Raw genomic sequence first — 115343 nt, 5'->3', positions numbered from 1 at the left:
CTTTTGAACCATGAACTTTGCGGCTCACAGTACCTCGATTTAAAATTCTCCTTGTATCCAAAGATTGTTGATACGTCTTTAGAAATGTATATGTTTATATCTTTATCACCTGTCCTAAAGTCAATTCTTATATTGGTTTGCTTTCTGATTTCCTTAACAAGGTTTAAAGCTTCATTAGTGCTTAATTTGCAGAAGTCTAATTGATTATCTGAATCAAGGAATGATTCAATGGGCTTATTTGTAACAATAGTGAGGAAGCTTAGAATGATGTTATTGACCTCATCAGGGTACAAGTCCTCATCATCGAACGCCTGATATATACTGTCAAGTGAATAATCTTTTATTGGGGCTTTGAGCAAACTAACCAGCAACTTACCGTTACCCCTCAGGTAATTTTCTTTAATTATTTGTTTTTCTTTCTCGTTTGAGAAGCTCTCAAACGTTTTTGCCAGAAAAAAGATTTCATCACTTTGATGATTATTTAAAGCAAGGCCTTTAACAATGTCTTCATAGTCGTGAATATATTGCTCTAATTGCTTGTCTTGAATGATAATACTTGGAGTGAAAGTGTAAGGGAAAGTGCCATCAGCTCCAAAGTCAATTGCATAATGATTGTAGAAACTGTTTACTGCCTCTGTTAAATTGTAATCGTTGATAAAACGGTTCCGAAGACTTAGCAAGATTTGCTTATTCTTTGTCGCTGTTGTTATGGATGCCATGTTAGTTCTAGTAAGGATTTGCGGTGGTTTTTAAGGTTACAAACTTATAATTGTGGAGCAGCATCTCTCAACTCATCAGTGCTGAATTCGCCTAAACTTCTAAGGTATTTTAGGGTGACTAATATTGAGGAATGACCAAGCAGCTTTTGAAGCAGATAAACGTCTTTCGTTTTTTGATAAACTTCGATTGCGGCAGTATGCCTGAAAGAGTATATAGTCTGATCTTCATAAATTAGACCTAAAGCATACATCCTTTTGTAGGCTCTGCTCCAGGCAGTATTGAAGTATGACTCATTAAAAGGTTCCTTCTTTAAACTAAAAATGTTTTCATTTCTCTTCAAACCTTCCAAAATTGGTTTTATCACTGTTTGAGCATACTCGGGTATGTAAACTACTCTAACTTTTCCACCTTTGTTACCTTCGCCAGATAGATGAACTTCGGTGTCGTCTTTCTTGAAATCTCCCTTGGTAAGTAGTCGAACTTCTTCATGCGGGCGAAGCCAAGCGCCATAGGTAAGCAGACAGCATAAGTAGAGCTTGGGATTATAAGTTAGCAGGTAAGTAAGTATTGGTTTTAATTGGCTCTTATCATAAGGTTTGTGAAGCTTAGCTTTGGATTTAATCTTACTGGATTCCTGCACTGTTTTTACATTCACATTAATCGTTTTAGCGGCTAGGGTAAATAGGACGCCAAGATCACGACGTTTGTTCATGTAATAAGTACCTGTAGAATTGTATTGATTCAAAAAAGACTCTATACGTACGATGCTAATTGCTGAAAGAGGTCCATTTAATTCCTCATTACTCATAAAAGTTCGAAATTGCCGATAAATTGTCTTAAGATTTCTTTTATACTTCAGGCTTAGATTAGAACGGAGTTTGGTTTTTACAGCTTTAAATAACGTCGAGATAGCAGAAGGATCTATCATTTCAGAACCTTTGCCAGGCTTATTGGCTACAACGGTCTTTTGCGAACGTGTTGAATGTGGATATTCGTGTATTTCGAGAGCCTTGCGAATCTCGAACAGCAATTTTTTCAATAGTTGTTGCCTTTCAGCAATTGACTTAGCACGATTAGGATTTAGTGATATGCCAACATTTTTACCATTGTATTCCCTTATTCGTTCTCCATTTAAGTAAAATGTTACATAACAGCGTTTGGATAAATCCCTTTCATTAATAATTGAAGGCTCTGTGAAAGTGTTTTTTTGATTAGACATTTGGCGCACATTTGGCGCACTCATCCATATAAAGCCCTTAAATGCCTTTTAAACGTCTATAAGCTGGATAGAGCAACAGATTTCTAATCTGTCGGTCTCAGGTTCGAATCCTGATGAGATCACCAACCAGGAAGTACCCGGACTCTCTATCCCCTTAAATACTAATTTAAGGGGGTTTTTTATTAATTATCTTTAAACAAGACTTCCTTCCCTTATAATTGAGTTTGAGCAATACCGCAATTACTAAACGGGATGCCCATTATGGTCAGACGCTTGTAGCTATCGAAAGAAAATAATTAACAGCGACAGCGTGCGCTACTGTTCAGTTAGCGTCTTCCATATTACATCATAAACATCAACGGCAGTGACCATCTCCTGGTTAATTTTATTAGCTGTAACCAGCACAGCTTTAAATTTGTCTTCAATATTCACTCTGCCATGTGATCCTTTGATCAGCGTAGCCTCCAGCGGGATAACATCCATCACATAACGAAAGCCTAATTTTTTACGCAGTAATTTATAAGCCGCACGACCTTTCGACGTCATAAACATCTCTACCGGGTCGTAACCCGGCTTCTTGTGTATATCAACCATACGGGCATAGTCAGGCGCTACGGCATCATCCAGCCAAAAATAATAGGTGAACCAGCTGTCTTTATCGGCCATTACCACCAGGTCGCCGGCACGTTCGTGGTCGATGTTGTATTTCTTTTGTTCGGCACGGTCAAGTACCAACTCTACTCCTTTTACCGACTTGATCAGGCCCTTTACCTTATCAGTAACCGACGGGTCATTGATATAGATATGGGCTATCTGGTGATCCGCTACCGCAAATGCTTTTGATACACCGGGATCCAATAATTCCAAACCGTTCTCCACACGTATGCCCAGCATATCGTTTTGACGTAACAGACGATTCAAATGTATAGGATTGCTTACCGGGGCGATGCCATATTCGGACAGCAGGATGATCTTTGCACCTTTACGCTCGTAAAATGTCACCAGGTCTTTTACCACCTCATCTATCTGTTTCAGTTCAGGTGCGATCTTGGTCAGATCCGGACCAAATTTTTGAAGGCAATAATCGAGGTGCGGCAGGTAGATCAGCGTCAAGGTTGGGTTATGCTGATCATCAGTATACATAGCAGCATCGGCTATCCAACGGGTAGACTTGATATTAGCACCGGGCCCCCAAAACTGAAACAGCGGGAACTGGCCTAATTTATTTTGAAGTTCATCGCGCAATTCAGGCGGTTGCGAATAGCAATCTGGTTGTTTACGGCCATCAGCTAAGTATTGCGGGCGTGGTGTTACCGAGTAATCAGCACTCGAATACATATTGTACCACCAGAACATCTTTGAAGTAGTGAACGAAGGATCTAGCGCTTTGGCTTTATCCCATATCTTATCGCCGATGACCAGTTTGTTAGATTGCTTCCAGAACTTGATCTCGCTATCTGTACGGTCATACCATCCATTGCCAACTATACCATTCTCCGACGGCCATTTGCCGGTCACGTAGGTGGACTGTACCGAGGTGGTCACGGCAGGCAACACTGGTTCAATAACGTTCAGATTGTTTTTCGCAATGTAAGCGCTCAAAAATGGCGTATGCTCGCCGATCACCGAGGTTGACAGGCCAACAATATCAATAACCACCGTTTTATTCATAGGTATTAGAAGTTTTACAGGTTAAGTTGCCCGATCACCCAATTCAACTCGCGACCGATGGAGTTAGCGATCGGGATCTTCAACTCCGCAGGCAATACGCCCCAGGTATAGGTCTCGGCTTCTAAATGGTTAGTAAAAGGCTGCTCTTTCCAAATAGCCAACACCTCACGGATATCACTTTGGGTGGAATTAAGCAACCCGAAGCTCTCCAAAAATATAGGCACATGAAAATGGGCGCGCCATTCTAAAGCGTCGTCTTTTAATAGAAGCGCGTCCGGCAGATCCGGGTAGCGGGCTAACTGCCCGTCAGGCAACCTCGCGATCACCTGGTGCAGATAGGTCGGCTCGTCAAACTTAGCAAATTCGTCCAGCACGGTTTGTTTATTATCAGCATCAAAAGAGGCTTTTAAGGCAGCGCTGATCTGGATCTTACCGGTCTTAATACATTTCGTAGCTAATTCATCGATCACTTCACGATGCGATTCGTAACCGATAGCGAAGTGGCAAACATCATAACATAACTGGATATGGCGTTTAATGATCTCCTCTGCCGTATCTCCAAATTGCTCGGCACCTAAAGGCAACAACACCTGTTCGTACCAATCGATAAACTCGCGGCCTGTCTCTAAAACACCATCAGGTTCGGGTTCTATATCAAGGTGAAGGGTAATGCCACTCTTGGTGTAAATATCATTCAATTGTTCGGCTATGGCCAGGATATTTTTTGTAGCGATAACCGTTGCCTCCTGCATCTCATTCGCGGTAGCGAACCAATGTTTATAGCTTAACGGCGAGGTAGATATGCCGCCTTCCATACCTTCTGGCAACAGCGCCGCCAGTATGCCAAAGATGCGTTGGGTATAAGCCACACGATCAACAGTTGTCCAATCCGGAGCATGCACCTGATCTTTTACCACAGTATCATGAAACCCTCCGTACGGGAAACCATTCATGGTAAAGACATAAGCATCATTATCTGCCAACCATTGTTTAAACTCTTGCAGGTTATCGCCCGACAATATCTCGATACTTGCCTGATTAGATAAGCGCAGACCTATGCCCATTGCGGCATCAGGCGAAACGTCAGCTTTCACCTGCGGAAAATTCTGCTTTAGCGACTCAAAGTGCGCTGCCCAGCTCTCGCCCGGGTGGATATTGGTGCAGTAACTTAAATGTGTATTATGAAGGATCTGCATAGGCTATTGTAATTGCTGATGCGTTTTGTTTGCTAAGACGTGGCCTGCCTCTTCTAATAAAGCGGCATCCATCTCGTGGACCTCTTCTCCCATACCTATGGCGCTTAACAACATAATTGTCAACTGACCGCCAAGGTGCTCTCTAAATTCTTCCAGACCTGCAAGTAAAGGGCTTTTGCCTTCGTTAACCTGCATCAATGGATGTGTCACCTCAAAACCTAGGGTGATCAACACATCAATAACACGCTGACTATCTGTAGGTGTTAAACGTCCAGAAAGCTGAGAATAAACCGTATCCAATGCGATACCCATTGCAACAGCCTCGCCATGGCGAACTTCGAAGTTGCTGAGGTATTCTAATTTATGTGCGCTCCAGTGACCAAAATCCAGAGGACGGGATGAGCCACTTTCAAAAGGATCGGCGCCGGCTATGTGCTCCATGTGCAGTTTAGCGCAACGCCAGATCAGCTCGGCCATCGCCATCATATCGCGCTGGGCCAATGCCGTGGTATGCTCTTCTATCCAATCAAAAAAGTTAGCGTCTTTGATCAGCGCCACTTTAATAGCTTCGGATATGCCCGACCGCCAGTCGCGCTCGTTCAGCGTGTGCAGGAATAACTCATCGTTAAAAACCGCTACCGGTGGCGCGAAGGTGCCCAGAAAGTTCTTTTTGTTAAAATAGTTGATACCGTTCTTTACGCCGATACCAGAGTCATTTTGTGACAGTACCGTAGTCGGGATGCGGATGTGTTTTATCCCGCGATGCGATACCGCGGCGGCATAACCCACCATGTCCAGCACCGAACCACCTCCAATAGCAGCGATGTACGAGTGGCGGTCGATACCGTAGGTGTTTACCGCTTCAACCACCTGGTCAAAATGTTGGGTATCGTTCTTTACCTCCTCACCACCGGCAACGATCAGCATCTCAGGAACTAATTTAACAGCCGTATGGGTGGCAAAATAGTTCTTGATCTGCGACCTCAATTGCGGGTGCGCTTCGGCCACGCCGGCATCGATCACAAAAAAGATCTTACGCTGCGCTGCGCTTTTTGTCTGCGACAGAAAATTGGCCAATATGTTATTGCCCACCTCGAAGAGGCCGGCAGTGAAAAACACGTTATATTCAAACTTTACAGTGAACGACTGTTGTAAATGCTCCATGAGGGGTACTAAAACAAAAATTAAAAGATCATGTAACGGCAAATATACGCGACAACCACATGGATAAAGGTAACAAACAGGCTATCAGCAGCGCCACATAAATAGTACTGAAGGTAGCCGCCCAGGCCGCGTCCATCAATATCAATGATATCACGCCGGCCTTCACCGCGCCGCCGATATTCTTACCGATAGGCTCTTTAATGGCCTTTAGCAGCGGCTTAAATATCATATACAAAAACGGAATAACGAATATGGCCGTCATTAACAAAGTATTATTACGCAACCCAAAATAAACGATAGTACCGGCTACAACGGCGTACAAGCCCGAGCCGATATACAGGTTACGCCTGCTGCCACCGTGTACCTCGCCCCTGCTAATCATCGTAATACAGAAGATGTAAATGATAGGCACGATAACCAACGGATACCAGGCAGATAATAACGACGGTACGATGCTGATGCCCAGCATCAAATTCAATCCCCTGCAAAAGCCCATGTTTAGCGGACCAAAGAACGGGTGATGCTTGCTACTTTTGTTATACAGTAACGCAAAGAACGCGATAGCTGCGGCTATGGCACCCGAAATATTGTTGCATACGAACGCTGCTACGATTCCGATAATAAGTAAAACTACACCCAAGGTAGATGCTTGTTTAATCGTAATGATCCCGCTTGGGATGGCACGCTCAGGGCGCTCTATCTTGTCCAGGTCGGCATCGAACACATCATTAAAAACGATGCCCCCCGCGTACAGGCAAGCTGTAGATAGGCTTAATAATAACACCTGCGACAGATAGCCTTGCATGGTTAAAGCGCCTGGCTGGGTAAATACACCAGTGATGGCTATGCCCGCCAGCACGTCGGCTACCGAGGTAACCACGTTGGCCGGGCGCATCATACGTAAATAACTGATAGTCTTCCCCAAAACTTAGCTGATGATGATGGACGATTTATCTATACGCGGTTGCTGACCACCACGCAAAATGCTGTTACCTGCAAACTTTGCACTCTGATCAATGTTGACACCAAAATCGGCCTCGTCTATCTGCCTACTTTGTGCAAAGGCTGTGATGGCGTTACGGTAGGTCACCAATTCGATATCCGCTTTGCTGATGCCTTGTTGCTGCATCAATGCGGCGGTTTTTGGTACGGCTAGCGGATCGCTGATGCCCCAATCGGCCGCAGAGTTGATCATAATACGCTCTGAACCATATTGTTTCACGATCTCGACCATGCGCTGGTTACCCATTTTGGTAAACGGATAAATAGTAAACGCAGCCCAAAAGCCGCGGTCCAGTACCTCTTTCACAGTCTCCTCGTTATTATGGTCAATGATCACCGAGTAAGGATCCAAGCCTTGTTCTAAGGCGATATCCATACTGCGTTGGGTGCCGCGTTTTTTATCACGATGCGGGGTGTGCACCTGTACGGGTAAGCTGGCCTCTTTAGCCAGATCCAGTTGGGCACGGTAATATTTCTCTTCGGCAGCGGTTTGGTCGTCAAAGCCGATCTCGCCTACACCTACTACGCCTTCTTTGTAAATAAACAGCGGCAATAACTCCATTACCTGCTCCGCCAAAGCTTCATTATTAGCCTCGCGCGAGTTCAATCCAATAGTACAATAATGTTTTATACCAAATTGCGACGAACGAAAACGCTCCCAGCCGATCAAACTGCTGTAATAATCACGGAAACTATCCAACCCCGTACGCGGTTGACCTAACCAAAAGGCTGGCTCTATTAAAGCCACCACACCGGCATCGGCCATGGCCTGGTAATCGTCGGTAGTGCGCGATGTCATGTGAACATGCGGGTCAAAAAACTTCATGCATTTTACGGCGCTGATATCAAAGGTTTCCGGCTTGGCGTCGGATGGGTAAGGCGGATTCTCAAAAGAATGGCTGCAGCACATATCGTTGGGTATTTAAGAATGTTCTTTGTTCTAATTTAAACTGTATTGTTGTTTCAGGTCGGCAATGGCAGCGGCACCAACTATGGGCTCGCAGAGTTGCCACAGTTCAGGTACTACGGTACGTCCGGCAGCGCCACGTTCACGGGCATGATCCAGCAGGATACGCACCAATTCTTCATTGTTACGTTCCTGCAAGCCGGTGATATGTCCAAGGTCCTTCTCGGTAAAGATCGCTTTCATCACCAATTGGTTCCAGGCATCTTGTGACAGTTGCTCGGCCGGATAAGGGTTGCGATACATGATCGCTTCCAACACAAGGCCGATGTTACTACGGACACCTTCGGCACAACGCTTAACCCATAATTCGGGATAAGCCAAAACTGGCAAGGCAGAGTACAAGGCCACTAACTCGTTCATCTCGCCTGCAAGGAACAAGTTCTCCAAAACTTTAACATACCGATCTCTATCACCTGGATCGGCTTGCACTATCAGAAATACCCTGCTTAAACGCTCAACGGTCCAATCGTCAATATCAAAGTTCGGTCGAATGGTCTTTAAGTCGGCAGTTTGTTCAGCTGTTACAGATATGGTTGCTTTGCCTGTTTTACGGGGCATCATTACAAACGCAACGTTAAAAGCATTTGTGTTTTCGATATCGCCCTGCTTGCTCAACCAGACCCAGGCATCACCGGTAATATTTTGTTGTAAGATGACGCCAACCAATTCCTTTAGCGCCTGTACATCGTATGCGAACATATTTTCCTATGGCTATCTATCACTCACTACAGTTGCCCTTTTGAAATGTAGCGGCGTAAATGTAAACAATGCGCTTTATTCTGGCAGATTCGCAACAAGGAAATTACGATAACATTCATCGTTATTTTGTTTTCTTACTAACCGTCAACAAAAGTGTGGCTACATCCTTTCCACTCTTTCTTATAGCCCATTATCATCTCGCGGCTGAGTGCTTTAGACAAGACTTACCAACTGTTGATGATTTTCCTGCAACAAGAGGGTGATAATTCCTTTGTATCATAAAATTTACCTCATAAGCATAAATATTAATAACAAATGACACTCCGAAGTTTTTAAACAGATGTTTTTATAGATTTTTGCACGTTAATAGAATGTAAAGTTTGTTTGCATTTGTACTGAAGAAATGACTGGTTTAAATACGCTAGATGATAAAGACTTATTTGCCTTGCTGCAGCAAGGACGACTAGGCGCGTTTAAAGAAATTTATACCAGGTACTGGAAACAACTTTACTCAGAAGCTTACAAACGACTCCAGAACAGAGAATCAGCAGAGGAAATCGCGCAGGAAATATTCACTACCTTGTGGCATAAGCGTACCACTCTAAACATCAATCAAAATCTTGCCGGATATCTGTTCACTTCGGTTACCAATCTGGTAATTGATTATCATCGGAAAGAACTGGTGAGGGAACGCCATAAATCATCCCTGCAATTGGTGTACAGTCAGGCTGATACATCAATGGAGGACGCCTTGCTGGTTAAAGAACTACAACAATCTATCGACGAGGAAGTAAAATCCCTGCCCGACAAATGCCGTTCGGTTTTCCAGCTTAGCCGGATAGAGCACAAAAGCAATAAAGAGATCGCCTCTGAACTGGGCATCTCGGAAAAAACGGTTGAAAACCATATCACAAAAGCTTTAAAGCACATTCGGCTGGGGTTAGGTCACTATGCGTCGCTGCTGGCAATTTTCCTTTTAAAATAATTTGCAACTTTTTTTCATGTTAACGTAGGGGAAACGCCCTTCTTACACGTCGTTGTTTTTATAAGCCAAATTATAGTCTATTCTTTTTCATGAAGAAACCCTTACCCGTTGAGTTACTGGAAAAGTATTTGCGTGGCGACTGTTCCGAAGAGGAAAAGGCGTTAGTTAAGCAATGGTACGCCTCTTTTGATAATGAATCAGGGTACCTGGATACGCTTGCTGCTACGGAACTGCAAAACTTAGAAGATAAGATTTACAGCCGCATACTGGCCAACATAGAAGTTACTGATGCGGATAATGTTGTTAACTTACCAGCAAGGCGCCCTGGCAAGTGGTATAAAGTAGCAGGTGCCGCGGCCGTATTGTTAATGATAAGTACAGCCGCACTATTTTACTTTAGGACGAACAACAACATACCGAGCACGCTAGATACTGCTGCGGTGGAAACTATTGCTGTTACCAACAATTCCGATCATATATATAGATCTGTTTTGCCGGATAGCTCAACCGTTTGGTTAAACCCACATGCTACTTTACACTATCCAAAGGTATTTGGTAATAAAGCACGTATGGTTAGCATGACCGGCGAATGCTTTTTTGAGGTGACAAAGAACCCGGCCAGGCCTTTTATTATCACCGGTAACACTATAGTAACTAAGGTTTGGGGCACAAGTTTCCTTATAAGGGATAATGGCACCGGCGAAAAAGCAAATGTTTCCGTTGTTACAGGTAAGGTGTCGGTGAGCATTAAAGATCGGAATACAGGGAATTTGCTGAGCCTGAACAAAGGCGAGGTTATATTATACCCACAGCAAAAAGCTACATACCTGGCCAACACTCATGTACTAAGCCAGGAAAAAATGGTTGATAATTCAACGTTAAAAATTTGGCAGCACGTAAGCCTCAACTTTGATAATAAGCCATTGAAAGACATTGTTAGAGTATTGAATACCACTTTCGACGTAAGCATAAGAGTAACAGACACGGAGATTAACAAGTATAAGCTCAACGCAGATCTATCGGGCCTTAACCTTCCTGAAATACTGGAAGCGTTGAGCAAATCGATGAATATAGATTACGCTGTAAAGAATAGCACAATAGAACTTAGCAAACCAATCAATTAGAACATTAAAACCAGTTATGATGACCAAAAATCCTACTTAAAAGAAAAAGGCCTAAATAAAAAAGCTTAGAAGTGTTGCGAGCACTCCTAAGCCTAAAATTCAGCCCGTTAGCAATCGACACCACCAAGTGGTGAAGGGGCGTTAATTGTTCCATTTTTTCAAAAGAAACAAATCAAATATAATGAAATTTCATTTACGAAACCCTATTCCCTGGTACCAAATCATGCGGATAACATTTATTCAAATCTTTCTTCTGGCAGTGTTGAGCAGCATGGCTTACTCAAACACCATCAATGCACAGAACGTGCTTGATAAGAAAGTTACGCTATCGTTAAGCAACATGACATTACAGGATGTGCTTAATTACCTGCAAAAAAACGATAACGTTAAATTTATATACAGCAACAACGCCATTAATGTAAACCAGCAGGTTACCGTCAACGCAGTTAATCAGCCGCTGAAAACCGTCCTAGACCAGGTATTAAAAACTAACGGCATCTCTTACGAAGTATTAAAAGATCGCATAGTGCTTGGCAAATTGGCAACAGCAGAAACAACTGTTAACTATGCAGATGTTAAAGCTGCCACCCCAATTACCGGTAAAGTTGTTGATCAAAACGGGCAAGCTGTTATCGGCGCCAGCGTTTTAGAAAAAGGCACTACCAACGGTATAACCACCGACATTAACGGTAACTTTAAACTTAACGTTGCCGGCCCTTCGTCGGTGTTGGTTATTGCTTATATTGGTTTTAACAGTCAGGAGGTTGCAGTTGGCGATCAAACTGCATTAACTATAACCCTTGTTGAGAATGTAAAAAGCCTCAACGAAGTTGTTGTAGTAGGTTATGGTACGCAAAAACGCGGCAGTGTAACCGGTGCTATCAGCAGCGTAAAAGCTGCCGACCTGCAAGACCAGCAGTTAACCCGTATTGATGATGCGCTTAAAGGCCGTACTGCAGGTGTAAACGTAGTACAAAGCTCAGGCGCTCCGGGCTCGGCCCCAACAGTACGTGTACGTGGTGTAACCTCTATAAACAACAGTAATCCATTATACGTGATTGATGGTGTGGTAGTGGACGGTGGCCTTGATCTTGTGAACCCTAATGATGTGGAGTCTATTGACGTGCTGAAAGACGCAGCCGCTTCTATTTACGGTTCCCGTGGTTCAAACGGCGTCATTTTCATTACCACAAAAAAAGGTAAACAAGGCCCGCCAAAAGTATCTTATAACGGCTACGTAGGCTGGCAAGGCCCGGTAAGCAAACCTGAACTGGTTAATGCTACTCAATACGCTACCCTGAGGAATCAGTCGCTTACTAACGATGGCAAGGCTGCTTTATTTGCCAACCCTTCCGCTTTAGGCACAGGCACAAACTGGCAGGATGAGATCTTCAGCAACAGTGCGATGATCCAAAACCATAACCTGGCGTTAAATGGTGCTAACGACAAGGCAAACTACTACACCTCATTTGGTTATTTAGACCAGAAAGGTATTGTAATGCCCGAGATATCAAATTACAAAAAGTTCACTTTTACTGTTAACACCAGCTACAAGGCAAAAAAATGGTTAACCGTTGGCGAGAACTTTACCTACTCTTACGTAAGAAGCAGAAATAACCTGAATACCAACAGTGTATTCGGCGGTCCGTTAAGTTCAGCACTTAACCTTGATCCTATTACCCCTGTTACCATTAATGATATAAATGCACAGCCGAATGCCAGCACTTATATCAACAACTCTGCAAACATCATCCGGAATGCACAGGGTTTACCTTACGGTATATCCAACTACGTATCACAGGAGATCACCAACCCGTTAGCGTACACACAAACCCAAAATGGAAATTATGGTTATGCAACCAACCTGCTGGGTAATGCTTTTGTTGAGGTTGAGCCAATTGCAGGCTTGAAGCTACGTTCACAGATAAGCGCTAAACAGGCGTACTACGGTAACGAATCGTTCACTCCTATCTATTACCTGAACTCCAGCACAAGTAACTTGTCTAATACCTCTTTCTACCGCGAGAACGACAGGAACCTTTCATGGAACATTGATAACACCGCTACTTATTCACGCGCTTTTGGCAAACATAACTTCACTGCCTTAATTGGTACAAGCGCCCAAAAACAAAGCGGATCGGGCATTGCAGGTACCTTCATCGGCTTGCCGGTAAATACTTTTGCAGAAGCATCTGCAAACTATACTTTAGCTAACGTTAATAAAATAGCAAATGGCTTTGATAACCAGCCTTATACACTGGCATCAACCTTTGCTAGGTTAACTTACGATTATGATGGCAAATGGCTGTTTACCGGCATTATACGTCGCGATGGCTCATCTAAATTCGGCAGCAACAACGTTTACGGCGTGTTCCCATCAGGACAGGTTGGTTATGTAATGTCGAAAGAAAGCTGGTTCCCACAGAATTCTTTCGTAAACTACTTTAAACTGCGTGGGTCTTACGGTATAGTAGGTAATGAAATGTCGTTAAATCCGTTCCAATACACCGCGACTATTGGCAGCGGACGCAATTACATTTTTGGTAATCCTGAGACGGTATATGTTGGCTACAGCCCTAATGCGCCATCAAACCCGGATTTGCAATGGGAAGAAACCCGCTCTGCTAACATCGGTTTTGATGCAACCTTCCTTAACAATTTGACGGTTACGTTTGATATCTATCGCAAGCTAACAAAAGGTATGCTGCAAACTGTACAGCTACCTGCTTATGCTGGTTTTGCCGGTCAGCCTTCAGCCAACATTGGTGATATGGAGAACAAAGGTGTTGAGTTAAACCTGGGCTACAACAACAAAATTGGTCAGTTTAGCTACAACATCGGCGGTAATATCTCTTACAACCATAACGAAGTAACTTACTTAGGAAGCCAGATCAACTTCTTTACAGTGGGTAGCGTTCAGAGCTCAAACTACGAGATAGGCCGTACCGCTGTTGGTCAGCCTGTTGGTGCTTTCTACGGTTTTCAGGAACTGGGTACATTCAAATCACAGGCTGAGGTTAATGCTTACACCTCATCAACAGGTGCTTTAATACAACCAAATGCTAAAGCCGGTGATTTTAAATGGCAAGACGTTAATAACGACGGTAAAATTGATGCATCTGACCGTAAATACCTGGGTAATCCACTGCCTACTTTTACTTATGGTGTTAACTTAAGTGCTAACTACAAAAGCTTCGACCTAAGATTATTTGGCCAAGGTGTTTGGGGAAATAAAATTTACCAGGCTTACCGCAGGTTAGATATTGCTTCCGCAAACTACCCGGTTGCTGCTTTAAATGCATGGTCTACAGAAAACCCTACCAGCAACTACCCTAGGCTGAGCGATGCAGACCCGAACAACAACTTCAAAAACCCATCAAACTTTTACCTGCAAAGTGGTGCATACTTCCGTATCAAAACTCTGCAAGTAGGTTACGCTCTACCAAGCACGTTCTTAAAGAAAGCTGATATACAAAGAGCGAGAATATTCCTGAGCAGCAACAACCTGGCTACTATAACCGGTTACAAAGGTTATGATCCGGAGATCAGCGGCGGTATAGATATGGGCATCTATCCTCAGGCGCGCACATTTATGGTTGGTTTAGATATTACATTATAAACAGTACAATTATCATGAAGAAGAATCATTACATTATATCAGGAGCAGTATTGCTGGCAATAGGCATTACCGCATCCTGCAAAAAGTCTTTCCTGGAACTTACGCCTAACGGCCAGTTCCTGGAAAGCAACTACTATGCAAATCCACAACAGGCATTAACCGCACTGGTAGCGGCATACGACCCTATGGTCACTGAAACTGGTGGCTTGGACAATACTTACATAGACCCGCTTGGACCATTAAACTCTGCATCTGACGATTGTTTTGCAGGTGGCGGCGGTTCATCAGATATACCCGCATGGCAGGCGATAAACAATTACACTATGGGCCCTTCTGTTGGTCCGCAGGGTGGTTTTTGGGCAACCAACTTCCAGGGTGTTAACCGTGCAGACGTGTTACTGGAGAAACTAGCTAAAGTACCTGGCCTTGACGAAGCTACGCTAAAAAGGTATACTGCAGAAGCACACTTCTTACGTGCTCATTACTATTTTGATCTGGTTCGTTTGTTTAAAAACGTGCCATTGATATTAACATCGCTACAGGTAAATGACGTATACAAACAGCCGCAGGCTACCCCAGAAGCTGTATATGCTCAAATTGAAGCTGACCTTACAGCTGCTGTAAACGACTTGCCAACCACTGTACCCGCAAGCGAAAACGGCCGTGTCACACAAGGTGCCGCAACTGCTTTGCTTGGTAAGGTTTACCTTTACGAAAAGAAATGGGCTCAGGCTGCATCTACCCTTGAAAAGGTAAACGGGACGCCGGGTGGTACAAGCACTTACGGCTACAAGTTACAAACCAACTTTGGCGACATCTTTAGCCCTAAGAACAAATTTAATAGTGAGTCGATATTTGAGTTAGTACACTCTGGTATGCAAAACTACACCTGGAGCAACTGGAATCAATTCAAATCTAACGTTTACGTGCAGATGGTTGGTCCGCGTAGCTTTAATGGTCCAATTTACTATGCAGGTGGTTACGGATTTAATCCAATAACCCCACAGCTGGTTTCTGCAATGAAAGGCGACCCACGTTACCCGTACACTATAGCCAATATTGACAGCTTAACAAAAGCGACCAAAACAAGCTATAACGAAAGCTACCAGGGTACCGGTTACTACATTGAGAAGTATGCACCAAAAGTGGCTAACATTGTTACAACAGGCGTTACCGACCTTAACTGGCCAAACGACTATATTGAGATACGCCTTGCAGATACTTACCTGATGGAAGCTGAAGCTTTAGTACAGGCAGGCACCAATACCGGCCGTGCTACCGACTTATTGAATGCTGTGCGTGCACGTGTTAAGCTTGCGCCGGTTGCCGCTACGCTGGATAACATTTATAAAGAGCGCCGCCTGGAACTTGCTACTGAAGGGCACCGCTGGTTTGACCTGGTTAGAACCGGTCAGGCGCCAACTGCCCTGGCATTTAAAGGTTTCAAAGCCGGTACAAACGAGATTTTACCTATTCCGTTGACTGAAACACTTAACGGCACCCAGGTTAAACAAAACCCTGGTTACTAGTTTAGAAAGGGGCTGACAAATATTTCGTCAGCCCTTTTATTTCCCTTATCACACTAACGCTGCTTAAATTACATGGTATCTAAAAGAACATTACTTTTCCTGATGTTTTTGGCGGTGCCTGTTTGTGCAATCCTCACCCAGTGTTTAAGCAGCAAAGAGCAACAGGACCCGCGCGACCGGGTTTTCGCAGGATCTAAAACCTGTGAAAGCTGCCACAAGGCCCAATACAACTCCTACCTGCATACTGCGCATTACCTCACCTCCCGACCTGCAGATATCAACACTATACACGGCAGTTTTGCTGCGGGTGAAAACGTTTTTAGCTTTGGTAACGGCATGACGGTTGCTATGGAGCAGCGCAAAAAAGGCTTATACCAGGCGGGATACATCAACGGTAAACCTGCAGGAGCCGAAAGGTTCGACATTACCATAGGAGGTGTTAAGGCAGAAACTTACTTATACTGGAAAGGCAATCAACTGTTTCAATTGCCCATGTCGTACTTCAGCGCTTTGCACAGCTGGACAAACAGCCCTGGTTACGATACAGGCCGGATTAACTTTACCAGGCCTATAATTACCCGCTGTATGGAATGCCATAGTTCATACATAAAGGAAATACCTAATCAAAACCTAAGCCTCACTAACCGTGCAGTTGAGTACGATAAGTCGTCGTTAATACAAGGGATTGATTGCGAACGTTGCCACGGCTCTGCGGCTAACCATGTAAATTTCCACACAGAATACCCTGAAGTTAAAGAAGCGAGGTACATTACTACTTATCAGAAATTAACAAGGCAACAAAAGCTGGACGCCTGCGCGGTTTGCCACTCCGGTAATAAAGATGTTTTTACACGCTCCAGCTTTACTTTTAAAATGGGCGACACGCTTGCCAAGTTTAAAGAACACAACTTCGGGCCGAAGAATACCAATCCCGCAACGCTGGATGTGCATGGCAATCAAAGCGACCTGCTTGCTTCCAGTAAGTGCTTTGTGGCCAGCAATATGGATTGTAATACTTGCCACAACGTACATACAAAGGAAAGCGGCAACACACAAGTGTTTGTACAGCGCTGCCTTAGCTGCCATACATCAGCTAATCATAACGTATGTAAACTGGCACCGAAACTTGGTGATGCTTTAAAAACCAAATGCATCGACTGCCATATGCCGGCAAAGCCATCAAACCTGATACAGGTTGAAGGTAACAGCAAAAAACTGCAGGTACCCTACCTGGTGCGTACACACAGGATAGCTGTCTACCCTGAGGAAACAAAAAAGATCATGGCTTTTATAAACAGCCATTAAGGTATCAGGTCTAATTGGTCCCTTGAGAAAGGACCAGCATGAGATTGACCTGATTTAGTTGAGCGCTCCGGGATGAGATCCGGAGCGTTTTTTGTTTCTTGGGTTTTAAGTTCAGGATAATTGAACTTCCTTTTTTGCAGCTGCTTTTCCCCGCATTTCCGGTTTTCGCCGTTTACCTAACCATATCATAAATCCGGTAATTGGTAAACTGGTGCAAACAAGGCTTGCTATAAAAGCAAGTATCTGCGTACCCAAGCCGTATATTCTACCTGTGTGGATATCCTTATTAGAGTTGCGCCACTTTAAGCCTAACGGCTTTTGATTGTGTTCAAGCTGATCAAATTTTTTGCCTGTGCGGCTATCGTAATAGTAATAGCTGAGATTGCGCCAGCCGTCAGTACGGTTCTTCAGGTAAACAAAGGACATTATTGTGGCTTCGCCTTTCTCTGGTAAACTGAGCCCGATAGTCTTGTAATTCCCTTTAACTTGTTGTTGTATATCGCTTATTATTGCGTCAAGGTGATTAGCGGTGGTACCCGCAACCGTAAGCGCGGGCGCTTTGCGTACTAATTGAACCGGCTTTGCTGATCCAAGCATTTGGTATATGCCTTTCTCCCACCATTTAAAAGACCAGGTAAGGCCGGTAACGGCGATGATGATGGCAATAGGCAACGCATAAAAGCCAAGGCTGTTGTGTAAGTCATAATTAACGCGCTTCCATTTGGCACCCCACTTTACTGACAAGTTCTTCTTGAGTTGGCGGTAGTTCTTTGGCAACCAAAGCATGAAACCTGTTATCATCATCAGCAAAAACAATAATACGCACGTGCCTACTATCACGCTGCCAATAGGCTTAACCAATAACAGCTGCCGGTGCAATTGCTCCACTACATTAAAGAACTCGTACCTAATGTCTATTGCTCCAAGCACCTTACCCGTGTAGGGATTCACGTAAATGTCTGTACGATATTTAAACTGGCTAAAGTAGCTGAGATTAATATCCTTGTGCTCATTAACTTTTGTTGCCGAAAACACATAGCTATCCCCTTCTTCATTAATCCGAATATCTGTTATGGATTTACTTTTACCAACGGCCTGCTGAGCTGTTAATAGCAATTGAGAAACCGGCCTTGAAGGGCCGGTTTCTTTAACATGGACAAGGTTATGGTGGAAAAGGTCAAAAAGTTCATCTTCAAAAACAAGTACACATCCTGTAGCACCAACTATTACTACAACAATCCCGGTTACGAGGCCCACCCAAAGGTGAAGCCAGGCGGCTATTGCTTTTACCCGTTTCCAGATCATCTTCTTAAAAGTTATGAGTTAAGGTGATCAGGTAGTTTGACGGCGTACCGGGGAACAGCCTGATATAATCATATCCGCCCACCCAGTGTTTCTTATTAGTTATATTGTTGGCATTGAACTGGATCTGCGACCTGCCCCAGTTGTAATACAGTGCCGCATTCATCAGCGTATAAGATGGGATGGTCTGCGTTAAGCTGATGGATAGATTACGTTTCTCTACGTAATTTGCTCCGAACCCTACCCCTAGTCCCGTCAGTGCGCCGTCGGTAAAATTATATCTTGTCCAAACGTTGGCTGAGTTCTTTGGTGCATTCGGTTTCTGCCTGCCGATCTCCGCAGGGGTGCCGCTTTCGGTAATCTTAGCATCATTATAGGCGTAAGAAGCAAGAACGCTCCAGTTTGGTAATATGCGACCGGTTATGTCAAACTCAAAGCCCCGTGAACGCTCCTTGCCCACAGGCCTTAGCAGATCGGGGTTGTTAGGATCGTTTGCATTGTACAAGGTGTTCTTTTGCTCAATCTGGTAAATGGCAGCAGTAATGCTCAACCTGTCATCAAACCAGCTGCTTTTTGCCCCAAACTCTACCATATTGCTGGTTACCGGATCAAAAGGGCCACCTGCGTTAGGGTTGGCCAAATTTGCAGCCGTTTGTGGGTTGTAGCCCATTACGTACGAACTATAGAGGTTGATGTTTTTGGTAGCTGTATAAACCAGGCCAAAACGCGGCAGCCATGCACTTGAGTGGGTTTTTTCTTCCGTGACGGTAGCGTAGTTCACAAAATCGGTATAGTACTCATAACGTACGCCCAATAAAGCCTGAAACCTGCCTAATTTTATCTGATCCTGTACATAGCCGGCATTTAAATAGTAATAGGTAGGTGCAAGCGCAGTTGGCGCAAAAAATGCTTTACTGTCATCCTGCAACCGCTGAGAATTTAAAGGATTACTCAGGTCAAAAGATGGGATGTTTGGCACCGGATTGCCTTTGCTGTCCCTCATGTACTTCAAACTGTCTTTGACAACATAATTGGCAATGGTGCCGGTATTTGCAGCGTTGCGATAGCCTGACGCGGTGAGCTGCGAGGCGCCAACCGGCATTTTTTCGCTGCCGTAATCATATCCTGCAACAATCTTATGCTCTGCGGCACCTGTTTTCACCTGGTAATTAAGGTAACCGCTCAGGTTATCTATATAGCGTTTCCTTTTTCGTTGAAAAACCTGCATTGCCACCAGGTTGGGGATATCTGCACCTAATTTGTTCTTTGCATACGCGTTAGCGCTCCTGTGTTCATATAAATCTTCGGTATACCCGGTTTTTGAGTATGCCAGGTTAAAGCTTAGGTTATCATTAAACCGATGATTTGCAGAAAGGGTGATGATGTATGTTTGTTCGTTCAAAAAGTCATTTGCAGTAGAGAGTGCCAGCGACTGCGGAGTTGAATAAAGGTCGTCGCCGATGACAGACTGCCCCCTGTCCAACCGGGAGCGGGAACTGTTATACACCATATCAAAGTTGATGCGCGTCTTTTCAGATGCAACAAACGAAAGAGAAGGTGCAACAACAATATTCTTGTCAAACTGCAGATCGCGGAAAGAATTGGCGTCTTCATAACCCAGGTTAAGACGATAAAGCAGTGAACTGTCTTTAGATGCCGGACCTGTAAAATCTGCCAATCCGCGGAAGGTGTTAAAACTTCCTAAAGACATGCTGATTGAACGCCGGGTTTCGTTTAATGGCTTTTTTGTAACCCTGTTTACTACACCGCCGGGACTAGCATTACCGTATAAGGCTGATGACGGGCCTTTGAGAACCTCAACACGCTCGAGATAATTCGTAAGTGGCTGTTTCCAGAAACCAGTGCTGGTGCGCAAGCCATTAACCAGTTGCGTATTGCTTTGGCCGTTTACCCTGAAGCCGCGGATGGTAAGATCATCATAAAACGTAAACTGGTTAACGCCGCTAAAATTTTTCACAACGTCTCCTACCCTGATGGCACCCTGGTCTGCCATTAATTCTTTACTGGCGTAGGATACCGATTGCGGGAGGTCCTTAATGTCTGTTTCTGTTTTGTTGCCGATAAAGGTTGATTTGGTTTTATAGGTCTTTTGCTTCCGGCCGGTAATTTCTACCTGTTGTAGCGACGATGAATTTGCAGTGAGCGACGTGTTAAACTTAGTCGTACCGCCGGCCACAACAGTAATTTGCCTGGTAGCAGGGAGATAGCCCGTGAAAGTAACACGAATGCTGTAATTACCAGAGGTAACCTGCAAATGGTAAAAACCTTTAAGATTAGTAGCTGCGCTTATTGTAGTGCCTTCTACCAGCACTGTGCTGCCGGGCAGCGGTTCGCCCTTTTCGTCAGTTATGGTTCCGCTGATAGTGGCTGCAGATTGTGAAAAAACTTTAACGGAGATGAAAGTAAAGATGAAAATAAGTAGAGATAAACGGATCATGGTATTGTATAGGGGTTAGATGGTTTTGTGTCACCGCAAATCTATATTTATTTAGACTAATTACAAATAATATTCAAAATGTAGCTCTCTGGGTTTTAAACAGTGGCTTAAACAAGAAAGCGCCTTGTAGGGCGCCTTTCTTAATACTGTGAATTGTTACTTGTTGGTATAGTATGTAATACCCGGGGCGTTGTAATATATCTCCGGTGCGCGAGTATTTGGATCGCTAAGCGGCAACTTAGGCCGGTCACTTGCCTTTAGTACAATGCTGGTACCCGGTACAGCGTAGTCAGCAGCAAGACCACGGGCTATAACGGTATAATACCTGCCTGGTGCTAAAGGGATATCAGCAGTGATTGCTCCGAGCGTTGTAGTAGTTCCGCCCAAATACAGTTGCAACTTGTAGTTGGTAGTACTTGCTGCATTTACATCTACCGGGGTAAAATCGGTAACGGCGGTATAGGTACCTGCACTAACAAGCTTTTTAGTTGTTGCAGTACCACCCGCAAGGGTAAAAGTGCCGTATACATCGAGTGCCGAGCCGTTAGGTATCATGTGTGCAAGGCGGATAAAAGCCTTGCTGGCAACAGGTGCCGGAAACTTGTCTTCTACTACCTTAACTGACGTATTACTACCTGTAGCACTTGGCAACCCAATCAGGAAAGCCGAATAAGCGCCGCCATCTGTAGTAGTTTGGTTCACCTCGCCTACTACTGTAGCAGGAGATACTGTTTGCCTGCTTTTTAATGCAGGCGACGGGGTAGCGGTAGCAAATACAATATTGGTAGTACCAGAGCTTACATTAAGGTAATTACTCCCGGGAAAAACAGATAAGTACGGAAAACCCGTAGTGATTGAGGTGGGTACTTCCGCATCTGTAACCGAGTAAGTTGTTGAAGCCGAAACTTTGGCGCCATTAATGCGCCCCTCAACCGCTGGTACGCCGGGTGCAACGTGTATCAACTTTATCTGTGCGCCGGTAACAGGTTCGCCGGGCTGTTTAATTGTTGTTTTGGTACAGCCTGTAATGGCTAAAAGCAGGCCGCAGGCGATATATAGTGTACTTTTCATGTAGGTTGTTTTAAGGTAAAATAAACCACGGTTTTTTGGTATGATAGTCTGGGTTAAGGGCCCCTATCTGTTGAAGAGCAGGTACGTTCCAGATGTATTCAGAGTTGTAACGCGGCCTTAGCAGGTAAACCTGTTTGCCTGCATTATCCGGGTAAATGGTAGTAGGTTTTACATACCCCTGGAACACAGATGTATTGTACTCATACCTCCGCATATCCGCCCACGCCTCTGGTGCGCCCCACACAAACAGCGAAATAAACTTCTGCTGCATTATATCGCTGATTTGCAGCTGTCCGGCACTTTGGCGAACAGACGGTCCAGCCATGTATTTATCTATATTGGCCTGAGAGATATACTTTTGTGTACCTGTTAATGAGCTTGCAATTGGCGGGTTGCTCACAAAATCCAAACTGGCGGCAATCCCCTTCTTGTAAGCTGCATAAGCACCTTCCACATCTCCCTTTTTATATAGCGCTTCTGCTACAAAGAACTGTACTTCAGGATAGGTCATCAGCACTCCGCGGGAGTTGTCGTTAAAGATGTACTTAGCGGCAGATGTCGCGGCGTTTGCAGTAGTGGCCCCAGCCATTGCAGGTATAGAGGTGTTCGCGTCGGCTGTATTAGGGTCACCCAGAGGTGCTACAACGCCCCGGTAAGCACGGTCTTTACTCCTGCTCAGCAATAATGGTAGCCGCGGGTCGGCAAGTGTATCCTGTGTTGCAGAACCTGCCAGAATACGCCCGTCCAGCAGCCTAACCATATAGTCTGACTGGCGAAAGCTAGGCAGGTTTGCACGCGTTGGTCCCCAAAAGTTAGCATCACCGGATTGCGATCCGGTACATTGTACGCTTGCATTGTCGGCGTTGCTGGTAAATGAACTATCAGCATACATCTTAACCATGTCCGGCTTAAAAGAGCTCTTGTTGCTGATATGAAGCATGTTTTGTGCCAGTATAGCGTATACAAACTTTATCCACTTTTTGCGGTCACCATAGTACATATAATCACCTTTGGCCAGGTCAGCACCTACGGTTTGCCCGTCGTTTTTCACGGCTAGGTTGAGGTAATTGAGTGCTAACTGGCAATCTTTAACCACTTCAGCGTACACGGCCTCAGGGGTATCATAGTTAAAGGTTAATTTGGTAGGGTCGTAAGCTTCTTTCACGATCATGTAATCGTACTCGTCCGATCCGTTCTGCCATCCCCATGCACGGAGGGCCCAGGCTACGCCAATGTAATCATACTTGTTTTTGGCTGTGGCATCCTGCAACATAAGGCCAACGTTTTGGCCAAGGCTAAAGTAAACGGTGCGCCACATTTCGCCGCCCGAGTCGCTGCCCGGAGCATAACCCTCCTGGTCCCATATGTTGTTGGCTGTAGGTGCTCCCCATATTTGCGAATATTGCCCAATGTAGCGGCTATCGTACCAGTTACCGCGTGCCATACCCGCAAGCATAGGCGGCAGTAAGGTGCTGGCATCTACACTGGTTGGCGCATTAGGGTTATTGTTTATATCGATATATTTTTTACAACTGCTTGCAAGGCTAAGCCCAATTAAAGCAGTGAAGGTGTATATTATTTTTTTCATGAGTTATAAGCTTATAGTTTCACCCTTAAACCAACAGAGATCGTTCGTGGCGTGGCCAGTGTACCATAATCAAAGCCGGCGGAACCGGAACCCCTCGTGGAAGAGTTGTTTCCGTTTACATCCGGGTCGGCACCTGAATAGTTGGTGATAAGAAATACGTCCGTAGCTGTTAAGAATAAGCTTGCAGATTTAAATACCTTCTGGCGGGACAGCACGTTTTGCGGCAGGTTGTAGTTTAAAGTAACGTCGCGCAGCCTTATCCAGTTGATATCATGTTCCACAAAGTCGGACTCGATAGCACCTGAGTAATAGGTATTTTGATAGTATGGCGTTACCTGTATGGTATTTACCGTAGGATTGTCTGTGTTCTCGTTACCATCTTTCAGCACCCCCGGGATAATGCGGGCCTGCATCCTGTCTTGCGTACGTGTACTTAAACCATAACGTGTCAGGAACAGTTCGTTACCGTTGAACACGTCCCCGCCTTTGCGTATGTCCAGCAGGAACGAAAGGCTTAGAGATTTATAATTGAATGTATTCCCGAATCCAATAGTAAAATCCGGCTGGCGATCGCCGACGGTAACAAAGGCGTTGTTTGATACAGGCAACCCGCTGGATGGATCTACCAGTATCTGTCCTTTGTTGTTGCGGGCATAGCTATAGGCGGCAATATTGGTAAGGCTGCTGCCCGGGAACAAACTGGCACGTGCATTGGCGTACATCCACGTGTCGGAATTATAGTACTCCGGCAGGTTACCTAAGTTGATCACTTTACCGCGGTTAAGCGTGAAGTTTAAAAATGTATTCCAGGTGAAATTTGTGGTTTTAACGGGTATGCCGGTTATTTGCGCTTCCACGCCGCGGTTGCGGATCTCGCCACCATTAACCAGTTCCAGTATATAGCCCGACGCATAACTTATCCGCGGATCAAATATCTGGTCGGTTGCGCGGTATTGGTAAAAGCTAAAGTCGGTACCTAAACGGCCACCGAAGAACTGTAGCTCGGCGCCAAAATCTAGCTGGTAATCTTTTTCCGGACGCAAGTTAGGGTTGTTACCGGTAACATCATATGCGAAACCGCCGCCTGTAGTGGCCTGCTGTATAACGCTGGACTTGATCTTGTAAGGCGCGTAGGGGTCTTTACCTACACCTGCGTAGGAAAACCTTAACTTACCATAAGACAGCACCTTGTTGTTCTTAAGCACCGGCAACTCGGTAAAGATGAAGCCCGCACCGAAGGAGGGATAAAAGAAGGTATTGTTATTAGTGCCTGACAGTCGTGAAGAGTAATCGTTACGACCGGTAGCATTAATGGTGATCATCTCCTTATACACCACACCCAAACGGGCTATCTCGCCAATACGCCTGGTCTCAAAAAAGTTGCTTGAATTTCTTTGGGTAGTTGGCGTTGTATTGTTAATGGTGTTAAAATCCGGCTGCAGGAACTTCTCACCGTAGAAGCCGTTTATCTGGTCGCGGTTGTCGTAAACCTCAGCACCCAGCGCAAGCGTTGTACGGAAATCGCCGAAGTTCTTTTTCAGCGTAGCGAATAACGACCCATTGGTAAGCAGGTTGTTATCGTTATAATTATCTATAATACCACCTGTTGCTATACCGTTAGTAGACGCGAAACTATTAAGCGGAGAGTTTTGGTATGACGAACTGTATTGGCTCAACAGGTTGTTACCATTGGTGGTATAAAAATCAACACCAACTAAAGCTCTTAAATTAATCCAACTAGCAGGATCGTAAGACAGATCCACATTGGCAACCATCCTGTTGGTTTTGTCTCGACTGATATTTTTGTTGGCATCCCACAGCGGGTTGTCAAAATCTATCGTACCATCTGCAGTAACGTTGGTAAGCTTTGGCGGCAACAAAGTACGGCGGCTACCATCCGGGTTGAGGTAATTGCGCACATCATCATTAGTTGGCCAGGCGAGCGCGTTGATGTAAGTACCCGAGTTACCTTTATTAAGCTTGCGGTTATCGATATTAAAATAGTTAAAACTGGCGCTACTGGTTAGTTTTGGTGCCAGCTTTGCAGAACCTGCAAAGCGCAGGGATATCTTATCATTGTAGGCGACGGGCAGCACACCACCTGTATGGCGATATTCAGAAGAGATACGATAAGTTGCGGTTTCGTTACCGCCCTCCATTGCCAGGTTATGCTGTTGCGAAAAACCTGTTTGAAAAATGTTCTGCAAATTATCATACGTCTGCGTTCCTGGCGCGTATGCCGGTCCAAAGGCTGTTCTCACCAATGGGTCCAGGTTGCCTGACGAGCCCGGCCCATAGATTTTTTGCACTGCCGGGAAACGGTAAGCGTTCGAGAAACTAAAGTTATTATCGTATGTGAGCGCACCATTGCCGCTGCGGCCCTTTTTAGTGGTAATAACAATAGCACCGCCTGCTGCGTCTGAACCATATACAGCAGCTGCATCAGCACCCTTTAGAACGGTGATGGTCTCAATGTCATCAGAATTGATATCGGCTATGCGATTGGTAAAGTCCTGACGGCGATTGTCACCGTTTGATGCCAGTGAGCTTTGACTTAAGGCGTCATTGTTAACGCGTATACCGTCTATTACAAACAACGGCTGATTACTGTTGCCTATTGAGGTAATACCCCTCAACACAATAGAAGACGATGCGCCCGGCTGGCCGCTGGTACTGGTGATGGTGGCACCCGCAACCCTGCCTTGTAAAGCGTTTACAAAGTTTTCACGTTGGGTAGCCTGCACGGCCGAACCCTTAATCACCTGCACCGATGATGTAAGGTCGCGTTTCTCCTGCTTTACACCAAAACCTGTGGTAATGACTACTTCCTGCAGGGTACGGCTATCTGCCTGCAACACCACGTTGATGACGCTTTCTGCGCCTACCACACGTTCTGCTGCTACTGTACCGATAAAGGTGTATACCAGTGTTTGCCCTGGTGTGGCATTAATACTGTACTTACCGTTGGCATCGGTTGCTACAGCGGTTGTTGTCCCCTTGATCTTGACCGTTGCGCCGGGGATAGTCTCATTGTCGGCAGCAGAGGTTACTGTACCGGTTATTGTTTTGGTTTGCGCCATCACCTGCAGGGCACAACAATTAACCAACAGTAGAAGGATAAGTAAATGTTTCCTCATACAATTATTTTAAGATGTAAAATGATATAATTTGAAATATCAGGAAACAAATTTTAATTAGCAAATCATCAAACGCAAATTATTTTCATTACACTAAGATATAGGCAAATAACATAGCAATGTATTAGGATTGTTACCGACGAGAACTGAGATTACATTTCGCGTCAAAATTAACAGCAGGCAGTAAATAATTATAGGTTGCAAGATTCCTGGTGCTCTCGGAATCATTATTAAAGGTGACAAATAACAACGTCAAGTATGTTTGCTTAACCGCAAAATCATACTTTTCTTTATGGTATTATTGTATATGATGTATTATATTTAGCCTTTCATTGCAAAGTAGCATATAGAATATACGAGTGAAATCAACGCTGTTTAAACCTTAGTTATCCCTTTTACGTAAGTATGCCTGTAATTACCCGTTGATGATTAAAACCTTTACACAACCTTTTATTTTCCGGCTAAGTACTTTGATAGTTGTTTTCGCGGTGATCGTTAGCTGCAATAACAACAGTACCGGCACTCGCAACCGAACCGTTTATATAAAAAAAGAGAATAGCAAATACACGATGTACCGTTATGGTAAACCGTTCTTTGTAAAGGGAGCTTCGGGATTTACTAACTTAAAAGCGCTTTACGAAAGTGGCGGCAACACCATCCGCACCTGGGATACGGCTAACCTAAAACCCATATTGGATTCGGCACAAGCTAATCATCTTGCGGTGGTTGTTGGGCTCCCTTTGCCGCCCAGCGATGACATTTCGGGTTTTTACGGCGATGGCGCTAAAGTTAAGGCCAACTTACTCGCACTTACCAAATTTGTAAACCGGTACAAAAATCATCCTGCTGTACTGGCATGGTGCCTGGGCAACGAGCTGGCTTTTCCGTTGAAACCTAATTACAACGCGTTTTATACCACGTTTGGTGACCTGGTGAACACCTTTCACCGGATTGATCCTAACCACCCGGTTACTACAACGGTAATGTCCTTCCAAAAAAAGAATCTTACCAATATCAAGCTCAGGACTAATATCGACTTTGTATCTTTCAACATTTTTGGCGCTATCGCTACCCTAAAAAAAGACCTGGACGATTTTAACTGGTTTTGGGATGGGCCGTTCCTGATTACCGAGTGGGGCGTTGAAGGACCGTGGGTATACCAAAGCCAAAACATCTGGGGTTCATACGTAGAAGATGCCAGTTCAAAAAAAGCGGAGCAGTACATGTCTATTTACAAAAACTACATGCCTGCAAATAATTCCAGGTTTTTGGGCTCCATGGTGTTCTACTGGGGCCAAAAGCAGGAGTTTACCCCAACCTGGTTCAGCATGTTTGACGAACTTGGCTACAAAACTGAAGCTGTTAACGTAATGCAGAATATTTGGACGGGTAAAAAAGCTACAGCTCACGCACCCGACATTAAGTTTACGCTGGTAAATTATAAAGGCGCGCACGACAATATTCTTTTAAAAACAAATACCGAATATCCTGCCGCTGTTTATATAAACGGCACCAACAACGGCCACCTGAGCTACAAATGGAAACTGTACAAAGAAGACTGGTTTAAGCCCAATAGAACTTTCAGAGAGGATAAGCCAATAGAGATAACGAACTCCATACAAGGCTCGGGAGACGAGATCAGGTTTACCACTCCATCGAAGGAAGGCCCTTATCGTTTATTCGTTTACGTTTATAATGAACACGGCTATGTTGCTACATCAAATACCCCTTTTTACGTGCTGACCAATCCATGAGTGTAAAGCCAGTTAAAAACCCGACGCGCCAGCAGCAAATAACATTACGGTTGATGATCGTAATGGGTTTTATATGCATGGGCTTTTTCATGGATAGCTTACTCAGGAATAAAGTTGTAGGTTATCGTCCGCTGTACTGGTTACTGATAACCACATTTGTTTATACCTTTTTTAAGATCCTTTACGAGTGGTACCACTACTGGGCAATTAAAGTACCCGTAACACCGCCAACCACCAGGCAATACACGGTGGATATTTTCACTACTTTTTTTAAGGGCGAACCTTATGAAATGATTATTGAAACGCTTACCGCTATACAAGCCATTACCTATCCGCATGAAACTTACTTATGCGATGAGGCTGACGACCAGTACCTGAAGGGTATTTGTAAAGAGCTGGGCGTTCACCACGTTACTCGTACTATTAAGGTTGATGCTAAAGCAGGTAATATTAATAACGCGCTTCGGCAGTCTAAAGGTGAGTTGTGCGTTGTGCTTGATCCGGACCACGTACCGTTCCCGAACTTCCTGGACCCGATCGTGTCTCATTTTGACAACCCTGAGGTAGGGTATGTACAGGTGGTACAAGCTTACTACAATCAGGATACCGGCTGGATTGCTAAAGGCTCTGCACAGCAAACCTACCAGTTTTACGGGCCCATGATGATGTGCATGAACAGCTACGGCACCGTGCAGGCCATTGGTGCAAACTGTACCTTCAGGCGTACCGCGCTGGAATCAATTGGCGGGCACGCAGCGGGCCTTGCTGAAGACATGCACACGGCCATGCAAATGCACGCCAAAAACTGGAAATCTGTTTATGTACCGCAGGTACTTGCCCGCGGCCTGGTGCCAGCAACTCTTTCTGCCTACTACAAACAGCAGATCAAATGGTCGCGCGGTGTATTCGAGTTACTGGTAACATCTTATGTAAAGCTTTTCACCAAGTTTACCTGGCGGCAAAAGCTGCATTACGGGTTATTGCCGCTGTTCTATCTTTCCGGATTCGTGTTTCTCATTAACTTCTGCATTCCGGTTATATCCCTCTTTGCCGATGTTTATCCGCTTAAGATAGATTTTTCCGATTTCCTTGTAATCAGCATACCCTTTATCACGTCGGTTGTATTGATTAGGCACTACGTGCAGCAATGGGTAATGGAAGACGAAGAACGTGGCTTCCACATTGTTGGGGGGCTGCTGCTTATCGGTTCGTGGTGGGTATTCATACTCGGCTTCCTCTATACTATCATCAGGAAAAATGTACCGTACATACCCACCCCGAAGGACATACGGGAAGAAAAGAACCTGGGCATTAACATGCCGAACATTGCTGTTATAGTAATATCAGTAGCAGCGATATTTTACGGCCTGTATAACGATTGGAATCCTTTTACCTTTTTTATGGCCGGCATTGCCAGCCTTAACTGCCTGTTTATGGCTTTTATGCTCATGGCCAGCTCAGAGCTCAAGTTTAAGGAGTACTCTAAAAACCACTACGTGGTATCAAGTACCTACAGCTATGTAAAGTACTTCAAAAAGCGCTTCTGGTTATTGCGCAGGCAAATATACGCCGGTATAAGACGGGTGAGCCTATTGGTTACCGTGTTGGTTATATGCACCTGTATTTACATTGCAAAGCAGTCAGACGAGAACACTGTACAGGTTTCTGCAACGCCGCCGGGAGTTAAAATAAGCAAATCCTCCCCGGCAGATGGTAATACGCTGCTCAATTACACCCATGTTGATAAAGCCGGGGTATTGCGTGTTATGGGCCAGCAAAACAGCAAACCCGTTAACGCAACAGATACCCTTGCGGCAGACAACATTAATGTAGATTCGCTTATACAGGTAAACGCTGCAGCACGCACGCCTAACTACTACCCCGAAACTAAGGGGGTAATTTATACTAAAGGGCAGTTCTGGTTTAAAAACCTTTTCCCGCTTAACAAGCAAACTATAGAGCGTGATTTTGACGAGATGAAGGTTGTGGGTGTAAATACAGTTAAAATTTACGGACCAAACATTTACGACCACATTACCTTTGATGTAGCACGGCAAAAAGGGATGAAAATCGATTACAGTTTTTGGATCCCCTACCCTTCGGCATTTATATATGACACGAATGTACTTGACGATCTGGAAAAAACAATAGTTAAAACCGTAAAGGATAACAAGGGCAATAAGGCCATTCACGCGTGGAACATAGGTAATAACGCTTTACAGCAATTAACCGATTACTATGCAGCATCGCAATTACCTTATGCCCAGTACAACTACATACAATGGGTTAAAAAACTGGTAAAATCCATTAAAGCGGCGGACAGCAGCCGGCCGGTTACTATAGATCTTACCGCCGGGCCTACCGTTGATGGATCTATGGCGTTAATGCATTCACAGGTGCCGGAGCTTGACGCGTTTGGTTTAATTGTAGGCGACAGGGCAGCTTTAACAAAGGTTACTACAAACTTAAAAGCACCGTATTTCTACAGCAGTTTAAACCCCAAAGCTATGCAAAGCCTTCCGCTGCCGGCGGGTGGTGTGTTCTATGCCAACTGGCAGGACCAAAAAACAGCATCAATAGTAACGTTTGATGGGCTGAAGGACATTTGGGGGCGAAACAAGCCTTACTTAGGGCTGATAAGCGCCAGCTGGCATGGTGGTATTGCCTACAAAGCCCTGCCGCCGGTTAAGATCCTGAGGCCGGCATTAACAGCAATAGGCGGCAACAGCTTGCCTTACAACGCCATGGTGTATAGCGGAGATAAATGGAGCTTGGCGGTAGACTCGGCCAGGAACATGACCTTTGAGTGGTACCTGGTACGCACTAATGGCTGGGGCAAACCTGTGGACATACAGGAAGTAGGTAAAGGCCCGAGAGTATACGTAACCATACCATGGAACATGCAATCGTACAGGCTTTACCTTATAGCAGCAAAAGGCAACGATATTGTTGATGCAAGCTCTATCCTGAACATTCCGCTTAACGATGATATAAAAGCAGATAAGAAAAGTGAAAAATAAGGCAACCACGTTTTACATTATTCTTGGCACCATTGCGGTTATTTTAATAGCAGCGTTTGTATTTGCGAGACCGTTAATTGGTTCTTACCTGGTTAACGATTGTTACAAAACTACGCAACCGGTAGTAGCCCTGTTTGACAGGAACAAGCCTGAAGAAAACCGGACGCTTGGTAATATTGAACATTACGACGTAGTTTTTAAAAACACCGCATTTTGGTTTGACGACAAGCTGCTTAAAGCGGCTTTGACTAACCATGATGTGTTGATCACCATTGAAACCTGGCTTAAAGGCCCATCAGGCGACCGCAGTGTGCTTGATGCGGTGAACGAAGGAGATTTTGATGGTAAATTTACCAAGCTTGCCAGGCTGGTGGCAAAAAGTGGTCACCAGGTGTACATACGCTGGGCGCCTGATATGGAAGTGAACGCGTACATGTATCCCTGGCAGCTCCATTCTTCTACCGACTATATTGCTGCCTTTAATCACGTAGCGAAACTAATGAAGCAAGATGCTCCCAAAGTAAAAATTGTTTGGGGGCCATCCGGCTATCCGGGAGATACAGAGTACTGGCCGGGCCTTGCTAACGTCGATTACGCGAGCATTACCCTTGGCAGCCCGTCGGAGTACAGCACAACCTCTTACCCCTTTGCTAAAACCATACCTGATATGCTTAAGGCAAAACTGCACAGGTTAAGGTTTTTAAACGTTCCGGTCTTAATAATTGGCGCTGATGATGGCGCAAAGGGGTACTTTAAGCAAGAATGGCTAACCAACCAGCTTGCGTATATGAACAAGTACGCTAATACGGTTTATTCGTCTGCAAACTATATAACCAAAGACCCGCCCAAGCCCAAGCGTACAACTTTGCAGATAGGAGCTTTTGACCCAAACCGGAAGCTCATTCATCAAAAAGAAATAACCATTGAGCACATTTTTGTAGACCTGGGTGATGTGCAACGGGGTACTTTCGAAAAAACCTTTATGGAGATTGTGAACCGCCACCGTGATGTAATAGTTACCATGGAGCCATGGCGAGACACTACCGGGGTAGCAGATAGTGTAGTTACCAGGAGTATCCTGTCGGGCAAGTACGATAAAGTAATAAGGAAACTGTTCAGAGTGCTGGCATTAACGAACCAGAAAGTACTGCTACGTTGGATGCACGAAATGGAGATACCCATACACCGTTATGCCTGGCAGAGCCAGGATCCTGCTGAATATATACAAGCCTATCGTTACTTTATGCTGTTTGAAGGAGGCCCGCCAAAAAACGTTAAAAAGGTTTGGGGTCCGGCAGGTGACAGGGGCTCAATAGATTTTTGGCCGGGGGATGACGTGGTGGACTTCATCAGCGTTGCTATATACGGCCTGCCAGACAAGAACATAACCGACCCAAACAAACAGGAATCGTTCAGCAGCGCGTTCAACCGTAAATTCTACCGGATGCGGTTTTCAGATAAGCCAATATTCATCACTGAATTTGGTGTAAAAGGCCCCGAAGCATACCAGGACAAATGGCTGGCCGGTGCTGCTAAAACAATAAACGATAATCCTCATGTTTTTGGTGCCTGTTACTTTAACCTGTATGATAACCCAAAAGCGTGGGGTAAAATAAAGGCACCGGACTGGAGCATCTCCGCGCGTTCTATGGCTAAGTTTACAGCGCAGTTAAAAAATGTTGAGGTACGCTAATAAAATAGCTTATTGTTATTTAACCTGCACTGTAGCAAACTGTTGTTAGCTAACGTAATATCAGGAAAACCACTATTATGAAGCGCGCTGTTACAACCTTCCTTAAAGCTTTTACTGTGTTATGCATCTGCCTGTTGGCAGCGTCCTGTAAAAAAGAAAATAGCAACCCGGTAAAATCCAGCGCCACTACGCTTGAAGGAACCTGGCTAAAAATTGATGAATCCCCCGGATCCACAATCACCAATCTACAGTTTTACGGAGGTAACCAGTTTCAGATGATCTTTGTACAACTGGATGCTTCACAACAGAGCAATACCCCAAAGTATCAGCTCAATTTAAGGGGAACCTATAGAATAGATGGTAATAAACTAGCCATCACAATTTCCCAAAAGATAGAAACTAACGGTACCAACACACCTGTTGTAACCCCCTCAAGCGAGAAGGTTTTTGAGAACGCCACCTATAACGTGAGTGACCACACGCTCACCCTTAATTACACCACCTATCCTGCAGATGCTCCCGTAGCAACGCAAGCTAAGTTCAGGTTATTTATGCTGGATTGAAGTGGCGTAACACACGTAGTTACAACTTCGTTCCCTTGATGAGCAGCACCGCCTTGATAGATTCTTCTTTAAGGTGCAGGAACTGTTTGCGTTCTTCATCACGCATAAAGTTTTCAAAGTCTGCTTCGGCAGGAAACTCTACCAGGTGGACTTCATAAGGCTTATCAATGCTCGTCTCGATGTACGATGCATGGTTAGGCCGTAAACGCATCAGCAGAGTTCCGTTATACTTTGCGATGATCGGGATGGCAACATCCTCAAACCGGTGAAAAACTTCCTCCTGTCCCGGCTTGATGTAAATGAGTTGAGTAATGTAGATCATGATTATCGTCTTAAAGCCGTATATTTGTATGAACCTTTCGCTTGCTGACAAAGTTTCTTAAACCTCCTGAATAGATACAGCAATTACAGGTGATATCTTCCTGAATAGGTTGTATAATCTGCTTTAATAAAGATAGCGATGTTAATCCCGTTACACAAATTCCAAAAGATAAACCACCTACTTAGTGTTCCGGAAAACGGCAAGAGTGCAAAAAAATGTGATAGGTTGCTCTATGTAAAGTTTGCGCTTGCACAATCTTTATAACCTGCCGAAAAAAATGTGGTTTTTGAAGGTTTTTGCTTATGAAAACTTAGGGAGATATTCCCTGTTGTTCCCGTATATTTATCACCATGAAAAGAATTCTTTATACAATAATCATACTGGCTGGCCTTGCCGGCAGGGCATCTGCGCAAAACAGCTTTAATGCCGAAGAGTTCCAGGCTAACTTGGGTAAGACCAAGACCCTCTGCGATGTTGTATCATCCATTAAGATATTTAGCGACACCCTCACGCTTATTAACATGGGCGGCGACTACCCGCGCCAGAAGTACACAATAGCTGTAAAAGGCAACAAAATTGTGCTTGACTGGGCAAATTTAACGGGAAAGCAGATGTGCGTTACCGGCGTATTAGAGATGCATAAAGGCAGGCCCGAGATAGTCGCCGCGCAACCTGGACAAATAGACTTTGGCGATTCGCCCAAGAAAACAAACAAGTAAATAGCTATCTATAAGCAAATTACTACTCCGTTGACCCGTTCGGGTTTTCAATCGGTTTTAAAGGCTCCTGAGAGCCACCCTTCAATTTCCTGATGGTTTGCAGCGCCAGGATCACCTTATCACCATCCTTTACTTTCTTGCGGGCCAATGCTGATGTGTCAGCATTCTTATAGTAACTCACTATGCTCTGCTGCAGTTCAGGGGTGATATTCTTGTACTTTTGCTCTTGAAGTTTCACCAGCAAACGGTCGTAAGTATTGTCGGCAAGCGGGTACTCTCCTAAGGCAGTATTGTGGCCTGTATCAAAGTCGATATCAGGTAGTACAAGCGACTCACTATCCACTTTCTTCAATGCCAGATTATAGTTAACTAATATAGAATCAAAGCTTTGCGCAAATAATTTCTCGCCTTCTTTGCCAGGGGATACATATTTAAGCGTTTTGAGGGGGCCAACTTTAGGCAATATCCTGATGAAAAAAACAGCCAGACGGGCGAAGAATTTTGGCTGCTGCATATTCTTGCCATACTCCAGCCTAAAGCTCTTTTTGCTCATTTTATATTGAAACTTCTTGGCCGTCATGTCGGGGTTCATTTTCAATATCTCGTCTTTATGCGATTTGAAAGCTGATTTTGTAAGCTTTGGAAAAAGGTTACGCACACCCCATCTCAGGTTGTTTATGCTGCCGTTTATATTCGAGAATATAGAGGTTAGCTCCTGGCCATAGGTCTCATAAAAAGCTTTTTCCAGTACAGGAACAGCAATATTAAAGCCTACAAAGTCGTGGTATCCCTCGCTTGTATAACTACCCCGCCCTGTTTGTAACACGTCATACGAGAACTCCATACGACTATGTGAGGTGTGATCTTCTGCGTAAGTTACCTCATTGCCGAACTTCTGCTTTAACTTAGGATATATTAGCGGAACATTACGGTTTGTTGCCAGTGAATGTCCATATTTATCAGCCATATAGTGCGACATAGCACCCAACGCAAATGCATACTCATTAACATTTTGGGCATCACGAATCAGCGCCTGTACAAAGTCACCACTCCTTACGTAATGCAGCAAATCGGTAAAAAACCCATTACCAAAAGGCATATAGCCCATATCCGCAACCATTGCACCGCCGTAAGCATACGAATGTGCTTTCTTAATATCTGCATCCGTTATGTTAGGATACTTCTGCTTTAGCAAAGGTACGATCGATGGCTGCCAGGAAGCATCTATAATCGCTTCATGAGCAAGTATTGAATAAGCCCCGGCGTTTAATGAGGTAAACATAAGTACCAGTGCAACAACAAGATTTCTAAAAAATGCGTATCGGCTCAATTGTTGGTTTTTAGAATTAAATCATAAAACGGCTACGTCCGCTAAAAGTTTTTGCAACTCTATAGCGGACCGGAGTAGCCGCTTGTCGACTAACGACGCTCGTTGTAAACGCCTAGCTCCGCTATAGATACCTGGTGGTCTGCTTTGTCAATCCAAACACGCACTTTATCCCCATACACCCTATCAAAGCGGTTCACCTTTACTCTGCTGCCGTTTTCTGCAGTTGGTATAGGCTTCCAAACGCCATTTTGCAAGTACTCTATACGGTAATTGGTTATATTAGGTTTCTCTTCGGATATAACCACAGCGTTAAAGTCGGTATTCTTACCAAAATCAACCTCGTACCATGGCTTTTCAACAGCAGAATTGGACGTCCAGGATGATATAAAATCATCATCGTTAGCAAAGTCCATAATGTTCATATCGTCGCTCCAACTGGAGTTTGCCGGCTTGTTTTTAGCCAGGTTGGTAGATATTATCGGGGCTCCTGTGGGTGCAAGTTTAGGTGCCGGTCCGTCGTTCTTCCACAAACCACCTATTTGTTTTAACGCCGTCAGCGCATTATCATCTATCAGCCCGTCTCTATTAGGTGCTACATTCAGGATGAAATTACAATCAACCTTGTTTAACGGGATTATGTCTTCACTAACCAGCTTGGCAGCGTCCTTTACAGGAGTAGTTGGGAAATCGGTTTTCCAAAACCAGGCGCTATTTATTGGCAGGCAGGCAAGTGCCGGCATCCTATTGGTTTCTTTAGATATCCGCTGACCTGCACCCATTTCATAGGTCTTAATATCAGTATAGAACAAGCCTTCAGCCGGATATTTTGCACCATTAAGGTCCATTATAACACATTCGGGCTGCAGGGACTTCACCTGGTGGTAAACATCTTCAAAATTGATGTCATCGTAAGAAATTCTTGACCAGGGCGCATCCCAGCCATCAATTATCAATGCTTCTATTTTGCCGTATTTGGTAAGCAGCTCTGTTAATTGTGCTTTCACCATCTCGAAGTGTTTTGGCGTGATGCTGTTTGGCCTAAGTTTATGGTGAGTGTCTAAAATGCTGTAGTACAGCATAACCTTTAATCCCTTAGCTCTGAACGCGTCGGTAAATTGCTTTACCACATCCTTTTTGTAAGGGCTATTCATCACGCTATAATCAGTTGTTTTAGTGTTCCAAATACAAAAGCCGCTATGGTGCTTTGTAGTAAGGCAACCATAACTCATGTTAGCAGATTTGGCTGCTTTAGCCCATTGGTTACAATCCAGCTTCTTAGGATTAAACAACGCAGGAGATGCTTCAGGATCAGGCCAGTCGGCATTGTTGTACGTAGGCATGTTAAAGTGGATAAACATACCAAAACGAAGGTCGACAAACCTTTGCTGCAGCTCTGTTAACGATTTGGTTTGTGCACTAGCTGTTAGTGCAAAAACAAAGCAAAAGAAAATAATAGATAAAACGCGTCTCATGGTAAAAGGAGGTATATTAACAAAAAAGGGCTTTAAAAGCCCCTGTTTATCGGTTTACTGAACCAGATTCAGCTCGTTCTGAAAAATCTTTGCGTATTTTCGACGATCGAATTTATAGAGCTTAGCCGCCCTGTACGATACGCCTTTCTGCTTCTCATCAAGTTCTTTAAGGAAACCATAGCTCAGCATCTTTTTACGAAAATTACGCTTATCCAGCTTTTTGTTGAGTACAGCCTCGTATAAAGACTGTAGTTGGGTTAGTGTAAATTTCTCAGGCAATAACTCAAATGCAATAGGTTGGTAGTTCAACCTGCGGCGGATCTTATTAAACCCGGTGTTAAATATCTCACTATGGTCGAACGCCAACTTAGGCAGATCATTTACCGGGTGCCAAAACGCTGATTTTGCGTATTGCGTAACCGGCTTTAACTCTTTCTGGCCGTTTATGCGTATCAGTGCGTAGTAAGCAACGGTAATAACCCGGCCCTGCGGGTGCCTTTTTACTTCTCCAAACGTGTGAAATTGCTGCATATGCAAGTCCCGCAAGCCGGTAAGTTCGTAAAGTATACGCTCGGCTGCATCATCAATACTTTCATCCTGCTCAACAATATAGCCCGGCAAGGCCAGCCAGTCCTTAAATGGTTCCTCATTACGTTCGATGAGTAATATTTTTAATTCTCCCGCTTCAAAGCCAAAAATTACGCAGTCGATAGAGAAAACCGAGTCAAATGTAGGTAACTTTACTTCCACCCTTAGTGTATTAAGTTAAAGGTTTAAATATATAGTCTTAAATCTTAATCCAAAAAAAAATAAAATAATTAATGGTGTGTAATTTTGACACCTTATATTCGTGCCACTAATTTTAATGTATACATATGCATAAAATTTCAAAGATCGGGGTGCTTACTTCGGGCGGCGACGCACCGGGAATGAACCCTTGCATCAGAGCGGTAGTTCGTACTGCCATTTATAACGGCCTGGACGTTGTTGGTATCAGGCAGGGTTACCAGGGCCTTATCGACAACAACATGTATGACATGAACACCCGTTCGGTAAGTAATATCCTGAACCTGGGTGGCACTATTTTAAAAACCGCTCGTTGCCTTCCGTTCCGTAGTGATGAAGGAATGGAGTTGGCCTATAAAAACGCTAAAGAACGCGGCATTGATGCTCTTGTAGTAATTGGTGGCGATGGTACCTTTACCGGTGCGCTGCGCTTTTCTAAGAGATTTCCGGATATGGCTGTGATAGGTGTGCCCGGTACTATAGATAATGACCTTTACGGTTCCACTTATACCCTTGGGTTCGATACAGCTACAAATACTGTAATAGAAGCTATTGATAAAATACGTGACACTGCTGATGCACACGATCGCTTGTTTTTTATTGAAGTGATGGGCCGGGATTCGGGTGCTATAGCTTTGCGGGCGGGTATTTCCTGCGGTGCAGAAGCAATACTGCTGCCGGAGAGAGCTACGGCAATAGATGAGCTTATAGAAAATCTAAAAGCAGGTCAGTTCAACAAGAAGTCTTCCAGTATAGTTATTGTTGCGGAAGGTGATAAAACCGGTGGTGTGTATGACCTTGCCGAACGTGTTCGCGCTCAGGTTAAATTCTACGATATTAAGGTAACCATTTTGGGTCACTTGCAACGTGGAGGCAGCCCATCTGCATTCGACAGGATATTAGGAAGCCGCTTAGGCTTTGCAGCAGTGAACGCTCTGCTTGCCGGCAAATCACAAATGATGGTTGGCCTGGAGGCAAACCACATTAAACTTACCAGCCTGGAGGAAGCGTTAAATCAACATACATTTAAACTGGAAGAGGATTTGATGCAGATGTCAGAAATCCTATCAATATAAATGCTGGCAGTTGTATATAGCGGCTCTAACAATGCAGGTTGGCGACTAGCCGACAAGGAACGGACAATTGCATCTTTTAATACCAATGCAATAAACCCGTACTTTAACGACGAAAAGTACATACTTCAACTGCTTAACCGCAATATAACGCTCATTCATCATGCGGAGGAAATAAGGCGTATATACTTCTTTGGTGCAGGTGCATCTTCGCCCGAGCGGCAGCGGGTAGTTCATAACGCCCTTTCTTCATTTTTCAAGTTTGCTAAGGTATCTGTAGAGCATGATATAGCCGCGGCAGCAATTGCCTGTTGTAAAAACAACCCGGGTATTGTAAGCATTTGTGCAAGTGGCAGCAACGCGGCATGGTACGACGGCAAAAAAGTAAAACCAAACAACTACGGATTGGGTTATATTTTAGCAGATGAAGGATCGGGCAACTGGCTAGGCCGGCAACTGATCAAAAGTTTTATGAACGAAACCCTTCCATCAAATCTCCGCAAGAAATTTGAACATAGTTACGATGCCGACCGTAAGACCTTACTGGAAAAAGTATACCGCCAAAAACAGCCCGCTTTGTATTTAAGCTCGTTTTCTGAGTTTTACTTGCAAAATAAGGACGATGTTTATCTGCGCAATATCATTAAAACAGGTTTCACTAAGCTGATTAACACCTATTTGTTACCTTTGCAGAAAGAACATCCAGGGGCGCCTGTTCATTTCGCCGGATCGGTGGCGTTTAACTTTCAAGAGCACTTGAATGAATCTGCCGAAGCCGCCGGTATAACAATAGCAGGCATCATAAAAGAACCTATAAACAATTTGCTGACGTATTATTCAAATAAAAATTAATAAAATCATGAAAATAGGAATTAACGGCTTTGGCCGTATCGGCCGTTTAGCTTTCCGCGCTGCCATTGAAAGAGAAGGCGTTGAAGTAGTAGGTATTAACGACCTTGTTGAGCCGGATTACATGGCTTACATGCTGAAATACGATTCGACCCACGGGCAGTTCAAAGGTACCGTTGCTGTAGAAGGCGGCCACCTTGTAGTAAACGGTAAAACCATCCGTGTAACTGCTGAAAAAGACCCTGCGAACCTTAAATGGAGCGAAGTAGGTGCTGAAGTAATTATCGAATCAACCGGCTTGTTCCTTACCCAGGAAACAGCTCAAAAACATATTGATGCTGGCGCCAAAAAAGTAGTAATGAGCGCGCCTGCAAAAGATGATACCCCTACCTTTGTAATGGGTGTTAATCACAAACAACTTAAAGCAGATCAGAACATAGTTTCTAATGCTTCATGTACTACCAACTGTTTAGCCCCTATTGCTAAAGTACTGAACGATAAATTTGGTATCGAAGAAGGTTTGATGAGCACTATCCACGCAGTAACTGCTACTCAAAAAACAGTTGATGGCCCGTCTGCTAAAGACTGGAGAGGTGGCCGTGGTGCTTACCAGAACATCATCCCTTCATCAACCGGCGCTGCTAAAGCTGTTGGCTTGGTTCTTCCGGAACTTAAAGGCAAACTTACTGGTATGTCATTCCGTGTTCCGGTTGCTGACGTATCTGTAGTTGACTTAACAGTTCGCCTTAAAACTGCGACTTCATACGATGCTGTTAAAGCTGCTATGAAAGAAGCTTCTGAAGGTGAATTAAAAGGTATCTTAGGTTACACTGAAGACGAAGTAGTATCAGAAGATTTCAAAGGCGATTCTCGCACTTCTATCTTCGATGCTAAAGCCGGTATCGCTCTGAACGAGAACTTTGTTAAGGTTGTATCTTGGTACGATAACGAATGGGGTTATTCAAACAAACTAATTGACCTGGTACAGGAAATTGGCAAGTTGTAAATCACAAAACTTCTAGATATAAAAGCCCTGCGTTTATTGCAGGGCTTTTTTGTTTTAGGCAAAACATCAATATTCTGAAAACATATAAGCTGCACATCTATTACTCATTTAAGCATACCGGAAACGCGCTCTACAATGCACGGCGTACTAACGGATGTATGTTACGTGAAACAGGTGAATTAAAGAAATAAAGATGAAGGAAATTGCCGACCGGTTCAGGATAGTAAATACCGAAAAGTTTTCGTTGGATAAGCTGGAAACTGACGACACCGCAGGATTCAAAAAAGAAGAATCGGAAGAGCTGCTAAGCGATCTGATTAAGCAAACTGCCAAGCTTCAAACGGAGCTGTATGCGGCTAACAGCTATTCGTTGCTGGTGATCTTTCAGGCGATGGATGCTGCAGGTAAGGACAGTGCTATAGCACACACCATGTCTGGCTTAAATCCTCAAGGATGCCAGGTTTACAGTTTTAAACAGCCGACCAGCGAAGATTATGAGCATGATTTTTTGTGGCGGCACTACAAGGCCTTGCCAGAACGCGGACGCATAGGTATACACAACCGCTCGCATTACGAGAATGTGCTGGTTACAAAAGTGCACCCGGAGTTTATTCTGAAAGAGAGCATCCCACGTATTACAGATGTAAAAGACATTAAGAAAAAGTTTTGGGAGCAGAGATACGAAAGCATAAGAAACTTTGAGAAACACCTTAATGCCGAAGGCACAGTAATTATCAAGTTCTTTCTGCACCTATCCAAAAAAGAACAAAAGAAACGTTTTCTTGCACGGATAGAAGATCCGGAGAAGAATTGGAAGTTTGCTTTTGGTGATCTTGAAGAACGTGAACGTTGGGACGATTACATGGACGCGTACGAACAGGCCATCAAGGAAACAAGCACAACTGACAGCCCGTGGTATGTGGTACCGGCAGATAAAAAGTGGTTTACCCGGATTGCTATTTCCTCTATTATCCTCGAGACACTAAAAGGATTAAAAATGCAATATCCTGAGCTGCCTAAAGAAGAAGCTGATAAAATTGCACAAGCTAAAGCTCAATTAGAAGCTGAATAACGATCAGGAGCTTACATCAGCTCCTGATCGTTTTTTACATGCCACGTTTTATAAGCCATATAAAACAACAAAATAGTTGGAATAATATAGAAGAGCACACCTCTGCCATTTACGTCACCAGAAGCAGTTATTAACTCGTAAATAAGCAGCGCAAGTGCTGCAAAGCCACCTATAAGGTATAGATAAAAAAACTTTCCACTCATACGTTTATTCCGCTTTAATTGCTGCTTGTGTTTTCTTGAAGATAGAAACTGCCAATGGGGGAACATTTACATGCATTGAGTTTTCTTTTCCGTGCCACGCTTGAGCTTCAGAAACTATTGGCTCTGTATTGAGCGAACCACTGCCCCAGTAAGCTGTAGCATCTGAATTGAATATCTCACTCCATGTGCCGCTTGCGGGCAGACCTATGCGGTAATTGCTTCGCGTTACAGGTGTCATGTTCAGCACGACTACCAGGTCGTTTGCAGCGTCTACTCCTTTTCGTAAGTAAACAATTATTGAGTCTGCCAGATTGCTGGCATCAATCCATTCAAAGCCTGTCCAGTCGAATGCCCGTTCGTATAACGCCGGTTCAGACTTATAAAGGTGATTGATAGCTTTTACCGCTTCTTTAATACCATTGTGACTATCATACTGCAGCAAGTGCCAGTCAAGCGATTGCTGGAAGTTCCACTCCGCGGTCTGACCAAACTCGCTGCCCATAAACAGTAATTTAGTGCCGGGATGTGTATACATAAAACTGTACATCAGGCGCAGGTTAGCGAAACGCTGCCAATCGTCACCTGGCATTTTGCCCAGCATTGAGCCTTTACCGTATACCACCTCGTCGTGAGAGAAGGGCAGCATAAAGTTTTCGGTAAACGCGTATACCAGGCTAAACGTAAGCTTGTCCTGGTGGTACTTGCGGTTGATAGGATCTTCCGCGAAGTAGTTGATGGTATCATGCATCCAGCCCATCATCCATTTCATACCGAAACCGAGCCCTCCGGTGTAAACCGGCCTGCTAACGCCGTTGAAGGACGTCGACTCTTCAGCTATAGTTTGCACATCAGGAAAATGGCTGAATACTGTTGAGTTGAACTCCTTTAAAAAGGATATCGCCTCAAGGTTCTCGTTACCACCATATATGTTTGGCTCCCATTCGCCATGTTTACGAGAGTAGTCGAGGTAAAGCATTGATGCCACTGCATCTACCCTTAAGCCATCCACATGGTAACGGTCCAGCCAGAATAATGCATTGCTGATAAGAAAAGCCCTCACCTCATTACGGCCATAGTTGAAAATGTATGACTTCCAATCCGGGTGAAAGCCCTTACGTACGTCGGCATGCTCATAAAGATGCGTGCCGTCAAAATTATATAATGCATGCGCATCACCGGGGAAATGGGACGGAACCCAATCCAGTATCACACCTATATCAGCCTTGTGCAGTTCTTCTATCAGGTACATCAAATCTTGTGGTGAACCGTATCGAGAGGATGCTGCAAAGAAACCGCTGATCTGGTATCCCCAGCTTGGGTAGTAAGGGTGCTCCATTATTGGCATGAACTCTACGTGTGTAAAGCCCATCTCTTTTATGTAGGGCACCAGTTTTTCGGCAAGCTGCCGGTAGCTCAGGAACTCGTCCGGGCTTTCGGGACTGCGTGCCCACGAGCCTACATGCATCTCGTAAACCGACCATGGTTTATCCAGCGCATTGTATTGATAGCGCTTAGCCATCCAATCCTGGTCACTCCATTCGTAATAAGTATCTGAGACTATGGAAGCTGTATGCGGTGGCAATTCCCAGCGAAGCGCAAAAGGGTCGCTCTTCTCCAGGTTCTCCCCTGTAGATGATTTGATAAAGTATTTGTATGTTTCGCCATTACCCACATTTGGGATCCAGCCCTCCCATATACCGGAAGCGTCCCAACGGTAATTAAGCGGATGCGACTCACGGTTCCAACCGTTGAAGTTGCCAATAACCGATACATGCTGCGCGTTAGGTGCCCATACGGCAAAGTAAGTACCTGTAATGCCATTATGCTCCACTACATGCGATCCTAGCTTTTCGTAAAGCTTAAAGTGCTTGCCTGATTTAAACAGGTCGATGTCGAAATCAGTAAACCGGCTGTAGGGTTCAACAGAATTTGACATTATTTGCGGCGATTCCGCAACAATATTCTCTGGTGCAGCCTTCGCCTTGCCGGTTGTTGCTTTTTTTGCCGGCTTTTTAACCTTTACTTCTTCAGATTCCGGCCAGCTTTCTTTCTCACTCTTCAGCTTTTGTTCTTTCTTAATCTTAATTGGCTTTGATTCTTTCAATTCGTCTGAGGGTTTCTTAATTAGCTTTGCCATGATCAGATGTAGCGGACTGCGCCAGGTTAGTTGGTTGCAGGAAACGGTTCCTGTTTGTCAAATATATAATTATTGAACATACATTGGCTGTAGATGTTTCCGGTTATACAAAAAACCAAATGCTATAAGCCAACGGCTCTTAAGCAAAAAGGTGCCGCAGGTGTCCCGCTTTGAGAGTGGGACAGCCGGGCCACCTAAAATAGATATTGTATTAAATGTCAGCTATTTACGCCAACAAAGCGGGACACCCCGGGACAGTACAAAAAGTTTAGATAAATCTCGCAATATACTGTAATCGACCCGACTAAACCATTTATAAGGATCTTGAATTTTGACGTTGGGACACTAAAAAGCGGGACACTCCGGGACAGTTCATCCCCTAATTACTAATGGCGGTTACACTGCGATAGTGTTTGCGCCGACTAATCGCTGGTAAACAGCTTAATTGCGTTGCCTGCGGCGCGCGCTGTTGTTACTTGGTATCCGCCTGACCCAACGAGAACCAATTGCCCGAGTCGTCTTTGAAAAGCGCCTCGAAACCGTAAAACTCCTTTGTTGGCTCTTTAGTAAACTCTACACCTTTAGTCTTAAGCTCTTCGTAAGTCGCTATCAGATCTTTACACTCAAAAACACCGAAGCCAAAAGTACCACTGCTAACCAGGGCCCGCATCTGCTCGGCGGCTTCCTTTTTAAACATCATACCTTCGGCAATGGCCATTAATGATATTTCAAGGTCCGGCTGCTCCGGTGGGCAAACCGTAAGCCAGCGCATACCGGGGCCCATCGCAGCATCAGTATGTACCTTAAAGCCAAGTTTGTTTACATAAAAATCGTAAGCACTGTCCTGATCCAGCACAAAAACGCTTACATGATTAAGTTTGGTGATCATTTTGTATGTTCGTTTAGTTTAAACAAATATCACTTTAAGCAACCCGGCAGACTTATCGAAAATTGCTATTTATTAATCCAGCCATTCTTTTGCGCAAAACAGTTAGGAATAAACTTCAAAGGCGCTTCTTTCATCTCTTGCAGACGCGCAATTTGTTGTTGCTGGTAAGTGCCGGGTGTTGTAGCAAAAGATGCCTTAAACAATGTGGTAAAGGTGCTAACACTTTCAAAGCCTATGGCAAAACATACATTTGGTATGCTCAAGCCAGTTTGTAAAAGCAAGCCGGCTTTTTGCAGCCTTACCCATATAAGGTATTGATGCGGCGTTTTGCCGTAAACCTTTTTAAATATCCTGATAAAATGAAATTTAGAGAAGTATGCCTCGCCTGCTATAATATCAAGATCGATTGACTGATCAAAATTTGCATCAATAAACAGCTTAGCATTTAGCACGCGCCGGTACAAATAAACTTTTGGTAAACACTCCATCTGTTTAAACAATAAAGCCCCTCACGGGGCCTGATACTATTTTGATATCTCTATCTGTTTGAAGTTCTTAGGGAACTTAAACTCGTAAGTTTTATCAGCATTCACAGCTATTTCGGTTATCTCCTTACCGTCTGCTACAATTTTAGTTGGGACAAATGGCAGGCCGTTCAGCTTAAAGTGGTAGCCTTCGTACCTCGGTGTATACAATCCTTCCATGCTTTGCTTAATGGCCAGCGTATCAGCTGTACCCTTTACAATAAATTTCTTTTCCAGATAGATATCCTGTTCGTACGCAAATGTCTCACCATAATCTTCAAATAAGAACGAGTTTACCTCATAATCGCTGTAATAGATATTCAGCTTAACTTCTTCTATCGGCCGCTCGGAGGTATGCTGCATTACTGGGTATTCCGGTATAACCGATCCAGCTTTCACAAACAACGGCATGATGTCTATTGGTGTGGCAACACTAACTTCCTGCCCGCCTTCTACAGGTTCCAGGCTCCAGAAGTTGTACCAGGTACCTTTAGGCAGGTATACCTTACGGCTTTGCTGACCGGGCTCCAATACCGGGCATACCAATATTTTATCGCCGAAGGAGAACTCATCCTGGCGGAAGTGGTTAGACACGGTTGCTTGGTCGTGCATTACAACCGGCCTCAGTATAGGGAAGCCGTAGCGATGATGCTCCCAAAATGCCGAATAAAGATAAGGCAGCAAGCGATAACGAAGTTCTATAAATTTGCGGTTGATGCTGGTAAACGGCTCGCCAAAGCTCCATGGCTCGCGTTCTTTGGTATCACCCGCGGAGTGCGCGCGCATAAACGGAGAGAACGTACCCATTTGTATCCAGCGGGTAAAAAGTTCGCCATCAGGCTCGCCACTGAAACCGCCAATATCTGTCCCGCAAAAAGAGATGCCGGATACCGAAAGGCGCTGCAACTGAACGTTACCTATTTTAAGGTGTTCCCATGACGCCACGTTATCACCCGTCCATACAGATGAGTAACGCTGTACACCAGCGTATCCTGCACGGGTAATGGTGAATGGGCGCTTGTTCTTCATTTGCTTGCGTAGACCCTCGTAGGTGGCGCGCACCATTTGCATGCCGTAAACATTATGCGCTTTACGGTGGCTACCGCGATAGCCGTCATATTGATGGCGCACGTCGTCAGGGAAAGTCCCCGAACCAAACACCGCAGGCTCGTTCATATCGTTCCAAACGCCTGCTACACCAAGGTCCACCAATTCGTCAAACAGGTCTCCCCACCAGGCACGTACCTCTGGGTTGGTAAAATCAGGAAACTGGCAACGGCCTGGCCATACATGGCCTTCCATAAAGTAATCATCGCTGCGGCGACAGAAATATTTCTTCTCCTTGCCTTCTTTAAATACCCAGTAGTTATCATCTACCCGAATTCCCGGATCTATGATCACAACCGTTTTAAAGCCATTAGCAGAAAGATCTTCCAGAAGTTTACGCGGATCAGGGAAATACTTTTTATTCCAGGTAAAGCAGCGGTACCCATCCATATAATCTATATCAAGGTAGATGCTGTCACACGGGATCTTGTTTTTACGGAAGCCGTTGGCAATAACCCTTACTTTATTTTCGGGGTAATAGCTCCAGCGGCACTGGTGGTAACCCAAAGCCCATAAAGGGGGCATTGGGTGTGTACCGGTAAGTATGTGGTAGTTCTTTACCACATCCATCATATGCGGGCCGTGGATGTAATAGTATTGTAACTCGCCGCCATCTGCCCAAAAGCTGGTTTTAGTAGTGTCTTCACCACCAAAATCAAAGTGTGCTTTGAACGTATTGTCGAAGAAAATACCATGGGCAATCCCTTCGTTTACGCTAATGTAGAACGGTATAGAGCGGTAAAGCGGATCCTGGTTCCAGCTGTAAGAGTAAGCATCGGTATTCCAGTTCTTCAGCCTTTTACCTCGCAAATTAAACTCCGTGGCTTTATCGCCAAGGCCAAAAAAGCTTTCGTTAGTATCGCATTTTTTGGTGCAGAACACGTAATAGCCGCCAAACTTGGTGTTCTCTTCCCAGTGCATCGGCACAGCATCGGTACTGGTGACGTGGTCATCCTTATCAGAGAAAGAGATAAAAAAGTCTTGTTTGCGTATGTGGCAGTTTATAGCTTCGGTAGATACCCTAAACTCTAAATCGTTCTCTGTAAGCTCAAATTTAACGGCTTTAGAAGGCAGCTCGGGTACGGCGTAAGAGAACTCCTCCAGGAAAACGCTGTGCGGTGCAAGACGAACCCTGATAATGTCTTTGGTAACAATAGTTACCTCAACGCTTGCATCACCATCAGTAAATATAAACTTGTTGCCTTTTTGTTCGGCGTGATTGGGTACGCCGAGATATTTTTTAACGATGGGTTTAATGCCATCGGCAGGGTTATTAAGGTGGTGAAATTCTTCCTCGTCAACAACAATGTCCTCAGTTACCAGAAGGCGCGCTGTTAACAACTCGGGATTAGGTACTTTTTCTTCCATGTGAAACTTCTATATCTGTGCTGCCTTGTTAATTTATACTCAACAAAGCTCAAAATTCTTTTATCTGCAATTAGTAATCAGCTAAATAACGATTTCTAAACCAATATTCAAGCGATAATTAAGCCAAAGTAGTTATAAGGATGATTGTGCAAGAAGATTTACAATATTAATAATTGTTAAGGCGGGTGATATCCAGATTCGTATCAGCTACACCCGGTAAGACGACGATGTTTTAGCACCGACTCTGTCTTATCCTTTAGAAGTTTAGCAATAAAGCAGAGGAAGCTGTAATGGAGACATTTATCCCCATAAATATGTTATTTGTAGTAAAAGTTGCCCCGGTAAGCATATCCGTAAATACCTGATGACCGCTTATATTAATTTGTTCGAGCAAGTCATGAGGTAGTTGCACATCCAATTGGCGATCCTCCCTGTTAAAGTTGGCAACAATCATTACCCGCTGATTGCTGGTATACCTTAAATAGATGTAAAGCTTTGTATCAAACCCAGGCTGGCGTTCGTTAGCTATCATCAGCTCATAAAAACTACCTTCTGCAAAAACGCGGTTGTCTTTTACAGTATTAAGGAGCTTGCTGTAAAATGCCCGTAAGGATTTTTGATTTTCAGAAAGTCCCCCGCCATCAAATTTATCATCGTTTACCCATTTTTGAAGTTCCGGCATTCCCCAGTAGTCGAATATGGTGGTACGGCCATCATCGCCGCTAAAACCATTTGCACCTTCAGCTGGTTCGCCTACCTCCTGCCCTGCGTATATCATTAGCGGCCCGGTGGATAAGGTGGCGCTCACCACCAGCCCTGGTACAGCAAGCCACGGATCGCTGGCGAAAAAGCGGCTGGCCACCCGCTGCTCATCATGGTTCTCCATAAAGCGGAGCATGTGCTCATCAATTCCCCTGGTATGGTTGTTCCAAACATCATTTATCTGCCAGGTGCTTGCCTCCCATTCATTGCAGGTCAAGCTCCGTATTGCATCATAGAGGCCAACTTTATCATACAGGTAATCAAAATGCCCGTTATGAATATAGTTGGAGTACTGCCCCTTGGCGTAAGCCTCCCCAATAAAGATGAGATGCGGATACTTTTCCTTTAGCTTGGGGATGATCCACGACCAAAACTCAACCGGGACTATCTCAATCATATCGCACCGGAAACCATCTACGCCCATTTGAACCCAGTAGCTGAGAATATGCTCCATTTTTAGCCACAGAGGAGTTGGCCCATCAATGTTAGTGCGCCCCCCGCCCGGAATATACACGCCATAGTTTAACTTAACAGTCTCGAACCAATCATTTATGCCTGGAGAGGCGCTGAATACATCATTACCCGTAGCTTTTGCCGGGAATTCATCAAACTTGCCATCCTTTAAAGGCGAACTAAATTCATCCCCGCCAGGGTTATAGCCAATAGGTACATTAAAATGCTGACCCGGCAGGTAATAAAAATCATTCTCGGGCGAAAAGGCGATCGTTGTATTATCGTCTTCCCCTATGTCACGAACGCCATTGGGTTTCACGTCAGATGCATAGGTACGTGCTACGTGATTAGGTACAAAATCAATAATCACCTTTAGCCCGGCAGAATGCGTACGGCCTACTAACTCTTTAAATTCAGAAATGCGGAACTCCGGATCAGCAGCCAGGTCGGTAGCAACGTCATAATAATCTTTGATGGCGTAAGGCGAGCCGGCGCGGCCTTTTACCACATCAGGATCGTCTGGTTTGATACCAAGCGCCGAATGGTCGGTCATGGTGGCATGTTCAACTACACCGGTATACCATACATGACTGAAACCCATTGCGGCAATCTCCTGCAATGCTTTATCGCTAATGTCGTTCAGTTTACCAACGCCGTTCTCCTCTACCGAACCGTAGAATTTATTGGTGGTATTAGTATTGCCAAACAGCCGGGGCAATAGTTGGTAGATAATGAGCTTATGGTTAGACGGTTCCATTACAGATTAATAGTTTCATAATTTGTTGGTTACGATTACTTCAATCGTGCAATATTCAGCTCTGTACCCGGCTCCACGGTAACTTCCTGGTTGTTCACCAATATATTCAATTGACCTCCTGTGGCATTGATAATCACAGCTTCTTTAGTTATCCTGATATTCAGCAACGCCCCCCTAAAGCCAATTTGAAACGATAATGCCTTCCACTCTGCCGGAAGCAGCGGATTAAAATGAAGCTGGCCATCCTTCACCCGCATGCCGCCAAAACCCTGCACTACCGACATCCAGGTACCGGCCATTGAGGTGATATGACAACCGTCTTCGGTATCGTTGTTGTAATCGTCTATATCGAGCCTCGACGTACGTAAATAAAACTGGTAAGCACGCTCTACATCACCCAGCTTTGCAGCCAGTATAGAATGCACGCAAGGTGAAAGCGATGACTCGTGTACGGTCCTCGGTTCGTAAAAGTCGTAATTGCGGCGGATGGTCTCCAGGTCGTAATCATCTTCAAAAAAGTAGAGCCCCTGTAATACGTCCGCCTGCTTTATAAATACAGAACGCAGGATCCGGTCCCAACTCCATTTTTGTACCAGCGGACGGTCAGTTGCGGGCAGGTCCTTAACCAGTATCTGCTCCTTATCTAAATACCCATCCTGCTGAAGGAATATGCCTAATTTATCATCTTTAGGAAAATACATTTTGGCTATAATGTCGCTGAATTTAGCTGACTCGCTCTCCTCATTAAAGCCGATCTTGTCGGCCAGGGCCTGGTATTTGGTGCTATCTGCCTGTTGTACTTTTCCGATAACCTCCAGTGTATACTTCATACACCAAACTGCAATGGTGCTGGTGTACCAGTTGTTGTTTACATTGTTCTCGTACTCATTTGGTCCGGTAACGCCCAGCATAACATACCGCTCCCTGCTTTCCGACCAGTTTACCCGCTGCGCCCAAAACCGGGATATAGCTATCAGAACTTCCAATCCGTAATCGGCCAGGTAAGATTCGTCGCCCGTATACCGCACATAGTCGTAAATAGCATAAGCTATGGCGCCATTTCGGTGTATTTCCTCAAAAGTTATTTCCCACTCGTTATGGCATTCGGTACCATCCATCGTAACCATAGGGTACAATGCAGCACCATCTTTAAAACCCAAAAGCTTAGCGTTTTCAATAGCTTTCCCCAACTGCTTGTACCGGTACAGCAACAGGTTACGGGCTACCTTTTGCTCGGCTGTTGCCAGGTAAAACGGCACGCAATACGCTTCGGTATCCCAGTAAGTAGAGCCTCCATATTTTTCGCCGGTGAAACCTTTAGGGCCAATATTCAGCCGGTCGTCCTCCCCTGTATAGGTTTGGTTCAATTGGAATATGTTAAACCGGATGCCTTGTTGTGCAGCCGCATCACCTTCTATAACTATATCATTGTGCTTCCATTTCTCGGCCCATACAGCTGCCTGCTCTTCAAGCATTTTATCGAAACCTTTAGAAGCTATTGTATTGAGGCGTTCGTGAGCTTTAGATACTAGCTCTTCTGCCGGGTAATTCTGAGACGACACGTTAGTGGCGTACTTTATCAGCGATATAGGTTGCCCTTGTTTAGCATCTAGGGTGATTTGTACTGCGGCGTACTTCTCTTTAAGAACAGCTTCAGACTTAAAATGGACAGGGCTACCATCCAGCAACACGGTCACCTTCATGGCGGTGGCAACTTCAAAGCCCGTCTTTTTTGTTCGCAGCTGTACACAGGCTGTATCGTTATCAGTTTGCTTGCTTACTTCGTCCCAAAACTTCTCATCGTAGTTAGAATCCTTATTTACAACATCTCCATCTATATACGGCGTAAGGGATACTTTTCCTTCTAAGTTAAGCGGGGTAATAGTGTATTTAATAGCACCACATTCATCGTCGACCATGCTGCAAAAGCGAATAGCCTCTACCTGCACCTCTTTACCTAATGCTGTGCGAACTGTAAAATTGCGCTTCAGGTAACCTTCCCGCATATTCAATTCACGGTTGAAGCTAATCACCTCACATTTGGCAATATCCAGTTGCTCTCCGTCAATAACCACATCTATCCCTATCCAATTTGCAGCGTTAAGCACCTTGGCGAAATATTCCGGGTAGCCATTTTTCCACCAGCCTACCCGGGTTTTATCCGGATAATAAACGCCTGCTACATAATTACCCTGCAGGGTTTTGCCGCTATAAGCCTCTTCGAAGTTGGCGCGCTGGCCCATACGACCGTTACCTAAGCTAAATACACTCTCGGCAACTTCATTATATTTTGGATCGAAGCCATCTTCGATGATCTTCCACTCGTCTATCTTAAAATACTGTTTCATAACGCACGTTTATGCTAGCCTGCTAAATTAACAAAGGGGATTGTAATACCCGAACAGGGAAAGCTTTATTTATCCACGTTCGGCTCGCGGTAAGGCGTTAATCTCGGTTAGTTTGCTTGGCGCTTACATGAATCTTGCACTTTACAACTAATCGTTTTACCTTGCGGCACCTGCTATGAAAAATGATGTTCTTATAATTGGCGCTGGTGCCGCCGGGCTTATGGCTGCTCGTTTGCTGGCAGATGCCGGCAAAAAGGTAACGGTACTGGAAGCCAGGCACCGAACCGGTGGACGGATACATACACTCAACGATGAGTCTTTCTTCAAAAATACCGAACTCGGCGCTGAATTTATACACGGCGACCTGCCCATTACGTTAAAGCTTTTAAGAGAAGCAGTTATCCCCTATCGAAGCGCAAACGCCGCAATGTGGCGTTATAATAACGGTGACTTCGAGCAAAACAGCATGGTAATTGAAGATTGGGACCTGCTGATTGCTAAGCTGAACGCACTTGAAAATGATATTAACATAGATGCTTTTCTACAAGAGCAATTCCCCGGCAATAAGTACAAGGATTTACGGGATGGAGTTTGGCAATTTGTGTCTGGCTACGACACAGCCGACCCACGTGATGCCAGTGCATTTGCTCTTAGAAATGAATGGCAAAATGAGGGAGAGAATGCCCAACACCGGGTACAAGGCGGCTACTGCCACCTAATAAGTTGGCTAAGCTCACAGTGCAAAACTAAAGGAGGTGAGATTTTCCTGAACGCTGTTGTACAAACGATAGAATGGAGCAAAGGAAACGTTAAAGTGACCATCACAACTAATGATACATACGAAGCAGAGAAGATATTAATAGCACTCCCATTAGGCGTGCTAAAAGCGTCTGCAGGTGAACAGGGGGCTGTAACCTTCCTGCCTGCACTTGCGGAACACAGCCCGGCCATACAACAGATGGGGTTTGGGTCAGTTATCAAGATATTGTTCGAATTCAGTGATGCATTTTGGCTGGATAACCAATCAATGAATCTTGCGGGCAAGGAAATAGAAAAGATGGGCTACTTGTTCAGCAATGAGAAAATACCAACCTGGTGGACACAAGCACCGAATACATCTAACGTACTTACCGGATGGATTGGTGGCCCTGCTGCTGCCGAAAAGCTGCATCTTACAGATGATATGATCGCGGCTGAAGGCCTTCAATCGTTAGCGAACATCTTTAAACGTGATGTAACTGAACTGAAAGGCAAACTTGTTGCCCGGCGCATTATGAACTGGACAGCCGACCCTTTCACACGAGGGTCATACGCTTATGATACTGTGGAAACGCCAAATGCACGAAAAACCCTTAATATACCAATAAATAACACTATTTACTTTTGCGGAGAATATCTGTACAGTGGCCCTGCGATGGGAACTGTAGAGGCTGCATTAAGTAGCGCTGCAGAGGCGGTGAAAGAAATGCTGGCGCAATAATCAGATCGCTGCCTTTTTTTCTTTGGCAATTTCCAGGTCATCTGCATCAGGTGTCATAGATTCCTGCTGATTTACAGCTCTGGCTTCATACTGCAGATTGATATAGATGGGAAAATGATCTGAATTAAAATTGGAAAGCCTGCGCATTTTCTTCAGTTTAAGATCAGTAGAGATAAAGGCGTGATCTAACGGGAAACGCAGGAATGGGTAGTGCGCATGAAAAGAATTGTAAAAACCTCTGCCTCGTCTTGGGTCTATCAAACCGCTCATTTTTAAGAACAGTTCTGTAGTATAGCTCCAGGCTACATCATTCAGGTCGCCAACCACGATAACGGGCAGTTGAGATGCCTTAGCCATATCCGCAACTAATAACAGCTCTTTATCCCGCTCGGTAGAGCGTGGATTTTCGTTAGGTACAGGTGGTGTTGGGTGCACGCAAAATAGTTTGATTTTTTGTCCGCTTTTTAAAACTATTGTTGTGTGAATTGATGGTATATCTTCCTCTACCAAAAACTTTACTTCAGGATTTTCCAATGGCAGTTTAGAATACAATAACATTCCATAGGTATTCTCCAACGGCACTTTCACGTTGTACGGGTAAGTTTCGCCAAGTGTAGATGTTTGATTATCCCACCGCGCGTTGGTCTCAAGCAATAAAATTACGTCCGGATCATGCTTCGTTATTTCCCGCAGACATCCGCTAGTATTTGTATTGTCCTCATAAACATTGGCAATCATCACACATACCGACTGATCGGGCACATCAGCCACAGCAGTTAGCACCTGCTTTTTGCCCAACGGTGTAAAAGGAAGTACCTGCAAGGCCAGATATAGGATGTTGGCTCCCATCAGTATGATAATGACTACAAAAACAACATCATTCCCATCGTAAAAGCCAACAATAAGAAGTAAGCAGATTACAGATAATACCAGTTTCTGTATGCGGGGATAATCAAAAATGCGGAAGATCCAGTATTGATGCTTGATTATAGATAATAACGTAAAGGACAATAACAACACTGCAAAAGCAACTAAAAAGGCATTCATAAAGGCAAGGTATAAAAAGAACAAGGAACTTGTTGTAGCTAACATGCATAAAGCAATTTAGCATACAATGGTTTTCAGAAAAGCACTTTTGTTAATATCTATTCAGGTTCAGTGGATCTGTAAGCTTATGAAAGCGATGCTGATTCCTTTGATAGCGTACCGCATAAATCAGCACTCCTGTAACATACGGTACAATTAAACAAACCAGTGCAAGCGGGTACATTAAAGCTTTAAAGTATTCCGCATCAGCAGAAAAGAAAACGAGGAATACAAATAACATTAACGAGAGGGGAAATGTAATAAGCCCGATAGACAAACCTCCCTGCAAAAAGCAATATTTAAGCGGCCCTACTCTGCGCGCTACTTCCCAATTTTTTACAAAATCAATATTGCTCAGGTCTTCATGAGTAAGACCTTTTTGCTTTAACCTCTTTTGCGCCTGTAACCTGTCTCTGTATTTAGAGCGGGTCGCAATAATAACAATTATTATCCCAAAGAACTGTGTTGCATAAAAATCTCCTGGCGTTAAAATAAGTCCTTCAAATATAAACGACACAACTGCAAAGCCTATAAATACTCCCAGCAAATTTGCCTTTATATGACTTACTACCCTGCCAAGCATTTCATTATGCCCCCTGTCCTGCTAACAAATACAATACTGCCATACGCACAGCCACTCCGTTCTCCACCTGATCCAGGATAATAGACTGTTTGCTGTCTGCCACATCGCTCGTGATCTCCACTCCCCTGTTGATAGGGCCGGGATGCATTACGGTTATTTCTTTATCAAGATTATCCAATATCTGTTTGTTTAACCCGTAGAGCATGGTATATTCCCTTATAGAAGGAAAGTACTTGATGTCCTGGCGTTCCAGCTGTATACGGAGCATGTTGGCAACATCGCACCAGTTAAGTGCTTTCAACAGATTATGTTCTACTTTAACACCCAAAGAACTAATGTACTTTGGGATAAGGGTTGTTGGCCCGCAAACCATTACTTCGGCACCAAGTTGCTTTAGACAAAGGATGTTGGATAAAGCAACCCGCGAGTGCAGTATATCGCCCACAATAACCACCTTTTTGCCTTCAACATTGCCATAACGTTCGCGTATAGAGAAAGCGTCCAGCAACGCTTGGGTAGGATGCTCGTGAGCACCATCGCCAGCGTTTATTATTTGTGCTTTTACGTGTTTCGACAGGAAAACACCTGCACCGGCATACGGATGGCGCATTACCACCATATCCACCTTCATGGCCAGGATGTTGTTTACCGTATCCACCAATGTTTCGCCTTTGCTTACTGATGATGACGAAGCTGCAAAGTTTACAACGTCGGCAGAAAGTCTTTTCTCCGCCAGTTCAAAAGATAAGCGGGTACGGGTAGAATTTTCAAAGAAGATGTTGGCAATGGTCACGTCCCTTAACGAGGGCACTTTTTTTATAGGACGGTTAAGCACCGTTTTAAAGTTATCTGCCGTCTCAAATATCTCTTCAATATCTGCGCGGTTTAAATCTTTTATGCCAAGTAAATGCCGTGTGCTTAATGCCATTTTCTATTTCGCCTCTGATACTAATACAATCTTGTCCTCGCCGTCTGTTTCCTTCCAGCTTACTACCACTTTTTGCGATGCTATACTATCCACCTCTATACCCACATAGTTTGCAGATACGGGTATATGGCGCGAGTATCGCCTGTCTACCAGTGCAAGCAGCTCAACTTTTTCCGGGCGTCCAAACGCCTGCATGGCGTCCATAGCGGCACGGATGGTACGGCCTGTCCATAGCACGTCATCCATCATAATCACTCTTTTCCCCTCAATGATAAAGTCAATTTTGGTTTGATTCGGAACTAGTTGCTCACGGCGACGAAAGTCGTCCCTGTAGAAGGTAATGTCCAGGTCGCCCTGCTCTATTTTACTTTCAGGAAGTATCTTTCTCAGCTCTTCGGCAACGCGGCGCGCGAGATAAATGCCCCTTGGTTGTATGCCTATTAGTACCGAGCCGGAAAAGTCGTTATGATTTTCTATTAATTGACGACATAAACGCTGAATAGTAATTTGAAATTTTTGTCCGTCGAGCAGCGTCAGGTTTTGCATCGTATGGGTGGATTTGGGCAAAGGTAATAAATTTGGCGATTTGTTTGAATGCATTTGCAAACACGACAGCATAAGATTAAACCAGTATAATATTTATGGTTATCTTGAGCCTGTATTAACCATCACAGTTTAATTATACCAATGAAAGTTTTCAAAAAGCTGTTTTTCACGGCAGCACTTGCTTGCCTAACCTCGGCACCATCATTTGCCCAAACAAATAGCGAGGAGAGTTTACCAACTGACTACCTTCCGGCGTCGTTCCATGCAGGGCGACGGCAGGCACTGAGGGATAAAATGCCGCCAAACTCAGTTGCGGTTGTTTTTGCATATCCAGAGCAGGTTTTTTCAAATGATGTGAACTACGTGTATCACCAAAACCCGGACATGTACTATTTCTCGGGTTATAAGGAGCCGAACTCCGTATTGCTTATTTTTAAAGATATGCAGGCTGCCGGTGATAGCAGTTATAACGAATTACTGTTTGTTCGCCGCCGCGATGCAGCCCGCGAACAATGGACAGGCAAACGCCTGGGTGTTGAGGGCGCCAAAGGCAAGCTGGGCTTTAAACGGGCTTACAACAGTGAGACGTTCTCGTCATTCCCACTTGATTTTAAAAAATACACTACCATACTATATGACGGATTGCCCGATGATTTAGGTGCAGATGTGTCTAAAGGGAGCTTACGTGACTTGGTAACAACGTTTAAAAACAAAGCCGGATTGAAAGACGTGGATAAAGCTTTATCTGCAGATCTATCTTTTATTAACCAGCGTGCTAATCCAAAAAATATAGACCGGCTGGTAGCCTACCTAAAGAGTAAACTTACACTGGACGCTTACAAGAACAACGAACTTATACAGGAAATTTTGGCTAAGCCAGACTCGGCAACACTTATGGCCGTTAAAGCTAAAATTAGTGCGGACCTGGGTGGCATGAGTTTATATGAAGCTCTTACAACCGACCTTCGGGGTGTAAAAACGCCTGAAGAGCTGGCGCTGATCAAAAAGTCGGTTGTGTTATCCAGCCTTGCTCATTTAGAAGCTATGCGCGCTGTAACTCCAAAGACCAGTGAGCGTGAACTGGAAGGCATTATGCTGTATGTGCACAAACGTTATGGTGCTGAGGATGAAGGTTACCCGCCAATTGTAGGTGCTGGTGGTAACGGTTGTATACTGCACTATGAAGAGAATGCTGCAACAGAGGTAAAAAACCAACTGGTGTTAATGGACGTAGGATCTGAATACCACGGCTACTCTGCTGATGTGACACGCACCTTCCCGGCGAACGGCAAATTTACTGAAGAACAAAAAGCCATCTACCAGATAGTTTATGATGCGCAGGAAGCAGTGTTTAAACTTTGCAAAGAAGGTGTGCCGTATAGCAAATTGGAAGACGCAACGGTTGAGGTACTTACCGCCGGGCTAACAAAACTCGGTATTATAAAGGATGCTAAAGAACTGCGCAAGTACTACCCGCACGGTGTATCGCACCATCTGGGGCTTGATGTGCACGATAAAGGAGCTTACGGAGGCGACCTGATGACAGGGATGGTTATTACCGTGGAACCCGGCATCTACATCCCAGCCGGTAGTCCTTGCGATAAGAAATGGTGGAACATCGGCGTACGAATTGAAGACGATGTACAAATAGGTAAAACCGGCGGTATAAACCTTTCCGCAGATGCGCCACGCAAATGGCAGGATGTGGAAAAAGCATGTGCGGAGAAGAGTATTTTCGATGGCGGCAAATTCCCTGCTTTAAAGTAATCTAACAACACTTTAAATAGTACTGTAATATTAAAGGCAGATGAGCTACATTTACGTAACTATCTGCCTAAATTATGCCTTGTTATAATTACAAGTATTTAAAAGCGCTTACCTTATGCCTGCTTTTATCCGTTAATCTTTTGTTCTGTAATTATTCCATTGCTCAAGATGCTACCGGTCTGAAGCAAATTCTCAACCGTGCAGAGCAATATAGAGAGGCGTTCCCTTTTGAGAAACTTCACCTGCAAACAGACCGGGAGCAATACACCATCGGAGACACAGTATGGCTCAAGGCTTACGTATTTAATGCTGCCACCTACACGCCCTCGGCATTAAGCAGCAAGATCTATGTCGAATTAATAAACGATAGCAGTAACGTAGTTAACCGGTTTGCTCTCCCGTTAGCGTCAGGGCTTGGGTATGGACAGCTTATTTTAAATGATAAGCTGAAGGACTGCAACTATACTATCCGTGCTTATACCAACTGGATGCAAAACTTCAGCTCCGAAGCATTTACAAATAAACATATCGTTGTTCGTGATGTATATGCGACCGACCATTGGCTTATCAGCGAGGAGCATACAACTAAATCACAAAAAGGCGAGAACATAGCTAATCTCGCCTTACACCTTACGGACCTTTCGAAAATGGCAGTTGCCTACCGTGATGTGGAATTACAGGTAACTAATGGTAAACGCAATTTATTTAAGTCAACCTTTACTACAAGCGATGGCGGCAACCTTAAAGCCACTATCCCTTTGCCTGAGGCGAAGGATGTGTCAAATCTGTCAATCATCCTTACCGATAAGATAACAAAAAAGAAACTTTCACTTCCTTTCAGCCCTGGTGGCCAGTACCAGAAAATAGATCTGCAGTTTATGCCGGAAGGGGGCACAATTATCAGCGGTTTGCCTGTGCGGGTTGGGTTTAAAGCTATTGCTGAAAACGGATTGGGAATTTGTATCAGAGGAAGCATTATAGATAACCTGGGGCAAGAAGTAAATACCTTTGCTGCTACCCATCTAGGAATGGGTTATTTTATTTTAATACCTGAAGCAGGGAAAACATATTCAGCAAAATACAACTTCGGTGGTGTAAGCCATATCGTGCCATTACCGGTTGCTAAAACATCAGGTATCTCGTTGCGCGGGGACGCGCTTTCTTCTACCGATACAGTATTTGTTGTAATGCGTACTACTCCTGACATTGCTGCCGCTGATAAAAAATACAACCTGGTAGTTCATAGTGCAGATTTGGTTTATTACGGCTCGTTAATAAAACTCACCAATGGTTTTGCGCGTACTGCAATATCAAAAAAGCTTCTAAACTCGGGCATTGTAAGTATATCACTTTTGGACGGAAGCACGCCTGTTGCATCACGCAGGTTATTTATTGATCATAACGACCGCTTGCAACTAAGCGTCACCCCAGGCTCACCTACTCCCGGCTTAAAGGATAGCGTGTCATTAACCGTAAACGTGTGCGATGCCGAAGGTAAGCCAGTGGTCGGCAGTTTTGGTTTGGCTGTAATTGACAACGCTCTCAATAAAACCAGCAGCACAGACAATATCACCAGCAGGTTGCTGCTGTCATCAGAACTATCGGGTTATGTTGAAGAAAGCAGCTGGTATTTTGCTAAAAACGATCCGGAACGAATGAAAGCATTAGATATACTAATGCTTTGCCAAGGCTGGCGTGGCTTTGATTGGTCGCTCGTTAACGCACCAATTGTAAAGCCTCGCTTTGCTCCTGAAACCAGCGAGCAGCTATCAGGCAATCTGCGCAGCTTATTTAAAAAGCCTATACGCAAGGCGCAGGTGAAATTATTTTCGATGAGTAAGAAATACGGGCTCATTCTGCAAGACACTACCAGTGATGACTATGGCGAGTTTCGGTTTGATAATCTGCCAATATTAGACACGATAAATTACACCCTTCGAGTAGTAAAAGAACAGGGCGGTGAATCTATTCCAAACATTAACTTAAATGAGTTTACCCCCGCAAAAATTGGCAAGCAACTTATCACCTATGCTCCCTGGTATACAGTTCAAAACGACACATCACTTGCCGCTTACCTGAAAGGGCCAAAACCATTTAAAAATATACCCGGTATTAATCCGGCGGATGTAAAAGGGCGGCTACTTAACGAAGTGACTATAAAAGGTAAAAAAGCTTACATCAAATCGGGCAGATATTCTGGCAGCGAAATAAAACAAATAACAGAGGAAGAGTTGATCCAAGCCAAAAAAAGTACATTATATAACATCCTACTCTCAAAGGTAAAAAGATTAGGCGTAAGCAACCTTTACAGCGAAGGACCTTTTGGGCGCGCAGCTTTCCACCCTGATCCCGCTTTAGTTATCGGCTTACAACGAGTAGCCGACATTATTGTTGACGGACAGAGTAGTTTAGCAATGATGGGTATGTCTGAGGGACTAGGTTTAACAAATGAAATGCTAGATTTTTTAAAATACATGAGTGCAGATGAAGTTAAAGATATTAGAGTTGCAGGAGATTTTGAATACTTTATTACTGTTACAACCCGCAGCGGCAACGGATATTTTACCCGCACTAACAACAACATTGTGCGGTACACGCCAGTACCATACTGCTTCCCTGCACAATTTTATCGCCCTCGTTACAAGCCAGCCGATACGGCTCCTCTTGTAGCACGCCCCACATTACACTGGGAGCCGAACCTGATCACAGATAAAGATGGCAATGCAACACTATCTTTTTACACTGCCGACAAGCCGGGTAAATACACTATAACCATTGAGGGAGCTGACATGGCAGGCAACTTCGGCAGCAAAACAAGCGAGATCGTTATCAAACAACAATAAAAATTAGAATCGCGCCGACCCTCTAAGTTGGTTAAAAGCCGAGGGCATAAACAAAAAAAGCCGTAAAGCTTGTCGCAATCATAATCTTTATAATATCATTAAATATGTTTAAAGGCGTTTGTTGCTTAAAGCGACTTATTTTAAAACACAAATAAGCGAAGCTACCCAATAGCGACATAAATACACTCAGCGGCTTACCTTCGTTAGCAAGAGTTTGCGATAAAGCATAATTTCTTTCTTCAAAAAATATCGCGATCAAAAAAACAAGTATTGGTGATAACACCAATACTAAACATACACGCCTAAGGATGTTTACAGTTACTCTATCATTCATAGCGATAAGATAGCACGTGAGCAATAAAAAAGCCCTTCCGGAAACCGGAAGGGCTTTGTATTAATTAAAATTCAGCTTAGTTAGCTTCTTCTTCGGTTTCTGATTTAGCAGCTGGTTTCTTACCTGCGGCTTTGCTTTCAGCACCTTCCATCTGCTCTTTTAACTGAGCAAGCACGCTAAGGTCGCCAAGAGTTGATTTCTCAACCGAATCTTTCACTTTCTTAACCGCATTTACAGCAGATTTTGCTTCTTTCTTACGGTTTTCGAAGTCCTGCATACGGGCATCAGCGCGAGCCTCTTCCCAAATGCGTGAGTGTGAAATAACTATACGCTTGCTGTCTTTGTTAAATTCAATAATCTTGAACTCAGCAGTTTCTTCAGCTTTTACAGATTTGCCGTCCTCTTTAACCAGGTGTTTGGTTGGCGCAAAGCCTTCAACACCGTACGGTAAAGCTACGATAGCACCTTTGTCAGTTACTTTCAACACGGTACCTTCATGTATCGAATCGATAGTGAAGATGGTTTCGAAAGTATCCCAAGGGTTTTCTTCCAGCTGTTTGTGACCTAAGCTTAATTTGCGGTTGTCGATATCAAGTTCCAGAACTACCACGTCTAACTTCTCACCTACTTTAGTGAATTCATTAGGGTGGTTAACTTTCTTAGACCATGACAGATCAGAAATGTGGATCAAACCATCAATTCCGTCTTCTAATTCAACAAACACACCAAAGTTGGTCATGTTTTTAACTGTAGCAACGTGCTTGGTGCCTATAGCGTATTTCTCGCCAGCGTTCTGCCATGGATCTGGAGTAAGCTGTTTGATACCTAATGACATTTTACGCTCGTCACGGTCAAGTGTTAATACCTGAGCCTCCACTTCGTCACCAACTTTCAGGAATTCCTGTGGATTGCGAAGGTTTTGTGACCATGACATTTCTGAAACGTGGATCAGACCTTCAACACCAGGGATGATTTCAAGGAACGCGCCGTAATCAGCAACAGTAACAATTTTACCTTTAACCTTGCTACCAACCTGAATATCTTCAGAAAGGCTCTGCCAAGGGTGTGGAGTAAGTTGCTTCAAGCCTAAAGCAATACGTTTTTTCTCGTCATCAAAATCAAGAACAACAACGTTGATCTTCTGATCTAATGCCAATACTTCACGTGGATGCTCTATGCGGCCCCAAGATATATCGGTAATGTGAAGTAAGCCGTCAACGCCACCAAGGTCGATGAATACACCGAAGTCGGTAATGTTCTTAACGGTACCTTCCAATACCTGGCCTTTTTCAAGTTTGGCCACAATTTCTGTTTTCTGGTTCTCAAGATCGTCCTCGATAAGCACTTTGTGCGATACCACAACGTTTTTAAACTCGTGGTTTATCTTAACAACTTTAAATTCCATTGTTTTACCAACGTACACATCGTAATCACGGATTGGCTTGATGTCGATCTGTGAACCTGGTAAGAAGGCTTCAACGCCCATAATATCAACAATAAGGCCACCTTTAGTACGGCTCTTAACAAAGCCGGTAATGATCTCATCGTTATCCAGAGCTGAATTAATGCGCTCCCATGATTTTTGAGTTTTTGCACGTTTGCGTGAAAGCACCAACTGTCCGTTAGCATCTTCCTGCGACTCTACAAATACTTCAACAGTGTCACCGATCTTCAGATCTGGTGTATCACGGAATTCAGAAACTGATACTAAACCATCAGACTTAAAGCCAATGTTCAATACCACATCTTTGTTGTTGATGTTCACTACAGTACCGGTGATGATTTCGCCTTTAGTAATAGAGCTAAAAGTTCCATCATACATTTTTTCTAATTGCTCACGGTCGCTGTCGCTGTAGTTACCAAATTTTTTATCGTCAGCATCCCAGTCGAAATCTTCGCTTGGTGTAGCCGCAATTTTTGATTTGATCTCTTCAATAGAAATTGAATCAGCTTCTGATTCAACAGTTTCCTTTGAGGTTGCTTCAACTGTACCCAGTTCAGCTTCCTTCGCCTTTAATTCTTTTTCTGCTTCTTGTTTTTTTGCCATTAAATAATTTTACTCCTTTTTCCCAACACTTAATTGGGACTGCAAAGGTACGGATATAATTTTTATAGATAAAAATTAATTTACTGTTAATTATTGACTTTTAAGCTGTTTTGGAAACCAAACTGCCTGGTAAAGGCATTTTAAATAAAAAGTTGCAGGATAATTCAGCACAGTATTAAACAAGCTTCATCTTTTGGTCTATCTCTGCATAAATACTCATGAAGCTGTTTAGGATGGACTCCCTATAAGCTAATACTACCTCCGTCATTGCTAACTCGTGTTCTGGCGTAAAAGGGTCGTGCCAAACCCGCATGCAAATGCGCTTAAGTGCGTACGTAACCTTGTCCAGGTTTACATAGGTAGTAAGATAGCGGCTGCTCTTAAAGCTCTCGTAAAACTTAAAGAATACTGGTGAGTTTTTCATTTCGGCAAAGTCAAGAAACGCTGCTATCACGCTCTCGTGGCAGCTATCCAGATGTGCGTAAAAGTCATCAACCTCAACTTCTCCTGTGGTAAGCAGCAAATTATCCAGTATCAACTCTATAGCTATATGGCCCAGGAAAAACGGTTTAACTGGAGAACCCGCCACTGCCGGCGTTAACAGGTTTTTTAATGTATGTGAATGGTAAAGAAAGAATTCCGATGAGTGGAAAAACTTATCTACCAGTAAATGCTTGTTCCACCCAGCTATCATGGAATTTACAGCACTATCAGCATGCAATAATTTTTCCGGATGTAACACAATGGACTTGTCAGCATTTTTCAACAAGTCTGGCAATACAGTACCCAGAGTAAAGTAGCAGTCCGTTGTATTCCGGTCAAAATAATAATGCGACAGAAAATTCATAGATGCAGTTGTAATTACCTGTTTTCACAATAAACAAAAAAAATCGGACAAACTCCAGCTTAACCTGAGATATAACCACAATATCACGCTCAGTTTACATTTACAAAGCCGTTTACTTGCCCGTACTCAACCAATTATTGTTATATATTTGCCGTTTTAAGCAATACAAGGATGAATTTTGTAGAAGAACTACGCTGGCGCGGCATGCTGCACGATATAATGCCAGGCACCGAAGATATGTTGAATAAAGGTATGGCTTCGGGCTACATCGGTTTCGATCCAACTGCCGATTCGCTTCACGTGGGCCATCTCACCCAAATAATGACGCTCATCCACTTTCAACGCGCCGGCCACAAACCTTACGCGCTTGTTGGGGGCGCAACCGGGATGGTGGGTGATCCTTCGGGTAAATCTTCCGAGCGCAATCTGTTGTCTGAAGATGACTTGCAGCACAATCTGGAAAGTGTCAAGAAGCAGCTTAAACTCTTTTTGAATTTCAATACCGGCACTAACAGTGCCGAAATGGTAAATAATTACGATTGGTTCAAGAACTTCAATTTCCTGGACTTCATTCGCGACGTGGGTAAACACATCACCGTGAATTACATGATGGCTAAAGATTCGGTAAAGAACCGCTTGAACGGCGAGACTGGTCAAGGGATGTCGTTCACTGAGTTTTCTTACCAGCTAGTACAGGGTTACGATTTTTACTACTTGTGGAAGAACCATAATTGCTCCTTGCAAATGGGTGGTAGCGACCAATGGGGAAATATTGTCACAGGTACCGAACTTATCCGTCGTAAAAGTACGGGCGGTGAAGCTTTCGCTTTAACCACCCAGTTGATAAAAAAAGCGGATGGCACCAAGTTTGGCAAATCTGAAGGCGGCAATATTTGGCTGGATGCTGAAAAGACCTCTCCGTACAAGTTTTACCAGTTTTGGCTAAACACCACCGACAACGATGCCAAAAGCTACATCAGGATATTTACTCTTTTCGAAAGAGACACCATAGAAGCCATTGAAACAGAACATAACGCCGCCCCACACCTGCGAGTATTACAAAAAGCTTTAGCGAAAGACATTACTATACGTGTGCATGGCGAAACAGAGTTTATAAAAGCTATAAAGTCCACCGAGTTTTTCTTTGGCGGCACAGGGATTGAATTTTTAAATGAACTAAGCCATAATGAAGTCATTGGCCTGTTTAGTGGCGTGCCTAATTTCACTGTTAGTAAAGATGAATTTGCAGCTGGCATCAACGCTACCGATTTACTGGGTGTCAAAACCACAGTATTCCCCTCTAAAACTGCAGCCAAGAAAGAAATTCAGGGTGGAGGCGTATCTATTAATCGCGAAAAGGTCGGCACGCCGGAAGATGTAATAACAACCGCACAACTCCTTAACAATAAATATCTGGTAGCACAAAAAGGTAAGAAAAATTACTTTTTGATCATTGCCGAATAATGTTGATGATGTGATAAAAGAAAGGCCCTTCAATATTGAAGGGCCTTTCTTTTTATTAAGGTTGTCGCGTTCTTAAACTCTTTAGAAGTCGCTTAATAACTCCAGCTTTTTGGAATTATATTCCTCCTGAGAGATTAAGCCGTTCTCGAACAACGTTTTCAAACGTTTTAGCTTTTCTGTCAACTCATCCTTTTTGGGCTCTTCTTGCACTACCGGCGCGGGAGTTGGTGTTAGTACAACTACCGGATCTGGCGCGGCTACAGGCGGCTGTACGATTGGAGCTGTTGGCTGGTACGGTGCAGACGTAGTATGTGCTAAATCAAATGAACCAGATTCGGCACGCTTTTCTTCCAGTTCACGCTGACGGCGAAGTTCACGCTCATTCTCCTTGCGTTCCTGTGCATATTGATATAATTTACGGGCCTGAACCTTTGGCAAGTAATCTACACCCATTTCGGCACCGTTAATTGTTTTAGCGCTAAATACCGCTCCAATTATCTCTTCTTTAGTATAAACATCAACTATATCTTTCCATACAAAGTCTACAAACTTTATAGACAGACCGAGGTTTGCTGGGGTAAAGAAAAGTATACGTTTGTTGGTAAGCGCGATGCAATCCGGGAATAGATTTACAATTGGCTTTTTTTGCACTGCTATATACAATATCTCCTCTCCTGTTGTAAGCAGGTCTATCAAACGGCCGTAAATGCGTTCAACAGCTTTGGGGTCTTGTTCTTCTTTTAAAAATTTATCAATCATGTTATTGATGTTGTGATGGTTGCAAAATTAAAAATTTTTACGGCTGTATGTAGAAATCATTTCAACAGGGTTAAGGAGCTTTTTAAGAAATAACTTTTACCATCGCACATGGTGTACTTTGCTACCAGGAAATAAACTCCTGCGGGCACAGCTTTACCATTAAATAGCCCATCCCACCCGTTGTAAACGCTTGCCGACCTAAAAAGTTGCTGGCCTTGCCTGTTGTAGATGTACAATTGATAATACACTGGGTTGCTATTTTGGTTAGGCCTGAATACGTCGTTAATACCATCGCCGTTTGGTGTAAAAGTATTTGGAAATGATACCGGCTCGCAGCTGTCTTGCAATATTTCTATGTCTAATTCATCTAAAATACAGCCTTTAGCATCGAGCACAGTAAAGTGATTTACTCCGGGTAATAAATTTCTTATCACCTCATCAAGCTCATACAGATCTCCGTTATGTTTTATTCTTGCTGCTCCCTTTATATCACCGGCGGCTTTAAAACGAATCTGACCAAGAGCGGTACATACAGCATTCTTAATGATATAAACCAGCTGCGGCTTGTTAACGATCCTAAAATCAGGAACAACGACCATCGTTTCCTTTTTATCGCCTCCTGATGATGTTATGATCAGGTTGTATGTACCCGGCAAAACGGAGCTGAAATAACCTGTAGCGTTTGTGACGCCATCCAATGTATAGGTATAGGTGTCCGGATGATCCTTGGTGACTACTGTTACATTCGCTTTGCCAAACTGGTCGCATTCCGGAGCAAACTGTACTGATAAAATGTCTATTGGCGGGCAAACATCCTGTGTTAATGCATAATCTTTTTCGTCTACGAGGCAGCCTGCCTTGGTAACGACGGTATAATGGTAAGAGCCTGCCGTTAAACCGGTAAAGGTGTGGCCCATTTCAAAAGTAACTCCATTGTAAATAACGTTAAACTCGTTGTTTCTTGCACCGGCGTCAATTTTGATTTGCCCTGTTAAATCACACACCGGGTTCTTTTTTTCTACCGTCAATAAAGGTGTTTGTGACGGATAGGCTTGTACGGTAAAATCAGTTTCCACAGGCAATTCGCCACCGTCCGCTGTAATGGTTAGATGGTAAACCCCCTCTGCCAGCGAACCGAAAACACCTGTTGTATTACTTTCTCCAGTGTTAAGTGTATAAGTATACTGGCTGATGTGAGGTTTACAAACGATCTCTGCGTGTCCTTTGTTCAGCACGCTGCATTCTCTTGAAATAGTTATGGCATCAATCTCTATAATGGATGCCTGGCCGCTTTCGACGTTACTGGCTGCATCATAAACAACAAAAGGTACCGATCCTATAGTACCTTTTACAGTTCTGTTCTCCATGTCCAGCTCTATAAGGTCTGTGCCGCTTCCTCCGCCAGCTAACGCGTATACTTTAAGTGCGCCTTTGTCTGTTACGGTAGTGAGCCCAAAAATAGCTTTCCCGGGTAGAGGTATGTACATCTCCGCAGCAGCTGGGTTATTTACCGGGATTTTTACAATCCCCTGATCTGACGCCATATAAAGCTGATCTTTGTAGAAAATCAGGTCTCCTGCAGAATAATAAGGCATGTCGCCGAGAATGATTTCCTTAGCGGAGCCCGGAGTAATCACGCCAAGTTGTGTGCCATTTACAAAATATATTGCACCCGCTTTATCTATCGTCAATGCGTTTGAACTGGTAGAATACGAGGGCAAAAGTGTACAATTCCTCGCCTGAGGAAAGCCACTGTTATCCAGATCAGCCTGGTATAATGATCCATACAATGTGTTATAATAAAGCTTATTGCCGGATACGGCTATCGAAAAAAACTGCCCACTAGCGCAGGAAGGTACGGCTTCAGACAATACGCCGTTAGGGGTAATAGTGACCCGCATCAAATTTAGGTCGCTTGTAGCGACGTAAAATTGCTGGCCATTGCTGCTGAAACCAAAGCCGAACAGCAGTGTTATAATCAAAATGATTTTCTTGAGGAAGGATTGGGGTAGTACAGGATCAGGCACGGTAGCGCAAGATAATAATAATCAACATAGCTTAATTACGCTACAGACGGATTATCCTACCATTAAGTTACAACCACGTATGTCAGAATTATCAAAGCGGCCCAATACTTCAAAAGAACCATCGGCGTAAACACGCCCTAAGTCCTGCGTGGCGATAAATGAGCAAGAGTTGATGTTGGCCAGGTCAATAATATTTATACCACCAGTTTTTTCACCTTCAATAAGCGTTAACGGGTCGTTAGTATCACGGGGTATAATCTTCATCCAGGGTGGACAATTGAATACTCCCTCGCCTTTTGAGTATGCCTGAGAAAGCAACTCGGTCATACCATATTCAGAATGTATGGTTTTTACCCCGAAGCCGCTGCAAAGAATTGTGTGAAGTTCTTCACGGATCACCTCTTTTCGTCTGCCCTTCATTCCGCCTGTTTCCATAACTATGAGTTCAGGAAAGTTAATGCTATGCTGTTCCACAAAATCAAGTAAGGCAAAGGTTACCCCTATTAACAAAGTTGGTTTTCCATCTGCTTGTTGCTTCTTTAAAATACTGTAAAGCTTATCATGATCATACAGGAAAAAGCCACTGTCCGGATTGCCTGATTGCTCTATAAGGTCGTTAGCCATGTAAATAAGCGAAGAGCCTTCGCGCTCCAGGTATGAAGGCAATAAAGCAAGTACGGTGTAGTTTTTTACGTCACCATAAAATAACTTGAAGGCCCTGCGAAAACTTTCCTCATACCAGCTTACATCAATTACCAAGTGGCTGCTGGTAATCATACCGGTAGTTCCGGAACTGGTAAACACCAGTTCTTCTGTATCCCTTCCCGTAACCACCCGTTGCGATTTGAAAAACTCTACCGGCACAAAAGGTATCTGTTCAACAGATGTTACACTATCTGCGCTTCGGCCAATAGCTTGTACAAAGGTGTTGTAAATAGCATTATTAGTAAATTGATAATTAAACACCTGCAGCGCAACAGTATTAAACTCATCCTGAGTTGTAATAGAGAATACCTGCTCTTGTGTGGGCTTTATCATACAGGGACAAAGATAGCTTAATCACAAACTTCAGGATAACGCAGCTGTAAAATTTGGTCGCCATACGGCTGTTTTTAGGCTGCGGCAATAACATTATTCCTTTTTTTTAGTTATTTACTCATACTTACAACAAAATACATAACCCCGACTATTATGAAGATTACCAAATTTTTAAGCTTAACATTTCTGTTTAGCGCATTTATAATATTAACCTCGGCAAAATCTGCAGACGAGAAAGGCATCGAAAAATTGCACGATGCAACCAATGTTCTTAAACAATTTGGCAAAATGAAGGAGAGCATTCCCCGCCAGTTACTAGAGGAGTATGAGGGTATTGTTATTATCCCGAAACTAATTAATGCAGGCTTTGGTATCGGCGGCAAACGAGGTAACGGCGTAGCTATGGTGAAACTACCTGACGGTAAATGGAGCGACCCTGTATTTGTCACGTTAACTGGTGGTAGTATTGGTTTTCAGATAGGTGTACAATCTGTAGACCTCGTGCTTGTTTTCCGTAACAAAGGCGTGCTTACTAAAGTAAAGAACGGCGATTTCACTATCGGTGGAGACATTTCTGCAGCCGCCGGCCCGGTTGGACGCAGCTCCACAGCCAGCACAGATTATAAGCTTCAGGCGGAGGTGTACTCTTACTCCCGGAGCAAAGGCCTTTTCGCAGGCGTGAGCGTGAACGGCTCTAATCTTGCGATAAATAAAAGCGCTAACTCTAAATTTTACGGCGAAGGCACCACATCCGGTGCAATATTCGAAAGATCAACCAGTAACGTACCGGCAGTGTTGCAGTTGAAAGAAACATTAACGGCATTTTAGTAGCGCTCAAAATAAATGAAATTGGCGCCGTTTGGCGCCAATTTCATTTAATAAGGTTGTTGAAATTTGCTGCTTTTCTAACTAGGAAGCCCGACATCGCAGACATCCCGCCCGCCAAGCCTCCAATTATGGCGGTAATTGCAAATAGCGCAACCACACTATAAACGTGGAATAGCTGCGCCACCCTTACTGCTAATATGTGCTGATTAGGGAAGCTCGCCAGCATAGCCATAGCGAGCCAGGCTAATCCCATACCACAGAAACCCATCCAAAATGAATGGGAAGTATTCCTGCTTATAAACAATGCGACAATAAATGCCAGTATACAAGCAGTCCACCAGGGTAGTAAGTAAGTAATAATAAGCGTTGCCAGCAGTATGATGGAGAACAGCATAACTATTTTTTTAAGATTAAAGTAGATTTGATACGTGATGATTTTTGTTTAGGAGACTGCAGGAAAAGCAATTCATTTAGTTTTCCATCCTTCCAGGTTTGCAGCATATCGTCATAGTAAAAGCTACCAGGATTACCCGATTGTCCGCCTGGTATAATACCGTAACCCTTTACTTCCGGCCCCATTTGTACAACCATACGCCAGGATGGGCCGTGCCCTTCTGTTAACGCATTTACGGTAGAGCCGGTGCCACCAATAGCGAAATTACCGGAGCCAAAGCCGGGCAGATTAGCTAAATGGCTTACTTCAAAGTGTTTAACTTTGCCCCACTGCCAACTACCCGGTGCACCATGTTGCTTCAGCAGTTCGTTAACCGTTGTGTTGAAGGTGCGGCTTAGAAGATCGGCCGCATTCTCTTTTATGGGTGTTCTGGTATCATCAAACCAAACGGAATTAGGTGACTTTATCAGCAGCTCTTCAGTTTTGTCCATAGAAGGTAGTTGCATAACGCCTCCAAAGCTATCGCCCCATGTTTCTGAGTAAAACTTTGTCCACCAAATAGAAAATAATGATGCACCTTCTGATCCAACGTCAAAAAACTTATTCCAGCTTTTTAAAATATTGTAAGCTTTAAGTTGGTTGGCGTCAAGCTTTGTTATATCAAGCTGCCGTAACATGGCAGGAAGTATATCCTGTGCACGTATGCTATAGGTATCTGTTTGAAGTACCCGCATGCTGTCTACGGTAGCTTTCTGCATAACACTAAGACGGTCGTTGATGCGCTTGCCACGTTCGTAAGGTGCAAACTGCCAGTTGATGTAATATGGATAAGTAGGGTCAGTCGAGGATTGGTTGGCCGAACTTACAAAGCCCCTTGCCGGGTTCTTTACAGTAGGGTTTTGATCATTGGGTATCCAGCCGTGCCATTCATTAGCCGGGTCACTACCGTCCATTATAAACTTGCCCTGGTCTTTATACTTCAACGGTAGTTTTCCGTTCGGAGTGATAGCTATGTCGTTATCGGCAGAAGCAAATACAAAATTTTGTGCAGGTGCCGCATAGTAAGTCAGCGCTTCGCGATAGTCATTATAGTTCTTGCCCCGGTTCAGCAGGTAAAAAGCTTTAAGATCATCCGACTCGTCGTGAGCTATCCAACGCAACGCATTGCCAACCGGGATGTTGTCACGCCCTTTTTTTGCCATTGCCGCATTATCGTAAACAACGGGCCCGAAGTGGGTATAGCGTACAGTGTCAACTACATCAGGCTGACCTTTTACTTTGATAACTTCTATCCTGTGGGTAACTTTACTCCATTTGTTGTTATACCAGTATTCGCTACGCGATTCATCTTTAAACCTAAGCTGGTACCAGTCCAATATATCAGCATCTACATTAGTCACCCCCCAGCTTATTTTTTGATTGTAGCCGATAATAACTCCCGGTGCGCCTGGCAGGGTAGCTCCGTACACGTTTATACCTGGTGCAGATAGCTGCATTTGGTACCATATAGATGGAAAGGTTAAATTAAGATGCGGGTCATTTGCAAGAATGGGATAGCCGGAAGCAGTTTTGCTGCCACTGATAGCCCAATTATTACTGCCAATTCCTTCTACCTTTTCCTTTACGCGCATACCGGCAAGCATTTGAGCCTTAAAGGTGGGCGGAACTTGTGGCACTGGCAACGGTTTAAAGTCCCACTTTGTACCTACAGGTATTATTGGACTTTCATGCATTGGATAATCAGGAAAAAGATCGTTGGTTATTTTAGCGCCGAACTTATTCAGCACGTTAGTCATCGCAAGCTCGTTAGTGCCGCCTGCCAGTGTTTCAGACATCAGCTTGAGCAAAAATGCACAGTTTATCGGCTTCCAATCCTCGGGCTTATAATCAAGAAGCTTGTATTCTATTGGGTAGTTCTTAGGAGACAAACTGTGCACGTAAGCGTTTATGCCGTCGGTGTAAGCTGTTATAACTTTACTAATCACCGGATCTTTCATCATGGCGTCAACGGCGTGCTCTGCACCATATACCATTCCCATGCGCCGGTGGTATCTGTCCACCTCCAGTGCTTTTGGCCCTACTACCTCAGACAGTCGGCCAGACGCACTGCGGGTTTGTATATCCAGTTGCCACAATCTGTCTCGAGCGGTTAAGTAACCCTGCACAAAATAAAGGTCGTGATCGTTAGTAGCAAAAACGTGTGGAATGCGGTTTTCGTCAAAGTTTATGGTTACCTGCCGCTGCAGTTCTTTCAACTTTAGCTCTTCAGAATCATCTGTGTTTTTACTTTCAGCATTTGCCCAAAAACCGCTGCCTGGGTTTAAAAAGTTCCCAATAGGTGGCACATCACCAAACTTATGCTGTAGTGCCCATATTAGCGCAACTGTAATTATGCAGGAAAATACGGCCTTAAATATCTTCATACGAAAGGTTTATATGGCACCAAGTTACCAAATCCACGGACATTATAAAGCAGGCTGAGGCTGGTAATGTTTTCGGCGTTTTTTGTAATGCCGTTTAGGTCTTGTGTTTGGGTCTGTTGTGTCTTTGCGCACCGCTTTCTCATTTCTACGAAAGTTCCATGGCGGGGTAGGATTAGCGTCCTGCCACAGGCCTAGGCGGTTTTGCCGGGCAGACTGTTCTAACATGGCAAGCTCCATATCTTTAGAGTACGCACGGTACTGCCAGGCATAACCATTCTTCACAATGGAATAGTTAACGTTTGTTCCATCTTCCAACAACACTTGCCCTACGGTACGACCGTAACGATCTTTGTTGTTCTCGACGAGTTTGACGTACTTTCCAAAGCAAAGATCGGAAGTGAATTGCTTTGCCGCCTGGCCAAATGCCTGGCTTTTTTCGGGGCAATCTATTTCTGCTAGCCGTACGGTTATGTTCTGATGGTCGGGAGACAGCAGCTCCATTGTATCACCGTCTTTTATCTTAACTACTTTATAAAGTGTTTCCTCCCGCCGGTTGCAGGCTGTAATTAGCAAAACAAGAAAAAGGCAGGAAATGAAGGCTTTCTTAAGCATGCCGCTAAAGTAAAAACTTGGATGGGAAAATAAGGCAGCCCAATACACGAACATCGATTAGTGCGTTACTTAAGTTACCATGCAATTGAAACTAAACCCGATATCCGATAGTTATTAATGAAAATGAAATGAGCAAGTTCCCTATACCCGATAAAGTTTTATATGTGTGTACCGGCAGTAAATGCGCTAAACGCGGTGGTAAAGACATGTTTAAAACTGCAAAGAAGTTTGCCAAATACCAAGGGCAGGATATGGAAGTAATACGTATAGAATGCACAGACCGGTGCGATTGGGCACCGGTCTGTAGTATATCTCCAGGTAATATCTGGTTAAAAGAATATTCCGAAAAGGATGTTCTAAAGCTATTAGAGAGCTAACTAGGCTTCGCTGTCGTATTTTATCTTACCAACATGCTTGTCAATTTCCCAACGGCCGGTGCCTTCTTCGCCAATAACTTCAAATAATTCAAGCGCACGACGAGCTTTGTATTCCTCTTCACGCTGCTCCTTTAAAAACCAGTTCAGGAATTCGTTAGTTACAAAGTCCTGCTCTTTTAAGCAGCGTGCGTAGATGTTCTTAATGGACTGAGTGACACTAATTTCCTGATCTAAAGCATCCTCAAAAACCTCGCGGAAAGAGTTGTATTCTTGCTTTATGCCGCTAACATCCGGAGAGATAGCGTTGCCACCCATATCCAGGATGTATTTATAAAATTTAAGCTGATGCTCACGCTCTTCTTCAGATTGCTTAAAAAAGTATTCGGCTGAATAATCGAAACCATTACGGTTGCACCATGAAGCCATAGCCAGGTAAGCTGATGATGAATAGGCCTCTTTTTTAACTTGCTGGTTTAGTAAAGCCTCAACTTCAGTAGAAATAAGGCTTTTTATGCGGATAAGATCTCTCATTACTGTTGCAATTATATGTTGATACTACGGCAACAAGCATGCCGATTTGTTATCTACACAAGTATAACGTTATAAGTGCCGGGAAAGATTAAATAAAGACAATATGAATTCAGTCTAAATATTGGGCAATGCGATAAAGCACGTCATGAATGATATTGTTGAGCTGCAACATTACAAAGGTCCCCTCAAGTATTTCCTTCAGAGCAATGATCTGCAATAGCGAAAGCACATAGCAGTGATCGCAAGCGCAAATAAAAATGATCTCCACATCAGGGTCTTTACCGCTGTTGAGCAAACGGTCCTCTATATCTACGTGATAAACTGCTTTTTTAAGTTTAAGCAAGCAGCGATAATCAAACTTGGCAACCTTCCCTGCAAAATCTACATACCAGCAGCGTTCTTCGTCGCACTGATATATTGCCCCTTTGGCTGTGCTGAACACATTGGCCCATGTAGGGGTAGCAGAAGTTTGTGTCGTTGTAACCATTAACAATACAAATATGCTACTATTTATAATTAATCCAAATAGAAATGCGAAACTATTTAGAATAATTATTAACAAGTGAACCAATACCTTTGTTGCCGTAAACTTTATAAACAGATGAAAGCCTGCATATTTGACCTGGACGGCGTGATAGTAGACACCGCCATATACCATTACCAAGCCTGGAAACGTCTTGCAAACGAAATGGGGTTTGACTTTACTGAAGAACAAAATGAACATTTAAAAGGTGTAAGCAGGATGGCTTCTCTTGAATACATTTTAAGCTGGGGCAAAATTGTTGGTAAGACCGATGCTGAAAAGGCAGAAATGGCGACTCGTAAAAACAAGTGGTACAACGAAATGATAAACCAAATGACGCCTGCTGAAATATTACCAGGCGCACGGGAATTTGTACAAAGCTGCCGTGATGCCGGAATTAAAACAGCCATAGGCTCGGCAAGTAAAAATACCCCAACCATATTGAACAAACTACAGTTAGCGCGATTATTTGATGCAGTGGTTGACGGGAACAGTGTTACCAATCCTAAACCAGACCCTGAGGTGTTTCTAAAGGGTGCAATAGCGCTTGGAGTTACGCCTGAAGATTGTGTGGTGTTTGAAGACGCTGTGGCCGGAGTGGAGGCTGCAAAGAATGGGGGAATGAAAGCTGTGGGTATCGGCTCAAAAGAGACTTTGAGCAAAGCCGACCTTGTAGTAAGCGGATTGGATAAGTTTTCGCTCGAAATGCTTAATAACCTGTAATATTAAAAATGTATTACGGCTGTACCATTCTTAACATTTAAACATCAAAAAGACTTTGAAACAACTTGATGATTAATTGTAAACTTGGATATAAATGTAGGGCACTTAACTGCTCACATTTATATCCAAGTTGGTTTTCTAGTGTTTTCTGTTTGCTTTTTCTATAGCCTTCACAGCCTTTGCAACAAGCCTTTTCTGATCGGCGTCAAGCACGTTAATTTCGCTATCTCCATTAAAGCGATAATAGATTCCGCCTACGGTGTGCTGCTTCGCTTCAAACTTTCTGTCGTCATCTTCAAATTCAAGGTACCCGCCTGGCGAAATGTGCTCTATACCATCGTTTGTGGGATTAAATACAATTGTGCCGCTGTATTTGATTTTTTGACGGTGGTTGTCATCATGTTCAACAATGGTGGTAGTGTGCCCGTTTTTACAAGCAGCTACTGCGATCAGCATCATGCTGACCGCTATCATTTTAAGGTTTTTTACTACAGTTTTCATCTCTGATAAAATTTATATTGAGACAAAAATAAACATTACATGGTATTATGCAATACATAGTACCATTTTTTGTTTAATATTCCGCAAAAGTCCTTAATTATGCAGCTGTAAACATTAATTAACCTTTTTACCTTTATTCTCCAAAACCACTAACGGTCGGTATATGTCCCAGTTGGGCTTAAAGTTTTTTTGGTTGATAAGCCTGTCCGCATAAATAGAGAAATTACCAAGTACAATATCCTGGTCGCCGTCGTGATCTATGTCTGCCACTTCCATTGCAATCCACCGCCCGTATCTGTTTATAGGTATTTCATGTGCTTTAAACTTCCACGTCGCTGTTTGTTCAAGATAAGTAAACCCCTCCTGAGGATGGTTTACAAAATCAGGGAAAAATGCAATTACCGCCATATCGCGATCGCAATCACCATCAAAGTCGGCCGACATCACCTTAGATGCACCATTAATATGGTGAAAGTAGCTTTGTTTAAACTTCCAGTTGCCCAGGTTACTGAAGACGTAAACTCCATGATACGGTTTTAATATGCTGGAGTAGTCATTGTTATCGCCGCAGGTATAAACAATATCCTTCAATCCATCTTTATTCATATCAACTAACTGAAAGCTATTAGTACCGTACACCGGCGGAAAGCGAAGCAAATTTTGGGTGACAAATCCCCCTTTTTTGTTATTCAGGAACATCCAAACACCTTCGTCTGCCTGAGCGAATAAACACATTACATCCGGCCAACCGTCATTATTATAGTCCCCTATTTCAGCTTGTATTGCGCCGGGTACGGCTCTTATTACTTTTTTTTCATAGGTGTTATTTCCCTTTTGTTGTAGCAAAAATAAAGCACCCCTTGTATTACCGTATCCGCAAACAATGTAATCCTGAAGTCCATCTTTGTTAAAGTCTGCTGATGCTGTAAATACCGGTCTGGGCAAGCTATCCATAAATGTTTTCATTACAGGTTTGCTGGTTCTCAGATCGATGCTTTCCAAGCTGCCTTTTAAATAATCATTAGGCGGCAACACCCCCAAGCAGCTAAAAACTCCTGTATTCCCACCGTTCGGTAATCGATTAAAGATCACATCAGAAACTGGAGATGGCATCTTTTTAACCAATTTAGCATTTAGCCCCGCATCCCACTTCAGCAGGTTATTACCCGCATCGCCTGTGTAGATAAAACCATCATAAGGGTTCAGCTTTACCATCGTAGTCATCGCAGTAGCGCCTTTCCGATTTATCACAGGGGATAGTTTAAGCTTAAAATTCGCCCAATCCGTAACCGCGTCACGTGCGGGCATTATGAGTTTGGCAGGCGCTGCTTTCTGGTAATAAGCCATTATCCGCTGCCAATCGGCCATGCTTAATGCCGAGTGCTCGTCAGCATAATAGCCGCCCATTTCGCTTTGTATGCCTAGTTGTTTAGCCATTTGCGGCATTATACCCCTTTCCCAGGTAGATTTGTCAAGTAGTTGTGGGTCAGGATAGCGGTGGCAGTTGCCGCAGTACTTTTGCGAAAGCTGCTTGCCAGCGGTAATATCTTCCGCAGGTGTATTAACATGTGGCTGGTTATCACAGCCATTTAAAACAAATATAGCCGCCGTTACAACAGCGACTATACCCATAGCTAGTTTATTTGAAGTTAACTTTATGTGCCCCATCCTTCAGCCCCGCCCTGTTATTTATACAGGATTATTTTTTTATGTGATTCTCAAGTACAATAAACGGCGTATTCTCATCCCAATTGGGTGAGAAGTTTGGCTGAAATAAAAAACCACTTGCATAATTCCCGAGTAAAATGTCCGGCTTACCATCACCATTCACGTCATTAACGTCCATGGTCATCCAACGCCCGTTCTTACTTACCGGTATAGCATGCGGTTTAAAATGTAAATCTTTATCCTGCTCAAAATAAATAAACTCTTCGGCTGGATTATTTTTCATATCTGCAAAAAACGCTATAGTAGCAATGTCCAAATCTCCGTCGCCGTCAAAGTCTGCTGCTATTGCCTTGCTGCAGCCGTTTACAGGATAGAACCATTCTTGCTTTAGGTTGAAGTTGCCCGTATTTTTAAAGATATAAACTCCGTGATAAGGCTTCAAAATGCGAGAATCTCTAAAGTTATAACCACAGGTGTAAACCAGATCAAGATCACCATCGTGGTCCAAATCCGCCAATTGGAAACTTGTCGAACCATTCACTGGCGGAAATTTAAGCAACTCGTGAGTATCAAACCCACCTTTTTTGTTGTTTAGGTACATGGCTAAACCTTCATCGTTTACACTATAAAGCACCATTACATCTGTAAAACCGTCGTTGTTAAAGTCACCAGTAACTGCCTGCACCGCTCCCGGCCTTTCTGTTATTGCTGTTTGCTTATAGCTTTTGGTTTTAGGATCCTGCTTTAACACATATACGCCGCCTTTGAGATTACCCGGCGAGCATATGATGGTTTCTGCATTGCCATCCTTGTCCAGATCTGCTGACAGAGTTTGAACTGGCCTGGGCAACTCCGATTGCATTTGTGATGTTGTAAGTTTAGGGCCTAGGTTAACCTTGAAAACCCGGCCGTTAGGAAAATCTATAGGGTCTAGCCTACCAATACAGGTAGCAATAGCTTGCTTTATGCCTGCAGAGTCTGGAAGAAAGTTGAGGTTAACTGCCGCGGAGGGTAGGTTAATGCTTTTTGAAATTTTAAGCTTATTGTCCCACTCAGTTAACATGCCAGATACCACATCCCCACTGTAAATTTTGCCAGTTGCAGGATTAGCGGTGATCATGGTTGTAAAGCTGATATCGTTGCTACGTGCGGCTTTCCTAAGCGTAAAACCTGCCCAATCTTTAGAAAGGACTGCAGGTGCTTTTGCCGGCAGCAATGTATCTGGCGCTAATTTTTTGTAATAACTTGCTATAGCCTGCCACTCCAATAAGGAAAGGCCGGTGGTGTCTCCTTCTTCCTTATAATATTCCGCGCTGTAAGTTTTAATTGAAAAGTAACCTGCCATAGCTGGAAGGGTGTGCACGGTCCAAACGTCTTTAGTTAGCGCATTTACCGGCACTAAAGAGTGGCAGCGGGTGCAATGTCGCTGAACTAAATGTTTGCCATCAGCTATCGTATCACCGGTAAGTTGAGTGGTATTGCTTGTTTTACCCCCGCAACCATAAATTAATGTACTTGCAGCAAGCGCCGCTCCGCCTAATAGTATAAAAGAAGAGTATAAGAACGCTTTTCTCATTTTTGATAAAAATATAACTGATTAGTTTTGCAGTTTCAGAGTATTCCAGATGTATTCGCCTATCTGCCTGCCTTGGGTGGCACCGGCATCTACACTAACTTTATAATGTATACCGCCGTAAAACCTACTAATAGACGTTTCATCAGATGCTTTTAAAAATGATTTAAAATGCCGCTGAAGGCCAATGTAACGCAAGTCACTGGTGTCATCATACTCAAAGTTGTCGCCAAATAGATGTGTAAGTATAACTGCTGAAGCAGCGCTGATGTCGCTGTGTCCGCTAGGATATTCCGGGAATGGCGGTGTTTGTAACAGTGGCAGCCATTTTTGGTCTATCTTGTCATTGATTACCGTTACAGGCCTAATGTATTGCGTGGTATACTTCACCTGCCATCCGCAAATAAATGCGTCAAACAAAGCTATAGAAGTTAGAGCATATGCCTGTGCAGTCTTTACCGCGTCAGCCTTGGTTTTTTTGCAGGCAATAGCGGTAATTCCTATCCAGTGTCCACCTGGAGTTATCTTTTTGTTTACAAACATCATATGCCCGTTATGCTGTATAACAAACGGATTATCATCCCAAAACTTGGCTATTTGTAACTGATCGGCGGTAAGGTTCTTGCTTTGTTCGTAAACTTCTACATTTTGTTTAAAGTAAGCGCTGTTCCGATCTTCGCTGTATGCAGGAGGTGGAGGTAAAGCGAAGTCAGATGATGATTTTACAACAAATGTGTGCATTGTGCCCCAGCAATATTCTACACCGTCCAAATAGTCAGGCGCTGTTGGGCGCCATTTGCCATTGTCGCTTGTACCCAAAAAACGGGGCTTACCGCGCGTTTGCGGATAATTATCTACTGCCGCGCGTGTTAGTATTGCTTTTCCTATCTTTTCACCAAACTCTGCAGAACGGGCGTAAGTAGAGTCATCCAAATTATCCTGGTACATGGCATATACTTTATCCTCGTACTTTTTTAGCGTATCAACAGAAAATGTAACCTTACGGGCCACTGTAAAAAAGGCCTTGGTAGCAGCTAACGTATAGTTGTACTTTTTCCCTTTTTGGGGCTGAGGCATTTTTTTGAAATCGTGTAGTTGGGCAGTTATCGAATTGTATTTAGGATCAGCAAAACGCATTGCCTCATAAGCCGCTAAAGAGGTATAGCCGTATATACGGGCCGCCACAGGCGGAGTAAAAACGTCGTAAATGATTACTTGCGTAAGCTGATCTACATTCTCGTGCAATACATCAGCATCTTTCTTTAATTTTATTTTGTCCTTTTTAACACAACTAAAAGAAAACAAACAAAGGGCAGCGGCAAGTAATACTTTATAGTACTTCATCATCTCAACAGTTACAATTAATTGGTAGGTATATTTCTTTTATGACCGGCAATGTCTGTAATAATCACCTGAGCCATAGAACTGTCAATATTAAAAAATCTGCCCGACTGTGACAAGAAAGATTGTCCGTTATAAAACTCTTGTTTAAATGTTTTTCCGTCATTATACTTTATTGTGGCAAACAGATCATTCGGCTGCAAGGCAACCGTTCGTACCGCTCTCTTTAGCTGGAACAACTTCATAGCATCTTTATATTGTGTGGCTGCAAGTAAATACCGCCCATTAGCGCCGCGAAGTTTTACGAGACTCTTACCGTTACCGGGAATGAACAAGCCACTTTGCTGTATGGTTAAGGGGTTAAAACCACCCTTGCCATCGCCTTTTAATATCAAACCGTTAAACGCGTCGTACCTGCCAGTGGCTACTTCGGTACCATAGTCGTTACCGCTAAGGGCCGCATCCAAATTACCATCCCCATCAAAATCATCTATCACAATACCGCTTAACTGCGATAATTGTGCTTGGGAGGGCAAAGGCATCATTGTAAACTTACCTTTACCATCATTACGCATGTAGACAGATCTCAGCTCATTGGCTTTTAACCTCAAGGCGCCTTTCCGCATCTCCGGTGTAAGCACAGAATCCATAGTAGAAACTGCAAAGGATTTATAGTTTTGGTATCTCACGCGCATGCTTATCATTTGCTTAACAATATCGTCCCGGGTAAGTGCCGGATACTCCTGCATTTTTCCTTCTTTATCTTTCAGGAACAATGATGGGAAAGCGTCATAGCTATTGTTATTGTCAAAATCTTTAGCCGTGATATACACAGGATATTGGTCTGTAGCCTTGTAGAAAGTATTCGTACCTGTATTACCTACAATGTAGTCAATGTCTCCGTCATGGTCGAAATCACCACCGGCAATAGTGTTCCACCATCCCAGCTTACCAGCTACACCGGTTGCCTGAGTTTCACTTTTAAAAACGCCACGATTGTTCTTCAGGAAAGTAACAGGCATCCATTCTCCGGTAAGTATTAGGTCTGGCCAACCATCATTGTCGTAATCTGTAAATGTAGCATCGCAAACAAGCCCAATATTGTTTAGGTCTTTCGCCGCGGTTCGTGTAACGTCTGTAAATTTAATCTTACCGTTCTTACTATCATTCCGTAGCACAAAGCTGGATACCGGTTTAGGATAGTTCCAGGGATCCACCCTGCCCGACACGAACACGTCTGGTGAACCATCTTTGTTATAGTCGACTGATTTTACGCAAAGTTTGCTGGTGAAATTGGCTGGTAATGCATTTGGCTGTAGTATAAAGTTGCCCTTTCCGTCATTAGCATAAATTCTGTCCTGATAGGCAGAAGAGTTAGGCTCATACTCGTACCCTCCGCTCGCCGCATAAAGATCAAGATCGCCGTCGCCGTCGGCATCAAATAGCAGCAGTCCCTCGTCCTTATATTTTATGGTTGATGCCGCTGTTGACGTTAAATTACGTTGTAGAAATTTGCCGGTAGCTTGCTGTAAAAACAGCTGAGCAGGATACTTTGATGTACCACCTACTACCATATCGTCTAACCCATTGCCATCCACATCACCTACCGCCGCAGCAGGTGCATACTCGGACAATTTATGAGGAATAAGTTTCTGTATGTTAAAGTCAATAAAATCTTCTGACTGATGAACATAGTTAACCCCGAGGGATTTAGTTACTTCTTCAAACAAAGACGTCTTATTAAAGCTTTGGCCCTCCAAAACATAGCTATCCTTCGCATCGCTAATATTCACCTTAAGCAAGCTATTTGCTTTAACTTCTTTAAGAGTTTGCTTTCTTCCGTTCTGCCACCTGATAACCACAGAATCAAGAGTAGTAACATTACCCAGTCCAAAATGAGCAACATTTTGGATAGTGGAAAGATAGCCCCTGTATGGTGTATTTTCATATACCTGGTGCTTGCCATGGTCATAGTAAATATCTGCCCATGCACCTATACCGTCACGATTTTGGGCACCACCAGTAAATTTTATTTGCAGATAATTGTTGTTGGGTTTGTCGCTATCGCGTGAAGTGTTACGATAAACAAACGCCTCATCATCAATATTATTTATGACCATGTCCATTGCACCATCATTATCTAAATCTGCGTAAGCAGCGCCATTTGAAAACGATGGGACATCTAATCCCCAGTTTTTAGTTACATCTTCAAACCCAAGCTTACCGGTATTGTGGAACGCGTAGTTTGCAATTTTTACCACTGGTATTTGATCCAAAACTTGTTTTTTGCTGGCTACTGCATACGATTCTTCTCGAAATGCAATAAAGTCATGATCAGTAACGTCACGTGGGTAGCCATTAGTTACTACAATGTCTCTAAAACCGTCATTATCAAAATCGGTAATCATTGGTCCCCAACTCCAATCGGTTTGTGCCACCCCGCTAAAAAAAGACACCTCACTGAAGATCGGCGCGCCTATACTGTCGTTTTGACCCAAACGCGGACCCTGATTTAGCTGCAAGGTGTTATGATTATATTGATACTGGTAGTCGTAGCGATCAAAGTTTTGATAAAGTTGATACTGTAAAGGCGGCGAGAACATCTTTTTGCGGTAATTATCCTCGGGATCCATGTCCAGTTCAAATACATCTGCAAGGCCATCATTATTGATGTCCTGTATGTCTTGACCCATTGCACTCGTTGCAGTGTGCTTAAAATATTCTTTAGAACGATCAGTAAATGTGCCGTCGTGGTTGTTTATGTAGAGGATGTTGTTAGGCAGAAAATCGTTCGTAACGTAAATGTCTTTATAGCCGTCGCGGTTTATATCTACCGTACTGGCTGCGTGGCCGTATCCTTCTATCAGGATACCTGCCTGTTGTGAAACGTCTTTGTAAACCGGGTGTTTCAATGCCCGATTGTACTCATTTCGATAAAGCCTACCGGTGCTGCGCGCAGAGCCATCTTTAGCAAGGGCACGAAACGCACTTGTGTTATCAGTTGATTGCGCCTCGTTAACAGTAAGGTACATATCTAAATCGCCATCGTTATCATAATCAAAAAACGATGCCATGGTAGAATGAACATTTATATTCAAACCATAACCTTTGGCGTCCTCTTTGAAGTGAGGAACACCTTGTTTGTCTGGCCCCTGGTTAATGTAAAGCAGGTTCATTCGCTTTAAGGGACTATTAAGTAGCGTATTGCAGACGTAAATATCGGCTAGTCCATCGTTGTTAATGTCCACTATTGCAACTCCGCGACCCCATCCGCCTTTGCCACCTACACCGGCTTCAGCTGTAACATCATCAAACTTCATATCGCCTTTATTAAGGTAAAGCTTGTTTGATACTGCATTGCCAATAAAGTAAATATCCTGTTTACCGTCGTTATTGAAGTCGCCGATACCTACACCGCCACCGTTGTAGATATTTAACATATCAAGCGGATTTATCGAATCGTTTTCTACGATGAGGTTATTAAATTTTATCCCTGAATGGGAAGAGTCTACCCGTTGGAAGAGGGTATTTTTTTTACAGGAAATAAAAGCGAGTGGTAATACAAATAGCAACAGCAGCCTGCACGTTTTCATCAGATCAATACTACACAAATGTTGAATAAATAAAAAGAGGAGGAGGTAAAAACCCCCTCCTCTTCAAAGTAGCGTATTAGCTATTAATAACCAGGATTTTGCTTGATAGCACCCTGGGTAACGTCGATTTGACCCTGTGGTATAGGGAACAACTCATTTTTACCTGCGGTGAATTTAGCTTGTTTGATAAGTTCGATAGGGAAATTTGGTACATGGTTTTCATGATCAAGATAAGCATTGATCTGAGCTGCCATGAAACCGTTGCCCATTTGTCCACCAGTTATACCATCCCAACGCTGTAAATCGAAGAAACGGTGACCTTCCATACCAAATTCTAACCTGCGCTCGAACTGAACATATTTGCGTGCAGTAGCTTTGTCAGTGAAAGAACCTGCAGGATACAAACCTACCTTATAGTTAGCAGCAGGAGTGCTGGTGTAACCGCCTGTTGGCTTTGTATCATCTACATAAGTATGTACCCATCCGGTAGCATCAGCTGCACGGGTGCGTATTTGGTTTACGTAAGCACGGGCGTTTTCTAATGATCCCACTTCCACTTCGCACTCTGCAGCCCACAGGATAACATCAGCAAAACGAATGATGTTGTAGCTGTTAGCAGTAGACTGGTTTGCAGCCCAACCGCCGTAAGTGTCAGAAGTTGATGCTTGTGCTGCCTGATAGTACACGTTTTTGATAGGGCTGTAAGGGCCACCGTCTTCCTGGTCACGAGCCCAGGCCTTTCCTGGGTGAAGACCCCAGTCAAGGTAAGGGATACCACGACGACCGATAGTCCAGTCTATACGAGAGTCAAGCGTTTCAGTAGATGGTGTAAATGCAGCTGATGCATCTATACCCTGATCGTTTTTAAGATCAGTATTATTGTAAGTATCTACTAACGGTAAACCAGTTACCGGATCAGTTTTAAAGGCGTTTGCAAGGCTGAACGACGGCTGGAAGAAACCGCAGCAAGTAGCAGGGCCACCTGAAGGGAAATTCAGCGTAGAACCAGCATTACCATTTAAGCCGTTAGCACCGTCCTTTACAGAAGTTTGTGCAACAAACACACCTTCAGGACCATTTTTTGTAGATGGGTTAAAGTTGTTTGCATATTTACCTAAAGCGTATTTGGCGCCACCGGCAGTTTTACCGTTTGCTATAACATCTTTCAAGATAGCGAGAGCCTCAGTATATTTATGATCATACATCAGCGCTTTTGCCTGGAAAGCTTTCGCAGCCCATTTGTTAGCACGGCCAACCTGTGGCTGTGTTTCTGGCAATACTGCCGCCGCTGCTGCAAAATCTGCAGCTATTTTGTCCCATATCGGGCCCGGGTTGCCAATGTTGTAATTACCATTATCATAAGTAACGGTTTCATCAGCATAAGGCACGTTGCGCCAAATTTTAGCCATTTCAAAGTGAAACATGGCACGTAAGAACTTTGCTTCAGCAGTAACTTGTGCAATATTATCTGCAGATAATGAGCCGTCTTTTACTAATGGTATTTCGCGCAAAACGTCATTCGCACGCTGTACTCCGTTGAACATTACACGCCACTTTGGATCAAGGTAACCATTTGTGGCAGTAGGTGTACGGCTTTCAATAGCAGCAGCATCGGGCTGGTCACCCGGAGTTGAGCCTTTGTGAGCGTCGTCAGCAGCAACACTACCATATATCCAGTTATCAGTACCTGTGCTCCAGGTTGCCCCTGGCTGACCGTTGTAGCTACCATCAACAAGCGCGTAAGCACCAATTAACAATCCATCAACACCGGCCTTATTTGCTAACACCGTGCTGTTAAGCGTGTTAGTAGGCGTCTTATCGAGAAACTTCTTGCACGACATAGAGAAGGCAAGGGTTGCAACAGACCCTATAATGATCAGTTTGTGATTAAATCTTTTCATCTTATAATGTTTTTACTTTCCGATAATTAAAATGTTAAACGAGCACCCAAAATAAATTTACGCTCGTTGTTAGGGTAGTTACCCTGGTCAATACCAGGTGCACTGCCACCATTAGCCTGTAATTCAGGATCCATGCCACTGTATTTAGTTACAGTGAACAAGTTGGTACCCTGTACGTAAACATTTAGTTTGTCAACACCGATTGCTTTTAATTTAGCAGCACCGAAAGTATAACCTAACTGCATAACGCGGCATTTCAGGAATGAAGCATTCTCTACGTAGTAAGAGTTAGCTACACCGCTGGTGCTAAAGTTGTTAACAGCCTCAGCTTTTGGAGCTGCAGGGTTAAGGTTAGTTGGCGTCCAGGCGTTGTACAACAGATCGTTGCTTTTGTTACCTGTAAGTGAAGAGTAGAAGTTAGTCCAGTATTTAACATAGTTGAACGCTTCGTTACCTTGTGAACCGTAGAATACAGTGCTGAAATCGAACCCTTTATAGTTAAGGCCCAAGTTCAAACCGTATATGAAATCGGGGTTACCGCTACCGTAGAAAGTACGATCGTTATCAGTGATTTTTCCATCGCCGTCAACATCCTGGTACTTGAAGCGGCCTGGGCCTGCACCGTCCTGAGTTGGAGATGAAGTTACGTCGGCTGCATCTTTAAAGTAACCCACAACTTTATAGCCGTAGAACGAACCAATTGGCATGCCAACCTGTTGTTTAACTACTGCACCAAAACGTAGGAATACGTCTGTATAGTTGTTCTTCAGAGAAGTAATCTTGTTCTTAACAGAAGTGAAGTTAAGGCCAACGTTGAAAGAAAGATCGCTGGTGATTTTATCGCGATAGTTTACCGATATGTCTAAACCTTTGTTTTGAACTTCGCCTATGTTAACGAACGGAGCAGAACCACCACCTACAGTTGCAGGTAAGGTAACAGCAAATAACAAGTCAGAAGATGTTTTTTTGTAATACTCTGCTGTAACATCTAATTTATTAAAGAAAGTTGCATCAAAACCAAAGTTCATGATTTTGTCGGTTTCCCATGTTGTTGCAGTGTTACCCAATTGGCTGTTGAAGAAACCTTGAGTAATATTACTGTTTGAACCGTCGATTGCGTAAAATGAAGATGCCCTGTCTAAACCGAATAATGTAGCGGCGTTAGATCCAGGTACGTTTGCCTGAAAACCAGCTTCGCCATAGCTACCACGCAGTTTCAGATCATTAAGCCAGTTGATACCTTTCATGAAATCTTCCTGGCTGATTCTCCAGCCTAATGACACTGAAGGGAAGTAACCAACTCTTCTTCCTGGCGCAAATACAGAAGAAGCATCACGACGAAGAGTAGCACCTAAGATGTATTTAGAGTTATAAATATAGTCTAAACGACCGAAGAATGATTGACCTGATGTTGGCTGCGCAAAGTAGCTGTAACGGTTATTAACATCGCTACCTGCACCAATATTTACGAAGTTAGGGTCAAGTGAAGGCAGTGTTGATACAGATGTACCAATGCCACGTCCTGAATATTGTTTCTGCTCGTAACCTACAAACAATTTCACATCGTGCTTGCCGAAAATCTGGCCATACTGGATAGTATTTGTCCAATTGTAATAGTTGTTATAACCCGCATTTTCAGAATAGCCGTTCTTATTTGCATGACCTTCGCCACTATCATAAGGCGTGTAGGTGATAGCGAAATTGTAGAAGTTGTCAATGTGTCCGCTAAATGCAGTACGTGCAGTAAAGTGTTTAAGGAAATCAGCCTCGGCAAACACTGTACCTTCAATGTTCCAGGTACGGTTTTCATTGTTACGCTGGCGGTACTGAGTTGCAACAGGGTTAGTTGCATTACCCAAAGCAGTTGGACCTGCCCAGGTACCGGCATATTGTACCCCTGAAATATCGTAAATAGGAATTTGCGGTTGCAGACGATAGCTCATAGAGATAGCGTTGCCTTCGTTTTGGTTGCCACCCGGAATACCACCCTGACCATTAGGGCTAAGTGTGTAGAATAAAGTAGCATTTTCTCCTACCCGGATATGATCCTTGATATTGAAGGTAGTGTTGATACGTGCCTGAGCGCGTTTAAAATAAGTGTAAATTAATGTACCCTGTTGGTTAAGATAGCCAAAAGATGCATAATAAGAGTTCTTGTCGTTTGCACCACTTGCAGAAATGGTGTGCGATTGAATAGGAGCGTTCTTGAAAATAGCGTGGAACCAATCGGTACCTTCGTTATTGTTGTATTGTTGTATTAAGTAGTCGTTACCAGGGTTAAACTCATCGTATTTATAACGAGAAGGGTCAACTGCCGGATTACCTGCCGCATAGTTGCCTTTTGTAACGCCGGGGCCTTGCACACCAAAGTCTGCTATTGCGCCGTTTGCAAGGAATAGCGGACTGTTTGGCTCAACTTGTTTAACTAAAGCAAGGTAATCTCTACCGTTTAATACGTTAAAAGGATTACCGCCTAGTGGCCTTTGAGTACCATAATAGCCATCGTAAGAAAAGGTTGACTTGCCAGCTTTACCTTTCTTAGTAGTAACCACAACAACACCGTTACCACCGCTTACACCGTAGATAGCTGCCGCGCCGGCATCTTTTAGTACGCTGATAGACTCGATATCATTTGGGTTTACGTTAGACAAGTTACCGCCTTGCACACCATCAATAACGATGAGAGGGGAAGAATTGCCGAAGTTTGATGTACCACGCACGGTGATTTGCGCGCCTGCGCCCGGAGAACCCTGAGTTAATACAGTAACACCAGAAGCCTGGCCCTGTAATAACTGGTCAGAACTGGAAGCGGGTACTTTAATAGCGCTGGAAACATCTACTGTAGCTACCGAGCCCGAGATGTCCTTTTTACGCTGAGAGGTGTAGCCCGTTACAACAACTTCGTTCAGCGTGTTGTTACCTGCCACGAGCGTAACGTTAATGTTGTCGCTGGCACCAACGGCAACTTCTTGCGTTTGATATCCCAGATAAGAGATAACAAGCACGTCGCCCGACTTTACGCTTAATGTGAATTGTCCATTAACGTCGGTTTGCGTTCCGGTAGTTGTGCCCTTTACACGCACGGTGGCGCCAACTACGGGCAGCTTGTCATCGCTGCCTATAACACGGCCAGTGTGCTTTGTTTGAGCTGTAACTACCAATGAAGAAACCATGCAGCATAGTAGCAGACACAGTGCTCTTCCCTTTAGGAGTAAACTTTTAAACATGAGATTGAGATTTAGTTGATTAATATATTTGATTTAAGATCGTGTGGTCACTCCAGGAGCTGATTTCGGCAGCAAGGCACAGCAAGGCATGAAAACTTTGCAGAATTTTCCTTCGAAAAAGGGGTGAGATGCCCTTTGATTGAAATGTAATCGAGAAAAGAAAATCGTAAAAGTTTTATCATATATCGTAAAACTGTTCTAAGCCTTTTGTTCTGTACGTTTCTTGATAATCCGGTCAGGATCATCTATTGTTTATAAAAAATCTAATACTTTTCTGTATCTGGAAAAGTTTATAATTGGTAATGCTCTAATATAAAGAGAGTGTACAGGTTACACAAGAATGATTTATAGAATTATGAATTATTTATTTTTTTTCAACGTTCCAAAACAATTTAATAATTTTTAAAAAGTTTGTTAAACCTATGGTAATCAATGGTCAGTTTTTGTGAAAAATTCACAATGTAAAAATGTTGTTATATAGCACTTTTTAACTCGCCTAATTAGGTTTTTAGAAAACACTCATCAGATAATTGCTGTATCGACTCGATTTTTTTACTACAAGCACTTTTTAGAAGCAACAACTATGTACACAAGATTATCATTTTGATAAGTTTTTGTTAACATTTTTATTACCTCCAGTCTCCCATGTTTGGAGTATATAATTGGATCATTAAGAGAACCAATCTAACACTTATATAAATAAAATGTGCCACAGATTGGCTCAGCGGCACATAATTAATGATTTTGTATAACAAATATTTAGCTAATAAGTAGCTATTTCATCCACTGAATTTTTACAGATTGTGTATCGTAAGAATTTGTACCCACCTCAATGGTAAACTCGCCAGGCTCCCAATCATATTTCAATTGTGTATTATAAAATTTAAGTAGTTCAGGGGTAATATTAAAGCTAACCTCTTTTTGCTGACCAGGTTGTAATATAACTTTCGAAAAGCCTTTAAGTTCCTTCACTGATCTTGAAATACTTGCCACAGGATCACCAATGTATAGTTGTACGGTTTCTTCACCCGCATATTTACCCGTATTAGTCACTGTCACTGTTGCTTTCAAAGTCTCGTTGCCTTTCAACTTGGTTTTAGAAAGCTTAATACTACTATAATTAAAAGTGGTATAACTTAATCCATAGCCGAATGGGTATAGTGGATCATTAGAAATATCAAGGTAGTTAGACTTGAATTTAGTAGGACCATCAGTATACGGACGACCGGTATTTTTATGGTTATAATATATAGGTATCTGTCCTACGCTGCGAGGGAACGTTGCAGTGATTTTACCGGAAGGATTGTAGTTGCCAAATAATACTTCACCAATGGCGTTACCAGCTTCAGTACCTGGTGCCCAAACATCCAGTATCGCGGCGGCATTCTCATTTTCCCAGGTAAGTGATAACGGCCGGCCGTTAAAAAGAACAATAACCATCGGCTTGCCTGTTTTGGCCAAGGCTTTCAGCATATTTTTCTGGCTCTCAGGAATGTCGATATCAGAGCGGCTTGATGATTCGCCGCTCATGCTTTGCGATTCGCCAACTACAGCAACTATGATATCTGATTTTTTTGCGGCCTTTACAGCTTCGTCCATCATATCCTCCGGCGACCGGCTATCAAGGCTTACCATGTCCGGGCCAAAGTTAAGGCGTTTCATAAATGTTGTATCATCCGTAATATTCGAACCTTTTGCGTAGTTAATCTTTACGTTATCGCCAACGATGTGCTTGATTCCTTCCATTACACTTATAGATTTTTCCCACTCACCTGCAATCACCCACGTTCCAAGCATATCCCGTTTGTTATCTGCCAGCGGCCCAACCAGCGCTATGCTACCGCCAGATTTTTTTAGCGGTAATACCTGATTAGTGTTCTTAAGCAGCACAAAGGAATGCTCTGCAGCGATGCGGGCGGCTTTGCGGTTCTCTTCGGTAAATACATCACGTTTCTCACGTTCGGCATCTATTGATTTATACGGATTATCAAACAATCCCAACTTGTACTTTGCCTCTAATACCCGGCGGCAGGCAAGGTCTATCTTCGCCTGTGTAACTTTACCCTGTTGAAGCGATTTCTTAAGCGTAGTAAGAAACCCCTCTCCTACCATATCCATATCCAACCCGGCTTTGAGAGATAATGCCGACACTGTTTGCAAATCGCCTAAACCGTGGTTACTTACTTCATTCACTGCAGTATAGTCACTTACAACAAAGCCTTTGAAACCCCACTCCTTACGCAGCAAATCGGTAAGAAGCCACTTATTTGCTGTGGCGGGTACTCCATCTACTGTATTGAATGAGCTCATGAAACTACCTGCGCCCGCATCAAGCGCTGCTTTATAAGGAGGCAAATAATCCTGGTACATACGAATGCGGCTCATGTCAACCGTATTGTATTCGCGACCAGCCTCAGCACCGCCGTAAAGTGCAAAGTGTTTTACGCAGGCCATTACAGCATCTGCATTTTTCATGCTTGTACCCTGGTAGCCTTTCACCATAGCAGCCGCAATTTTCCCTCCCAGGTAAGGGTCTTCGCCACTACCTTCAGATATGCGTCCCCACCTTGCATCGCGTGCAATATCAACCATAGGCGAAAAAACCCAGTTTAAACCTTCGGCAGTGGCTTCTTTCGCTGCGATTTTTGCAGAATTCTGTATAAGGTCCATATCCCACGTGGCCGACATACCCAAGGGTATAGGGAATATGGTACGATGCCCATGTATCACGTCCAAGCCGAATATCAATGGTATATGCAACCGTGTTTTCTTAACAGCTTCGTCTTGTGCCTTGCGCACGTTGTCGGCACCGTACAAACCAAATATACCACCTATGGATCCACTCACAATACCTTTATCTATACCATTGTTTGTTACGGAACCCGTGATAGCCATACCGCCTGTAACCAGGTTAAGCTGACCTATCTTTTCGTCAATGGTCATCTTTTTCATCAGGCTAGTGACAAACGCGTTCATTTTAGCGTCATTTGCAGCAGTCTGCGCATCAGCTTTGGCCAATGGTAACATGAACAGTGTTACCGCCGAAATTTTAAAGGACAGCCTTTTTATAGAGTTTTTCTTCATTGAGGATAACAAATTTGTCCTGTTGCTAAACAGAAATTGAAAGCGTAATTTTTTGACGTCCTTGCCTAATGTTAAACTTATTAACTATAATTGGATATTAAACCAATGTAAACAAGGGTGTAATTGGTACACAATTGTAGATATTAAATTCAAACAATCAAAAGATTTTTTTGAACACTGTAAATGCTTACTAAAGAAGAACTGGAAGATTTTTCGGCACGTGCGAAGGAGATTTATTTAGACCACATATCTATTGATTGTGTAGTGTTTGGCTTTCATGAGGGACAAATGAAAGTTTTAATGCTAAAAAGCAAAAACGAAGAGGGTTGGCAACTTCCCGGAGGCTTTGTTGAACTGGACGAACATATAGATGTTGCTGCTACGCGTATTTTGGAAACACGTACCGGCCTGCAAGATATATTCCTAAAACAGTTTCATGTATTTGGTGCAAACGACCGTAATAAACAGCATAATGAAATGTACGCTGACATTGTTCCGACGGAAAGCAATTTCTTTGCCCACCGTTTTATATCTATTGGTTATTACGCATTGGTAGATTTCATGAACGTAAATCCTACGCCTGACGAGTTCTCTGACCTTTGCACCTGGCGCGACCTTAACGACCTACCCGTATTCCTGCTTGATCATGAACTGATATTTCGTACCGCTCTTGATACACTGCGGCTACAGCTCAGCTACCAGCCTATCGGCTACAACCTGATGCCAAAAGAGTTTACTATGCCCGAGCTGCAGAAATTGTACGAAACCATCCTTGATCAAAAGCTGGACAGACGCAACTTTCAGCGGCGTATGCTTGGCTTTGGCATCCTTAATAAGTTGGAGCAAACCCGTAAAGGTGGCGCGCACAAAGCACCTTACCTATATTCTTTCGATTTAGAAAAGTACAAAGAAGCCTTGAAAGAAGGGCTGAAGAGCGGCTGGTAATAACGATTTGTCGCAATTACAACGCTTTAAATACCAACTACAAAGCAACAGAACGGTATAATTAGCCCTGAGCTTTAAAATGTTTTCGTTATCTTAACACCCATACATGCTACTGAACTATGAAATACAGGGGTGCTCTTATAGATACGTTGCTCGTTGTACTGGGTATACTTTCCGCGGGGATGGGGTTAAAAGGGTTTCTTCTGCCCAGCCATTTTATTGATGGCGGCGTTACCGGTATCTCAATCCTATTATCCGACACTACTCATGTGCCGCTCTCCATTTTAATATTCGTGATAAACGTTCCTTTCCTTTTTCTTGGCTATCGTAAGCTGGGTGCAGCATTTGCTATCAGGAGCGGGTTGGCGATAGCTGGCTTGTCATTAGCCTTGGCATTTATGAAGTTTCCGGATGTAACACCAGACAAGCTCCTTACTGCAGTATTTGGTGGTCTGTTCATTGGCGCGGGTATAGGTATGGCCATTAGAGGTGGTGCGGTACTTGATGGTACCGAAATAGCAGCATTATTAGTAAGTAAGAAAGCTCAGATTGTCCGTGTTAGTGACGTCATACTGATCTTGAACGTGGTGATATTTACTGCCGCTGTTTTTATTTTAGGAGTTGAGGAAGGGCTATATTCCATACTTACTTATTTATCAGCTTCTAAAATGATCGACTTTATATTGAACGGCTTAGAACAGTACACTGGTATTACCGTAGTATCAATCAAGGGCAGTCAGATTCGCGAAGCGATCACCCAAAATCTTGGTCGCGGCGTAACAGTTTACGAAGGCAGAAGTGGGTATGGAAAAGACGGGCACATTAACGAACCGAGGGAAATAATTTTTACTGTAGCTACCCGATTAGAAATCCCACTCATTAAAAAAGAAATACTGCGGATAGATCCGGCTGCGTTTATTGTACAGCAAAGCGTTGACGATACTACCGGCGGCTTGCTCAAGAAGAAAAAGCACTAGCCAAATCACTTAAAACATTTGTTTCCTTGATTGTTCTCCATTCATAATTATTGGAGACAAATGCCGGAAGGACCGAGTATACTCATATTAAAAGAAGCTGTACAGCAGTTTAAAGGCCAGAAGATTGTAGACGCCAGTTGCAACAACCGTACGCTAGACGCTGGTTTATTAAAAAATCAGACCATTACTGACCTTAAAAGCTGGGGCAAGCATTTTCTGATTTGCTTCCCAAACTTTACCATGCGGATACACATGATGATGTTCGGCTCTTACCGCATTAATTCCCATACTGCAAAGCCCGCCCGTTTGCACCTGCAATTTGAGAACGGCACAGAATTAAACTTTTATGCCAGTCAGCTTAAGTTAATAGAGGAGCCGCTTGATGATATTTACGACTGGCATGCCGACATCATGAGCCCCAAATGGAGCAGCAAAAAAGCCATCACAAAAATGAAAGCACTTCCGGAACTATTAATTTGCGATGCTCTGATGGACCAGCAGATATTTTCAGGTGTGGGTAATATCATCAAGAACGAAGTGCTGTTTAGGGTAAAGGTACACCCAGAAAGTTTGGTAAGTTCTATTCCGGCTAAAAAGTTAAATGATATAATTAACGAAGCTATAAAGTACAGCTTTAAATTCTTTGAGCAAAGAAAGGCGGGGACGCTAAAAAAGCATTGGCAAGCTTATAACAAGAAGGAGTGTCCGCGGGATAAAGTTCCGCTGCAAAAGCGAGATACTGGCCGTTCGCATCGTACAAGCTTCTTCTGTGACTTATGTATGAAGCAGTATCATTAACAAACCATAAAATCAAATTCCGTTGCTGATTGTTATCTAATAAAACAACTACTATGAAAACAATAACCATTGCAGGTGACCCTGCATCACTCTGTGCTGTATGGGTTCCTAAATCTGATATTTTCCACGATCATGATGTGGTGAGAGTTGAATCATCAGACGGGCATGCTGCTGTAGAAAAAACCATTTTCAGGATTGTGGACGGTGGCGAAGACAAGTGGGAACTTCAGTTCGAATAATTATCAAACATCATTTTTGCTAAAAATTTGTGCAATAATTGGGGCAATTACTAAATTGTCCCATGCTTTTCACAGAAGACTTCTTGCATTACGTTTGGAAATTCCGACTGTTTAACAGGATCGGACTGTATACAACTGATGGTGAAGAACTGCAAGTTTACTCTGCCGGATTGCACAACAAGCATGCAGGCGCCGATTTTCAGAACGCGCGTATACGCATAGGAGATGAAACATGGGCCGGAACAGTTGAATTGCACATTAACTCTTCGGACTGGCACAAGCACGGCCACTCAATGGATGGAGCTTACGACAACGTTATTTTACATGTTGTATATAATCACGACACGCCCATAATACTACCTAATGGGAGGTTACTGCCTACTTTAGAACTCAAAGACAGGATCCCTGGTGAGCTTCATCATAGTTATCATAACCTGGTTTTTGGCAAAAACATTGTTATACCTTGTGAGGGAAGCATCAAGCGGGTTGACCCGCTTACAATGCAAAACTGGCTAACCAGAATACTTGTTGAACGGTTAGAAAAGCGCGCCGAAGCAGTCACAGCCGCGTTAGAAAAAAACCGGGGTGATTGGGAAGAAACATTTTACCAGTTCCTGGCTGCCAACTTTGGCTTTAAAACAAACGCCTTACCGTTTGAACTTTTAGCTAAATCTCTCCCTCAAAATATACTGGCCAAGCACAAGAACAACCCAATGCAAATTGAGGCGCTAATATTTGGCCAAGCGGGATTATTAACAGAGGGTCTTACCGATGAATACGCGGTAAAGCTTAGAACGGAACACGCCTATCTCCGCAAAAAATTTAATCTCACACCAATTGAAAATCATTTATGGAAGTTTATGCGAATGCGACCGCAGAACTTCCCCACTATAAGGCTGGCACAATTTGCCGCGCTGATAGTACGCAGCACCCATCTCTTTTCGCAGATACTGGAAACTAAAGAGGTAAAGAACCTCCGAGAGTTGTTCTTAGGGTTAGAAATTCATCAATACTGGACAGATCATTATCGGTTTGATAAACTCTCTCCAACTGCCACCAAACATTTGGGCAAGGCTACTGTTGATACTTTGCTATTGAATACAGTTGCTTTGTTTTTGTTTGCTTACGGCAAATACACGCAACAGCAATTTTTTGTGAGCCGCGCCTTGAAGCTGCTGGAAAATATTCCGGCTGAGAATAACCACATTACAGCGAATTTTGCTAACTTAGGAGTGAACATTTTTACAGCTTTCGAGTCTCAGGCGCTGCTCGAACTAAAAAATAGCTATTGTGATTATAAGAAATGTCTGCAATGCGGCGTTGGAATTAAAATATTAAAACCCAACTGATATGTTACAACGGATTATCACCTTTTTTGAGCGTTACTCTTTTGGAGTATGCACTTACCTGGGCGAGCGTTTTAACGTTTCCATTGCTAAGATCAGGTTGTTTTTTATTTACTCGTCTTTTTTGGCAGTAGGTTTTCCACTTATGTTTTATTTCTTTGCCGGCATCGTTCTGGATATTCGCAACTATGTAAAGCGCAAAAGAAAGCGTGCTTTAGACTGGTAGTTGCTACTCAAACAGGCCCTTATCCCGGCTAATGAACTGCGGCCGCGGCAAACTCAAGCCTAATCGCTGATTTAGTTTATCTACTACATAGTCGCACAACTCAGGACTGTACCTTTCATCGTGCTGATGCATAAAGAACCACACAGACTGCAGGCCTTGCTCCTTCCACTGTATTATCCTTTCTACCCAATCATCACATCTTGCGTAATCTGTTGGATCAAGGCTGTTTCCTACAAATCGTATAAAAGCATGAGGTGTAGGCAGCATCATGTGCACACAATCACGCCGACCAGACGCGTCTGTTATAACCGCACCAATGTTCAGTCTTCTAAATAAGCTAAAAACCGCCTCTTTGTTGGCATCAACAGCAAACCAGTCTTTGTGCCTTAACTCTACAAACACTGGTATATCTGTCGGTAGTCGCTCCAGGTAGGCAGTAAGTTCTGGTAAGCTCTTCGGCGTATAGTTGTCGCTTAACTGCAAAAACAAAGGCCCTAATTTATCACCAAAGGCCATTATGCCTTCATAGTAGGCGGTGGTAATTTCTTCCGCGTTTTTTAAACGACGTATATGGCTGATGCTTTGGGAGAACTTTGGACAGAAACGAAAGTCTGGGTTAGTATCTGCCTTCTGTTTCCACTTGGTTATCGTTTCAGCAGGATAAACATTGTAAAATGTGGCATTTAGCTCTATACAGTTAAAATGTTTAACGTACTCATCTAAAAAGTTCGCGTCTTTAGTTTTGGGTGGGTATATTTTCCCTACCCACTCCTTACGGCCCCATTTGGCACAACCGGCACGCACCTGTAAGGGCTCGACAGTACCAGCCTGTTGCAAAGTATCTGTTGTAAATTGCGGGTCAGGTAGCAGCGTAAAATCTACCAACTTTAGTTCATCGTCTGTAACACGGCCAAATTCCATTACTTTTCCTCTTCTTCTATTTTACGAATTATCTTTCGGGTGCTGTCGAGAGTGATGTGATACTTATAAATAATCGCATTTATATAACCATCCCTATTAAGGAAATTATAGGTAAGCGGCATTTCCATCAGCTGCTGGATGTTGGTCTTACCGTTTTTGATAACAAGATTATGATCAACATGATCCGCCAACTTTGCTTTAAAATCACCAAACAGATTAGTTGACGCAACGAGGCTTGGAATAATTTGCTGATAAAGGTTCACAATTTCTACTTGTAGGTCTTTATCCTCGATAACATCCAATTTGCCTGACGCTTTAAGTGCCTCAAATCGCCCGCTTGATGGAACAAACCCTACAACATTATACATATAGTCAATCATGCGCGAAGCTGTGTCAGGGTTAAGTTGTTTGCCGCTATAAGCAGCGCGGTAGTAGGAGAAGGCCTTTTTCATGTTTACGTAAGAGGCAGAATCTTCCTCAAGTTGCTTTTGATCTTCTTTCAGATCAGTTACGAGATTAGAAAGAAAATTATGCTCCAGTGTTTTTTCAGCGCTGTTTTCACGCCAGCGTTCCACTATTAAAGAAAGCGTTATTGCAAAAACAATAATTGCTATCTCCAGCAGGATGTCTTTAATTTTGTGTTTAATATCATCATGCCCACGTGCAACCGTTATTATCTTTTTGGTGTGTTTTGTTATTTCGTGCTCTGCCATAAACTGAGCTAAAAATAACAATAGTCTGCAATAAAAATGCGCAAACGTATAAACATTCACGCATTTAGATATTACTGCATTTAGTTACAAGAACATACCACCCGATGCTTCTATACGCTGGGCATTAATCCAGCGCGCATCCTCGGTGCACAGGAATGCTATTACAGGGCCAATATCATCTGGCTGACCCGGGCGGCCCAACGAGGTGATTGACGATATAAAATCGTGCATACCAGGGTGACTTCCAAACGCCTCCTTGGTAAAGTCAGTTTCTACAATGCCCGGTGCTACCAGGTTGGCTGCAATACCGCGGCTGCCCAGTTCTTTTGCCAGGTACTTGGTAAATACTTCAATGGCGCCCTTCATAGAAGCATAAGCTGCGTAGCCCGGTGTTGCAAAACGGGTAAGGCCTGTAGAAATATTTATTATACGCCCACCATCGGCTATGGTGTCAACCAACGTTTGGGTTAAGAAGTAAACGCCTTTGAAGTGTACATTAAACAAGTTATCGAAATCCTCTTCGGTTGTTTTTGCAAAAGGTGATGCTGCGTCTATACCTGCATTATTAACCAGAAAGTCGAACGTATCTCTGCCCCATTTCTCCTTAAGCGCCGCAGTCAGCCGCTCTTTAAAATCGGCGAAGGTTGCTACCTTTGATGTATCCAGTTGAAGCGCTGCCGCTGTCTGCCCGTTTGCAGATACCTGGTTTACTACTTCTTCTGCTTCTTCCTGCTTGCTGCGGTAAGTAAGTATTACGTCGATGCCTTTAGCTGCCAAGTGCAATGCAGCGTTTTTACCAAGGCCCCTGCTGCCGCCTGTTATCAATGCAATTTTTGTTGTAGTCATTTTTTTAATTTTTAGATGTTGATACAAAGGTGCAACAAACTAAAGCCAAAAAAATGGTGATAAGTTCCGATAAAATGGTGACAGTTTCAGTATTGTTGCCGTAGGGATGTGATGCGCGTAATGAAAACCAGTAAAGCTAAAGTTTACATCGCCTCGGTGACTTCCGCCTCCAGCACTTGCTCGCGGTATTGCTTAGGTGTGATGCCCGAGAAACGCTTAAAGAATTTGGTAAAGTTTGAAGGATCAAACGTAAGTTTATATGCTACTTCTTTTATTGGGGTATGATTACGGAGCATTTCGCGGGCAATTTCCATTATGCGCTCCTCAATAAAAAAGCATGGATGCTTGCCGGTAGCCAGCTTTATGGTATTACTAAGATGTGTTGGATGGATGTGCAGCAGTTCCGCAAAGTCCCTTATCTCGAACATGTCTGTAACCCGCTCATTCAGCACATCATCAAGATGCTTGTCAATAGCTTTTAAATACTCCTGCGTTATTTCATGCTGGCGTGCAAATATCTTTTTTGGTAGCGGCTGCGGCATTATCGAATATGGTTAATAGTTGTTTTAGTAATGACCGTGTTAACCTCTTAAAATAAGTTTAGTTAAATAGCCCTGTTTTAAATTCAGGTTTCCTTCTTTTTTTAGACGCCTGCTCATACGCGTATGCCATTGAGATTAGTTCCCCCTCTTTCCATGCAGTGCTGAAGAACGACAGGCCCATTGGCAGATCATGCCAGGCACCCATCGGCACCGTTATATGCGGATAACCTGCCATGGCTGCCGGAGTAGAAAAGGAGAACCCGTTATCATAGTCGCCGTTCACTAGGTCAATACATACTGCAAAGCCATTGGTAGCCCCACATATAGCATCCAGCTTATTGTCAGCTAAAATACTATCTATCGCATTACGGCTTACAACAGTTGATTTCTTAAGCGCATCTATGTATTCTTTGCTGCTGAGATCGCCCTTAGCCTGAGCCATCTCCAGTGTTTCCTGTTGGAAAAATGGCATCGCTTTACCTTTGTTGGTATTATTGTAAGCTATTACATCAGCAAGGTTTTTAACCGAAGCACCTGCCGTAGAAAGATATTTGTTTAATCCGTCTTTGAATTCATAAAGCAGCACCTGGAACTCGGCACCATCTGCCGCTTTAAGCTTTTCGTAAAGCTCTACTTCTACCACCTCTGCACCTAACTTTTTCAACGTAGCTATTGCTTCGTTAAGCAACAATTCTAACCCTGGGTTTGCAGGATGCTTTATTTTCTCAACGCCTATTCGTTTTCCCTTTAACCCGTTTACATCTAAATATTTTGTGTAATCCTTCTCTGGCTTGCTCTTTAAAGTATAGCTGTCGTTGGGGTCAGCTCCTGCCATTATCCCCAGCAAAATAGCGGCATCCTTTACGGTACGGGTCATAGGTCCCGCGGTATCTTGCGTTATTGATATAGGAATAATACCGGTACGGCTAAGCAGGCCAACTGTAGGCTTTATACCTACCAGCCCGTTTACTGAGGACGGTGATACCACAGATCCATCGGTTTCGGTACCTACTGCAACCGCGCACAAGTTTGCAGCAGCGGCAGCACCCGAACCAGCGCTTGATCCGCTTGGGTTACGGTCCAGCACATACGGGTTCTTAGTTTGCAGCCCACGGCTGCTCCAGCCGCTGGTAGAATGTGTAGACCGGAAGTTTGCCCATTCGCTCAGGTTGGTCTTTCCAAGCAAAACCGCACCTGCCTCTCTTAATTTATGCACAACAAAAGCATCCTGCTTAGCAAAATGATCGCCCAGTGCAAGCGAACCTGCAGTGGTGTGCATATTATCGCCGGTATCAATATTGTCTTTAATCAGCACGGGTATGCCATGTAATGGCCCGCGCACTTTCCCGTTTTTACGTTCTTTGTCCATAGCATCGGCCATGTCTAATGCATTTTTGTTGACTTCAATTACTGCGTTCAGCTTTGGCCCGCTTTTATCTATAGCCTCAATCCGTTTTAGGTACAACTCCGTTATAGATCGTGATGTATGACTGCCGCTCTGCATTTTATGCTGAAGATCATCGATGGTTGCTTCGTTCAGCTCAAAATCATCCGTGGTTGCAGCACCTGTTCCACCCTGTTCTTTCGAGTCTTTAACAGTACTTGTGCATGATGCGGTTACCAGTGTACCCAAGGTGAGACCAGCCAATGATCCGGTTTTTAGAAAATTTCTTCGTTGCATAGAATGAGGAGAGTAAATCCACTCCAATTTAAGAAAAGATTGAATTATATAGCAGATGCGAATGCTAATTAGCAGAAAATTCCATTTTTACAGGCGGAGGAATAACAAGCGCATTGTTATAGCTTGGCAGGAGCTTTAGCAGTACATTATGAGGCATAGCGCCAACATCCATAAACGTCCACGATTTGCCGTCGTTACCGCTGATGCCCAGTAGCCATGTACGGCCGGTATATTTTCCTGCTGAAGTGGTCATAACAAGCTCTTCGGGCAGCAGGCAGTGCAGTTCATCACCCGCCTGGTAAAACTTACCCGGCATCCCTACCGACCCTTCAAAACTAAGCGCACCTTGCTTTTTCAGCGTCTCTATCCGGTCGGTAATAAGCTGATGCATCTTCTCCTCCCCTCCGGATAGTGCAACTAAACGGGGATATGTGTACCTGATTACCGTTTGGTAATCTCCTTCAAAAGTGGCTTGAGCAAACAGGTCGGCCTGTTGCTTTACAAGCGGATTGTCCTGTGCTAAACCCCATGCCGGCAGGAATGAAAGCAGAAGTATTTGTAGAAAGAACCTCATATTCTACTGCACAAACGGCTGTGTAGGCTCAGGTATTTTAAGGTCGTTATTAAATTGAGGAAAAATTTTAGGGATAGCAGCTATAGTGTTCTTGTTGAGGTCAAGAAAGGTCCAGGTTTTGCCGTGATTTTAGTGATAGCCAATAAGTTGCTTTTAGTGCGAATAGTACTTGCACCTGCCTTCATGGTGATGTACTCAGGCACGAGGCAATGTATCTCCGTACCTGCTTTGTAGAATTTACCGGGAGACCCTACGCTTGCATCGCTAAAGCTTACGCCCTGCGCTTTCATCTGGCTCATACCTTTGGTCATCATTTGCAGCAACTTGGCTTTGCCGCCGCTCATTTGTACAACTTTAGGGTACATATAGTCTATTACGGTGCCATAGTTGCCATCAAGCACAGCTTTAGCTACAACTGCAGCTTGCTTTTTTACTACCGTTGTGTCTTGCGCGTAAAGCGTTGCCGGCAATAGCAGCAGCAACAATATGCTAAATTTCAGCTTCATCTCTTTTTAATCAATATTTTGTTTGCTAGTGCACCGGTACCATCAACCTTCCCGGTTATTTTAAGGCCAAGTATACGGCTTATCATGTTGTAAACATCAACATTGGCAAAGGGTTGTATCTTAAGGTGCTTTTTAAATGCAGGGCCCCATGCGTAAAAGGTAGCATGCATATCTTTAACAACCGTAGGGTCGTAGCCGTGCCAACCCGGGTTAATAGTTTTCTTATTATAAAGGTTAAACACTTTTGGCCAGTTAGGTATCAGCAGAATATCGCCTATGCGGTTGTGCCAGTCGTCCTTTGCACCATAGTGAAACTTTGCAGGCATGTTGGTCTTGAGGTAAACCTTATAGTCCTTTGCTTCTTTGGTAAGTTCATCAAAAGTACTTTTTATGGCTGTCTTATCTTTAGCATAAAGCTCTACCAAAATACCATCGCCGGATACCTTAAACTTTGCGGTATCTATTGCGGCTGGTATACCTATGGGGTTCTGATTGTCCACTTTGGTCATGCCATGGTCGGCAACAAAAACAAAGTTCACATCCAGCCCTGTTGTTTTTACCGCCTTGTATAACTCGTTCACTGCTGAATCTACAAAATGCACCTCGTGCGCTGTTTCGGGATCATCTGGACCCTTCAGGTGTGCGGCATGATCTACCTGCGGGAAGTAAAAAGTTATAAAATGCGGGCGTTCTGCAGGCGGGAGTTTGAGCCAGTTCACCACAGCCTGTATACGGTTGTTTATGTCTATTTTCTCGTTGTAAGTGTAATAGTAAGTAGGGCGCGTATTTTTTATGGCTGATTCTGACGCTACCCAGTAAAAACTTGCAGACAACATTTTTTGCTGCTCGGCCAGCACCCAGAGCGGCGTACCGCCGTACCAGCTACCATCAGCAACCTTTACCTTATTGCTCATGCTGTAACTATCGTTACGGTCTCGGTCGTAAAAAACATTGTTCACTAAGCCAGAATGAGATGGGTATAAGCCGCTTACCATGGCGTAGTGGTTGGGAAATGTTACCGAGGGATACGACGGAATCATAGATGCTGCCTGCACGCCTTCTGCACGGAAACGTTTTAGGTTTACTGCATTGTGTTTGTCTGTATAATCCCAACGGAAGCCATCGGCAGAGATCAGGATAACGTAAGGTTTCTTTTGCTGAGCTGGACTGTTCTTACGCCCCGGAATGATCTTTTGAACGGTGTCTACAACGGCAATAGACTGGCTAAATGCAATGCTGTAAAGGCAGATAAACGCGAATAAAAAGCTGAGTCTTTTCATGTACATAAGTGTAGCTCCAAAATTAGCGAAACTGCATTAACATAATTGTACTATAACGTTAATGTTGCTTAACGCCTTGAAGGGTGGCGCGCTGTTCACATTTTACCAATCTCTTGTACATTTAATACAATATCAACGCAGTTTACTACGGATACGCTAAATTGGGCTGACCATGAAAAAACGTGCTTTATTTTTAGTCTGCTACTTTATTACGCTTGCTTCATCTTTGGCGCAGCCTGCGGGTTCGCCAGTGGCTTTACATGGGGCGCTCTCCGTTAAAAACGGCATTATAGTTAATAAGAATGGCCTGCCACCACAACTACGCGGTGTAAGCATGTCGTGGAGCCTTTGGCAAGGGGAAAAATACTACAACCCCGAGGTGGTTAACTGGTTGGCAAAAGATTTTAAAATATCCATCCTGAGGGCAGCAATGGGTGTACAACCGGCACATGGCTACCTTCAGGAGCCCGACCGCCAGAAGAAAATGATGGTGGCAGTAATTGATGAGGCAATTAAACGTGGCATATACGTGCTGATTGACTGGCACGATCATAATAGTCACTTGCATATTCCTCAATCTAAAGCCTTTTTTGCGGAAATGGCCAGGAAGTATGCAGGTATCCCAAATGTGATCTATGAGATATGGAACGAACCAGAGCGTATCGGTTGGGATACTGTTAAGAATTATGCCTTGCAAATAATTCCTGAAATAAGAAAATACGACAAAAAGAACCTCATTATTGTCGGCAGCCCGCATTGGGACCAGGATGTGGATATTGCAGCAGCAGACCCGGTAACTGGCTTTAACAATATTGCTTATTCCTTCCATTTTTACGCTTCAGACAAGAACCACCAGCAGCCGTTACGCGACAAGGCCAACAAGGCGCTTAAAATGAAACTGCCCTTATTAGTTACCGAATGGGGTGTTGGCGAAGCGACCGGCAACGGCCAGTTCAGCAGAAGTAAAACTAAGGTTTGGGCAGACTGGCTGGAAGCCAATAAGCTAAGCTGGGTAAACTGGAACTTAACAGATAAGGATGAAACAACTGCTATACTAGAACCCGGCGCACCCGTTAACGGTGGCTGGAAAGAAGAGCAGCTCACCAATGCCGGCGCATATATTCGCGATAGATTGAGATTGCTTAATAAATAGCATCTAAAAACAATATATGTATATCTTGTAAATGTATGTATCAGCGCAAAAACAGCTCATTTATATCCCTGCTCACAGCATTATTATTGCTTTGCACCAGCTGCTCGCATACCACTAAAGTATATACAAGCGATTGTAACGAAGAAGCTGAATTCAGGAAGGTAAAATTTGCCGACCTTCTTCGTAACCCAATAGCGTACGACGGGCAATATATCCAGATCTTCGGCCGCTTTATTGGCGATAGACATGTATCGGCATTGCAGGCAGACAATACTGATAGTGCTACAGAACAGCAGGAATTATGGATCAATTTTACGCCTGATTGCCCGCTGGTACAAAAAGGCACCCATACTGGCTTTTTTGATAATGAGGAAGGGCATTACGCTTCAGTAAATAACCATTTGATGACCATCAAATGCCGGGTAGACGCGCATAAACGCGGATTACACAACGGCTTTGCGGCTATACTCAATGATGTGAGCTATCTGGAACTCAAATAATAGCTAATAAAATTAGCATTTCTTAAAACAGCTTACGCTCTTTGCTTGTTGATGTTATAAATAATAAGTTATGGCTACAGCAAACGATAATAAACAGACCGATGCAGCTAACGCATCAGCACCTAACAACGATCATTTAAAAGGTACAAACGCTATTAAGGATCCGGATGAATGGACTACCGGGGATGAACCAATGACCGGCGCACAACAATCTTACCTTAAAACATTAAGCGACCAGGCAGGTGAAGAGATGGACGAGACGTTAAGTAAAGCAGACGCATCTAAAAAGATAGACGAGCTTCAGCACAAAACGGGTCGCGGCATTGAAGATTAGAACTCAAGCTTAAGACCGTCATAAGCTAATTTAATGTGAGGCGGGAGTTCCCGCGACACATCCTGATGACGGCCAAGGCGGTGGCTAATGTGGGTGAAGTAAGTGGTCTCAGCACCCATTTCTTTCGCGAAAGCCACCGCTTCATCAAATGTAAAGTGCGAGATATGCCTTTCTTTCTGCAAGGCGTTAACCACTAGTATTTTAGCTCCTCTGATTTTTTCCCGCTCAGGTTCGGAAACTGTTTTGGCATCTGTTATGTAAACCAGATCCTTTATCCTGAAGCCAAGTACGGGCAATTTATAGTGCATTACACGTATAGGCAGCAGATTAACGAACCCTACGCTGAAAGGCTCCATCCCTATCTGGTGCATATTAACCTGTGGTATACCCGGATATCCTTTGTTATCGAAGATATACGGAAACTCTCTTGTTAATGCCTCCTGAACGCGAGCTTCCGCATAGATGTCGACAGCGGTATTTTGCTTGTAGTTGAAGGCCCTGATATCGTCCATACCGGCAACGTGGTCTTTATGCTCATGGGTGAAAACTATGGCGTCCAGGTGTTTTACCCCGGCGCGGAGCATCTGATACCTGAAATCGGGCCCGGAATCTATCGCAATTGTTTTATCCTCAGCCTCTATCAGTACGGACGTACGCAAGCGTTTATCGTGCGTGTTAACAGAAGTACACACCTCGCATTCGCAGGCTATTACAGGTACGCCCTGCGAGGTTCCGGTGCCAAGGAAGGTAAATATCACAGTTGTAAAGTTGTTTGCTTTAGCTGGTGCAAGAATGCTGCCTGTTTTTCGTCTAGCAGGTGAATATCAATTTCAAGGCTACGGGCCAGTTCAGCAACAGCCGCTATCCTGCTTTCCAGGTTGGCAAATTTATTCACCACAACAATCCTGCTATTTTGCAGCAGGCAAGCACCTGTTTTAAAATTCCCTTTTTCATAACGCACCCTGTACCCTGCCGTTTTTAATAACAGTTCCAGTTTTTCGAGCGTATGGTTGGTAATGGTCAACATCAGAGTTTTCAAAAATAGCATAACGTACGCCTAATCAAACAGGTTTTTCAAATTACTATATCAAACCATAGTTACTTTCATCATATTTTTAAAAACTTCAGCATCTTTAATCAGGAGACGCTTTTAGAATTAATTATTTTCTATCTTGCCTTTATAAACCACAACTACAAGCCTAGTTTATTATGGATGCAAAAGCCGAGCGGTTCCTTTCCCTGGATGTGTTCCGCGGACTTACCATTTGTTTCATGATCATTGTTAACACGCCCGGCAGTGGCTCGGCGCCTTTTTCGCCGTTAGAACATGCTGCATGGTTCGGTTTCACGCCTACTGACCTGGTTTTTCCGTCATTTCTTTTTGCGGTAGGTAATGCCATGAGCTTTACATCAAAAAGGTTTGCGCAAATGACAACAAGCGCGGTGTTGGGCAGAATATTTAAACGTGCGGTTATTATTTTCCTGCTAGGCTACTTAATGTATTGGTTCCCATTTTTTGAGCAGCACAATGGTGTTTGGGGCTTTAAACCGTTTAGCCATACCCGTGTAATGGGCGTGCTGCAGCGAATAGCCTTATGCTACCTGTTCGCCTCCGTTATCGTTTACTTTGTTAAATCTTTCAGAACGGTTGTAGTTATCAGCATTTTGTTACTGGTAGGCTACCAGGTTATCCTACTTGCCTTCGGCGATCATGATGCTCCATATGGGATGCTTACCAATGCGGGCACCTATCTGGATAAATTTATTTTGGGCGACAATCACCTTTATCATGGCGAAGGAGTGCCATTTGACCCTGAAGGGATACTCAGTACGCTGCCGGCTATAGTAAACGTTATTTGTGGCTATTACGCTGGCAGATTCATTCAGCAAAAAGGAAAAGAGTACGAAGCACTTGCAAAAATGCTGTTAGTAGGCTGCCTGTTCATATTCATTGCTTTGTGCTGGAACATGAGCTTCCCTATAGGAAAAAAACTATGGACCAGCCCCTTCACCCTGCTCACTGTTGGACTTGACCTGGTAATAATTTCCGCGCTTATTTACGCTGTAGAAGTTCGTAGCTGGAGAGCAGCTAATTGGCCCGCATTCTTCACTACGGTAGGTAAAAACCCGTTAGCTATCTACATTTTGTCAGAAATACTTATCATAGCTTTCTGGATGATTCCGCTTGGAGGCAAAAGTTTTTTTGATACCGTAAACCATTCCTTTTACCAGGCCATAGCGCCCGGTCCGGTAGGTTCTTTATTGTTTGCTGTAAGCTATATGTTGGTTTGCTGGCTGGTGGGTAAATTACTGGAGAAAAGGAATATTTATATAAGGGTTTAATCTATTACTACCCTTTGTCATGCTGAACTTGTTTCAGCACCTCATGTACGGTTAGTGAACTTTATCTAACATGATGCTTTATAAACAAGCACACATTTACATTATGTCGAACCAATATCGTACGACATTCTATATCGGTGTTACCGCCGATTTGCGAGCAAGAATTTGGCAGCATATTAATGGCGAAGGCTCGGCATTTGTAAAGCAATACCACTTATTTGATCTGATTTATCATGAACACTTCCACCGCGTTGAAGATGCGATCGCCCGTGAGAAGCAGTTGAAAAATTGGAAACGGCAGTGGAAGATTAACTTGATACAGAGCGTTAATCCGGAAATGAGAGACCTTAAGAATGATCTTGAACTACCTGATAGCTTAGTCTCCTAGATTGTGAGGTGCTGAAACAAGTTCAGCATGACTAATGAGTTAGATACCTAGTTACTGGAAAGAAGGGCAGCCGTACCGTCGCCTTTACACTTTCGCATGCAATAACCATCTCCACGCCCATCGTGTTAGGAGATTGAAACCGCCCCAGCTGTCAACAAACTCAATAATATGGCCAAGGCAATTTTGCGTGAATTTACTGCGGTAGTTGCGGGTGGCTTCTTTAAAAACTGCATCAGCGTTGTTAATGCCTATACGTTCATATATCTCCTTACGTACATACATGGTGCGCACAAAGTAAATGTTCATCAGTATTACAAAACTGTATAGGGTTTTTCTGATGTACCCTGCTTTTGCTGTATAGGTTTGCAGCAAGCCCTTGGTAAAATGGATGTGCCTTCCTTCCTCAATATTGTGCAACTCAAACACTTTTCGCAATACAACATATATTTCAGGCGCCCTCCTGCTGTAATTGCCGTACATATCGGTTATAAGTTCAACCGCCAGGCTACCCATAAATAGGAAATCGGCAGGTAAATAGTTAGTGCTGAATTTGCCAATAAACTGATGCATTTTTGTTGGCGGCAACGCTTCACCGTTTAGCTGTATAATAGCTTGGGAGAACATCTCCTGGTGGCGATATTCTTCTATGATCTCACGGATGAGAAACCGGTGCTCAGGGCCATCTGGCGGCAACTGAAGCAGATACCGCGTCATAAATACACAAAACAATGCTTCGCCCCAGCCATAGGAATACAGCACCTGTACCGCCTCATGTCGGCCAAGGTCTGTTTTTTGTTGCGGTGTTAAAGTGTGGTATAAGGGCGTCCCTTCCAGCGACGTAAGCTTTTCAGGCAGGTAAAGGTCGTTAGCTTTAGGTTGCTCCTGCCAGGGCACGTAGGTTTCCGGCAATAATGGCCTTTCCTTGCTTATCCTTATCAGCCGTTCAATTTCTTCTGCCTGCATGTATGTGTTTTACTAGCTTCAAGCTAAGTACTAGCCTTATCAATAACGTTATATAAATGCTATCTGCACAAAGCAGGATGCATCTTATCACCTGCTTTTCACCCTAACAGTTTACCACATAAACTTATCTGAGGTCTACCAGTTCTGCACCCGGATGAGCTTTCTTATCGTAAGTAAAAGCGGCATCTGTCACTTTCACGGGGGCGAAAGTTTTTAGCGTGTAGGTATAACGGCTGCCATTTTTATCAAAGATCATAGCACTGTATAGCTGGTTTTTAGCCTTATCTATCATCAGCCTTACTTTAAAGAACGAGGCTTTTGCATCTTCAGGAGTAAGGTCTACCACCTGGTAAGTTTTACCGCCTGCTTTTTGTAAACCGATATAAATGTATTTATACCCCTTCTCGTACATGGTGAATATTTTAGCCGGGTTGAAGCCGTCGTCGCTGTTGTCCGCGTTTGCCAGCTGTACTTCGTTCGCATCTTTCAAGTAGGTCCACTGGCTTTTACCATCACTTATGATCTCCTGAGTTACAGCATTAGTTTTGCCCGGCTGGTATATGGTAACTTTGTACTTATTTATTTTTGAACGCGCCACCAACGTACCCGTTTGGGTTTCTTTTACGTTTGCTTGCTGGTTATCTATTAATAAACTAAAGTTGGTTTTAACCGCATCGTAGGTACGATATTGCTTGCTTAGTTTATTCAGGATGGTTTTTGCGTCGCTGTCCTTTTGGGCGAAAACGGCAGTTGCCGAAAACAATAGGGCGAATATAAATAGTGCTGCTTTTTTCATAATGACTCCTTTACAAACCCGTAAATAGCAAACGGGTTTTATAATAGTTTAGATGATGGCCGCTCTAATTGGTTTAATCGCGTGGTTTTTGTAGCTCTTCGAGATGACGCTCCAGGCTGTACTCGTCAGGGAAAAGCACATCACGGGCTTTGCTGCCTTCAAATGCACCAACAATCCCTGCGGCTTCCAACTGGTCAATAATACGTCCTGCACGGTTGTAACCCAATTTCATTTTACGCTGAATGAGGGATGTAGAGCCTTGCTGATGTAATACAATCAAACGGGCTGCATCCTCAAACATCGGGTCCCGGTCGTCCGGGTCAAACTCTTTCGGGCTGCTTCCTGCTTCCCCGTCTCCAACATACTCAGGCAGGTACATTGCAGTTGCATAACCGCGTTGATTGCCTATGAACTCTGATATTTTTTCCACCTCGGGGGTATCCACAAAGGCGCACTGAAGACGTATAAGATCGCTTCCTGTAGACAGCAGCATGTCCCCCCGCCCTATCAACTGATCGGCACCACCGGCATCTAAAATAGTACGGGAGTCAATCTTGGACAACACTCTAAAGGCAAGTCTTGCCGGGAAGTTGGCCTTGATGGTACCCGTGATAACGTTTACCGACGGACGCTGCGTAGCAATAACCAGGTGAATACCCACGGCACGTGCCAGCTGCGCTATACGTGCTATTGGCTGCTCTACTTCTTTACCTGCGGTCATCATCAGGTCGGCGAACTCATCGATCACCAATACTATAAACGGCAAGTAACGGTGCTTTTCAGGATCACTTATCTTACGGTTTACAAATTTGGTATTGTATTCGCGCAGGTTACGTACCTGGGCATCTTTAAGCAGGTCGTAGCGCTGATCCATCTCAATACAGAGTGAATTTAGCGTATTTACCACCTTTTTGGTGTCGGTTATAATAGCGTCGCCATCATCCGGTAGTTTGGCCAGAAAGTGCCTTTCTATCTTGCGGAACAACGTTAGCTCCACCTTTTTTGGATCGACGAGCACAAATTTAAGTTCCGCGGGGTGCTTTTTGTAGAGCAGCGAAACCAGTATCGCGTTTATACCAACCGATTTACCCTGACCCGTAGCACCTGCAACCAGCAAGTGTGGCATCTTAGCAAGGTCGGCAATAAACACTTCGTTAGAGATGGTTTTTCCCATTGCAATGGGTAGATCCATGGTATTGTTCTGCCATTTTTCAGTCGCGAGTACCGACCGCATGGACACCATCTCCGGATGCGAATTTGGAACCTCTATACCGATGGTACCCTTACCTGGCATCGGCGCAATAATACGGATACCCAAAGCGGCAAGACTCAACGCAATATCATCCTCCAGGTTCTTTATCTTAGAGATACGCACGCCCGGCGCCGGTATGATCTCGTATAAAGTAACCGTTGGACCAATTGTCGCCTTAATCTTATCAATCTCGATATTGTAATGATTAAGCGTCTCAACAATTTTGTTCTTGTTAGCCTCTAACTCATCTGTATTAACGGCGATCTTGTTAGAGCCGTAATTCTCCAGCAAGTCAAGCGTAGGGTATTTATAAGATGCTAGTTCCAGCGTATGGTCATAAGTACCAAATTCATCAACCAGCGCCTTAGCTTTATCATCGTCGCTTTTCTCGATGTTCATTACTGGTGTGGGGCGTGCCACATCTATGGTAAGCGGTATTTCCGTTTCTTCTTCAGGTTCGCTGGTTGCAAATGGTTCAGGGGTGAGCACTATGGGCTCATGAACTATAGTATTTTGCACCAACGGTGCGGCAACAACGGGCTCTAAAGTCACGCTTTTTACGGCGTTTTCTGCAGCTACCTCATTGCGGGTACGGCCATTGCGTGGCCATTCTACTGGTAAAGATATCTCCTCCTCAACTAATTCAACAGGCTCCGGAGCAACACGATCGACATGTTCCTCGTTAGTGCGTTCGCGACGAGTGGGTAGTTTGAAATCGATGTTATAAGCAATGATAAGCACTGTCAAGCCCGCGAACGCCAGTATTCCGCCGGTACCTGCATGGCCAACCTGGGCACTGAGCAAACGATTGCTCCAGTAGCCGAACTCACCTTCAAGATAATGCGGGTAATCAATGATCATCCCGTGGATAAACCCGATTGTTATAGATATGAAAACAATACCAAACAAGCAGTAAGCAAGCATTTTGGCCAGAGAGAACAAACGTATTTTAAACAGCAGCCTGAAACCAACTATAAAGAAGATAAATACAAAAATAAATGATGCTACACCAAACCACTCGAATATGAATTGATTTGCCAGAAGCGCACCAAACTTACCCAGCCAGTTATCTACTACTGGGCTGTTTACACCGCTTTCCATTAGCTCTTTGGTAGTTTTAAACAAATTTTGCCAGCCGCCGTTTGCAGGCGACACATAGCTTTGATCCTGCTCCCAGGTAAAAAGGTAAGAGGTAAACGCGATAAGGAAAAACGCCGAAAGAACGATAAAGAATAAGCCAGTGATCTTTAAAACCCGTTCATCGCGCAGCTGTCTAAAGGAAAACGCCTCACGCTGAAGCCGAGACGGCTTCGCTTTTTCGGCTTTACCGCCCTTAGTACGCGGCGCCTCTTCATCTCTAAAACTATTTGTCCTGAACTGGTTTCCTTTTACTGGCATCCTTGCTGTATCTCCGGCTAATTTGCAAATATAAAGTTATCATATTTGTCTTAAATTCCCTTGCTTTAACGCAAAAAGGGAAAAAAAAGGGAAAAAATTATTAACTTTAATGGCGTTATTATATTATGAAAATTGTTGACTACACTCAGCCGAAGCTATACAAAGATAGCGAAAATAAGAAGTGGAATTTATATTACAAGGTGAAATATGAAGGGCAAGAAAAATGGACACCACAAAAAGAATATGGTAAGAATTACACCCTTGACCGTAAATCGCTGAACTCCATAGCAGACCTTAAAAAAAGGGAAACTGAATTCATAAAAGTGATGGGTGCTTTGGAACACCATCTAAAAGCCGGAGTAAGTATCAAAGTGCCGGAGACTGTTAAGGTAGCAGTTGAAGAGCGCATTAAGGAAACTAAGAAATTAGCCTTAGATGAAAACCTGAAACTGTTTTTGAGATTAAAAGGTTACGATAAGCCTATACTGTATGTTATGGAGATGTTGACCACCTGATTCCGGGCCAAACTGACCAGGCAATTAGCTGACGTGGGGCGTGCAGCAAACGCTATAAAAGCGTGTACAAAAATAGTTATTTAAAAGGTATTTTCA

At 43.7% G+C, this 115343-nt stretch carries 93 protein-coding genes (1 of these 93 running past the window's edge); 33 read left to right on the top strand and 60 right to left on the bottom strand.

Going from position 1 to position 115343, the window contains the following annotated elements:
- The 8 genes from DYU05_RS20555 to DYU05_RS20515 form a co-directional block, all read right to left on the bottom strand.
- Window positions 1-719 carry the 5' portion of a hypothetical protein gene (locus DYU05_RS20555; RefSeq protein ID WP_117385052.1) on the bottom strand. Its footprint begins 448 nt before the window's first position, so only the first 719 of its 1167 coding nucleotides appear in the window; its start codon is at window positions 717-719; its stop codon lies beyond the left edge, outside the window.
- A gap of 44 nt (window positions 720-763) precedes the next feature.
- Window positions 764-1963, bottom strand: coding sequence for a tyrosine-type recombinase/integrase (locus tag DYU05_RS20550; RefSeq protein ID WP_117385051.1), 1200 nt, complete (start codon window positions 1961-1963; stop codon window positions 764-766).
- A gap of 291 nt (window positions 1964-2254) precedes the next feature.
- On the bottom strand, window positions 2255-3610 hold the full coding sequence (locus DYU05_RS20540; RefSeq protein ID WP_117385050.1) for an alkaline phosphatase family protein: 1356 nt from the start codon (window positions 3608-3610) through the stop codon (window positions 2255-2257).
- A 14-nt stretch (window positions 3611-3624) separates the two neighbouring features.
- Window positions 3625-4806: a metabolite traffic protein EboE gene (eboE, locus tag DYU05_RS20535; RefSeq protein ID WP_117385049.1), complete on the bottom strand. Its 1182-nt coding sequence runs from the start codon at window positions 4804-4806 to the stop codon at window positions 3625-3627.
- A gap of 3 nt (window positions 4807-4809) precedes the next feature.
- Window positions 4810-5970 carry a 3-dehydroquinate synthase gene (locus tag DYU05_RS20530; RefSeq protein WP_117385048.1) on the bottom strand — a complete coding sequence of 387 codons (1161 nt, stop codon included), beginning with the start codon at window positions 5968-5970 and terminating at the stop codon, window positions 4810-4812.
- 28 nt (window positions 5971-5998) lie between these two features.
- Window positions 5999-6868, bottom strand: coding sequence for a UbiA-like protein EboC (gene eboC, locus DYU05_RS20525; RefSeq protein ID WP_205771942.1), 870 nt, complete (start codon window positions 6866-6868; stop codon window positions 5999-6001).
- A 30-nt stretch (window positions 6869-6898) separates the two neighbouring features.
- Window positions 6899-7882 (bottom strand): TatD family hydrolase, encoded by a 984-nt coding sequence (locus DYU05_RS20520; protein ID WP_117385047.1) that lies wholly within the window; start codon window positions 7880-7882, stop codon window positions 6899-6901.
- Window positions 7883-7912: 30 nt separating this feature from the next.
- Window positions 7913-8638 (bottom strand): EboA domain-containing protein, encoded by a 726-nt coding sequence (locus DYU05_RS20515; RefSeq protein WP_205771940.1) that lies wholly within the window; start codon window positions 8636-8638, stop codon window positions 7913-7915.
- A gap of 403 nt (window positions 8639-9041) precedes the next feature.
- On the opposite strand from DYU05_RS20515, the gene DYU05_RS20510 reads away from it, so the two are divergent.
- From DYU05_RS20510 to DYU05_RS20490, 5 genes are all read left to right on the top strand, one after another.
- On the top strand, window positions 9042-9623 hold the full coding sequence (locus DYU05_RS20510; protein ID WP_117385046.1) for an RNA polymerase sigma-70 factor: 582 nt from the start codon (window positions 9042-9044) through the stop codon (window positions 9621-9623).
- Window positions 9624-9712: 89 nt separating this feature from the next.
- Complete coding sequence (locus DYU05_RS20505; RefSeq protein ID WP_117385045.1) at window positions 9713-10747, top strand: FecR family protein; 1035 nt, start codon at window positions 9713-9715, stop codon at window positions 10745-10747.
- A 181-nt stretch (window positions 10748-10928) separates the two neighbouring features.
- A complete protein-coding gene (locus DYU05_RS20500) occupies window positions 10929-14366 on the top strand; it encodes a TonB-dependent receptor (RefSeq protein WP_117385044.1) in 3438 nt (1145 codons plus the stop codon).
- 14 nt (window positions 14367-14380) lie between these two features.
- Complete coding sequence (locus DYU05_RS20495) at window positions 14381-15895, top strand: RagB/SusD family nutrient uptake outer membrane protein (RefSeq protein WP_117385043.1); 1515 nt, start codon at window positions 14381-14383, stop codon at window positions 15893-15895.
- A gap of 72 nt (window positions 15896-15967) precedes the next feature.
- On the top strand, window positions 15968-17200 hold the full coding sequence (locus tag DYU05_RS20490; RefSeq protein ID WP_117385042.1) for a multiheme c-type cytochrome: 1233 nt from the start codon (window positions 15968-15970) through the stop codon (window positions 17198-17200).
- 111 nt (window positions 17201-17311) lie between these two features.
- On the opposite strand, the gene DYU05_RS20485 is transcribed toward DYU05_RS20490, so the two are convergent.
- The 5 genes from DYU05_RS20485 to DYU05_RS20465 all read right to left on the bottom strand — a co-directional run bounded on the left by DYU05_RS20485 (window position 17312) and on the right by DYU05_RS20465 (window position 26756).
- On the bottom strand, window positions 17312-18505 hold the full coding sequence (locus DYU05_RS20485) for a PepSY-associated TM helix domain-containing protein (RefSeq protein ID WP_117385041.1): 1194 nt from the start codon (window positions 18503-18505) through the stop codon (window positions 17312-17314).
- Window positions 18506-18509: 4 nt separating this feature from the next.
- Entirely contained in the window at window positions 18510-20960 is a 2451-nt protein-coding gene (locus tag DYU05_RS20480; RefSeq protein WP_117385040.1) for a TonB-dependent receptor, read from the bottom strand.
- A 156-nt stretch (window positions 20961-21116) separates the two neighbouring features.
- Complete coding sequence (locus DYU05_RS20475; RefSeq protein ID WP_117385039.1) at window positions 21117-22031, bottom strand: DUF4397 domain-containing protein; 915 nt, start codon at window positions 22029-22031, stop codon at window positions 21117-21119.
- 10 nt (window positions 22032-22041) lie between these two features.
- Window positions 22042-23619, bottom strand: a complete 1578-nt coding sequence (locus DYU05_RS20470; RefSeq protein ID WP_117385038.1) for a SusD/RagB family nutrient-binding outer membrane lipoprotein — start codon at window positions 23617-23619, stop codon at window positions 22042-22044.
- A gap of 11 nt (window positions 23620-23630) precedes the next feature.
- Entirely contained in the window at window positions 23631-26756 is a 3126-nt protein-coding gene (locus DYU05_RS20465; protein ID WP_117385037.1) for a SusC/RagA family TonB-linked outer membrane protein, read from the bottom strand.
- A gap of 425 nt (window positions 26757-27181) precedes the next feature.
- Here DYU05_RS20465 and DYU05_RS20460 point away from each other — a divergent pair, with 425 nt between their 5' ends.
- The 4 genes from DYU05_RS20460 to DYU05_RS20445 all read left to right on the top strand — a co-directional run bounded on the left by DYU05_RS20460 (window position 27182) and on the right by DYU05_RS20445 (window position 33786).
- The gene (locus DYU05_RS20460) at window positions 27182-28510 is read left to right on the top strand and encodes a glycoside hydrolase family 2 TIM barrel-domain containing protein (RefSeq protein WP_117385036.1); all 1329 of its coding nucleotides are present in this window, start codon (window positions 27182-27184) and stop codon (window positions 28508-28510) included.
- A complete protein-coding gene (locus tag DYU05_RS20455) occupies window positions 28507-31530 on the top strand; it encodes a glycosyltransferase family 2 protein (RefSeq protein WP_117385035.1) in 3024 nt (1007 codons plus the stop codon). The genes DYU05_RS20460 and DYU05_RS20455 overlap by 4 nt, the downstream gene beginning before the upstream one ends.
- Window positions 31520-33223 carry a glycoside hydrolase family 26 protein gene (locus tag DYU05_RS20450; RefSeq protein ID WP_117385034.1) on the top strand — a complete coding sequence of 568 codons (1704 nt, stop codon included), beginning with the start codon at window positions 31520-31522 and terminating at the stop codon, window positions 33221-33223. The genes DYU05_RS20455 and DYU05_RS20450 overlap by 11 nt, the downstream gene beginning before the upstream one ends.
- Before the next feature lie 77 nt (window positions 33224-33300).
- Entirely contained in the window at window positions 33301-33786 is a 486-nt protein-coding gene (locus DYU05_RS20445) for a hypothetical protein (protein ID WP_117385033.1), read from the top strand.
- A 19-nt stretch (window positions 33787-33805) separates the two neighbouring features.
- Here the strand turns inward: DYU05_RS20445 and DYU05_RS20440 are convergent, their stop codons facing one another.
- Window positions 33806-34108, bottom strand: a complete 303-nt coding sequence (locus DYU05_RS20440) for a DUF1330 domain-containing protein (RefSeq protein ID WP_117385032.1) — start codon at window positions 34106-34108, stop codon at window positions 33806-33808.
- A 350-nt stretch (window positions 34109-34458) separates the two neighbouring features.
- Here DYU05_RS20440 and DYU05_RS20435 point away from each other — a divergent pair, with 350 nt between their 5' ends.
- The gene (locus DYU05_RS20435; RefSeq protein WP_117385031.1) at window positions 34459-34827 is read left to right on the top strand and encodes a hypothetical protein; all 369 of its coding nucleotides are present in this window, start codon (window positions 34459-34461) and stop codon (window positions 34825-34827) included.
- Window positions 34828-34849: 22 nt separating this feature from the next.
- Here DYU05_RS20435 and DYU05_RS20430 read toward each other — a convergent pair whose 3' ends face one another.
- The 3 genes from DYU05_RS20430 to DYU05_RS20420 all read right to left on the bottom strand — a co-directional run bounded on the left by DYU05_RS20430 (window position 34850) and on the right by DYU05_RS20420 (window position 38379).
- Window positions 34850-36109 (bottom strand): zinc dependent phospholipase C family protein, encoded by a 1260-nt coding sequence (locus tag DYU05_RS20430; protein WP_117385030.1) that lies wholly within the window; start codon window positions 36107-36109, stop codon window positions 34850-34852.
- A gap of 137 nt (window positions 36110-36246) precedes the next feature.
- Entirely contained in the window at window positions 36247-37629 is a 1383-nt protein-coding gene (locus tag DYU05_RS20425) for an alpha-L-fucosidase (protein ID WP_117385029.1), read from the bottom strand.
- A 54-nt stretch (window positions 37630-37683) separates the two neighbouring features.
- Complete coding sequence (locus DYU05_RS20420) at window positions 37684-38379, bottom strand: NUDIX hydrolase (protein WP_117385028.1); 696 nt, start codon at window positions 38377-38379, stop codon at window positions 37684-37686.
- Window positions 38380-38504: 125 nt separating this feature from the next.
- Between DYU05_RS20420 and pfkA the strand changes: the two genes are divergently transcribed.
- From pfkA to DYU05_RS20400, 4 genes are all read left to right on the top strand, one after another.
- The gene (gene pfkA / locus DYU05_RS20415; protein WP_117385027.1) at window positions 38505-39491 is read left to right on the top strand and encodes a 6-phosphofructokinase; all 987 of its coding nucleotides are present in this window, start codon (window positions 38505-38507) and stop codon (window positions 39489-39491) included.
- Window positions 39492-40340, top strand: a complete 849-nt coding sequence (locus tag DYU05_RS20410; protein ID WP_117385026.1) for a hypothetical protein — start codon at window positions 39492-39494, stop codon at window positions 40338-40340. It begins immediately after the preceding gene.
- 7 nt (window positions 40341-40347) lie between these two features.
- Window positions 40348-41343 (top strand): type I glyceraldehyde-3-phosphate dehydrogenase, encoded by a 996-nt coding sequence (gene gap, locus DYU05_RS20405; RefSeq protein WP_117385025.1) that lies wholly within the window; start codon window positions 40348-40350, stop codon window positions 41341-41343.
- Between the two features lie 193 nt (window positions 41344-41536).
- Complete coding sequence (locus DYU05_RS20400) at window positions 41537-42415, top strand: polyphosphate kinase 2 family protein (RefSeq protein ID WP_117385024.1); 879 nt, start codon at window positions 41537-41539, stop codon at window positions 42413-42415.
- Between the two features lie 11 nt (window positions 42416-42426).
- On the opposite strand, the gene DYU05_RS20395 is transcribed toward DYU05_RS20400, so the two are convergent.
- The 7 genes from DYU05_RS20395 to DYU05_RS20365 all read right to left on the bottom strand — a co-directional run bounded on the left by DYU05_RS20395 (window position 42427) and on the right by DYU05_RS20365 (window position 52963).
- Window positions 42427-42618 carry a hypothetical protein gene (locus tag DYU05_RS20395; RefSeq protein ID WP_117385023.1) on the bottom strand — a complete coding sequence of 64 codons (192 nt, stop codon included), beginning with the start codon at window positions 42616-42618 and terminating at the stop codon, window positions 42427-42429.
- A gap of 4 nt (window positions 42619-42622) precedes the next feature.
- On the bottom strand, window positions 42623-44554 hold the full coding sequence (glgB, locus tag DYU05_RS20390; RefSeq protein WP_235854076.1) for a 1,4-alpha-glucan branching protein GlgB: 1932 nt from the start codon (window positions 44552-44554) through the stop codon (window positions 42623-42625).
- Between the two features lie 673 nt (window positions 44555-45227).
- Window positions 45228-45644, bottom strand: a complete 417-nt coding sequence (locus tag DYU05_RS20385; RefSeq protein WP_117385021.1) for a VOC family protein — start codon at window positions 45642-45644, stop codon at window positions 45228-45230.
- A 65-nt stretch (window positions 45645-45709) separates the two neighbouring features.
- Window positions 45710-46132 carry a helix-turn-helix domain-containing protein gene (locus DYU05_RS20380; RefSeq protein ID WP_117385020.1) on the bottom strand — a complete coding sequence of 141 codons (423 nt, stop codon included), beginning with the start codon at window positions 46130-46132 and terminating at the stop codon, window positions 45710-45712.
- Window positions 46133-46168: 36 nt separating this feature from the next.
- A complete protein-coding gene (locus DYU05_RS20375; RefSeq protein WP_117385019.1) occupies window positions 46169-48643 on the bottom strand; it encodes a glycoside hydrolase family 31 protein in 2475 nt (824 codons plus the stop codon).
- Between the two features lie 256 nt (window positions 48644-48899).
- Window positions 48900-50615: an alpha-amylase family glycosyl hydrolase gene (locus tag DYU05_RS20370; protein WP_117385018.1), complete on the bottom strand. Its 1716-nt coding sequence runs from the start codon at window positions 50613-50615 to the stop codon at window positions 48900-48902.
- 35 nt (window positions 50616-50650) lie between these two features.
- Window positions 50651-52963 carry a glycoside hydrolase family 65 protein gene (locus DYU05_RS20365; RefSeq protein ID WP_117385017.1) on the bottom strand — a complete coding sequence of 771 codons (2313 nt, stop codon included), beginning with the start codon at window positions 52961-52963 and terminating at the stop codon, window positions 50651-50653.
- Window positions 52964-53138: 175 nt separating this feature from the next.
- Between DYU05_RS20365 and DYU05_RS20360 the strand changes: the two genes are divergently transcribed.
- Window positions 53139-54443: a flavin monoamine oxidase family protein gene (locus DYU05_RS20360; protein ID WP_117385016.1), complete on the top strand. Its 1305-nt coding sequence runs from the start codon at window positions 53139-53141 to the stop codon at window positions 54441-54443.
- On the opposite strand, the gene DYU05_RS20355 is transcribed toward DYU05_RS20360, so the two are convergent.
- The 4 genes from DYU05_RS20355 to pyrR are packed head-to-tail and all read right to left on the bottom strand — an operon-like array spanning window position 54444 to window position 57586.
- Window positions 54444-55535, bottom strand: a complete 1092-nt coding sequence (locus DYU05_RS20355; protein ID WP_235854075.1) for an endonuclease/exonuclease/phosphatase family protein — start codon at window positions 55533-55535, stop codon at window positions 54444-54446. It abuts the gene before it with no gap.
- A 46-nt stretch (window positions 55536-55581) separates the two neighbouring features.
- Entirely contained in the window at window positions 55582-56112 is a 531-nt protein-coding gene (locus DYU05_RS20350) for a hypothetical protein (protein WP_117385015.1), read from the bottom strand.
- A gap of 4 nt (window positions 56113-56116) precedes the next feature.
- Window positions 56117-57040 carry an aspartate carbamoyltransferase catalytic subunit gene (locus DYU05_RS20345; protein ID WP_117385014.1) on the bottom strand — a complete coding sequence of 308 codons (924 nt, stop codon included), beginning with the start codon at window positions 57038-57040 and terminating at the stop codon, window positions 56117-56119.
- 3 nt (window positions 57041-57043) lie between these two features.
- Window positions 57044-57586, bottom strand: a complete 543-nt coding sequence (gene pyrR, locus DYU05_RS20340; RefSeq protein WP_117385013.1) for a bifunctional pyr operon transcriptional regulator/uracil phosphoribosyltransferase PyrR — start codon at window positions 57584-57586, stop codon at window positions 57044-57046.
- A gap of 141 nt (window positions 57587-57727) precedes the next feature.
- Here pyrR and DYU05_RS20335 point away from each other — a divergent pair, with 141 nt between their 5' ends.
- Window positions 57728-59353, top strand: coding sequence for an aminopeptidase P N-terminal domain-containing protein (locus tag DYU05_RS20335; protein ID WP_117385012.1), 1626 nt, complete (start codon window positions 57728-57730; stop codon window positions 59351-59353).
- 74 nt (window positions 59354-59427) lie between these two features.
- Window positions 59428-62196, top strand: coding sequence for a hypothetical protein (locus DYU05_RS20330; RefSeq protein WP_117385011.1), 2769 nt, complete (start codon window positions 59428-59430; stop codon window positions 62194-62196).
- Window positions 62197-62227: 31 nt separating this feature from the next.
- Here the strand turns inward: DYU05_RS20330 and DYU05_RS20325 are convergent, their stop codons facing one another.
- The 3 genes from DYU05_RS20325 to DYU05_RS20315 form a co-directional block, all read right to left on the bottom strand.
- The gene (locus DYU05_RS20325) at window positions 62228-62530 is read right to left on the bottom strand and encodes a hypothetical protein (RefSeq protein ID WP_117385010.1); all 303 of its coding nucleotides are present in this window, start codon (window positions 62528-62530) and stop codon (window positions 62228-62230) included.
- 76 nt (window positions 62531-62606) lie between these two features.
- On the bottom strand, window positions 62607-64577 hold the full coding sequence (gene rpsA, locus DYU05_RS20320) for a 30S ribosomal protein S1 (RefSeq protein WP_117385009.1): 1971 nt from the start codon (window positions 64575-64577) through the stop codon (window positions 62607-62609).
- Between the two features lie 175 nt (window positions 64578-64752).
- Window positions 64753-65424 carry a hypothetical protein gene (locus DYU05_RS20315; protein WP_117385008.1) on the bottom strand — a complete coding sequence of 224 codons (672 nt, stop codon included), beginning with the start codon at window positions 65422-65424 and terminating at the stop codon, window positions 64753-64755.
- 171 nt (window positions 65425-65595) lie between these two features.
- Here DYU05_RS20315 and tyrS point away from each other — a divergent pair, with 171 nt between their 5' ends.
- Entirely contained in the window at window positions 65596-66888 is a 1293-nt protein-coding gene (gene tyrS / locus DYU05_RS20310) for a tyrosine--tRNA ligase (RefSeq protein WP_117385007.1), read from the top strand.
- An 81-nt stretch (window positions 66889-66969) separates the two neighbouring features.
- Here tyrS and DYU05_RS20305 read toward each other — a convergent pair whose 3' ends face one another.
- From DYU05_RS20305 to DYU05_RS20295, 3 genes are read right to left on the bottom strand one after another with little or no spacing between them, the layout of a single operon-like run.
- On the bottom strand, window positions 66970-67647 hold the full coding sequence (locus DYU05_RS20305; protein WP_117385006.1) for a PH domain-containing protein: 678 nt from the start codon (window positions 67645-67647) through the stop codon (window positions 66970-66972).
- A gap of 56 nt (window positions 67648-67703) precedes the next feature.
- On the bottom strand, window positions 67704-69674 hold the full coding sequence (locus DYU05_RS20300) for a gliding motility-associated C-terminal domain-containing protein (RefSeq protein WP_117385005.1): 1971 nt from the start codon (window positions 69672-69674) through the stop codon (window positions 67704-67706).
- 51 nt (window positions 69675-69725) lie between these two features.
- Window positions 69726-70712, bottom strand: coding sequence for an acyl transferase (locus tag DYU05_RS20295; RefSeq protein WP_117385004.1), 987 nt, complete (start codon window positions 70710-70712; stop codon window positions 69726-69728).
- A 153-nt stretch (window positions 70713-70865) separates the two neighbouring features.
- On the opposite strand from DYU05_RS20295, the gene DYU05_RS20290 reads away from it, so the two are divergent.
- Window positions 70866-71540 carry a lipid-binding SYLF domain-containing protein gene (locus DYU05_RS20290; RefSeq protein WP_117385003.1) on the top strand — a complete coding sequence of 225 codons (675 nt, stop codon included), beginning with the start codon at window positions 70866-70868 and terminating at the stop codon, window positions 71538-71540.
- 43 nt (window positions 71541-71583) lie between these two features.
- On the opposite strand, the gene DYU05_RS20285 is transcribed toward DYU05_RS20290, so the two are convergent.
- From DYU05_RS20285 to DYU05_RS20275, 3 genes are read right to left on the bottom strand one after another with little or no spacing between them, the layout of a single operon-like run.
- Entirely contained in the window at window positions 71584-71934 is a 351-nt protein-coding gene (locus DYU05_RS20285; RefSeq protein WP_117385002.1) for a hypothetical protein, read from the bottom strand.
- 2 nt (window positions 71935-71936) lie between these two features.
- The gene (locus DYU05_RS20280; protein ID WP_117385001.1) at window positions 71937-74357 is read right to left on the bottom strand and encodes a penicillin acylase family protein; all 2421 of its coding nucleotides are present in this window, start codon (window positions 74355-74357) and stop codon (window positions 71937-71939) included.
- Between the two features lie 42 nt (window positions 74358-74399).
- Entirely contained in the window at window positions 74400-74969 is a 570-nt protein-coding gene (locus DYU05_RS20275) for a thermonuclease family protein (protein ID WP_205771939.1), read from the bottom strand.
- A 128-nt stretch (window positions 74970-75097) separates the two neighbouring features.
- Here DYU05_RS20275 and DYU05_RS20270 point away from each other — a divergent pair, with 128 nt between their 5' ends.
- Window positions 75098-75346: a (2Fe-2S) ferredoxin domain-containing protein gene (locus tag DYU05_RS20270; protein ID WP_117384999.1), complete on the top strand. Its 249-nt coding sequence runs from the start codon at window positions 75098-75100 to the stop codon at window positions 75344-75346.
- On the opposite strand, the gene DYU05_RS20265 is transcribed toward DYU05_RS20270, so the two are convergent.
- Together DYU05_RS20265 and DYU05_RS20260 are read right to left on the bottom strand one after the other, a co-directional pair.
- Complete coding sequence (locus tag DYU05_RS20265; protein ID WP_117384998.1) at window positions 75347-75877, bottom strand: ferritin; 531 nt, start codon at window positions 75875-75877, stop codon at window positions 75347-75349.
- Window positions 75878-75986: 109 nt separating this feature from the next.
- Window positions 75987-76364: a hypothetical protein gene (locus DYU05_RS20260; RefSeq protein ID WP_117384997.1), complete on the bottom strand. Its 378-nt coding sequence runs from the start codon at window positions 76362-76364 to the stop codon at window positions 75987-75989.
- Between the two features lie 114 nt (window positions 76365-76478).
- Between DYU05_RS20260 and pgmB the strand changes: the two genes are divergently transcribed.
- Window positions 76479-77123, top strand: a complete 645-nt coding sequence (pgmB, locus tag DYU05_RS20255; RefSeq protein ID WP_117384996.1) for a beta-phosphoglucomutase — start codon at window positions 76479-76481, stop codon at window positions 77121-77123.
- A 138-nt stretch (window positions 77124-77261) separates the two neighbouring features.
- On the opposite strand, the gene DYU05_RS20250 is transcribed toward pgmB, so the two are convergent.
- The 8 genes from DYU05_RS20250 to bglX all read right to left on the bottom strand — a co-directional run bounded on the left by DYU05_RS20250 (window position 77262) and on the right by bglX (window position 94011).
- Window positions 77262-77624, bottom strand: a complete 363-nt coding sequence (locus tag DYU05_RS20250; RefSeq protein ID WP_117384995.1) for a hypothetical protein — start codon at window positions 77622-77624, stop codon at window positions 77262-77264.
- 114 nt (window positions 77625-77738) lie between these two features.
- Window positions 77739-79256, bottom strand: a complete 1518-nt coding sequence (locus DYU05_RS20245; RefSeq protein ID WP_165852114.1) for an FG-GAP repeat domain-containing protein — start codon at window positions 79254-79256, stop codon at window positions 77739-77741.
- Between the two features lie 67 nt (window positions 79257-79323).
- On the bottom strand, window positions 79324-80868 hold the full coding sequence (locus DYU05_RS20240; RefSeq protein ID WP_117384993.1) for an FG-GAP repeat domain-containing protein: 1545 nt from the start codon (window positions 80866-80868) through the stop codon (window positions 79324-79326).
- Window positions 80869-80889: 21 nt separating this feature from the next.
- On the bottom strand, window positions 80890-82212 hold the full coding sequence (locus DYU05_RS20235) for a vanadium-dependent haloperoxidase (protein ID WP_117384992.1): 1323 nt from the start codon (window positions 82210-82212) through the stop codon (window positions 80890-80892).
- A gap of 14 nt (window positions 82213-82226) precedes the next feature.
- The gene (locus DYU05_RS20230) at window positions 82227-85646 is read right to left on the bottom strand and encodes a VCBS repeat-containing protein (protein ID WP_235854074.1); all 3420 of its coding nucleotides are present in this window, start codon (window positions 85644-85646) and stop codon (window positions 82227-82229) included.
- Window positions 85647-85882: 236 nt separating this feature from the next.
- On the bottom strand, window positions 85883-87700 hold the full coding sequence (locus DYU05_RS20225; RefSeq protein ID WP_117384990.1) for a RagB/SusD family nutrient uptake outer membrane protein: 1818 nt from the start codon (window positions 87698-87700) through the stop codon (window positions 85883-85885).
- 26 nt (window positions 87701-87726) lie between these two features.
- On the bottom strand, window positions 87727-90873 hold the full coding sequence (locus DYU05_RS20220; protein WP_117384989.1) for a SusC/RagA family TonB-linked outer membrane protein: 3147 nt from the start codon (window positions 90871-90873) through the stop codon (window positions 87727-87729).
- An 828-nt stretch (window positions 90874-91701) separates the two neighbouring features.
- Window positions 91702-94011, bottom strand: a complete 2310-nt coding sequence (gene bglX / locus DYU05_RS20215; RefSeq protein ID WP_117384988.1) for a beta-glucosidase BglX — start codon at window positions 94009-94011, stop codon at window positions 91702-91704.
- A gap of 183 nt (window positions 94012-94194) precedes the next feature.
- Between bglX and DYU05_RS20210 the strand changes: the two genes are divergently transcribed.
- From DYU05_RS20210 to DYU05_RS20185, 6 genes are all read left to right on the top strand, one after another.
- The gene (locus DYU05_RS20210; protein ID WP_117384987.1) at window positions 94195-94956 is read left to right on the top strand and encodes an NUDIX hydrolase; all 762 of its coding nucleotides are present in this window, start codon (window positions 94195-94197) and stop codon (window positions 94954-94956) included.
- Window positions 94957-95075: 119 nt separating this feature from the next.
- Window positions 95076-95933, top strand: a complete 858-nt coding sequence (locus tag DYU05_RS20205; protein ID WP_117384986.1) for a YitT family protein — start codon at window positions 95076-95078, stop codon at window positions 95931-95933.
- 60 nt (window positions 95934-95993) lie between these two features.
- Window positions 95994-96731: a DNA-formamidopyrimidine glycosylase family protein gene (locus DYU05_RS20200; RefSeq protein ID WP_117384985.1), complete on the top strand. Its 738-nt coding sequence runs from the start codon at window positions 95994-95996 to the stop codon at window positions 96729-96731.
- 53 nt (window positions 96732-96784) lie between these two features.
- On the top strand, window positions 96785-96970 hold the full coding sequence (locus DYU05_RS20195) for a hypothetical protein (protein ID WP_117384984.1): 186 nt from the start codon (window positions 96785-96787) through the stop codon (window positions 96968-96970).
- Window positions 96971-97032: 62 nt separating this feature from the next.
- The gene (locus DYU05_RS20190; protein ID WP_117384983.1) at window positions 97033-98319 is read left to right on the top strand and encodes a DUF2851 family protein; all 1287 of its coding nucleotides are present in this window, start codon (window positions 97033-97035) and stop codon (window positions 98317-98319) included.
- A gap of 1 nt (window position 98320) precedes the next feature.
- A complete protein-coding gene (locus DYU05_RS20185) occupies window positions 98321-98542 on the top strand; it encodes a PspC domain-containing protein (protein WP_117384982.1) in 222 nt (73 codons plus the stop codon).
- 3 nt (window positions 98543-98545) lie between these two features.
- On the opposite strand, the gene DYU05_RS20180 is transcribed toward DYU05_RS20185, so the two are convergent.
- The 8 genes from DYU05_RS20180 to DYU05_RS20145 form a co-directional block, all read right to left on the bottom strand.
- Window positions 98546-99463 (bottom strand): DUF72 domain-containing protein, encoded by a 918-nt coding sequence (locus DYU05_RS20180; protein ID WP_117384981.1) that lies wholly within the window; start codon window positions 99461-99463, stop codon window positions 98546-98548.
- A complete protein-coding gene (locus DYU05_RS20175) occupies window positions 99463-100176 on the bottom strand; it encodes a hypothetical protein (protein WP_117384980.1) in 714 nt (237 codons plus the stop codon). The genes DYU05_RS20180 and DYU05_RS20175 overlap by 1 nt, the downstream gene beginning before the upstream one ends.
- 84 nt (window positions 100177-100260) lie before the next feature.
- Window positions 100261-101022 carry an SDR family oxidoreductase gene (locus DYU05_RS20170; RefSeq protein WP_117384979.1) on the bottom strand — a complete coding sequence of 254 codons (762 nt, stop codon included), beginning with the start codon at window positions 101020-101022 and terminating at the stop codon, window positions 100261-100263.
- Between the two features lie 143 nt (window positions 101023-101165).
- On the bottom strand, window positions 101166-101564 hold the full coding sequence (locus DYU05_RS20165; RefSeq protein ID WP_117384978.1) for a helix-turn-helix domain-containing protein: 399 nt from the start codon (window positions 101562-101564) through the stop codon (window positions 101166-101168).
- A gap of 58 nt (window positions 101565-101622) precedes the next feature.
- Entirely contained in the window at window positions 101623-103245 is a 1623-nt protein-coding gene (locus tag DYU05_RS20160) for an amidase (protein WP_117384977.1), read from the bottom strand.
- Window positions 103246-103309: 64 nt separating this feature from the next.
- Entirely contained in the window at window positions 103310-103819 is a 510-nt protein-coding gene (locus tag DYU05_RS20155) for a hypothetical protein (protein ID WP_117384976.1), read from the bottom strand.
- Between the two features lie 80 nt (window positions 103820-103899).
- Window positions 103900-104325, bottom strand: coding sequence for a hypothetical protein (locus DYU05_RS20150; protein WP_117384975.1), 426 nt, complete (start codon window positions 104323-104325; stop codon window positions 103900-103902).
- Window positions 104322-105605: an alkaline phosphatase family protein gene (locus tag DYU05_RS20145; protein WP_117384974.1), complete on the bottom strand. Its 1284-nt coding sequence runs from the start codon at window positions 105603-105605 to the stop codon at window positions 104322-104324. Before DYU05_RS20145 ends, DYU05_RS20150 begins: the two co-directional genes overlap by 4 nt.
- Window positions 105606-105777: 172 nt before the next feature.
- Here DYU05_RS20145 and DYU05_RS20140 point away from each other — a divergent pair, with 172 nt between their 5' ends.
- The 3 genes from DYU05_RS20140 (at window position 105778) to DYU05_RS20130 (ending at window position 107592) form a co-directional block, all read left to right on the top strand.
- Window positions 105778-106758 (top strand): glycoside hydrolase family 5 protein, encoded by a 981-nt coding sequence (locus tag DYU05_RS20140; RefSeq protein ID WP_117384973.1) that lies wholly within the window; start codon window positions 105778-105780, stop codon window positions 106756-106758.
- A gap of 35 nt (window positions 106759-106793) precedes the next feature.
- Window positions 106794-107258, top strand: a complete 465-nt coding sequence (locus DYU05_RS20135) for a hypothetical protein (RefSeq protein ID WP_117384972.1) — start codon at window positions 106794-106796, stop codon at window positions 107256-107258.
- A 70-nt stretch (window positions 107259-107328) separates the two neighbouring features.
- On the top strand, window positions 107329-107592 hold the full coding sequence (locus tag DYU05_RS20130) for a DUF3072 domain-containing protein (protein ID WP_117384971.1): 264 nt from the start codon (window positions 107329-107331) through the stop codon (window positions 107590-107592).
- On the opposite strand, the gene DYU05_RS20125 is transcribed toward DYU05_RS20130, so the two are convergent.
- Window positions 107589-108350 carry an MBL fold metallo-hydrolase gene (locus DYU05_RS20125; protein WP_117384970.1) on the bottom strand — a complete coding sequence of 254 codons (762 nt, stop codon included), beginning with the start codon at window positions 108348-108350 and terminating at the stop codon, window positions 107589-107591. The genes DYU05_RS20130 and DYU05_RS20125 overlap by 4 nt on opposite strands.
- The gene (locus DYU05_RS20120) at window positions 108347-108619 is read right to left on the bottom strand and encodes a hypothetical protein (protein WP_117385060.1); all 273 of its coding nucleotides are present in this window, start codon (window positions 108617-108619) and stop codon (window positions 108347-108349) included. Before DYU05_RS20120 ends, DYU05_RS20125 begins: the two co-directional genes overlap by 4 nt.
- Before the next feature lie 182 nt (window positions 108620-108801).
- On the opposite strand from DYU05_RS20120, the gene DYU05_RS20115 reads away from it, so the two are divergent.
- The gene (locus tag DYU05_RS20115) at window positions 108802-109935 is read left to right on the top strand and encodes an acyltransferase family protein (RefSeq protein ID WP_117384969.1); all 1134 of its coding nucleotides are present in this window, start codon (window positions 108802-108804) and stop codon (window positions 109933-109935) included.
- A 70-nt stretch (window positions 109936-110005) separates the two neighbouring features.
- The gene (locus DYU05_RS20110; RefSeq protein WP_117384968.1) at window positions 110006-110323 is read left to right on the top strand and encodes a GIY-YIG nuclease family protein; all 318 of its coding nucleotides are present in this window, start codon (window positions 110006-110008) and stop codon (window positions 110321-110323) included.
- Between the two features lie 84 nt (window positions 110324-110407).
- On the opposite strand, the gene DYU05_RS20105 is transcribed toward DYU05_RS20110, so the two are convergent.
- The 3 genes from DYU05_RS20105 to DYU05_RS20095 all read right to left on the bottom strand — a co-directional run bounded on the left by DYU05_RS20105 (window position 110408) and on the right by DYU05_RS20095 (window position 114732).
- Window positions 110408-111286: a diiron oxygenase gene (locus tag DYU05_RS20105; RefSeq protein WP_117384967.1), complete on the bottom strand. Its 879-nt coding sequence runs from the start codon at window positions 111284-111286 to the stop codon at window positions 110408-110410.
- 124 nt (window positions 111287-111410) lie between these two features.
- Window positions 111411-112082 (bottom strand): LolA family protein, encoded by a 672-nt coding sequence (locus tag DYU05_RS20100; protein WP_117384966.1) that lies wholly within the window; start codon window positions 112080-112082, stop codon window positions 111411-111413.
- Window positions 112083-112155: 73 nt separating this feature from the next.
- The gene (locus DYU05_RS20095) at window positions 112156-114732 is read right to left on the bottom strand and encodes an FtsK/SpoIIIE family DNA translocase (RefSeq protein WP_117384965.1); all 2577 of its coding nucleotides are present in this window, start codon (window positions 114730-114732) and stop codon (window positions 112156-112158) included.
- Window positions 114733-114857: 125 nt separating this feature from the next.
- Here DYU05_RS20095 and DYU05_RS20090 point away from each other — a divergent pair, with 125 nt between their 5' ends.
- Window positions 114858-115247: a hypothetical protein gene (locus tag DYU05_RS20090; protein WP_117384964.1), complete on the top strand. Its 390-nt coding sequence runs from the start codon at window positions 114858-114860 to the stop codon at window positions 115245-115247.
- Window positions 115248-115343: the final 96 nt, after the last annotated feature.

This window comes from Mucilaginibacter terrenus (genome assembly GCF_003432065.1).
Taxonomy (GTDB): domain Bacteria; phylum Bacteroidota; class Bacteroidia; order Sphingobacteriales; family Sphingobacteriaceae; genus Mucilaginibacter; species Mucilaginibacter terrenus.
Note: the sequence above shows the minus strand (reverse complement) of the source record. Positions and strands in the feature narration are given on the sequence as shown.

Excerpts from the sequence above, each read along its gene's own strand:
- DYU05_RS20550 (WP_117385051.1), bottom strand. The coding sequence starts at position 1,963 with ATGAGTGCGCCAAATGTGCGCCAAATGTCTAATCAAAAAAACACTTTC.
- DYU05_RS20540 (WP_117385050.1), bottom strand. The coding sequence starts at position 3,610 with ATGAATAAAACGGTGGTTATTGATATTGTTGGCCTGTCAACCTCGGTG.
- eboE (WP_117385049.1), bottom strand. The coding sequence starts at position 4,806 with ATGCAGATCCTTCATAATACACATTTAAGTTACTGCACCAATATCCAC.
- DYU05_RS20530 (WP_117385048.1), bottom strand. The coding sequence starts at position 5,970 with ATGGAGCATTTACAACAGTCGTTCACTGTAAAGTTTGAATATAACGTG.
- eboC (WP_205771942.1), bottom strand. The coding sequence starts at position 6,868 with ATGATGCGCCCGGCCAACGTGGTTACCTCGGTAGCCGACGTGCTGGCG.
- DYU05_RS20520 (WP_117385047.1), bottom strand. The coding sequence starts at position 7,882 with ATGTGCTGCAGCCATTCTTTTGAGAATCCGCCTTACCCATCCGACGCC.
- DYU05_RS20515 (WP_205771940.1), bottom strand. The coding sequence starts at position 8,638 with ATGTTCGCATACGATGTACAGGCGCTAAAGGAATTGGTTGGCGTCATC.
- DYU05_RS20510 (WP_117385046.1), top strand. The coding sequence starts at position 9,042 with ATGACTGGTTTAAATACGCTAGATGATAAAGACTTATTTGCCTTGCTG.
- DYU05_RS20505 (WP_117385045.1), top strand. The coding sequence starts at position 9,713 with ATGAAGAAACCCTTACCCGTTGAGTTACTGGAAAAGTATTTGCGTGGC.
- DYU05_RS20500 (WP_117385044.1), top strand. The coding sequence starts at position 10,929 with ATGAAATTTCATTTACGAAACCCTATTCCCTGGTACCAAATCATGCGG.
- DYU05_RS20495 (WP_117385043.1), top strand. The coding sequence starts at position 14,381 with ATGAAGAAGAATCATTACATTATATCAGGAGCAGTATTGCTGGCAATA.
- DYU05_RS20490 (WP_117385042.1), top strand. The coding sequence starts at position 15,968 with ATGGTATCTAAAAGAACATTACTTTTCCTGATGTTTTTGGCGGTGCCT.
- DYU05_RS20485 (WP_117385041.1), bottom strand. The coding sequence starts at position 18,505 with ATGATCTGGAAACGGGTAAAAGCAATAGCCGCCTGGCTTCACCTTTGG.
- DYU05_RS20480 (WP_117385040.1), bottom strand. The coding sequence starts at position 20,960 with ATGATCCGTTTATCTCTACTTATTTTCATCTTTACTTTCATCTCCGTT.
- DYU05_RS20475 (WP_117385039.1), bottom strand. The coding sequence starts at position 22,031 with ATGAAAAGTACACTATATATCGCCTGCGGCCTGCTTTTAGCCATTACA.
- DYU05_RS20470 (WP_117385038.1), bottom strand. The coding sequence starts at position 23,619 with ATGAAAAAAATAATATACACCTTCACTGCTTTAATTGGGCTTAGCCTT.
- DYU05_RS20465 (WP_117385037.1), bottom strand. The coding sequence starts at position 26,756 with ATGAGGAAACATTTACTTATCCTTCTACTGTTGGTTAATTGTTGTGCC.
- DYU05_RS20460 (WP_117385036.1), top strand. The coding sequence starts at position 27,182 with ATGATTAAAACCTTTACACAACCTTTTATTTTCCGGCTAAGTACTTTG.
- DYU05_RS20455 (WP_117385035.1), top strand. The coding sequence starts at position 28,507 with ATGAGTGTAAAGCCAGTTAAAAACCCGACGCGCCAGCAGCAAATAACA.
- DYU05_RS20445 (WP_117385033.1), top strand. The coding sequence starts at position 33,301 with ATGAAGCGCGCTGTTACAACCTTCCTTAAAGCTTTTACTGTGTTATGC.
- DYU05_RS20440 (WP_117385032.1), bottom strand. The coding sequence starts at position 34,108 with ATGATCTACATTACTCAACTCATTTACATCAAGCCGGGACAGGAGGAA.
- DYU05_RS20435 (WP_117385031.1), top strand. The coding sequence starts at position 34,459 with ATGAAAAGAATTCTTTATACAATAATCATACTGGCTGGCCTTGCCGGC.
- DYU05_RS20430 (WP_117385030.1), bottom strand. The coding sequence starts at position 36,109 with ATGTTTACCTCATTAAACGCCGGGGCTTATTCAATACTTGCTCATGAA.
- DYU05_RS20425 (WP_117385029.1), bottom strand. The coding sequence starts at position 37,629 with ATGAGACGCGTTTTATCTATTATTTTCTTTTGCTTTGTTTTTGCACTA.
- pfkA (WP_117385027.1), top strand. The coding sequence starts at position 38,505 with ATGCATAAAATTTCAAAGATCGGGGTGCTTACTTCGGGCGGCGACGCA.
- DYU05_RS20410 (WP_117385026.1), top strand. The coding sequence starts at position 39,492 with ATGCTGGCAGTTGTATATAGCGGCTCTAACAATGCAGGTTGGCGACTA.
- gap (WP_117385025.1), top strand. The coding sequence starts at position 40,348 with ATGAAAATAGGAATTAACGGCTTTGGCCGTATCGGCCGTTTAGCTTTC.
- DYU05_RS20400 (WP_117385024.1), top strand. The coding sequence starts at position 41,537 with ATGAAGGAAATTGCCGACCGGTTCAGGATAGTAAATACCGAAAAGTTT.
- DYU05_RS20395 (WP_117385023.1), bottom strand. The coding sequence starts at position 42,618 with ATGAGTGGAAAGTTTTTTTATCTATACCTTATAGGTGGCTTTGCAGCA.
- glgB (WP_235854076.1), bottom strand. The coding sequence starts at position 44,554 with ATGTCAAATTCTGTTGAACCCTACAGCCGGTTTACTGATTTCGACATC.
- DYU05_RS20385 (WP_117385021.1), bottom strand. The coding sequence starts at position 45,644 with ATGATCACCAAACTTAATCATGTAAGCGTTTTTGTGCTGGATCAGGAC.
- DYU05_RS20380 (WP_117385020.1), bottom strand. The coding sequence starts at position 46,132 with ATGGAGTGTTTACCAAAAGTTTATTTGTACCGGCGCGTGCTAAATGCT.
- DYU05_RS20375 (WP_117385019.1), bottom strand. The coding sequence starts at position 48,643 with ATGGAAGAAAAAGTACCTAATCCCGAGTTGTTAACAGCGCGCCTTCTG.
- DYU05_RS20370 (WP_117385018.1), bottom strand. The coding sequence starts at position 50,615 with ATGGAACCGTCTAACCATAAGCTCATTATCTACCAACTATTGCCCCGG.
- DYU05_RS20365 (WP_117385017.1), bottom strand. The coding sequence starts at position 52,963 with ATGAAACAGTATTTTAAGATAGACGAGTGGAAGATCATCGAAGATGGC.
- DYU05_RS20360 (WP_117385016.1), top strand. The coding sequence starts at position 53,139 with ATGAAAAATGATGTTCTTATAATTGGCGCTGGTGCCGCCGGGCTTATG.
- DYU05_RS20355 (WP_235854075.1), bottom strand. The coding sequence starts at position 55,535 with ATGTTAGCTACAACAAGTTCCTTGTTCTTTTTATACCTTGCCTTTATG.
- DYU05_RS20350 (WP_117385015.1), bottom strand. The coding sequence starts at position 56,112 with ATGCTTGGCAGGGTAGTAAGTCATATAAAGGCAAATTTGCTGGGAGTA.
- DYU05_RS20345 (WP_117385014.1), bottom strand. The coding sequence starts at position 57,040 with ATGGCATTAAGCACACGGCATTTACTTGGCATAAAAGATTTAAACCGC.
- pyrR (WP_117385013.1), bottom strand. The coding sequence starts at position 57,586 with ATGCAAAACCTGACGCTGCTCGACGGACAAAAATTTCAAATTACTATT.
- DYU05_RS20335 (WP_117385012.1), top strand. The coding sequence starts at position 57,728 with ATGAAAGTTTTCAAAAAGCTGTTTTTCACGGCAGCACTTGCTTGCCTA.
- DYU05_RS20330 (WP_117385011.1), top strand. The coding sequence starts at position 59,428 with ATGCCTTGTTATAATTACAAGTATTTAAAAGCGCTTACCTTATGCCTG.
- DYU05_RS20325 (WP_117385010.1), bottom strand. The coding sequence starts at position 62,530 with ATGAATGATAGAGTAACTGTAAACATCCTTAGGCGTGTATGTTTAGTA.
- rpsA (WP_117385009.1), bottom strand. The coding sequence starts at position 64,577 with ATGGCAAAAAAACAAGAAGCAGAAAAAGAATTAAAGGCGAAGGAAGCT.
- DYU05_RS20315 (WP_117385008.1), bottom strand. The coding sequence starts at position 65,424 with ATGAATTTTCTGTCGCATTATTATTTTGACCGGAATACAACGGACTGC.
- tyrS (WP_117385007.1), top strand. The coding sequence starts at position 65,596 with ATGAATTTTGTAGAAGAACTACGCTGGCGCGGCATGCTGCACGATATA.
- DYU05_RS20305 (WP_117385006.1), bottom strand. The coding sequence starts at position 67,647 with ATGATTGATAAATTTTTAAAAGAAGAACAAGACCCCAAAGCTGTTGAA.
- DYU05_RS20295 (WP_117385004.1), bottom strand. The coding sequence starts at position 70,712 with ATGATAAAGCCCACACAAGAGCAGGTATTCTCTATTACAACTCAGGAT.
- DYU05_RS20290 (WP_117385003.1), top strand. The coding sequence starts at position 70,866 with ATGAAGATTACCAAATTTTTAAGCTTAACATTTCTGTTTAGCGCATTT.
- DYU05_RS20285 (WP_117385002.1), bottom strand. The coding sequence starts at position 71,934 with ATGCTGTTCTCCATCATACTGCTGGCAACGCTTATTATTACTTACTTA.
- DYU05_RS20280 (WP_117385001.1), bottom strand. The coding sequence starts at position 74,357 with ATGAAGATATTTAAGGCCGTATTTTCCTGCATAATTACAGTTGCGCTA.
- DYU05_RS20275 (WP_205771939.1), bottom strand. The coding sequence starts at position 74,969 with ATGCTTAAGAAAGCCTTCATTTCCTGCCTTTTTCTTGTTTTGCTAATT.
- DYU05_RS20270 (WP_117384999.1), top strand. The coding sequence starts at position 75,098 with ATGAGCAAGTTCCCTATACCCGATAAAGTTTTATATGTGTGTACCGGC.
- DYU05_RS20265 (WP_117384998.1), bottom strand. The coding sequence starts at position 75,877 with ATGAGAGATCTTATCCGCATAAAAAGCCTTATTTCTACTGAAGTTGAG.
- DYU05_RS20260 (WP_117384997.1), bottom strand. The coding sequence starts at position 76,364 with ATGGTTACAACGACACAAACTTCTGCTACCCCTACATGGGCCAATGTG.
- pgmB (WP_117384996.1), top strand. The coding sequence starts at position 76,479 with ATGAAAGCCTGCATATTTGACCTGGACGGCGTGATAGTAGACACCGCC.
- DYU05_RS20250 (WP_117384995.1), bottom strand. The coding sequence starts at position 77,624 with ATGAAAACTGTAGTAAAAAACCTTAAAATGATAGCGGTCAGCATGATG.
- DYU05_RS20245 (WP_165852114.1), bottom strand. The coding sequence starts at position 79,256 with ATGGGTATAGTCGCTGTTGTAACGGCGGCTATATTTGTTTTAAATGGC.
- DYU05_RS20240 (WP_117384993.1), bottom strand. The coding sequence starts at position 80,868 with ATGAGAAAAGCGTTCTTATACTCTTCTTTTATACTATTAGGCGGAGCG.
- DYU05_RS20235 (WP_117384992.1), bottom strand. The coding sequence starts at position 82,212 with ATGATGAAGTACTATAAAGTATTACTTGCCGCTGCCCTTTGTTTGTTT.
- DYU05_RS20230 (WP_235854074.1), bottom strand. The coding sequence starts at position 85,646 with ATGTTAAATATCTACAACGGTGGCGGTGTAGGTATCGGCGACTTCAAT.
- DYU05_RS20225 (WP_117384990.1), bottom strand. The coding sequence starts at position 87,700 with ATGAAAAGATTTAATCACAAACTGATCATTATAGGGTCTGTTGCAACC.
- DYU05_RS20220 (WP_117384989.1), bottom strand. The coding sequence starts at position 90,873 with ATGGTTTCTTCATTGGTAGTTACAGCTCAAACAAAGCACACTGGCCGT.
- bglX (WP_117384988.1), bottom strand. The coding sequence starts at position 94,011 with ATGAAGAAAAACTCTATAAAAAGGCTGTCCTTTAAAATTTCGGCGGTA.
- DYU05_RS20210 (WP_117384987.1), top strand. The coding sequence starts at position 94,195 with ATGCTTACTAAAGAAGAACTGGAAGATTTTTCGGCACGTGCGAAGGAG.
- DYU05_RS20205 (WP_117384986.1), top strand. The coding sequence starts at position 95,076 with ATGAAATACAGGGGTGCTCTTATAGATACGTTGCTCGTTGTACTGGGT.
- DYU05_RS20200 (WP_117384985.1), top strand. The coding sequence starts at position 95,994 with ATGCCGGAAGGACCGAGTATACTCATATTAAAAGAAGCTGTACAGCAG.
- DYU05_RS20195 (WP_117384984.1), top strand. The coding sequence starts at position 96,785 with ATGAAAACAATAACCATTGCAGGTGACCCTGCATCACTCTGTGCTGTA.
- DYU05_RS20190 (WP_117384983.1), top strand. The coding sequence starts at position 97,033 with ATGCTTTTCACAGAAGACTTCTTGCATTACGTTTGGAAATTCCGACTG.
- DYU05_RS20185 (WP_117384982.1), top strand. The coding sequence starts at position 98,321 with ATGTTACAACGGATTATCACCTTTTTTGAGCGTTACTCTTTTGGAGTA.
- DYU05_RS20180 (WP_117384981.1), bottom strand. The coding sequence starts at position 99,463 with ATGGAATTTGGCCGTGTTACAGACGATGAACTAAAGTTGGTAGATTTT.
- DYU05_RS20175 (WP_117384980.1), bottom strand. The coding sequence starts at position 100,176 with ATGGCAGAGCACGAAATAACAAAACACACCAAAAAGATAATAACGGTT.
- DYU05_RS20170 (WP_117384979.1), bottom strand. The coding sequence starts at position 101,022 with ATGACTACAACAAAAATTGCATTGATAACAGGCGGCAGCAGGGGCCTT.
- DYU05_RS20165 (WP_117384978.1), bottom strand. The coding sequence starts at position 101,564 with ATGCCGCAGCCGCTACCAAAAAAGATATTTGCACGCCAGCATGAAATA.
- DYU05_RS20160 (WP_117384977.1), bottom strand. The coding sequence starts at position 103,245 with ATGCAACGAAGAAATTTTCTAAAAACCGGATCATTGGCTGGTCTCACC.
- DYU05_RS20155 (WP_117384976.1), bottom strand. The coding sequence starts at position 103,819 with ATGAGGTTCTTTCTACAAATACTTCTGCTTTCATTCCTGCCGGCATGG.
- DYU05_RS20150 (WP_117384975.1), bottom strand. The coding sequence starts at position 104,325 with ATGAAGCTGAAATTTAGCATATTGTTGCTGCTGCTATTGCCGGCAACG.
- DYU05_RS20145 (WP_117384974.1), bottom strand. The coding sequence starts at position 105,605 with ATGAAAAGACTCAGCTTTTTATTCGCGTTTATCTGCCTTTACAGCATT.
- DYU05_RS20140 (WP_117384973.1), top strand. The coding sequence starts at position 105,778 with ATGAAAAAACGTGCTTTATTTTTAGTCTGCTACTTTATTACGCTTGCT.
- DYU05_RS20135 (WP_117384972.1), top strand. The coding sequence starts at position 106,794 with ATGTATCAGCGCAAAAACAGCTCATTTATATCCCTGCTCACAGCATTA.
- DYU05_RS20130 (WP_117384971.1), top strand. The coding sequence starts at position 107,329 with ATGGCTACAGCAAACGATAATAAACAGACCGATGCAGCTAACGCATCA.
- DYU05_RS20120 (WP_117385060.1), bottom strand. The coding sequence starts at position 108,619 with ATGTTGACCATTACCAACCATACGCTCGAAAAACTGGAACTGTTATTA.
- DYU05_RS20115 (WP_117384969.1), top strand. The coding sequence starts at position 108,802 with ATGGATGCAAAAGCCGAGCGGTTCCTTTCCCTGGATGTGTTCCGCGGA.
- DYU05_RS20110 (WP_117384968.1), top strand. The coding sequence starts at position 110,006 with ATGATGCTTTATAAACAAGCACACATTTACATTATGTCGAACCAATAT.
- DYU05_RS20105 (WP_117384967.1), bottom strand. The coding sequence starts at position 111,286 with ATGCAGGCAGAAGAAATTGAACGGCTGATAAGGATAAGCAAGGAAAGG.
- DYU05_RS20100 (WP_117384966.1), bottom strand. The coding sequence starts at position 112,082 with ATGAAAAAAGCAGCACTATTTATATTCGCCCTATTGTTTTCGGCAACT.
- DYU05_RS20095 (WP_117384965.1), bottom strand. The coding sequence starts at position 114,732 with ATGCCAGTAAAAGGAAACCAGTTCAGGACAAATAGTTTTAGAGATGAA.
- DYU05_RS20090 (WP_117384964.1), top strand. The coding sequence starts at position 114,858 with ATGAAAATTGTTGACTACACTCAGCCGAAGCTATACAAAGATAGCGAA.